The organism is Thalassotalea insulae, assembly GCF_030161395.1.
GTDB lineage: Bacteria > Pseudomonadota > Gammaproteobacteria > Enterobacterales > Alteromonadaceae > Thalassotalea_E > Thalassotalea_E insulae.
Genome location: NZ_BSST01000001.1, coordinates 748,295 through 863,637, shown reverse-complemented (window position 1 = coordinate 863,637; position 115,343 = coordinate 748,295). Strand labels below are relative to the sequence as shown.

98 protein-coding genes, 4 tRNA genes and 2 other RNA genes (2 of these 104 running past the window's edge) are annotated in these 115,343 nt (G+C 40.4%); 76 read left to right on the top strand and 28 right to left on the bottom strand.

The genetic code is table 11. The features are described from left to right. The 3 genes from QQK06_RS04040 to smpB all read right to left on the bottom strand — a co-directional run. Positions 1–242: the start of a DUF5677 domain-containing protein gene (locus tag QQK06_RS04040; RefSeq protein ID WP_284243322.1), read on the bottom strand. 742 nt of this gene lie to the left of the window's left edge; 242 of the gene's 984 nt are visible here — the first part of the coding sequence; its start codon is at positions 240–242; the stop codon falls past the left edge of the window. A gap of 166 nt (positions 243–408) precedes the next feature. Next, positions 409–760: a transfer-messenger RNA gene (ssrA, locus tag QQK06_RS04035) on the bottom strand. A 77-nt stretch (positions 761–837) separates the two neighbouring features. Next, positions 838–1,332: an SsrA-binding protein SmpB gene (gene smpB, locus QQK06_RS04030; RefSeq protein ID WP_284243321.1), complete on the bottom strand. Its 495-nt coding sequence runs from the start codon at positions 1,330–1,332 to the stop codon at positions 838–840. Between the two features lie 132 nt (positions 1,333–1,464). On the opposite strand from smpB, the gene QQK06_RS04025 reads away from it, so the two are divergent. Next, positions 1,465–1,908 carry an SRPBCC family protein gene (locus QQK06_RS04025; RefSeq protein WP_284243320.1) on the top strand — a complete coding sequence of 148 codons (444 nt, stop codon included), beginning with the start codon at positions 1,465–1,467 and terminating at the stop codon, positions 1,906–1,908. Continuing rightward, complete coding sequence (locus QQK06_RS04020; protein ID WP_284243319.1) at positions 1,889–2,269, top strand: RnfH family protein; 381 nt, start codon at positions 1,889–1,891, stop codon at positions 2,267–2,269. Before QQK06_RS04025 ends, QQK06_RS04020 begins: the two co-directional genes overlap by 20 nt. Positions 2,270–2,495: 226 nt before the next feature. On the opposite strand, the gene QQK06_RS04015 is transcribed toward QQK06_RS04020, so the two are convergent. The 3 genes from QQK06_RS04015 to nadK form a co-directional block, all read right to left on the bottom strand. Continuing rightward, positions 2,496–2,849 carry an outer membrane protein assembly factor BamE gene (locus tag QQK06_RS04015; RefSeq protein ID WP_284243317.1) on the bottom strand — a complete coding sequence of 118 codons (354 nt, stop codon included), beginning with the start codon at positions 2,847–2,849 and terminating at the stop codon, positions 2,496–2,498. A gap of 150 nt (positions 2,850–2,999) precedes the next feature. Continuing rightward, on the bottom strand, positions 3,000–4,664 hold the full coding sequence (recN, locus tag QQK06_RS04010) for a DNA repair protein RecN (RefSeq protein WP_284243316.1): 1,665 nt from the start codon (positions 4,662–4,664) through the stop codon (positions 3,000–3,002). 107 nt (positions 4,665–4,771) lie between these two features. After that, a complete protein-coding gene (nadK, locus tag QQK06_RS04005; protein WP_284243315.1) occupies positions 4,772–5,653 on the bottom strand; it encodes an NAD(+) kinase in 882 nt (293 codons plus the stop codon). Positions 5,654–5,838: 185 nt separating this feature from the next. Here nadK and grpE point away from each other — a divergent pair, with 185 nt between their 5' ends. The 10 genes from grpE to QQK06_RS03955 all read left to right on the top strand — a co-directional run bounded on the left by grpE (position 5,839) and on the right by QQK06_RS03955 (position 21,701). Then, on the top strand, positions 5,839–6,471 hold the full coding sequence (gene grpE / locus QQK06_RS04000) for a nucleotide exchange factor GrpE (protein ID WP_284243314.1): 633 nt from the start codon (positions 5,839–5,841) through the stop codon (positions 6,469–6,471). Positions 6,472–6,687: 216 nt separating this feature from the next. Then, the gene (gene dnaK, locus QQK06_RS03995; RefSeq protein WP_284243313.1) at positions 6,688–8,613 is read left to right on the top strand and encodes a molecular chaperone DnaK; all 1,926 of its coding nucleotides are present in this window, start codon (positions 6,688–6,690) and stop codon (positions 8,611–8,613) included. A gap of 250 nt (positions 8,614–8,863) precedes the next feature. Beyond that, positions 8,864–9,022 (top strand): hypothetical protein, encoded by a 159-nt coding sequence (locus QQK06_RS03990; protein ID WP_284243312.1) that lies wholly within the window; start codon positions 8,864–8,866, stop codon positions 9,020–9,022. Between the two features lie 46 nt (positions 9,023–9,068). Beyond that, complete coding sequence (dnaJ, locus tag QQK06_RS03985; RefSeq protein WP_284243311.1) at positions 9,069–10,202, top strand: molecular chaperone DnaJ; 1,134 nt, start codon at positions 9,069–9,071, stop codon at positions 10,200–10,202. 116 nt (positions 10,203–10,318) lie between these two features. Continuing rightward, on the top strand, positions 10,319–10,993 hold the full coding sequence (locus QQK06_RS03980) for a hypothetical protein (protein WP_284243310.1): 675 nt from the start codon (positions 10,319–10,321) through the stop codon (positions 10,991–10,993). Positions 10,994–11,128: 135 nt separating this feature from the next. After that, on the top strand, positions 11,129–11,317 hold the full coding sequence (locus QQK06_RS03975) for a hypothetical protein (protein ID WP_284243309.1): 189 nt from the start codon (positions 11,129–11,131) through the stop codon (positions 11,315–11,317). A 386-nt stretch (positions 11,318–11,703) separates the two neighbouring features. After that, complete coding sequence (locus tag QQK06_RS03970) at positions 11,704–14,844, top strand: glycosyl hydrolase family 18 protein (protein WP_284243308.1); 3,141 nt, start codon at positions 11,704–11,706, stop codon at positions 14,842–14,844. A gap of 50 nt (positions 14,845–14,894) precedes the next feature. Then, positions 14,895–16,499 (top strand): lytic polysaccharide monooxygenase, encoded by a 1,605-nt coding sequence (locus QQK06_RS03965; RefSeq protein WP_284243307.1) that lies wholly within the window; start codon positions 14,895–14,897, stop codon positions 16,497–16,499. A 40-nt stretch (positions 16,500–16,539) separates the two neighbouring features. After that, positions 16,540–19,137 carry a glycosyl hydrolase family 18 protein gene (locus QQK06_RS03960; RefSeq protein WP_284243306.1) on the top strand — a complete coding sequence of 866 codons (2,598 nt, stop codon included), beginning with the start codon at positions 16,540–16,542 and terminating at the stop codon, positions 19,135–19,137. Between the two features lie 194 nt (positions 19,138–19,331). Further along, positions 19,332–21,701, top strand: coding sequence for a PKD domain-containing protein (locus tag QQK06_RS03955; RefSeq protein WP_284243305.1), 2,370 nt, complete (start codon positions 19,332–19,334; stop codon positions 21,699–21,701). A gap of 85 nt (positions 21,702–21,786) precedes the next feature. Here QQK06_RS03955 and QQK06_RS03950 read toward each other — a convergent pair whose 3' ends face one another. Beyond that, positions 21,787–22,257: an Lrp/AsnC family transcriptional regulator gene (locus tag QQK06_RS03950; RefSeq protein ID WP_284243304.1), complete on the bottom strand. Its 471-nt coding sequence runs from the start codon at positions 22,255–22,257 to the stop codon at positions 21,787–21,789. Positions 22,258–22,534: 277 nt separating this feature from the next. Between QQK06_RS03950 and nhaA the strand changes: the two genes are divergently transcribed. From nhaA to QQK06_RS03930, 4 genes are all read left to right on the top strand, one after another. After that, positions 22,535–23,713 carry a Na+/H+ antiporter NhaA gene (nhaA, locus tag QQK06_RS03945; RefSeq protein ID WP_284243303.1) on the top strand — a complete coding sequence of 393 codons (1,179 nt, stop codon included), beginning with the start codon at positions 22,535–22,537 and terminating at the stop codon, positions 23,711–23,713. An 85-nt stretch (positions 23,714–23,798) separates the two neighbouring features. After that, positions 23,799–24,377: an elongation factor P hydroxylase gene (locus QQK06_RS03940; protein WP_284246566.1), complete on the top strand. Its 579-nt coding sequence runs from the start codon at positions 23,799–23,801 to the stop codon at positions 24,375–24,377. After that, positions 24,370–25,497, top strand: coding sequence for an ATP-NAD kinase family protein (locus QQK06_RS03935; RefSeq protein WP_284243302.1), 1,128 nt, complete (start codon positions 24,370–24,372; stop codon positions 25,495–25,497). The genes QQK06_RS03940 and QQK06_RS03935 overlap by 8 nt, the downstream gene beginning before the upstream one ends. 29 nt (positions 25,498–25,526) lie before the next feature. Beyond that, complete coding sequence (locus QQK06_RS03930) at positions 25,527–25,799, top strand: YfcL family protein (RefSeq protein WP_284243301.1); 273 nt, start codon at positions 25,527–25,529, stop codon at positions 25,797–25,799. Here QQK06_RS03930 and mnmC read toward each other — a convergent pair. After that, entirely contained in the window at positions 25,793–27,787 is a 1,995-nt protein-coding gene (gene mnmC, locus QQK06_RS03925) for a bifunctional tRNA (5-methylaminomethyl-2-thiouridine)(34)-methyltransferase MnmC2/FAD-dependent 5-carboxymethylaminomethyl-2-thiouridine(34) oxidoreductase MnmC1 (protein ID WP_284243300.1), read from the bottom strand. The genes QQK06_RS03930 and mnmC overlap by 7 nt on opposite strands. 175 nt (positions 27,788–27,962) lie before the next feature. Here mnmC and fabB point away from each other — a divergent pair, with 175 nt between their 5' ends. From fabB to purF, 10 genes are all read left to right on the top strand, one after another. Continuing rightward, complete coding sequence (fabB, locus tag QQK06_RS03920; RefSeq protein WP_284243299.1) at positions 27,963–29,174, top strand: beta-ketoacyl-ACP synthase I; 1,212 nt, start codon at positions 27,963–27,965, stop codon at positions 29,172–29,174. Positions 29,175–29,505: 331 nt separating this feature from the next. Further along, positions 29,506–30,645, top strand: a complete 1,140-nt coding sequence (locus QQK06_RS03915) for a 4-phosphoerythronate dehydrogenase (RefSeq protein ID WP_284243298.1) — start codon at positions 29,506–29,508, stop codon at positions 30,643–30,645. Between the two features lie 28 nt (positions 30,646–30,673). After that, the gene (locus tag QQK06_RS03910; RefSeq protein WP_284243297.1) at positions 30,674–31,693 is read left to right on the top strand and encodes an aspartate-semialdehyde dehydrogenase; all 1,020 of its coding nucleotides are present in this window, start codon (positions 30,674–30,676) and stop codon (positions 31,691–31,693) included. Between the two features lie 235 nt (positions 31,694–31,928). Beyond that, positions 31,929–35,351 (top strand): FimV/HubP family polar landmark protein, encoded by a 3,423-nt coding sequence (locus tag QQK06_RS03905; RefSeq protein WP_284243296.1) that lies wholly within the window; start codon positions 31,929–31,931, stop codon positions 35,349–35,351. Positions 35,352–35,534: 183 nt separating this feature from the next. Then, entirely contained in the window at positions 35,535–36,317 is a 783-nt protein-coding gene (gene truA / locus QQK06_RS03900; RefSeq protein ID WP_284243295.1) for a tRNA pseudouridine(38-40) synthase TruA, read from the top strand. A 187-nt stretch (positions 36,318–36,504) separates the two neighbouring features. Beyond that, positions 36,505–37,362 (top strand): acetyl-CoA carboxylase, carboxyltransferase subunit beta, encoded by an 858-nt coding sequence (gene accD / locus QQK06_RS03895; protein WP_284243294.1) that lies wholly within the window; start codon positions 36,505–36,507, stop codon positions 37,360–37,362. A gap of 16 nt (positions 37,363–37,378) precedes the next feature. Then, the gene (gene folC, locus QQK06_RS03890) at positions 37,379–38,644 is read left to right on the top strand and encodes a bifunctional tetrahydrofolate synthase/dihydrofolate synthase (protein WP_284243293.1); all 1,266 of its coding nucleotides are present in this window, start codon (positions 37,379–37,381) and stop codon (positions 38,642–38,644) included. Between the two features lie 8 nt (positions 38,645–38,652). Further along, positions 38,653–39,267, top strand: coding sequence for an SPOR domain-containing protein (locus tag QQK06_RS03885; RefSeq protein ID WP_284243292.1), 615 nt, complete (start codon positions 38,653–38,655; stop codon positions 39,265–39,267). Between the two features lie 83 nt (positions 39,268–39,350). Further along, complete coding sequence (locus QQK06_RS03880) at positions 39,351–39,839, top strand: CvpA family protein (protein ID WP_284243291.1); 489 nt, start codon at positions 39,351–39,353, stop codon at positions 39,837–39,839. A gap of 19 nt (positions 39,840–39,858) precedes the next feature. Continuing rightward, positions 39,859–41,376, top strand: coding sequence for an amidophosphoribosyltransferase (purF, locus tag QQK06_RS03875; RefSeq protein ID WP_284243290.1), 1,518 nt, complete (start codon positions 39,859–39,861; stop codon positions 41,374–41,376). 69 nt (positions 41,377–41,445) lie between these two features. On the opposite strand, the gene QQK06_RS03870 is transcribed toward purF, so the two are convergent. After that, positions 41,446–42,045, bottom strand: a complete 600-nt coding sequence (locus QQK06_RS03870) for a Yip1 family protein (RefSeq protein ID WP_284243289.1) — start codon at positions 42,043–42,045, stop codon at positions 41,446–41,448. Positions 42,046–42,275: 230 nt separating this feature from the next. Continuing rightward, complete coding sequence (locus tag QQK06_RS03865) at positions 42,276–42,554, bottom strand: hypothetical protein (protein WP_284243288.1); 279 nt, start codon at positions 42,552–42,554, stop codon at positions 42,276–42,278. An 89-nt stretch (positions 42,555–42,643) separates the two neighbouring features. On the opposite strand from QQK06_RS03865, the gene miaE reads away from it, so the two are divergent. Then, the gene (miaE, locus tag QQK06_RS03860; protein ID WP_284243287.1) at positions 42,644–43,405 is read left to right on the top strand and encodes a tRNA isopentenyl-2-thiomethyl-A-37 hydroxylase MiaE; all 762 of its coding nucleotides are present in this window, start codon (positions 42,644–42,646) and stop codon (positions 43,403–43,405) included. A 222-nt stretch (positions 43,406–43,627) separates the two neighbouring features. Beyond that, positions 43,628–44,302 carry an Lcl C-terminal domain-containing protein gene (locus QQK06_RS03855; protein ID WP_284243286.1) on the top strand — a complete coding sequence of 225 codons (675 nt, stop codon included), beginning with the start codon at positions 43,628–43,630 and terminating at the stop codon, positions 44,300–44,302. A 74-nt stretch (positions 44,303–44,376) separates the two neighbouring features. Here QQK06_RS03855 and QQK06_RS03850 read toward each other — a convergent pair whose 3' ends face one another. From QQK06_RS03850 to QQK06_RS03840, 3 genes are all read right to left on the bottom strand, one after another. After that, positions 44,377–45,378, bottom strand: coding sequence for a GGDEF domain-containing protein (locus tag QQK06_RS03850; RefSeq protein ID WP_284243285.1), 1,002 nt, complete (start codon positions 45,376–45,378; stop codon positions 44,377–44,379). Positions 45,379–45,544: 166 nt separating this feature from the next. After that, positions 45,545–46,300 carry a UDP-2,3-diacylglucosamine diphosphatase gene (locus tag QQK06_RS03845; RefSeq protein ID WP_284243284.1) on the bottom strand — a complete coding sequence of 252 codons (756 nt, stop codon included), beginning with the start codon at positions 46,298–46,300 and terminating at the stop codon, positions 45,545–45,547. A gap of 18 nt (positions 46,301–46,318) precedes the next feature. Continuing rightward, positions 46,319–46,810, bottom strand: coding sequence for a peptidylprolyl isomerase (locus tag QQK06_RS03840; protein ID WP_284243283.1), 492 nt, complete (start codon positions 46,808–46,810; stop codon positions 46,319–46,321). 135 nt (positions 46,811–46,945) lie between these two features. Here QQK06_RS03840 and cysS point away from each other — a divergent pair, with 135 nt between their 5' ends. After that, on the top strand, positions 46,946–48,331 hold the full coding sequence (cysS, locus tag QQK06_RS03835) for a cysteine--tRNA ligase (protein ID WP_284243281.1): 1,386 nt from the start codon (positions 46,946–46,948) through the stop codon (positions 48,329–48,331). A gap of 93 nt (positions 48,332–48,424) precedes the next feature. Beyond that, positions 48,425–49,432, top strand: a complete 1,008-nt coding sequence (locus QQK06_RS03830; protein ID WP_284243280.1) for an NAD(P)-dependent alcohol dehydrogenase — start codon at positions 48,425–48,427, stop codon at positions 49,430–49,432. A 63-nt stretch (positions 49,433–49,495) separates the two neighbouring features. Here QQK06_RS03830 and folD read toward each other — a convergent pair whose 3' ends face one another. After that, complete coding sequence (folD, locus tag QQK06_RS03825) at positions 49,496–50,347, bottom strand: bifunctional methylenetetrahydrofolate dehydrogenase/methenyltetrahydrofolate cyclohydrolase FolD (RefSeq protein WP_284246565.1); 852 nt, start codon at positions 50,345–50,347, stop codon at positions 49,496–49,498. 279 nt (positions 50,348–50,626) lie between these two features. On the opposite strand from folD, the gene QQK06_RS03820 reads away from it, so the two are divergent. From QQK06_RS03820 to QQK06_RS03775, 10 genes are all read left to right on the top strand, one after another. Further along, a tRNA-Pro gene (locus tag QQK06_RS03820) sits at positions 50,627–50,703 on the top strand. 49 nt (positions 50,704–50,752) lie between these two features. Then, positions 50,753–50,829, top strand: a tRNA-Arg gene (locus QQK06_RS03815). Between the two features lie 21 nt (positions 50,830–50,850). Continuing rightward, positions 50,851–50,926 (top strand) — tRNA-His (locus QQK06_RS03810). 17 nt (positions 50,927–50,943) lie between these two features. Next, a tRNA-Pro gene (locus tag QQK06_RS03805) sits at positions 50,944–51,020 on the top strand. Between the two features lie 667 nt (positions 51,021–51,687). Then, positions 51,688–52,995 carry a trigger factor gene (tig, locus tag QQK06_RS03800; RefSeq protein WP_284243279.1) on the top strand — a complete coding sequence of 436 codons (1,308 nt, stop codon included), beginning with the start codon at positions 51,688–51,690 and terminating at the stop codon, positions 52,993–52,995. Between the two features lie 87 nt (positions 52,996–53,082). Then, the gene (gene clpP, locus QQK06_RS03795) at positions 53,083–53,721 is read left to right on the top strand and encodes an ATP-dependent Clp endopeptidase proteolytic subunit ClpP (protein ID WP_284243278.1); all 639 of its coding nucleotides are present in this window, start codon (positions 53,083–53,085) and stop codon (positions 53,719–53,721) included. Between the two features lie 80 nt (positions 53,722–53,801). Further along, a complete protein-coding gene (gene clpX, locus QQK06_RS03790) occupies positions 53,802–55,082 on the top strand; it encodes an ATP-dependent protease ATP-binding subunit ClpX (protein ID WP_284243277.1) in 1,281 nt (426 codons plus the stop codon). 586 nt (positions 55,083–55,668) lie between these two features. Further along, on the top strand, positions 55,669–58,026 hold the full coding sequence (gene lon, locus QQK06_RS03785; protein ID WP_284243276.1) for an endopeptidase La: 2,358 nt from the start codon (positions 55,669–55,671) through the stop codon (positions 58,024–58,026). 290 nt (positions 58,027–58,316) lie between these two features. Next, the gene (gene hupB, locus QQK06_RS03780; protein WP_284243275.1) at positions 58,317–58,589 is read left to right on the top strand and encodes a nucleoid-associated protein HU-beta; all 273 of its coding nucleotides are present in this window, start codon (positions 58,317–58,319) and stop codon (positions 58,587–58,589) included. 456 nt (positions 58,590–59,045) lie between these two features. Next, entirely contained in the window at positions 59,046–59,438 is a 393-nt protein-coding gene (locus QQK06_RS03775) for a ribonucleotide reductase subunit alpha (protein WP_284243274.1), read from the top strand. A 31-nt stretch (positions 59,439–59,469) separates the two neighbouring features. On the opposite strand, the gene QQK06_RS03770 is transcribed toward QQK06_RS03775, so the two are convergent. Further along, complete coding sequence (locus QQK06_RS03770; protein ID WP_284243273.1) at positions 59,470–61,200, bottom strand: bifunctional protein-serine/threonine kinase/phosphatase; 1,731 nt, start codon at positions 61,198–61,200, stop codon at positions 59,470–59,472. A gap of 132 nt (positions 61,201–61,332) precedes the next feature. Continuing rightward, on the bottom strand, positions 61,333–62,811 hold the full coding sequence (locus tag QQK06_RS03765) for a NarK family nitrate/nitrite MFS transporter (protein ID WP_284243272.1): 1,479 nt from the start codon (positions 62,809–62,811) through the stop codon (positions 61,333–61,335). Between the two features lie 344 nt (positions 62,812–63,155). Between QQK06_RS03765 and QQK06_RS03760 the strand changes: the two genes are divergently transcribed. The 3 genes from QQK06_RS03760 (at position 63,156) to QQK06_RS03750 (ending at position 68,140) form a co-directional block, all read left to right on the top strand. After that, positions 63,156–64,427 carry an MFS transporter gene (locus QQK06_RS03760; protein ID WP_284243271.1) on the top strand — a complete coding sequence of 424 codons (1,272 nt, stop codon included), beginning with the start codon at positions 63,156–63,158 and terminating at the stop codon, positions 64,425–64,427. A 294-nt stretch (positions 64,428–64,721) separates the two neighbouring features. Further along, complete coding sequence (locus QQK06_RS03755; RefSeq protein ID WP_284243270.1) at positions 64,722–65,891, top strand: alginate export family protein; 1,170 nt, start codon at positions 64,722–64,724, stop codon at positions 65,889–65,891. A gap of 380 nt (positions 65,892–66,271) precedes the next feature. Then, positions 66,272–68,140 carry a GGDEF domain-containing protein gene (locus QQK06_RS03750; RefSeq protein ID WP_284243269.1) on the top strand — a complete coding sequence of 623 codons (1,869 nt, stop codon included), beginning with the start codon at positions 66,272–66,274 and terminating at the stop codon, positions 68,138–68,140. A gap of 48 nt (positions 68,141–68,188) precedes the next feature. Here QQK06_RS03750 and QQK06_RS03745 read toward each other — a convergent pair whose 3' ends face one another. Beyond that, complete coding sequence (locus tag QQK06_RS03745) at positions 68,189–68,335, bottom strand: hypothetical protein (RefSeq protein ID WP_284243268.1); 147 nt, start codon at positions 68,333–68,335, stop codon at positions 68,189–68,191. Between the two features lie 316 nt (positions 68,336–68,651). On the opposite strand from QQK06_RS03745, the gene QQK06_RS03740 reads away from it, so the two are divergent. Beyond that, positions 68,652–69,626, top strand: a complete 975-nt coding sequence (locus tag QQK06_RS03740; RefSeq protein ID WP_284243266.1) for a helix-turn-helix domain-containing protein — start codon at positions 68,652–68,654, stop codon at positions 69,624–69,626. 162 nt (positions 69,627–69,788) lie between these two features. Here QQK06_RS03740 and narL read toward each other — a convergent pair whose 3' ends face one another. Then, entirely contained in the window at positions 69,789–70,439 is a 651-nt protein-coding gene (narL, locus tag QQK06_RS03735; protein WP_284243265.1) for a two-component system response regulator NarL, read from the bottom strand. 366 nt (positions 70,440–70,805) lie between these two features. On the opposite strand from narL, the gene QQK06_RS03730 reads away from it, so the two are divergent. After that, the gene (locus QQK06_RS03730; RefSeq protein ID WP_284243264.1) at positions 70,806–72,410 is read left to right on the top strand and encodes an MFS transporter; all 1,605 of its coding nucleotides are present in this window, start codon (positions 70,806–70,808) and stop codon (positions 72,408–72,410) included. 85 nt (positions 72,411–72,495) lie between these two features. Here the strand turns inward: QQK06_RS03730 and QQK06_RS03725 are convergent, their stop codons facing one another. Beyond that, positions 72,496–74,388, bottom strand: coding sequence for a histidine kinase (locus tag QQK06_RS03725; RefSeq protein ID WP_284243263.1), 1,893 nt, complete (start codon positions 74,386–74,388; stop codon positions 72,496–72,498). 238 nt (positions 74,389–74,626) lie between these two features. Between QQK06_RS03725 and QQK06_RS03720 the strand changes: the two genes are divergently transcribed. The 7 genes from QQK06_RS03720 to QQK06_RS03690 all read left to right on the top strand — a co-directional run bounded on the left by QQK06_RS03720 (position 74,627) and on the right by QQK06_RS03690 (position 85,396). Further along, positions 74,627–78,418 (top strand): nitrate reductase subunit alpha, encoded by a 3,792-nt coding sequence (locus tag QQK06_RS03720; protein ID WP_284243262.1) that lies wholly within the window; start codon positions 74,627–74,629, stop codon positions 78,416–78,418. Between the two features lie 10 nt (positions 78,419–78,428). Then, positions 78,429–79,970 (top strand): nitrate reductase subunit beta, encoded by a 1,542-nt coding sequence (gene narH / locus QQK06_RS03715; RefSeq protein WP_284243261.1) that lies wholly within the window; start codon positions 78,429–78,431, stop codon positions 79,968–79,970. Between the two features lie 8 nt (positions 79,971–79,978). Continuing rightward, positions 79,979–80,743 carry a nitrate reductase molybdenum cofactor assembly chaperone gene (gene narJ / locus QQK06_RS03710; protein ID WP_284243259.1) on the top strand — a complete coding sequence of 255 codons (765 nt, stop codon included), beginning with the start codon at positions 79,979–79,981 and terminating at the stop codon, positions 80,741–80,743. A gap of 2 nt (positions 80,744–80,745) precedes the next feature. Further along, positions 80,746–81,426 carry a respiratory nitrate reductase subunit gamma gene (narI, locus tag QQK06_RS03705; protein WP_284243258.1) on the top strand — a complete coding sequence of 227 codons (681 nt, stop codon included), beginning with the start codon at positions 80,746–80,748 and terminating at the stop codon, positions 81,424–81,426. A gap of 78 nt (positions 81,427–81,504) precedes the next feature. Beyond that, a complete protein-coding gene (locus QQK06_RS03700; protein ID WP_284243257.1) occupies positions 81,505–82,449 on the top strand; it encodes a peptidylprolyl isomerase in 945 nt (314 codons plus the stop codon). A 17-nt stretch (positions 82,450–82,466) separates the two neighbouring features. After that, positions 82,467–83,150 (top strand): carbonate dehydratase, encoded by a 684-nt coding sequence (can, locus tag QQK06_RS03695; protein WP_284243256.1) that lies wholly within the window; start codon positions 82,467–82,469, stop codon positions 83,148–83,150. Between the two features lie 338 nt (positions 83,151–83,488). Beyond that, the gene (locus QQK06_RS03690; protein WP_284243255.1) at positions 83,489–85,396 is read left to right on the top strand and encodes a SurA N-terminal domain-containing protein; all 1,908 of its coding nucleotides are present in this window, start codon (positions 83,489–83,491) and stop codon (positions 85,394–85,396) included. Positions 85,397–85,474: 78 nt separating this feature from the next. On the opposite strand, the gene QQK06_RS03685 is transcribed toward QQK06_RS03690, so the two are convergent. The 6 genes from QQK06_RS03685 to pspF are packed head-to-tail and all read right to left on the bottom strand — an operon-like array spanning position 85,475 to position 91,885. Next, positions 85,475–86,257 carry an ATP-binding cassette domain-containing protein gene (locus QQK06_RS03685; protein WP_284243254.1) on the bottom strand — a complete coding sequence of 261 codons (783 nt, stop codon included), beginning with the start codon at positions 86,255–86,257 and terminating at the stop codon, positions 85,475–85,477. 1 nt (position 86,258) lies between these two features. Beyond that, positions 86,259–87,248 (bottom strand): peptide ABC transporter ATP-binding protein, encoded by a 990-nt coding sequence (locus tag QQK06_RS03680; protein ID WP_284243253.1) that lies wholly within the window; start codon positions 87,246–87,248, stop codon positions 86,259–86,261. Continuing rightward, positions 87,248–88,141: an ABC transporter permease subunit gene (locus QQK06_RS03675; protein WP_284243252.1), complete on the bottom strand. Its 894-nt coding sequence runs from the start codon at positions 88,139–88,141 to the stop codon at positions 87,248–87,250. Before QQK06_RS03675 ends, QQK06_RS03680 begins: the two co-directional genes overlap by 1 nt. Next, positions 88,131–89,159 carry an ABC transporter permease gene (locus tag QQK06_RS03670; protein WP_284243251.1) on the bottom strand — a complete coding sequence of 343 codons (1,029 nt, stop codon included), beginning with the start codon at positions 89,157–89,159 and terminating at the stop codon, positions 88,131–88,133. The genes QQK06_RS03675 and QQK06_RS03670 overlap by 11 nt, the downstream gene beginning before the upstream one ends. Before the next feature lies 1 nt (position 89,160). Continuing rightward, positions 89,161–90,786, bottom strand: coding sequence for an ABC transporter substrate-binding protein (locus QQK06_RS03665; RefSeq protein ID WP_284243250.1), 1,626 nt, complete (start codon positions 90,784–90,786; stop codon positions 89,161–89,163). 10 nt (positions 90,787–90,796) lie between these two features. After that, a complete protein-coding gene (gene pspF, locus QQK06_RS03660; RefSeq protein WP_284243249.1) occupies positions 90,797–91,885 on the bottom strand; it encodes a phage shock protein operon transcriptional activator in 1,089 nt (362 codons plus the stop codon). Between the two features lie 189 nt (positions 91,886–92,074). Between pspF and pspA the strand changes: the two genes are divergently transcribed. The 14 genes from pspA to QQK06_RS03590 all read left to right on the top strand — a co-directional run bounded on the left by pspA (position 92,075) and on the right by QQK06_RS03590 (position 104,967). After that, on the top strand, positions 92,075–92,746 hold the full coding sequence (gene pspA, locus QQK06_RS03655; protein ID WP_284243248.1) for a phage shock protein PspA: 672 nt from the start codon (positions 92,075–92,077) through the stop codon (positions 92,744–92,746). Between the two features lie 60 nt (positions 92,747–92,806). Then, positions 92,807–93,034, top strand: a complete 228-nt coding sequence (gene pspB / locus QQK06_RS03650; protein ID WP_284243246.1) for an envelope stress response membrane protein PspB — start codon at positions 92,807–92,809, stop codon at positions 93,032–93,034. Continuing rightward, positions 93,031–93,477, top strand: coding sequence for an envelope stress response membrane protein PspC (gene pspC, locus QQK06_RS03645; protein WP_431313631.1), 447 nt, complete (start codon positions 93,031–93,033; stop codon positions 93,475–93,477). The genes pspB and pspC overlap by 4 nt, the downstream gene beginning before the upstream one ends. 148 nt (positions 93,478–93,625) lie before the next feature. Then, the gene (locus QQK06_RS03640; RefSeq protein WP_284243245.1) at positions 93,626–95,056 is read left to right on the top strand and encodes a YcjX family GTP-binding protein; all 1,431 of its coding nucleotides are present in this window, start codon (positions 93,626–93,628) and stop codon (positions 95,054–95,056) included. Beyond that, positions 95,053–96,066, top strand: a complete 1,014-nt coding sequence (locus tag QQK06_RS03635; protein ID WP_284243244.1) for a YcjF family protein — start codon at positions 95,053–95,055, stop codon at positions 96,064–96,066. Before QQK06_RS03640 ends, QQK06_RS03635 begins: the two co-directional genes overlap by 4 nt. A 282-nt stretch (positions 96,067–96,348) precedes the next feature. Further along, entirely contained in the window at positions 96,349–97,188 is an 840-nt protein-coding gene (phhA, locus tag QQK06_RS03630) for a phenylalanine 4-monooxygenase (protein ID WP_284243243.1), read from the top strand. 9 nt (positions 97,189–97,197) lie between these two features. After that, positions 97,198–97,542 (top strand): 4a-hydroxytetrahydrobiopterin dehydratase, encoded by a 345-nt coding sequence (locus tag QQK06_RS03625; RefSeq protein WP_284243242.1) that lies wholly within the window; start codon positions 97,198–97,200, stop codon positions 97,540–97,542. A gap of 126 nt (positions 97,543–97,668) precedes the next feature. Further along, positions 97,669–99,219, top strand: a complete 1,551-nt coding sequence (tyrR, locus tag QQK06_RS03620) for a transcriptional regulator TyrR (protein ID WP_284243241.1) — start codon at positions 97,669–97,671, stop codon at positions 99,217–99,219. Positions 99,220–99,350: 131 nt separating this feature from the next. Further along, positions 99,351–99,989, top strand: a complete 639-nt coding sequence (maiA, locus tag QQK06_RS03615; protein WP_284243240.1) for a maleylacetoacetate isomerase — start codon at positions 99,351–99,353, stop codon at positions 99,987–99,989. 162 nt (positions 99,990–100,151) lie between these two features. Further along, a complete protein-coding gene (locus tag QQK06_RS03610) occupies positions 100,152–101,006 on the top strand; it encodes a DUF3014 domain-containing protein (protein WP_284243239.1) in 855 nt (284 codons plus the stop codon). After that, the gene (locus tag QQK06_RS03605) at positions 101,007–101,591 is read left to right on the top strand and encodes a 1-acyl-sn-glycerol-3-phosphate acyltransferase (protein ID WP_284243238.1); all 585 of its coding nucleotides are present in this window, start codon (positions 101,007–101,009) and stop codon (positions 101,589–101,591) included. It abuts the gene before it with no gap. Between the two features lie 82 nt (positions 101,592–101,673). Continuing rightward, an RNA gene (gene ffs, locus QQK06_RS03600) (signal recognition particle sRNA small type) lies at positions 101,674–101,770 on the top strand. A 387-nt stretch (positions 101,771–102,157) separates the two neighbouring features. Next, complete coding sequence (locus tag QQK06_RS03595; protein ID WP_284243237.1) at positions 102,158–104,053, top strand: family 16 glycosylhydrolase; 1,896 nt, start codon at positions 102,158–102,160, stop codon at positions 104,051–104,053. A 221-nt stretch (positions 104,054–104,274) separates the two neighbouring features. Continuing rightward, positions 104,275–104,967, top strand: coding sequence for a PilZ domain-containing protein (locus tag QQK06_RS03590; protein ID WP_284243236.1), 693 nt, complete (start codon positions 104,275–104,277; stop codon positions 104,965–104,967). On the opposite strand, the gene QQK06_RS03585 is transcribed toward QQK06_RS03590, so the two are convergent. The 3 genes from QQK06_RS03585 to QQK06_RS03575 all read right to left on the bottom strand — a co-directional run bounded on the left by QQK06_RS03585 (position 104,964) and on the right by QQK06_RS03575 (position 106,726). Further along, entirely contained in the window at positions 104,964–105,227 is a 264-nt protein-coding gene (locus QQK06_RS03585; RefSeq protein ID WP_284243235.1) for a late competence development ComFB family protein, read from the bottom strand. The two genes, QQK06_RS03590 and QQK06_RS03585, sit on opposite strands and share 4 nt — an antisense overlap. A gap of 103 nt (positions 105,228–105,330) precedes the next feature. Next, complete coding sequence (priC, locus tag QQK06_RS03580; RefSeq protein WP_284243234.1) at positions 105,331–105,936, bottom strand: primosomal replication protein PriC; 606 nt, start codon at positions 105,934–105,936, stop codon at positions 105,331–105,333. A gap of 13 nt (positions 105,937–105,949) precedes the next feature. Further along, the gene (locus QQK06_RS03575) at positions 105,950–106,726 is read right to left on the bottom strand and encodes a TSUP family transporter (protein WP_284243233.1); all 777 of its coding nucleotides are present in this window, start codon (positions 106,724–106,726) and stop codon (positions 105,950–105,952) included. A 654-nt stretch (positions 106,727–107,380) separates the two neighbouring features. Between QQK06_RS03575 and QQK06_RS03570 the strand changes: the two genes are divergently transcribed. The 10 genes from QQK06_RS03570 to dnaX form a co-directional block, all read left to right on the top strand. Continuing rightward, positions 107,381–108,160 (top strand): DUF3450 domain-containing protein, encoded by a 780-nt coding sequence (locus QQK06_RS03570; protein ID WP_284243232.1) that lies wholly within the window; start codon positions 107,381–107,383, stop codon positions 108,158–108,160. Then, positions 108,160–109,509 (top strand): MotA/TolQ/ExbB proton channel family protein, encoded by a 1,350-nt coding sequence (locus tag QQK06_RS03565; protein ID WP_284243231.1) that lies wholly within the window; start codon positions 108,160–108,162, stop codon positions 109,507–109,509. The genes QQK06_RS03570 and QQK06_RS03565 overlap by 1 nt, the downstream gene beginning before the upstream one ends. After that, positions 109,509–110,033, top strand: a complete 525-nt coding sequence (locus QQK06_RS03560; protein WP_284243230.1) for a MotA/TolQ/ExbB proton channel family protein — start codon at positions 109,509–109,511, stop codon at positions 110,031–110,033. The genes QQK06_RS03565 and QQK06_RS03560 overlap by 1 nt, the downstream gene beginning before the upstream one ends. A gap of 12 nt (positions 110,034–110,045) precedes the next feature. Beyond that, positions 110,046–110,447, top strand: coding sequence for an ExbD/TolR family protein (locus tag QQK06_RS03555; protein WP_284243229.1), 402 nt, complete (start codon positions 110,046–110,048; stop codon positions 110,445–110,447). A gap of 4 nt (positions 110,448–110,451) precedes the next feature. Continuing rightward, positions 110,452–111,063 carry an energy transducer TonB gene (locus tag QQK06_RS03550; protein WP_284243228.1) on the top strand — a complete coding sequence of 204 codons (612 nt, stop codon included), beginning with the start codon at positions 110,452–110,454 and terminating at the stop codon, positions 111,061–111,063. Between the two features lie 5 nt (positions 111,064–111,068). Continuing rightward, the gene (locus QQK06_RS03545) at positions 111,069–112,325 is read left to right on the top strand and encodes a tetratricopeptide repeat protein (protein WP_284243227.1); all 1,257 of its coding nucleotides are present in this window, start codon (positions 111,069–111,071) and stop codon (positions 112,323–112,325) included. Positions 112,326–112,493: 168 nt separating this feature from the next. Beyond that, positions 112,494–112,616, top strand: a complete 123-nt coding sequence (locus tag QQK06_RS03540) for a hypothetical protein (RefSeq protein WP_284243226.1) — start codon at positions 112,494–112,496, stop codon at positions 112,614–112,616. 25 nt (positions 112,617–112,641) lie between these two features. Beyond that, positions 112,642–113,025 (top strand): response regulator, encoded by a 384-nt coding sequence (locus tag QQK06_RS03535; protein ID WP_284243225.1) that lies wholly within the window; start codon positions 112,642–112,644, stop codon positions 113,023–113,025. A gap of 56 nt (positions 113,026–113,081) precedes the next feature. Beyond that, a complete protein-coding gene (gene apt / locus QQK06_RS03530) occupies positions 113,082–113,627 on the top strand; it encodes an adenine phosphoribosyltransferase (RefSeq protein ID WP_284243223.1) in 546 nt (181 codons plus the stop codon). A gap of 9 nt (positions 113,628–113,636) precedes the next feature. Continuing rightward, positions 113,637–115,343, top strand: partial view of a DNA polymerase III subunit gamma/tau gene (gene dnaX / locus QQK06_RS03525; protein WP_284243222.1) — the 5' portion only. 567 nt of this gene lie beyond the right edge of the window; 1,707 of the gene's 2,274 nt are visible here — the first part of the coding sequence; the start codon lies at positions 113,637–113,639; its stop codon lies off the right edge, out of view.

Here is a 115,343-nt window from a genome sequence, read left to right as displayed (position 1 = left end):
GACAACATGTATGCAGCTTGTACAAAATTAATGGTTCTGGCATAAAGAACTGCACTCCATGCCTTAGCTATGTCATTTTCTGGTTTTGGGATATTTAGTTCGTATTGTAAGGACCAAGTTATCTCATTAAGCCGTAGGAATATATTTAGGTAAGGAGCGTACTTTGATGTGACGTATTGAGGTACGCTTAAGGACTCTACTGCTAAGAACCCGTGCTTTTCGAACTCTGTTTTACTAGGCATAAAATTTCCTTCTGTATGTATTCTTTATAGATTGGGGCACGAGTTTTCTTTACAACTGAATAATGGAAGAGGGAATAAGCAAAAATTAAAGGTGTAGAGTCATTGAAAGCTTGTTGATAAATTTCAGGTACAAAAAAGACGCTCGAAAGCGTCTTTTTATAGAAGGTGGTGGAGCTGGCGGGAGTTGAACCCGCGTCCAAAAAACCTACATCCTCGGTCCTACATGCTTAGTCGATTTTTTATTTAGCCAATTAGACGCCAATCGACAGGCTTCGTCATGGTGAGCTTGATACTATTTCGCGGTTCAGCCTCAAGCGTGCTTCCCTCGCTAGCCTACATGGGGTGACCATCAGCATCTCTAGACTATAGGCGAATCTTCGAGAGGATGGCTAGCATTAAGCTGCTAGTGCGAACGTTTCGTCGTTTGCAATTATAGTTTTGCGGCTTTTTACCAGGCCAACCGCCCCTGGGCATGCACCTTGGGTTTCGCGAATCTTGTCGAATCCTGAATCAGCCCCAAAGTAAATGGTAAGTGACAAATAGTCACTAACCCTTATTGTACAGCGCTTTATGCGCGATAACAACGTGGTATTTTTTAATCAACCTTGTTAAGTGTTTTGTTCTTCATTAAGCGGCCTTTATCGACTTGCCACTCACGGTCTTTTATATCAGCGCGTTTATCGTGCGCTTTCTTACCTTTACCAAGATAAAACTCTAATTTTACCCAACATTGTTTCCAGTACATCGCGGTGGCAATCAATGAATAGCCATCACGTTCAACAGCCCCTACTAAACGGTCTAGTTCACGCCGGTTTAATAAAAGTTTTCTTGGTCGTACCGGATCACAAACAACATGACTAGACGCAGCATTGAGCGGCATAATTTCACTGCCGACCAAATAAGCTTCGCGATCTTTAATCAATACGTAGCAGTCAGAAATATTTACTTTTCCGCCACGAATGCTTTTTATTTCCCAACCTTGCAAGCTCATACCCGCTTCAAACTTATCGGTAAGATTATAGTTGTGTCGAGCTTTTTTATTGAGCGCAATAGTGTTGCTATTGGATTGTTTAGATTTTTTCTTAGCCATGATTTTCCTACACTTAACGGCGGCTATTATACTGAGAATTATCACTATTTAAACGACTATTTTTGATTATTAAGGATAATGCCATTTAGCCTGAGCTTTGGTATGATAGTTAAGTTGAATTAGGGGAGTTAAATGCCAAGTATTAGTCGTAACGCATTAGTGATGTTTAGCGTTGAACAAATGTATCAGTTAATTAACGATGTGCTCGCATATCCTGAGTTTATTCCTGATTGCGGTGACAGCAAAATTATATCAGAAGATGAGACAGAAGTAACGGCGTCTTTGCTGGTAGCAAAAGGTGGTTTGAAAAAGTGGTTTACCACCAAAAATACGCTACTTGCCAATCAGGAAGTACAGATGTCATTAGTTGACGGTCCTTTTAAACGGTTGGTTGGTAGCTGGCGATTAACTAAATTATCGGAAGAAGCCTGTAAGATAAGTTTACATTTGGAATATGAATTTTCGAGTAAGGTATTTGATTTAGCCTTTGGCCGGGTATTTAATGGTATTGCCAATAATATGGTACAGGCATTTACCCAAAGGGCTAAAGAAGTTTATGGAGCACAAGTTGGATAATCACGCGGTAGCAGAAAAGAATCAAATACAAATAGAAGTGGTTTACGGCACGCCAAGTAAGCAAGAGTTATTGCTCATTTCTGTTGAAGATGGCATCACTATTGAGGCGGCAATTAAAGCGTCTGGTATTTTAGATGTTTTTAAAGAAATCGATTTAACAAAAAATAAAGTGGGGATCTGGAATCGTACGGCAAAATTAACCGATGCGGTAAAAGACTTAGACCGTATTGAAATTTATCGGCCGTTAATCGCTGATCCAAAAGAAGTACGTAAGCGCCGGGCGGAAAAAGCGAAAGAGGAAGGGCGCGCCGATAAAGTTACCGGAGGTCGGGTTAATCCGTTACGGGCAAAAGCAGAATAGTGCTTGATAACCGCAGAGAGACAGACATTAAAAAAGCAGCTAATAGTAGCTGCTTTTTTATGTACACGACTGCATGGATTCAGGAGGTAGAGCGAAGCAGGATGCCAGAGCCGAGGATGTACGGTCAGTTTTTTGTTCCAGACAAAAACTAAGTACCTACATCCATGTTAGGTAATGCCGAGGGAGCATGAATGCACAGGAACGGCGGTATCTCTGAGTAAAACGATTATTGATCGTTATTCATCGGCGTATTAAAGTTTTCAGATAGTGTGAAATCGCCTTCAGCAGAGATTAATTTATTGTCGGCAAACTTTATAACAAAATGTTTTTCTGCGTTGTAATCTGTACTGCGGCCAGATTTAAAACGATAAACATAGTGCCAGGTGTCTTGGTTAAAAGCATCTAAAACTACCGGGCTGCCCAAGACATACTTAACTTGCTCTTTAGTCATACCTATTTGTAATTTGTCGACATCTCTTTGCTCTAAATAGTTGCCTTGTGGAATATCAATACGATAAATCCAGCTTGAACAGGCTGAAATGCTTAAGATAAATGCAGCGACTAAAACTCTATACAACATGGTGTTTTTCTTATCCTTTAACTTGTGAACGTGGATGATAACTAAGCGCGCCAAGAGATACAAAGTTTTTTTACCGCTTGTTAGTCAATTTGCAACCTTGTTTCTGGCGTACAGTTTTGTTCATTGTCAGCGAGAACAAAATTCCTGTTATCAGCTGGCGAGTAACTCCTGAGCATTTGCCAGACTATGCTCGGTAATACTATCACCTGCCAGTAATCGAGCAATTTCTTGGACCCGCCCTTGTTCACTAAGTTCCGTTACCTTAGTTTCGGTATGTTCGCCATCGGTTAATTTAGTAACGAAAAGTTGCTGATGTCCTTTACTGGCTACTTGCGGCAAATGAGTGACACATATCACCTGGGTATTGGCGGCAAGCTGGCGTAATTTGTCACCCACCATAGCGGCGGTTGGCCCAGAAATACCAACATCCACTTCATCAAAAATCAGGGTAGGGGTCACCACTTTATCGGCCAATATTACCTGCATTGCCAAGCTGATGCGGGATAGCTCACCACCAGAGGCAACTTTGTTCATCGCTTCCAGTGCTTGTCCTGGGTTGAGGCTGATTAAAAAGTTAACTTCGTCGATACCATGCAAGTTGAGTTTATCGCTGACAGTAGCGGTTAAACTAACTTCAAACTGACCATGGGCCATATTTAATTCTTTCATACTGTCACTGATGCGCTGGCTTAACGTTGCCGCAGCTTTTGCGCGGGAAGCTGAAAGTATTGTTGCCGCCTCCCGATAGTTAACTTCTGTTTCTGCTATCTCAGTTAAAATTCCTGTTAGCCTAGTTTCGTCTGATGAAATCAGACTGAGCTCATTTTTAAGTGTTAGGTAATGAGTAAATAATTGCTCTGGCGCGACCTGATGTTTTTTTGCCAGTTGAATGGCCGTTGAATAACGATCTTCAATCATTTGGTAAGCCTGAGGATCTAACTCAAGTTGTTGATAATAAGATTGCAGCTCGGTCGAGGTATCTTCTAGTTGAATTAATGACTCTTCCAATTGGCTGGCTAACGTGGCGAGGTGATTATCAACACTCGCCAGTTTACTTATTTGCTCATAAGCGCTTCGTAAGTTATCCAGCGCATTAAATTGCTCGTTTTCAGATAAACTTTGCAATGCAGATAAGGTGCTGTCTAATAAAAATTGGCTGTTGCTATGACGTTTATAATCTAGCTCCAGTTGTTCAAATTCACCTTCTGTTAGTGAAAATTCATCTAATTCACTAACCTGGTATTGTAATAATTGCTGTTGGGCTTCTCGTTGTGCCTGATTATCCTGTAATTGTTGATATTCGTAATTTAATTGTTTCCATTGCTGGTAGTGCAATTTTACATCAGCCAATAGGTGTTGATGATCGGCATAAGCATCGAGTATTTGTCGTTGTTCTGACGCCTTAATAATGAGCTGATGATCGTGCTGACCATGGATATTAATTAATAATCGGCCGATATCTTTTAATTGGGCAAGTGGTACCTGACTACCATTGATATAGGCCTTTGAGCGGCCTTCGCTTGAAATAATGCGCCTTAAAATACAATCATCATCTACTGCGATATCGTTATTTGTTAACCACTGCTGTGCCACAGTATTACCACTAATATCAAAGGTCGCTGCCAGTTCCGCCTTTTTGCAATTTGGCCGTACTACATTGGTGACGGCTCTGTCCCCTAAACATAAACCTAATGCATCAATGGCAATGGATTTTCCGGCGCCAGTTTCACCGGTGATTGTGGTCATGCCTTGGCGCCAGTCAATATCTAACGTGCGGACAATAGCAAAGTTTTGAATATTGAGGTGTAGTAACATAAGCGTAATTTTACTGTATGAATATATAGCTGTTAATTTATACAGTAAATGGATTTTTTGCAATACTAGCGAGTAATATTTTATCGATAATTTTATTAACTCACTGATTAATAAAGTTTATTGCCCCAGCTGAGCTTAGTGCGCAGGACATTAAAATAGCTGTGATCCAGTGGATGAATTAGCCGTAAGGTATATTCGCTTTTACGAATGATCACTTCATCTCCCGGCATTACCGCTAAAATCACATGTCCATCGCAGCTGACCTGCAAGTTTTCATAATTTTCATTGGCTAAAATCAGTTTAATTTCACTATTGCCATCGACGACAATTGGTCTACTGGTCAGGGTATGAGGAAACATAGGTACCAGCGATAGTGCGTTGAGGTTTGGCGTTAGAATAGGGCCACCGGCCGACATAGAATAAGCGGTAGAACCTGTTGGTGTTGAAATGATCAAGCCATCAGAACGTTGGCTAAACATAAAGCTGTTATCGATATAAACCTCAAACTCGATCATGCTCGCTACTTTACCCGCATGTAATACGGCTTCATTAACTGCACTGTTAGAACTTTTTAGTTTTCCGTGGCGATAGACTTCTGCTTCAATGATAAAACGCTGCTCTGAACGTGACTTACCGGCTAATATTTCGCTGAGTGGCTCGGCGAATTCTGTTGGCGACAAATCAGTAAGGAAACCTAAGTTTCCGCGATTAACACCAAGCACGCCAATGTTATAGCAAGAAAGTACGCGGGCAGCGCCAAGCATGTAACCATCACCGCCAACGACGATAGCGAGATCAGCCAGCTCGCCAATTTCTGTTAGGCTATGAATAGCCAAATCCTGTTTATCCATTGAACAAGCGACAGAGCTTTCGACGATAACCTGGTAGCCTTGCTCGACTAAAAATTCAAACAATGCATTGATGGTGTTGCTGGCACCAGCATGATTTGGCTTTCCGATCAGGCCGATGATTTTATAAAGTTGACTCATTTTTTCAGTATAACAGGCATTTTTACTCAGATATCAGCAGTTTCGCTGTATTTTTATCGCTTGTAAAGTTCACTTTTTGCTAAATGATCAACATTTGTTCTTGAATCCTTTGAGGCTGCCCCCATAATTAGCAACATTGTTATTTTTATTGGTCGTCATTTAACGATTTACCTTGGAGTTTTTTCATGACTAAAGAGTCAACAGAAAATAAAAGCGCTGAAGATATTTCAGCAGACGAATTAGCCGCTGAAATTATTGGTCAAGCAGAAGAGCAAGTGGGTGAACAGCTTGATACTGCAGCTGAAAGTATCAGTGTGGAGCAAGAAAAAATTAATGAACTCGAACTTGCATTAGCAGCTGCACAATCAACGGTAGCCGATCAAAAAGATTCTGTGATCCGCGCTAAAGCTGAAGTGGATAATATTCGTCGTCGTGCTGCTCAGGATGTAGAAAAAGCACGTAAGTTTGCCTTAGAAAAGTTTGCTGCTGAAATGTTAACCGTAGTCGATAACTTAGAGCGCGGTCTAGCGACTATTGATGCTGAAGCTGAAGAGCAAAAAGCAACATTTGAAGGGGTTAACTTAACCTTGCAAGGTTTGTTGTCCGGTTTAGAAAAATTTGGCGTTAAAGCGGTCGATCCACAAGATCAACCATTTAACCCGGAATTACACCAGGCAATGTCAATGCAAGAAGTAGAGGGCGTTGCTCCTAACACTGTCATTGCAGTAATGCAAAAGGGGTATGAATTAAACGGTCGTTTGATTCGTCCTGCCATGGTGATGGTATCAAAAGCTGCGGGTGTTGATACCCAAGCGTAACTAAATCAGTAAAAATGGGTTAACAGAAACCAGACATTATGTCTGGTTTCTTGTTTTTATTGGCTAGTAAGTGCGTTTTAGCGCTTATAACAGATGTGAAAAAATGTAAAAAAAGTGAAATTTTTTCGCCTTGGGTAGTTGAAAAGTATTTTCTCGCCCCCAATTTAAACTTCATCAACAGATTTTATTATTATTAAGTATTCGGAGATCCTCAAGATGGGCAAAATTATTGGTATTGACCTAGGGACAACTAACTCATGTGTAGCTGTTCTAGACGGCGACAAAGTTCGTGTTATTGAAAACGCAGAAGGCGATCGTACAACTCCTTCAATCATTGCATACACAGAAGAAGGTGAAACGTTAGTTGGTCAACCTGCTAAACGTCAAGCGGTAACTAACCCTAAAAATACGTTATTTGCGATTAAACGTTTAATCGGTCGTCGCTGGGAAGATAAAGAAGTTCAGCGTGATATCGACATTATGCCATTTGGTATCGTAAAAGCCGATAACGGCGATGCCTGGGTGACTGCACGTGATAAAAACGTTGCGCCACCACAAGTGTCTGCTGAAGTCTTGAAAAAGATGAAGAAAACGGCTGAAGACTATTTAGGTGAAACAGTGACTGAAGCTGTTATCACTGTACCAGCATATTTCAACGATTCACAACGTCAAGCAACTAAAGATGCCGGCCGTATTGCGGGTCTTGAAGTGAAACGTATTATCAACGAGCCAACAGCGGCGGCACTTGCTTACGGCATGGATAAGGCAAAAGGTGACAAAGTCGTTGCGGTTTATGACTTAGGCGGTGGTACCTTTGATATCTCAATCATCGAAATTGATGAAGTTGAAGGCGAGCACACTTTCGAAGTATTAGCGACTAACGGCGACACCCACTTAGGTGGTGAAGATTTCGATAACCGTTTGATCAACTATCTTGTCGATGAGTTCAAAAAAGATCAAGGTCTTGACCTTAAGAATGATCCACTTGCAATGCAACGTGTTAAAGAAGCGGCAGAAAAAGCAAAATGTGAGCTTTCTTCAGCCCAACAAACAGATGTTAACTTACCTTACGTAACAGCTGATGCTTCTGGTCCTAAGCACATGAACATCAAAGTGACTCGCGCCAAGTTAGAGTCATTAGTTGAAGACATGGTGAAAGCGACATTAGAACCATTAAAAACTGCGCTAGCGGATGCTGACTTATCTACTTCAGATATCACTGATGTTATTTTGGTTGGTGGTCAAACACGTATGCCATTAGTACAAAAAACGGTATCTGATTTCTTCGGTAAAGAGCCTCGTAAAGACGTTAACCCGGATGAAGCGGTAGCTTCAGGTGCTGCAGTACAAGCAGGTGTATTAGCAGGTGATGTAACAGACGTATTATTATTAGATGTAACACCATTGTCTTTAGGTATCGAGACCATGGGCGGTGTGATGACTAAGGTAATCGATAAAAACACAACCATCCCAACGAAGCAATCGCAAACGTTCTCAACTGCTGAGGACAACCAAGCGGCGGTAACGGTTCACGTCTTACAAGGTGAACGTAAGCAAGCACAAGCGAACAAGTCTTTAGGTCAGTTTAACCTTGAAGGTATCGACGCTGCGCCGCGTGGCATGCCGCAAATTGAAGTGACATTTGATATTGATGCTGATGGTATCTTGCATGTGTCTGCCAAAGACAAGAACACAGGTAAAGAACAAAAAATTACTATTAAAGCGTCTTCTGGTTTATCGGATGATGAAGTAGAACAAATGGTACGTGATGCAGAAGCGAATGCGGATGTTGATGCCAAGTTTGAAGAATTAGTAACTGCTCGTAACCAAGCTGATGGCATGATGCATGCGACACGCACGCAAATGACTGAAGCGGGTGATGACTTACCAAGCGAAGATAAAGAGAAAATTGAAGCGGCAATTAGTGAGCTTGAAGCAGCACTCAAAGGTGATGATAAAGCGGCAATTGAAGCTAAGCAACAAGCATTGATGGAAGCATCAGCGAAGTTAATGGAAATTGCTCAAGCAAAAGCACAAGCCCAAGGTGGTGCAGCTCCTGAAGGCGAAGCGCAAGACGCAGGTGCAGCTCCAGCAGATGATGTGGTTGACGCTGAGTTTGAAGAGGTTAAAGACGATAAGTAGTTGTTTGTCTACTGAGATGTTTAATCGCGTCGTTGGAAGTACTCACTTGGTCTACCAAGCTCCGTACTTCCGCCTAGCGCTAAAGCGACTCAACGACAACTAACTTATAAGGTTGAAAAACCTTTTAGGAAAAAGGATAAAGCGTCGATAGTCTCGGCGCTTTATTATGTTCAGGAAGAACGGTATGTCGCGGTGACAGGATGTCAAAGAGTGACGATGTTCAGGAAGAACGGTATGTCGCGGTGACAGGATGTCAAAGAGCGACGATGTTCAGGAAGAACTGCCGAGAAATGCTATTGCCATTTCGGCATTTCCACCATCCGTGGTGGCCGTATGTTGCGCTGAAAGGGCGTCAAAGAGCGATGATGTTCTAAGAGTTAATTTTTTTGATGACTGCATCGGTCAATAAACAAATTAATTTTCAATAATTGAAGTAACGGTAAAGAATTAAAGCTATGTCCAAACGTGATTACTATGAAGTGTTAGGGGTGTCAAAAGACGCCGGTGAGCGTGAGATCAAAAAAGCGTATAAACGTTTAGCAATGAAGTATCACCCGGATCGTACCCAAGGTGATAAAGGGAAAGAAGAACAATTTAAAGAAATTAAAGAAGCCTATGAAGTGCTAAACGATGATCAAAAGCGTGCCGCTTATGATCAATACGGTCATGCTGCCTTTGAACAAGGTGGTATGGGCGGTGGCGGCTTCGGTGGTGGCGCTGATTTTGGTGATGCGTTTGGCGATATTTTTGGTGATATTTTCGGTGGCGGTCGTCGTGGTGGCCAATCGCGTCAACGCCGTGGTAGCGATTTACGTTACAACCTGGAAATGACACTGGAAGATGCGGTTAAAGGTAAGTCGGTTGAAATTAAAGTACCAACTTATGTCAGCTGTGAACCTTGTAATGGTTCGGGAGCGAAAAAAGGCACTAGTGCAAAAACTTGTGCGACCTGTCATGGTCATGGTCAGGTACAAATGCGTCAGGGCTTATTTGCGGTACAACAAACTTGCCCATCATGTTCGGGTAAAGGTAAAGTGATCACTGATCCTTGTCCTTCATGTCGTGGTCAGGGGCGGGTTGAGAAAACTAAAACCCTAAATGCTAAAATTCCGGCGGGTGTCGATACTGGTGATCGTATTCGCTTATCTGGTGAAGGTGAAGCCGGTGAACATGGCGCACCAGCGGGGGATTTGTATGTACAGGTACATGTTAAAGATCATCCTATATTTGTTCGTGATGAAAATAACCTATTCTGTGAAGTACCGATCAGCTTTACCACTGCGGCATTAGGCGGTGAAATTGAAGTACCGACCTTAGAAGGTAAAGTGAAACTGAAAGTACCAAAAGAAACTCAAACAGGTAAGATGTTCCGCTTACGTGGCAAAGGGGTGAAATCGGTGCGTAGCCATGTAGTTGGCGATTTGATGTGTAAAGCGGTGATTGAAACGCCAGTCAATCTTTCTGGTGATCAGGCGGATTTATTACGTCAGCTGGAAGAGAAAATGGGCAAGAATCAAACTAAACATCGACCGAAAGAAACCGGTTTTTTTGACAGCGTTAAACAGTTCTTTGATGACCTGAAAAGTTAAAAGCTAGTTATTTAAAAAGCCATTCAACTAACCTTTGAATGGCTTTTTTTGTTGCTATGATTTTGTCCTATAATCAGCCTATCTTTACCAAATAATTTATTGAGCTATAGAGTTTCATGAAAATAATTACCCTTTTATTCACACTTATTTTTTCTAGTTTTTTTGTTATTGCAAAACAAGACGCTAAAGAATTACCACCACTTGACCCTGATTATGTCGGTGTACATGGTATGGTATTGGTCAGCCATTCTTCATCGATTTATGCTTCACATTTACCGTTATATCAGAAGCCTCATGATATTCAGCTGCTTTATAAAATCGATACTAAGAGTATCCCATTGATCCAACTGGTTCGAGATGCCGATTTAGTGACGATTAAGCCTCGCCCTTTTAATTTGCAGCGACTAGCCCGTGGTGAAAAATTAACGTTAACAGCAGATGTCTATTTAGGCCACTTTGAGCGTGGTGGCACAGTTGTTTATGAAAATATGGAGTTGATTTTTTCTCGGCAGTTATATGTTAGAGCAATGAAAGAGCTACCTAAAGCGTCTGAACTGCAGGAATATGATGTCATTAAGCTCACTGGTAATAGTCGAATTTATGTCCACCGTATTAGCCAGGCACCTAGTTATGATCATTTAATCCATATAGATCTCGAAGCTGGTTGTTTAGCTAAGTTTCGTACCTCTTCAGAAGTACCTAAAGAAACTGAATTACAATATAAGTTCTTAAATTGTGGCACTATGAAGCCACTTTATTACGAAACTGAAGACTTTAGCGGGACACATTAAATACGTGTGTTGGCTATCTGTTAATTTTTATTACACTTAAACATAATGATTTTTAACTAATGTGACAGCTCTTCAGTGAAATTATTTCGCTCGCTATGCTTTTGTTTTTGTTTTTGTTTGTTATCTTGGTCGGTTGTGGCGGATAAGCCCTTGTTGCTTATTGTCAATGATCCCGGCTCTGCTCCATATTTATTTTATGATCCAATCAATAAAACGTATGCTGGAGTGATCCCTGAACTGTTAAAAGAGCTAACTAACAACAAGCAGTTGAAAGCACTAGGAGAAATAAAACATAAATATATTCGTTATAGTAAATCCCCCTAATCTTCATAGTGAAAGCCCCTGTAGCTAACTTATTTTATAGTGATTTTATTTCTTGATATTTATAATTGTTATAAGTTATAGCCACTAGGTCTATTAAAATAAATGAACAGATATTTTTCTGATACAAATTTATCTAACCAATTAATTAATAAAAACATTTTACTAATTGATTGGTTTCAAAATGCCGTTGTAGTTAACATTTATCAATCGAGGCAGTGCTAAATTTTTTTTCTTCTTTCCCTTGATAATTAAGCCTTACAAGCAATTATGCCCTCAAAAATCATCTGTTCTGGTTAAAACTTGCACAAAATTAATATTGTTCATATGCTGGGTTTTAACAATCTTGTAACTAAATGTTAACAAGGTGATGTTATGGGGATAAAAATATGAAATATAAAATCAAATCGGGCCTATCTAAAAAGGCTAGCGTATTAACGTTAGTATTTTTGGGGCTGCCTGCACACAGTGAAACAATTAATTGCAGCGTACTTGATGAGTGGCAATCAGGTGGTACTTACTTGGCAGGGCAGCAAGTTCATACGCAAAACCAAGCGTTTGAAGCGAAATGGTGGAACCAAACAAACCCGGTAGAGAAGTCCGGGCCATGGCAAGAATGGAAAAAATTAGGTGACTGTCAGGGCGGCGACGAAAATCAACCCCCTACGGTGAATTGGATCTCACCATCTAATAATTCTTCTTTTACCGAAAATGACAGCGTTGTCATTCTGTTTAATGCGGATGATAGTGACGGTATTGTTGACCACACTAAAGTGTATTTAGACAATAATTTATTGGCTACTTTACCTTCGGCTAGCAATAGTTTTACATGGGCAGCAGTCAAAGGGACACATCAATTTCATCTGATAGTGCAAGATGATAAGCAAGCAACGACACAGAGCGACTCACTTAATTTAACGGTTAAGGCGAAAGATACTCCACCTGATAATCAGGTACCGTCAGCATTACTAACCATATCCAATCAGCCGAGTGAAGTTTATATTGGCGATGAGATTAAGTTTGAAATGTCAGCGACTGATACTGATGGTGTGGTTACAGGGCTCACCTTATTGGCTAATGCATCCTCAGTTTACTCATCGTCTCAATCTTCAGATGTCTATACTTGGCAAGCCGTAGAGCTTGGACAAGTGAAGTTTACACTTGAGGCTGTTGATGATGACAGTGGTGTAGGGACAAGTGCACCGCTTTATATTAATGTCGTCAAAGAGCAAGACCCAGGTAATGATCGTGATGCCTGTCAGCCGCGAGGTTTATACCAAACACCTGAAGTCAATACTCCTTATTGCACCGTTTATGACGCGGATGGCCGAGAAGAAATGGGCAGTGATCATCCTCGAAGGGTGATTGGCTATTTTACTAGTTGGCGAAATGGTGCAAATAACCAACCTAGCTATTTAGTCAGTGATATTCCATGGGACAAAATTACTCATATTAATTACGCGTTTGCCCATGTTGATGCCAATAATAAAATTTCTATTGGCGATCCAAATAGTGAAAATAATCCCGCAACTAATATGGAATGGCCCGGTGTTTCTGGTGCTGAGTTGGATCCGAGCCTGCCTTATAAAGGACATTTTAATTTACTGACCAAGTATAAAAAGCAATATCCCAAGGTTAAAACCTTAGTCTCTGTTGGTGGATGGGCAGAAACTGGTGGCTATTTTGATGCAACAGGACGTGTTGCCAGTGGTGGATTTTATACCATGACAACCAATGCGGATGGCAGTATCAATCACACTGGCATCAAAGCGTTTTCAGAAAGTACAGTTGCCTTTATCAGACAATATGGTTTTGATGGTGTTGACATTGATTATGAATATCCATCATCAATGACAGATTCTGGGCATCCAGATGATTTTGATTTTTCTAATCCTAGACGAGCAAACCTCTATAAGTCCTATCTAGAATTACTACGTTCACTGCGAGAAGCACTTGATAAAGCGGGACAAAATGATGGTCAGCATTACTTATTAACAATAGCGTCACCATCTTCCGGTTATTTATTAAGAGGAATGGAAACCTTTGATGCTGTTAAGTTTCTAGATTACGTCAATATCATGTCTTATGACTTACATGGTGCTTGGAATTCTCATGTTGGCCCCAATGCTGCGCTATTTGATACGGGTGAAGATTCAGAATTAGCCGCGTGGAATGTGTATGGCACGGCCGAATTTGAAGGCATTGGCTATTTAAATACTGACTGGGCAGTTCGTTACTTCAGGGGAGCACTATCTGCCGGGCGAATCAATATTGGTATTCCGTATTATACCCGGGGCTTTAGAGATGTTTCCGGTGGTACTAATGGGCTGTGGGGGCAAGCGGCATTACCTGATCAAAGTGCCTGTCCTAAAGGAACAGGGAAAGGCGACAAGAATAACTGCGGCAATGGTGCTGTGGGTATCGATAACCTATGGCATGACATTGAAAATGATAATGAAGTCGCGGCAGGCAGTAACCCACTATGGCATGCACTGAACTTAGCTGATGGAAAATCAGGCAGTTATATTACTGACTATGGACTGACACCTGATACTGATCCTGAGGATGTTTTAGTGGGTAATTATAGCCGACATTATGATGCGGTCGCTGTTGCCCCCTGGTTATGGAACGACGAGAAAAAAGTATTTCTTTCCATTGAAGATCAACAATCGATGGCGACTAAAGTGGATTATGTTATCAATCAAGGATTAGGCGGCGTCATGTTTTGGGAATTAGCCGGCGACTTTGACTATGACAGCGCCAAACAGGAGTATTTTATCGGCTCCACTATGACAAGCATTGCCTATGATAAATTCAGGCAAAGTGGTTCACCATATGATGTTAATACAGGGAACAAAGACTTTGCTATACCTGAGAAAGTGGTTGATATCGCCTTTAGTGTTAAAGACTTTCCCGTCGGTGATGATAACTATCCAATAAGCCCAACATTTAGCTTTACTAACAATTCAGAGCTTGATTTGTCGGGTGCCAAAATCTCGTTTGATGTGCCGGTTTCAACATCTGCCATTTTTAAATCAAACTGGAATGCTCAAAAGAAACTCAAACTTGCTATTGAAAGCAATGGTTCTAATGCTGCAGGTAACAATATTGGCGGCTTTGACAATGAGTTTCATCGTTTTTCAATCACCTTAGTTAACGAATATGGCGGTGTCACGGAATCGTTTAAACCCGGTGAGACAGTTAATGCGCAAGTGATGTATTACATGCCATTTACCGGGCCTGCAAACTTTACTATTGAAAAAGGTACTCACACTTATGGCTTTAAATATGAGTTTCCAGCATTGCCAGAAGCAAGCAAAGGAGATGGTGAGCCAGGCGACACATGTGATGGCATCAATGTAGAGGATTTACCTGTCTATCCAGACTTTCCACAAACTGACTGGCAGGGAAATCCGGATCACGCCAATGCAGGTGACATGATGGTGCACAACTTAGCGGTATGGCAAGCAAAGTGGTGGACAAAATCTGAACCTAGCACTGCGGACTGGGAAAAAGTATGTGATTTATAAATAGCTTCCCCTATGCGAGTAGGGGAGTCATTTTACCTTGGAGAATAATAATGAAAAAACTAACGGGTAATAAAGTACGTCAAGCGTTAACTGTATCACTAGTAACTAGTGGAATATTGTGCTCATTGGCTAGCGTTTTGGTCCCGGTCAATGTGTCTGCACATGCTTACATGGAAAAACCAAAAGCTCGACAGGCGATTTGTCAGGCGCAGGGCGGATACTGGTGGCCGGCTGACGGCTCTGCAATTCCAAATAGAGCCTGTAGAGCAGCTTTTATTGAATCTGGTTATGTGCAGTTTGTGCAGGAACATGAAATTTCGGTAAATGTTGCCGATTACTTAAATCAAGAAGCCGTAGAAGCCGCGGTACCTGATGGTACGCTTTGTTCCGCCGGATCTGATGAGAAAAGGGGGCTTAACTTAGCGTCTGAATTTTGGCAAAAAACAGTCGTCACGCCGAATGAGCATGGAAAAATTCAGGTACGCTTTAATGCTAAAACACCTCATAACCCGAGCTATTGGCAGATATATTTATCAAAGCCATCGTTTAATGCCAGTACGGATGTATTGCACTGGCAGGATCTTGAACTTGTACAAGAGTACGGCAATATTGATTTCATTAAAGATCCTGATGGTAATCGTTATTACAATATGGAAGTGAGTATTCCTGCGGATAGAAGTGGCGATGCACTGCTCTATAGTCGCTGGCAGCGTAATGATGTCGTAGGTGAAGGCTTTTATAATTGCAGTGATATCACCATAATTCGAGATGATGGCGAGCCTGATAACTGGCAAGCACTCGACTATTTTGTCAAGCAAGGGCATGTCGCTAATGTTGATGACACCGTATGGCTGCGCTTATTTAATCCTGACGGCCAAGAGCTGATTAATCAACACTTCTTGGTGACACTAGACAATGTGGATACGTGGCAAAGTGATTTTGCTGGCCAGCTTAATAGTCAATTTAGTCAATTACTCAGAATTGGTGTTAAAGATCTAAACGATACCATAGCGTTTGATAATGAAAATATTTTTTCTAATCAAGTGTGGTCTTTATCGTCGGATAACAGTTTTGCATTATCCATCATTCCAAAACCAGACAATACCGCACCAATCGTTCAAGCCATTGACGATCAAACGTTAGATGAAAATAGCCAACTTGATCTGCATGTTCATGCTTTTGACGATCAAAATGATCCCCTCACCTATCACTGGCAGGTGCCTGAGCCCTTGTCATTCTCAGGCGAAGGTTCAGATATCACACTAATTGCAGGGGATATCGATAATAATGCCGATGTCACTGTGTCAGTAGCTGTCTCTGATGGCAAGTTAACAACTAGCATGTCATTTAAGGTCACGATTATTGCTTTATCTGATGTTCCAGTATGGTCAGCCACTCAAGCGTATAACAAAGGCGATAGAGTGAGTTACCAAGGGCAAATTTATCAAGCGAAATGGTGGAATCAAGATGAAAGCCCTGCAACAAGTAGTGCCTGGTTCCCGGTAACCCCTGATAACGGTGATACGCCAATGTGGAATAGTCAGGCAGAGTATCAAGGTGGTGACAAAGTTAGTCATCAAGAGGTGCTCTACCAGGCGAAATGGTGGAATCAAAACGCAGAACCTGGAGTCGCCGATGTTTGGCAAAAACTTTAGCGCATAACCGTAAGTCAACAAAAATAGCGGAAAGAGAATTATGAGTAATAAACTAGTAGCAATATTAACAGCCAGTGTCGTTGCAGTTTCTTGGCAAGCGAATGCGACGGCTTCAAAGCCAAGTATTGATTGGACACCTCAAGAGTATTCATTTGTCGAAGTGAATTTAGATGGCCAGGGTTCATATAAAGATCTTGTTAAGGCTAAAGAACAAGTGGATGTTCGCATTAAGTGGAATGCCTGGTCAGGAACCGGCGGTAACAGCTATAAAGTCTACTTTGATAATGTGATAGTTAATCAAGGGACGTTAGTAGCGGGTACAAAAAGTGGTGTAATTGAGTTTCCATATCGCCGAGCTGGGCGTCACAGTTTAACGATTGCCTTATGTGATAGTGATGGCTGTACTCGAAGTGATAGCAAGCCTATTGTGATAGCCGATACTGATGGTGGTCATTTGGCACCATTAACTATGGATGTCGATCCTAATAATAACGATTATGCTCATCAACAGGATACTGTTGTCGGAGCATATTTTGTCGAATGGGGAATTTACGGGCGAGACTTTGATGTCAGTAATATTCCCGCTAAAAATTTAACACATTTACTTTATGGCTTTATTCCTATTTGTGGTGCCAATGAGTCATTAAAAGCGGTTGAAAATGGTAACAGTTGGCGCGCGTTGCAAAAAGCCTGTCAAGGAAGCAATGATTATGAAGTTGTTATTCATGATCCTTGGGCTGCTATTCAAAAAGCACTACCCGGTATTGATTCCAATGATCCTATTAGAGGAACCTATGCTCAGTTAATGGCGCTAAAGCAACGTTATCCTGATTTGAAAATATTGCCTTCCGTTGGCGGATGGACGTTATCAGATCCGTTTCATGGATTGGTCAATAAAGCAAACCGTGACATTTTTGTAGCGTCATTGAAACAGTTTCTAAAAACGTGGAAATTTTATGACGGTGTAGATATTGATTGGGAGTTTCCTGGCGGAGATGGGGCAAATCCTGATTTAGGTGATCCTGTTAACGATGGTCCCGCTTATATTTTATTGATGCAAGAGCTTAGAACAATGCTTGATGAGCTTGAAACAGAAACCGGGCGTGAATATACATTAACGTCTGCGATTGGTATGGGATACGACAAAATAGTCGATGTTAATTATGCGCAAGCGGTTCAGCACATGGATTATCTTTTTGCAATGACTTATGACTTCTATGGGGGGTGGAACAATATTACCGGCCATCAAACGGGCATTTTTTGTGGTGAACATCTCAGTGTTGAGGAATGTGATGGCACCGGATTTGATGATAACGGTGATCCCCGTAAAGGGCCAGCTTATACCGCAGATAATGGTATTAAAAAGTTGTTAGGGCAAGGCGTTCCTGCTAATAAAATCGTACTCGGAACAGCCATGTATGGCCGTGGTTGGGAAGGTGTAAAACCTGAAGATACCATTGGCGAAAATCCAATGACTGGCGAAGGTAGTGGTAAGCTTAGCGGTACTACGGCTAATGGCGTGTGGGAGCCGGGTATTCAAGATTACAAAGGCATTAAAAAAGTCATGTTAGGCAATGCAGGTCAGGGCATAAATGGCTTTGAAGTGTTTTATGATGAGCAAGCTCAAGCTGCCTATGTCTGGAATAAATCCACCGGGACACTGGTGAGTTATGACAGCGCCAGATCTGTGCATGCAAAAGGTCAGTATGTTCGTAGTTTGGGGCTTGCGGGGTTGTTTGCCTGGGAAGTTGACGCTGATAATGGTGATATTCTTAATGCAATGCACGAAGGATTAGCAGACGGCACTCCTATTAATCATAAGCCAGTAATTAGCTTGGCAGATACCTACACTATCAAAGCGGGTGATACGGTGGAGATCGAAGCATCTGCTACGGATCAAGATAACGATCTGTTAAGTTATAGTTGGAGTGTGGATCCAGCATTGTCACCGTCAGGTGATGACACTGCTCTGTTAACAATAACTGCCCCAGAGGTTAGCCAACAAACCGACTTTGTTGTAACACTATCGGTATCTGATGGTAAAGCTAGTGTATCTAAATCAACGACTGTCACCGTGCATGTTCAAGATCCTGTGAATCAACCGCCAGTCATTTCACCAATTGCAGATATAAGTCTTGTCGAAAACACCCAAGTAGCTATCAGTGTTATAGCGACAGATCCTGATAACGATAGTTTGACCTATAGTTGGCACTTGCCTGCGGGGCTTAGCAAGCAAGGCAGTGGTGCCAATATTACCTTGTTGGCGGAAAAAGTTGCTATGGATAGCTCTTTTATGGTGACCGTGACGGTTTCGGACAGTATTTACAATGTCGATGAGCATTTCACAGTGAACGTAACTAATGAGCATGACAATACTACATGGAATACCAATACCATCTATTACAAAGGAGATAAAGTTGTCTATCTAGAAGTTGAATATATAGCTAAATGGTGGACTCAAGGCGATGTTCCGAGTAATGGCGGCGTATGGGAGAAGGTCAGGGTAGGAAATGAATGGGATCCTACAGTGGCATATCAAGGTGGCGAAGAAGTTAGTTACAAGGGAGAAAAGTATCAAGCAAAGTGGTGGACTAAAGGTGAAGAACCTGGAGTCGCCGATGTTTGGAAAAAACAGTAGTTTTTTCATAAATGCTGTTCAAAACACAATAGGGAGATGCGTGTTTTGGCGGCATTTATTTTTTTAAGACGAAGATTTGTTTTGGCTAGGTACTTTAATTTTGTTGATGAACTCACCCCAACAAAATACAAAATTATCAATACGATTTCAGCATTACATAACAAATAAAACAATAATGTAAATGGAGAAAAGAAATGTATAGCTATAAAAAAAACGTTCTTAGTGTAGTTGCGGCAAGCTCGCTGATTATATTTCAAGCGACGGCAGCAGAACGTATTGATCTTGAACAAAGGATGCTCGTCAATGATGGCTTTAATGTTCAGCAGTTATTGAAAGGGCAGGGGGACGACACCTTTGAACCATCAGCTGCTGATGAACAAGGTGTTCGCGGACATCTATCCCATAAGCCGATCAGATATATTCAGTACCATCAAGGCGTTGAAGTTTATGGGGTCAGTATTGCTGCACAGCCACAAAATAATAGTTTTATTAATGTTTCGGGAAATTATATTGCTGACATTGCAGCTGATATTAGTTCTGTTGATACCACATTTTCGGTGGATGAAGCTGTCGATAAGGCATTAAGTTTATCACCTGATAAGGTGACTAAAGACAAGGTTTATAATATCGAAAGTAAGCTATATATTTGGCTTGATGATAACGATGAAGCGCATCTAGCCTGGCTAATTTCATACGTTGATACAACGGATAACCCAAGTAGACCACATTTTTTTATCGATGCAAATAATGGCAGTGTTTTGCAGCAATGGGAGGGCATGACTTTTGTTGACGGCACTGGACCTGGGGGGAACTTAAGAACAGGGCGCTATCAATATGGAGCTAACGGTGCTTACCCTGCGTTTGAAATCATGGGGAGTGGCAATAATTGTCGTTTAGATAGCGCGAATGTTGTGACCTATGACATGAATCATCAAAAGAGTGGTGGCAGCGTTCATAGCTTTACTTGTTATGAAAACACTGCGCGTGAAGTTAACGGCAGCTATTCTGCGTTAAATGATGCACATGCGTTTGGCCAAGCGACATTTGATATGTATTACGACTGGTATCAAAAAGCACCGCTAACACAGAAGTTAAAAATGCGTGTTCATTATGATCGTAATTATGAAAATGCATTTTGGGATGGTCAGCAAATGACCTTTGGTGATGGTTATACTACTTTTCATCCTCTTGTCGGGTTAGGTGTGGTAGCACATGAGGTCAGTCATGGCTTTACTCAGCAGAATTCTAATCTACGTTATGAAGGACAGTCTGGTGGGCTGAACGAGTCCTTTTCCGATATTGCCGCTGCCGCTGCTAGTTACTATTTGACTGGTACATTTAGCTGGCAAATCGGCGATAAAATCAAAAAAGGCAGTGGCGCGATGCGTTATATGGATTACCCAACTCGGGATGGTCGCTCAATTGATAATGCCAAAAACTATACGAGTGGTATGGATGTTCATCATAGTTCAGGAGTGTTTAATAAAGCTTTTTACTTGTTATCAACGACCGCTAACTGGGATATTCGTAAAGCGTTTGACGTTTATGTGTTGGCAAACCAAACATACTGGAACGCTAATGAAACTTTTGCCTCAGCCGGACGAGGTGTCTATAAGGCAGCTAAGGTATTAGGTTACTGTGTCGATGATGTCGTTGCTTCTTTAAACGGTGTTGGCGTTGACAATAGTGGTGCAAAAGATGGTTCAGGCTGTGGCCCTGTTGGTAATGTTAAACCTACGGCTGATTTCGGCTATCAAGCGGCTCAGTTAACCGTTACATATACCGATAGCTCTAGTGATGATAAAGCTGTGGTTAGTTATCAATGGAACTTTGGCGATGGTTTAACATCTGCTGAAATTAATCCAGTACATACCTATGCTACCGAAGGTACTTATGCCGTATCGTTAACGGTTAAAGATGCTGAAGGATTATCTGACACTAAAACCGTTAATATTACCGTTTCTGAAGATGGTTCAACCGGTTGTGATGGTGTGGCTGCATGGCAGGCATCTGCAAGTTATGCCACAGGTGATATTGTGAGTTACCAAAACTATCGATATGAAGCTACCTGGTGGTCTACTGGAGCTCAACCAGATCTTTTTAGTAATGTTTGGAAAAATTTAGGCAAATGCTCAGGTGGTGGCAATCAAGCACCTGTTGCAAGTTTTAGTTTTACTACGAACGAGTTATCAGTAAGCTTTGTCGATAGTTCGACAGATGATAAAGCGGTGGTGAGTCATAGCTGGAATTTTGGTGACGGTAGCAATTCGTCTCAAGCAAATCCTAATCACACCTATGCTGATGAAGGCAATTATACCGTGCAATTGACGGTATCCGATGCCGAAGGTAAAACTAACGCAGCATCGCAAACGATTACTGTTTCCAAAGGCGACACAGGTAGTTGTACATCTAAACCATGGTCTGCAAATACAGTTTATTTGCAAGGTGATAAAGTGTCACAAAATAATAAGGAATATCAGGCTAATTGGTGGACACAAAATGAGTCACCTGCCGATAATTCAGGTCAATGGCAAGTATGGTCATTTGTGGCAAATTGCCCTTAATGCATATTGCGTTAATATCAATTGATAAATTTAAACACCTTACTTAATAGTGAGGTGTTTTTTTATATTCAAAGAAGCTTAGTCATTATTCTTCATCAAAGTTGGGTAATACGCCACTGCGGCTGTGTTCGAAAATTAAAGAAGTTTCGACCGTAGTCACTTCATCGCGTGAAGTGATGGCATTGAAAACAAATTGACGTAAGTGCTCACTATCTCTAACTGACATATGAATAAAGTAATCATAGCTGCCCCCCATATGGTAAAGACTAACAATTTCTGGCAGTTTCAATAAATCATTTCTTAATTGATTGACGATTTCCTCTGAATAGGGTTGCAAGCGAATAGCGGCAATAGCTTCAATATTACCACCGATATTTTTAAAGTTAATATCAACAAATGCACCTTTAATGATACCGTTTGATTTCATCCGCTTGACTCGCTCAAGGCAAGTCGATGGTGCTATGCCTATTTGTGCTGCAAGTTCTTTGTTAGTGATGTCTGCGTTTTTATAAAGTATGGTTAAAATTCGTAGGTCGATATCGTCTAGTTTTTTCATTACATCAGATCTTACTGGCTATTATTAAATTATTCCTTTTCATACTACACTTATTTTTGTCTGAAAAACTAGAGTTTACCGGGGAAAAATAAAATATTTTTCGAGTTTTGTTGATTTTTCCGAATTTATTACGCCTTTTTTAACTAATCGATTGCAATGACAGTTTGGCGTTTTACGATAGTTTTGTCATTAAGGTATTTTTGACATATTATGTCGTTTGTTCATTGGAATATGATTTGATTGATACTTTGTTTGATAGAAATAACTAAGGGGTGTTATGCCGATTAAAGCGATACAAGATTTTTTGAAACTAGAAGCTGCCAGCGGCATTATTTTAATGTTTGCTGCCATAGCTGCAATGTTGATTGCCAACACAGCTTTGTCTCCTTATTACGATTTGCTTTTAAGTATCCCAGTTAAAGTTGCCATTGGAAATTTTGAGATAGCGAAACCGTTATTGTTGTGGATCAACGATGGCTTAATGGCATTATTTTTCTTTTTGGTTGGTTTGGAATTAAAGCGGGAATTTCTTGAAGGTGATTTGTCTCAGCCTGGGCAAATTTCTTTGCCAGCAATTGGCGCTATCGGCGGTATGCTAGTGCCTGCGATGTGTTACGCTTTATTTAATTATCAGGATAGTGACGCGTTAAATGGCTGGGCGATTCCAACAGCTACGGATATAGCATTTGCTTTAGGTATTTTGGCGATACTTGGCTCAAAAGTGCCGCTACAGTTAAAAGTGTTTTTAACTTCATTGGCGATATTTGATGATCTTGGTGCCATTATTGTCATTGCAATTTTCTATACTGAACAGTTGTCGTTAACTTCATTGTTATTTTCGTTAGCCATGATAATTATTTTGTTTGGCTTCAATCGAAAAGGCGTTACCAGCACAGCTCCTTATATTTTTATTGGCATCATACTATGGGTCGCGGTATTAAAATCTGGCGTTCATGCCACGTTAGCAGGCGTTGTACTGGCATTGTTTATTCCGATGAAAGGCAAAGCAGAGCATGAGTCACCATTAAAGTCATTAGAGCATAATTTGCATTCACTGGTTGCTTTTATCATTCTACCTATATTTGCCTTTGCCAATGCCGGGATTAGTTTAACCGGTGTTGGTATCGAACAAGTGTTAGCACCTGTACCACTAGGCATTATTTTAGGATTAGTACTAGGTAAACAGCTTGGCGTGTTTGGCTTTTGTTTTATCGCGATAAAACTAGGATTGGCTAAGTTACCCGCAAAGGTTAATTGGCCGCTACTCTATGGCGTTGCGACTTTATGTGGTGTTGGATTTACGATGAGCTTATTTATTGGTTCATTAGCGTTTGAGCAAAGCAGTGCGTCACCACTTTTTCAGGACCGACTAGGTATAGTTATTGGCTCATTGATTTCTGGTATCTTAGGCTATGTGATATTACGTCAAGCATTGAAGAAAATGCCGGATGAGTAGTGAGTGCTAAGTTATAAAAATGGCGATGTTATTATCGCCATTTTTCGTTAGAATACGCGAAAATTATTGTCGCTGTTTAATGATGATGCACTGTTACTCTGATCTTATTCATTTATTTGAACAAACGTTTTACCTGGAATATAACACTAAGTTAGTGAAAGGGGGTGATGAGCCGATCTATTTACCGGCTAATGAGTTGTGCCCTTATCATCAGATTGTCTTTGCTCACGGCTATTTTGCCAGTGCCTTACATGAAATCGCTCACTGGTGCCTAGCCGGGGCCGCACGTCGTTTACTGGAAGACTTTGGCTATTGGTACGTTCCTGATGGTCGCACTGCTGAACAGCAACAAGTGTTCGAACAAGTTGAAATTAAACCGCAAGCAATAGAATGGTCATTTTGTGTAGCGGCAAACAAAAGCTTTAATGTCTCGGCAGATAACTTGAGCGGTGAAGCCGGTGATACAACGAATTTTAAGCGTAATGTTCATTCTCAGGTGCAATATTATTTGCAGCATGGTTTCCCGCCAAGGGCGCAAAAATTTATTCAAGTACTAGCGAGTTTTTATCAAGTGAGTTTGCCGCTCTCTATTGGGCAATTTACTTTAGATTGCGTAACTAATGATAAAGAATTAGATGATAAGGAAATAGTTGCAGATGTTTAAATTGGGATTTGTTGTTAACCCAATCGCAGGCATAGGTGGTAGTGTCGCCTTAAAAGGCAGTGATGGTGAAGGTATTGCTCAGCAAGCAAAGGCATTAGGTGCCGAGGCGAAAGCTAATTCTAGAGCGGCTCTAGCACTGGAAGTGTTATTACCTTATCAGCAACAGATCACTGTCTATTGTGCCAATGGGTTGATGGGAGAGCAAACAGCGAATGAACTCGGTTTTAATACTGAGGTGATATATCACAGCAAGTCTGAGCAAACTACGCCACAGGATACTGAAAATGCGGTTGCTGCGTTAATCTCACAGGGAGTCGATTTATTATTGTTTGCTGGCGGTGACGGCACGGCGAGAAACATTTGTCATAAAGTTGGTGATAGTTTTCCTGTTTTAGGTATTCCAGCTGGCTGTAAAATTCATTCGGGCGTTTATGCCGTAACACCAAAGGCTGCGGGGCGCGTGGTTGAGTTAATGGTGACTAATCAGTTAGTGACGTTGACCGAAGCCGATGTTATGGATATCGATGAGTCTTTATTTCGCCAAGGCGTGGTTAAAGCCAAGCGATATGGCGAAATGCAGATCCCTGCTGAACTGCGTTATGTGCAGGCGGTGAAATCTGGTGGTAAAGAATCAGATGAATTAGTATTGCAGGATATTGCCGCAGATGTCATTAATCAGATGGATGAACAGCTATTTATTATTGGTTCAGGCTCTACTACTGCATTTTTGATGGAAGAATTAGCATTAGATAACACCTTACTTGGCGTGGATCTGGTACAAGATCAGGAATTAATTGCCAGTGATGTCATTGAATCTCAGTTATGGCAGGCGATCCAGGATAATGCTGAAAACGGAGTCAAGTTAGTGATCACCTTAATTGGTGGTCAGGGACATATTTTTGGGCGTGGCAATCAGCAGCTCAGCCCTCGTATTATTAAGGCAATAGGTAAAGATAATATTATTATTATTGCGACTAAGACTAAATTGAGTGCATTAAACGCAAGACCGTTAATCGCTGATACTGGTGACAGTGCATTAGATCAGGAGTTATCAGGTTACCTACCCGTAACGACCGGATATAATGACCAAGTGCTGTACCCGGTTGCCAGTCCTCAGTGATCTTTCACCACAAAAGTTAAGGAAGTATTTTGAATTTATCAACGTTAGCAGAACTATATCAATATTTTGATGATCTAGTGCTGCAAGATTGCAGTAACGACGACTTATTTGCCAGTAGTTATATCAAAGGTTTTATTGCGCTTGCAGCAACAGAGTTTGGCGATGAAAGTCAGCCTTTGTCAAAAGCATTAGCAGCTGTGGTAAGCGAAAAATTGACAGAAGCACGTAGTGAACTTTCACCGGAAGATAAAGTGATCGTTAATAACTACTGGTCGGGAATTAACCCCCTGTTTTGTTATTGATGTGCTGCGATTTTTCGCTTAATAATATCGCGAATGATAAAGCGATTTGGTGATAAATTGAATAGCATGTCACTATCTACCGGGTAAGGTGTACCGGTGAGATCAGCCAGCAAAATATCCGCCAGTAACGGCGCGGTACATAAGCCTCTCGCCCCTAAACCGGTTAATAAATACAGGTTTTCAATTACTGGAGCTGACTGATTAATGCGCCAGTTTTTATCTTTCGCTAAATGGGCATAGCGTTTTTTATGCTGCTCAATATCAGGCATGGCGCCAACCACCGGCAGGTGATCTGGTGTCATACAACGTAATCTTGCCTTACTAGCCGTTATATCTTGTTGCTGCCAGTGATTTAGACTAGGCAGGCAACGCTGCAACATATTTAGGTTATATTGATCATCTTTGATACTGGCTTGAGTATTGTGGCTGTGCTTTTCAAATGTAGCGCCAATGCAATGAATATTATTGTGTGATGGTGTTAAATAACCTTTATGACACAATACCGTACTAAGCTTATTTATTTTTTCATTGCTTGCTAACGAGGTCACCTGACCGCGTACTGAAGTTAATGGCAATTGATTGATATAGGGAAAGTCGATGGACTCGGCACCGCCGCAAAATACCACCACCGACGCATTAATATCTCCTTTATTGGAATGTAACAGCCATTTTTTATTTTCCAATTGGGTCATGCCGTGAATATTAACTGAGGTTTTAATTTTCAGTTGATTGTTGACCGTAGCTGCTTGTAATAATTGTGTCACCAGTTCAGCTGGGGCAATCCAGCCGGCATTAGGCATAAATAATCCGCCAAAATCTAGTGCAATATTGGCTAACTCACTAGCCTGCTGCTTTGATACACTATGAATAAGTTCATCTGGCCAGGGATTATTATCAGCGAAAATTTGCTGTCTTTGTTCCAGCGCTTTTTTATAGGAAACTTCTAATAAGCCGCACCAGCGATGGCTGAATGAATAGCCTGATTTTGCCAGTGATTTATACTGTTTCAGAGCATGCCAAAACGCTTGCTGATAGAATCGGCTAATATCATCAACTTGCTGATGTAATAGTGGATAAATGGCGCCAATGGCATTACTTGAAGCTCCTTGAGCGATTGCTTTATCACGGCAATACAAGGTGACCTTGATGCCTTTTTCTGTCAGCGCATAAGCGGTGCAGGCTGACGCAATGCCGCCGCCAATAATAGTGACATGTTGTGGTTTAGCTATCTCAGTGCGCAGTTGATAACCTTTACCACTGGTTCTATTTTGCTGGTATTTTCCTACGAGTATTTCTTTCTTTTTCCCTTGATAGCCCTGTTTTTCTAGTCTAAAACCTGCTTGCTGTAATCCGCGGCGAATAAAACCGGCCACGGTAAAGGTACTGATAGTCGCTTGCGGTTTTGATAACCGTGCCATTTGTTGGAAAAGTTCGGGTGTCCACATCTCTGGATTTTTGGCTGGGGAAAAGCCATCGAGATACCAGGCATTAACTAAGCCCGGGGATTTTCTCGGTAATAGAATCTGTGACAGGCTGTCAGTTGCATCCCCCAGATAAATAGTCAATGCCACCTTGTTTGTCACTATGTTAACGTCTAACCGTTGGTTGAGTTGTTCGGGATAGCAATCTAGTAATATGTTGACTTCATCTGTTAATTGCTCAAAGCATCTTAGGGATTGTGCCAGTTGTTGACGTGTTAACGGGTATTTCTCTGTACTGATGAAATGTAGCTTTGGCAATTTATGCTGCTTAGCTAATTTAAGGTAAAGGTGTAAAGTCAGTAAAAAGTTCAGCCCGGTACCAAAACCGGTTTCACCTATGACAAATTCTCCTTGATTAGCGAGCAATTGCTGTTTAATTTGATTGCCATTAATAAAGACTTGCTCGCTTTGTTGAAAGCCAGACTCGGTATCAAAATAGATGTCGTCGAATTGCTCGGAATAGGGCGAACCATCTTCTTGGAAAGTTATTTTATTATCAGTGGTCACTTTATGATCTTTTTTACTAATTAGTGCTATACACAGCGAATATTTTACCTATACTTGCCAGCAATTGTCATGGTTTGAATAAATCAGTGTACAAGTGTACACTGAGCAGACCAGTATGAGGGGCAAAATTCTGTATGATACGCCCGAATTTTTTAAATTTTAGATGGTTAGTTAGATGAAACGAGTAGTGATCACCGGATTAGGTATTGTATCAAGTATCGGTAATAACGCGGAAGAAGTGTTAGCTTCATTAAAAGCTGGACGTTCAGGAATTACCAAATCAGAAAGCTTTGAAGAAAAAGGCTTACGTAGTCAGGTTTGGGGTAATCCAACGTTAAACACGAAAGATCACATCGACCGTAAAGCCATTCGTTTTATGGGGGATGCTGCAGGGTATGCTTATGTTGCTATGCAAGAAGCCATTGACGATGCAAAATTAACAGAAGAACAAGTGTCTAATTTCCGTACCGGTATTGTTGCTGGCTCTGGTGGTGCTTCATCAGATAATGTCGTAAAAGCTGCCGACACGTTACGTGAAAAAGGCGTAAAACGTGTTGGTCCTTATGCAGTACCAAAAACTATGTCTAGCACTTGTTCTGCTTGTTTAGCGACGCCGTTTAAAATCAAAGGGGTAAATTATTCAATCAGCTCAGCTTGTGCCACCAGTGCTCATTGTATTGGCCATGCTGCGGAACTTATCCAATTAGGTAAACAAGATATTGTTTTTGCTGGTGGTGGCGAAGAAGTAGATTGGTCATTAGCGATGATGTTTGACGCTATGGGGGCATTATCTACTCAGTATAACGATACACCTGACAAAGCGTCTCGTACTTACGATGCTGACCGCGATGGTTTTGTTATTTCTGGCGGCGGCGGTATGGTGGTTGTCGAAGAACTTGAACACGCTTTGGCTCGTGGCGCGCATATTTATGCTGAAATTGTTGGTTATGGTGCGACTTCTGACGGCTATGACATGGTAGCCCCAAGCGGGGAAGGTGCGGTACGTTGTATGCAGCAAGCGATGCATGGTGTTGAAGGAAAAATTGATTATCTTAATACACACGGTACGTCTACCCCAGTTGGTGATGTTAAAGAATTAGGGGCCATTCAGGAATTATTCGGTAATGATTCACCAGCGATCAGTGCCACTAAAGCAATGACAGGTCATGCTTTAGGTGCTGCCGGGGTTCATGAAGCCATTTATTCATTATTAATGATGGAAAACAACTTTATTGCACCATCGATTAATATTGAAACGTTAGATGAGCAGGCCCAAGGGCTTGATATTGTTTCTGAAACTCGTGAAGCGGAGTTAGATTTAGTGATGTCTAACAGCTTTGGTTTTGGTGGTACTAACGCGACCTTAGTAATGAAAAAATACAAATAACCGTTAGCGGTCTGTATAAAAGCCGTTAACTTACGTTAACGGCTTTTTTTATGTACAGGATGTACGGTATAACGTGGGTTCATGGATGAATAGGAACGTATATGTACAGGATGTACGGTATAACGTGGGTTCATGGATGAACAGGAGCGTATATGTACAGGGTGCATGGACGCGGAGGTAGAGAGAAGCAAGATGCCAGACCTGATAATGTACGGTCGTTTTTTTTGTTCCAGAGAAAACCTAGCTATCGATGAGCGTGTAGAAATACCATCGTTTTTTGGGTGATCTGCAACCTGTGTTTGATAATTAATATATAAAAGTCATAAAGTTAATGAAAATCTTTTTCGATGAAAATATGCCGTTTGCCCGTGAATTTTTTAGTGACTTTGGCGAACTAACGGCATTTGCCGGCAGAACCTTGACCACAGAGCAAGTTGCAGAGGCTGACGTGCTGTTAGTTCGTTCTATTACTGAGGTCAATCAAAGCTTATTAGCGGCGAATAATAAACTACAATTCGTTGGCACAGCGACCATAGGTGTCGATCATATTGATCAACATTATTTACGGCAGCGCGGCATTAACTTTAGTGCTGCACCGGGTTGTAATGCGATTTCAGTTGCTGAATATGTGTTATCGTCATTAGTGGTGTTGGCAGAGCGTTATCAACTAGTATTGCAAGACCTGACGGTGGGTATTATTGGCGCGGGTAATACCGGGAGCAGATTAAGCGAAAAGCTAGATGCTATTGGAGTAAATTATCTATTATGTGATCCATTACTAGCGCAAAATGACAATGACCAAAGGGAATTCGTTGCGTTAGAGCAGGCATTAGCGTGTGATGTTATTTCGCTGCATGTTCCTAAAACTACGTCGGGTGATTATCCAACTTATCATTTACTAAATGAGCAGCGACTTTCACAACTTTCTTCTAAACAGATATTAATTAATGCCTGCCGAGGGGAAGTCACAGATAACCAAGCCTTGTTGAAAATGAAACAGCGGGGACATGGAGTAAAATTGGTGCTCGATGTTTGGGAAAACGAACCGCAAATTTTAACTGAGCTGATCTCCTACTGTGAGATAACAACTGCACATATTGCTGGTTATAGTTTGGAAGGCAAAGCGCGTGGTACGGAAATGCTCTATCAGGCATTATCTCGTTTATTAAATAAACCTGTTGAAAAGTCGCTGACGGATTTTTTACCTGATTCTGGAATAAGTCATATTGAAATAAACCAAGGATTTGACGAAATTTTACTAAACCAACTGGTTAAAATGGTTTACGATGTCAGGCGCGATGACGCGTTATTTCGTCAGCAAATAGGTCATCAACAGGAAACTGCACTAGCGTTTGATCTTTTACGTAAAACTTACCCTGCTCGCAGGGAGTTTTCATCGGTTAACGTTAGCAGCAATCAACAGCACCAGTCGGCATTTGCACATCGGCTTGGTTTCGGTAATTTACGGTAATTTAACAAGTTAAAATTGAGAGAAGGGCATGGCACAGAAATTTGATGTTTGCGTATTAGGAGCAACAGGATTGGTTGGTAAAACCATTATGGAAATTCTTGAGCAACGAGATTTTCCTGTGAATAAACTTTACCCGTTAGCGAGCGCTCGCTCAGCTGGTGAAACGATTGAGTTTAATGGTGAAACCATCGAAGTGATTGATGCTGATACCTTTGATTTTAGCTTAGCTCAAATAGGATTTTTCTCTGCTGGTGGTAGCATTTCGGCAAAGTTTGCGCCAATTGCAGGTGATGCTGGCTGTATTGTTATCGATAATACCTCAGAATTTCGTTACGAAGCAGATGTGCCTCTAGTGGTGCCAGAAGTTAATCCACAGGCATTAGCGGAATATCGTAATCGTAATATTATTGCTAATCCAAACTGTTCAACCATTCAGATGATGGTGGCATTAAAACCGATTTATGATGCAGTAGGTATTGAACGGGTAAATGTCAGTACCTATCAGTCGGTTTCAGGTGCCGGTAAAGAAGCGATGGATGAATTAGCGAAACAATGTGCGGATCTGTTAAGCGGTAAGCCGATTGAATCAAAAGCATTTTCTCGTCAGATCGCGTTTAATGTGATTCCGCAAATTGATGTCTTTATGGAAAATGGTTACACCAAAGAAGAAATGAAGATGGTGTGGGAAACTAAGAAAATACTCGGTGACGAGAATGTTTTAGTCAATCCTACTGCAGTTCGTGTGCCGGTATTTTTTGGCCATGGTGAAGCCTTGCATATCGAAACCAGAGAGCAAATTTCTGCAGAGCAAGTTAAAGAGCTTCTTAAGCAGGCTCCAGGGGTTGAAGTTTGTGAAAAGGATGAAGATTTTCCAACGCAAATTGGTGAAGCCAGCGGTGTTGATGCGACATTCGTCGGCCGTATTCGTGAAGATCTTAGCCATAATAATGGTATTAATATGTGGATTGTTGCCGATAACGTTCGTAAAGGCGCAGCAACTAACAGTATTCAGATCGCAGAATTATTAGTAAAAGAATATTTATCTTGATCTGTTAGAGATAAATTATCGGGTAATAGCTAAGTACTCGATTTATTAAAGAAAAATAAAAACTCGTCGTTATAGTTAACGACGAGTTTTTTTGTTATAACTGAGGTTAACTTGACAGGGAATATTATAGTCGTTTGGCTGTGATATACTTGTTTGGAATATTTTTTGCTTTGTTTTATCTGGACTTAGTTGTGCCAAACTATTGGCGTCAGATAAAAATAATTAGGAAACCTTAATGCAACGACTGTTACGCCTGTGCCTGTGGCAGGTTTTAATTATCAGTATTAGTTCTTTTAGCGCTGTCTCATGGTCTGCCGAAGAAGGTGGGATCCGTATTCGAGGTCCAAAATCCAGTGATCAATTTCCTTTTGAGCAATATGGCCCGATAACGTCAAAAGATACTTTATGGAATATTGCTTTGCAGGTGCGACCAGACCCAGCGTTTTCTGTCTATCAGGTCATGCAGGCATTATATGAAAAAAATCCACAAGCTTTTCATGATAATAACCTCAATCATTTAATTGACGGACAATACCTTAAACTACCAACGCCGCAGGAAATTGCGGCGATTAATCCACAAGTAGCGCAAAAAAAATCGGATCAAGATGATCAGGAGTGGCAAAGCAAGGTGGCGAAAACTGCAGCCTCTAAGCCTAAGGAAATAAAACCTGCCGTCGATGTAGTCAATAAGAAAGATTTAGAGCAAGCAAAAAGTGAAATTAATAATCAGCTGCAAAGTTATGATGATTCACAAAAACAACGATTAGCCACTATTCAAAATGATGTATTGGACTCGATTGATGGCCTGCAGGCGATTTTAAAAGAGAATGAAGAGTTACGTAACAAGCTAAATAGTTTTAACGATAAATTAGGCGAAATGCAGCAGGAAGTGGCAAAAGGGAAAGAAGTTGAGCTGCAGTTAATGAATACTAATGCGATGTTGCAGGCGTTATTAGATAAAGCCGAAGCTCGTGAACAAGAACGCCTATTAGAAAAACAGCGTCTAGAATTGGAAAATAACGGCTTTATTAATAGTCCTTGGTTTATTGTATTAACGTTATTGTTTACCTCTTCACTGGTTGCTGGCGGGATATTCCTGTTCTTTAGGAAGAAAAAACAAGCGAATGCTGATGCCGATACATCAGAGTTTGAGTTAGGAAAAATTGCAGCAGCTAAACCGGAAAAACAGCAAGAAAATAAGAAAGGTGAAGAGTTAACACTTGATGATGAATTGTCGTTAGACGACGAGTTATCTTTGGATGATGAATTATCGTTGGACGATGAGCTGGCGATTGATCTCGCTGAGGGTGATGACAATGATGACTTATTAGGTGGCGATATCGATTCGTTAGCTGATGAATTACTCGACGATGATGTCATACATCTCGATGACGATTTAGATGATCTGGATGATTTAGGCGATCTCGATGATCTGGAAGAAATTTCACTCGACGATGTTGATGATGCGCAGCTCGAACCAGATGAAGAACTGCTAGACGGAGAGTTAGATCAGGGAGATCTGGATTCTTTACTGTCAAATATCGATGAAGAAGTTGGTGAGCCAGAAGAAAATGATGATGAAATCGTCGAAGAGTTAGAAGGCGGTGAGCTTGATCAAAATGCGCTCGATGAATTGCTGATGGAAACCGGAAGCGATGACGCTGAGGATATTGTTGAAGTCTCAGGTGAAGAAGAGCTGACAGAGCCTGATGATATCGATGCCTTAATGGACTCTATGGCAAGCAAAGCGCCAGCCGCGGATGAAGTACCAGATAATGCAGAGCTAACCGATCCCGATGATATTGATGCCTTGATGGAATCTATGACAGGGGATTCGATGGCAGATGATAGCGCAGAACCTACAAGTGAAGCGCCAGCCGCGGATGATACCCCGGATAATGCAGAGCTAACCGATCCCGATGATATTGATGCCTTGATGGAATCTATGACAGGGGATTCGATGGCAGGAGATAGCGCAGAACCTACAAGTGAAGCGCCTGTCGCAGATGATATCCCGGATAATGCAGAGCTAACCGATCCCGATGATATTGATGCCTTGATGGAATCTATGACAGGGGATTCGATGGCAGAAGATAGCGCAGAACCTACAAGTGAAGCGCCAGCCGCGGATGAAGTTCCAGATAATGCAGAGCTAACCGATCCCGATGATATTGATGCCTTGATGGAATCTATGACAGGGGATTCGATGGCAGGAGATAGCGCAGAACCTACAAGTGAAGCGCCTGCCGCAGATGATATCCCGGATAATGCAGAGCTAACCGATCCCGATGATATTGATGCCTTGATGGAATCTATGACAGGGGATTCGATAGCAGGAGATAGCGCAGAACCTACAAGTGAAGCGCCAGCCGCGGATGATATCCCGGATAATGCAGAGCTAACCGATCCCGATGATATTGACGCCTTGATGGAATCTATGACAGGGGATTCGATGGCAGGAGATAGCGCAGAACCTACAAGTGAAGCGCCAGCCGCGGATGATATCCCGGATGATGCAGAACTGAGCGATCCCGATGATATTGACGCCTTACTCAATTCAATTAACGATGATCAGCCGGTATCTTCGGCAGCAGAACAGCGCAAAGAAGATAAAAATCTAGAGGTTAGCGACCAAAGCGAAATTGATGCGTTATTAGGAGAGGTTGAACCTAGTTCGTCTGCAACAACTGAAGATCAGGTTGAGCCGCAGGATAACCATCAGGAGTTAATTGCTAATTTTAGCGATGATTATGTTGCTCCATTTCTATCGGCAGATTTAAGCGCTATAGCTCAGCAACAAGCGACAGATACCGATGATAGTGATGATGAACCCGTTCAACAAGTGATCGATGATGATCTCGATATTGATGCACTTATTGCTGATGTTGAGCAGGGCAGTCAATCTGATGATGAGCCGTTAGATATTGGCGATGATATTTTGTCAAGTGAACAGGCACCTAGTGATGACTCGTCGACAATAGATGACAGTATTTTAGATGAAGTATCTGGTGAGTTTGATGAGTCGACATTAAGCCAGTTATTGCAGGACGAGCAGCAAGAAACCTCTGAAGATGAATTACCACCAGATTTTACCAACAGTGAAGTGTTAGCTGATTTGTTAGCGGAAGAGCAACAAACTGGTGAAGGTAAAGCTGATGATAGCGATATTTTGGAAATTAATGATATTGAACAGCTGGATAATGTAGATTTTGATGAGTTGCTGGCTAATATCGAAGAAGAAGCTCCACCTGGTAGTGATACCAGTGTTGACATAGAGAGTGATGATCAAGCACAAGAGTTTACTATTGGTGATGAGTTAGACAATGAATCAGACGTGAGCCAAGATGAACGTGATTTTATCTCGGTTGATGAATTAATTTCTGATACACAGGATGATTCAGATGAACAAACAGAACCTTATGAGCAAACTAATATTGATGTCGGATTAGGAGAGTTTCCTGAATTTACCACAGATGTTAATCAAGTTGATGTTGATGAGGAAGATGACAGTGGCGTCGCGGCTAAACTGGATTTAGCGAAAGTGTATATGGAAATAGGGGATAACGAAAATGCCGAAGTTATCTTGCAGGATGTATTAAAGCTCGGTGATTCAGAGCAGCAGCAGCAAGCACAAAAACTGCTGGATGATCTAGATTAACTGTTAATTTGTCAGTATTAAAAAAGGCCAAAGTATGACTACTTTGGCCTTTTTTAATACTGATGGTGTTACTCGCAAAATTGTAACAAATAGTGGATAATGCGCGCGGATTTTTATGCGAGTGATACCAATTAAAATAACTATTTAATTGGGATGTGTTGATGAGAGATAACGGGAGAACGAATGCGTTACGCCTTAGGTATTGAATATGATGGTAGCCAGTATTATGGTTGGCAGCGTCAGAAAAGCGTGATCAGTGTTCAGCAGACATTAGAACAAGCATTATCGAAAATTGCTGCTGAGCCGATAGAGGTCGTTTGTGCTGGGCGTACCGATACCGGAGTTAACGCGACTAATCAAGTTGTTCATTTTGATACCACTAAAGTACGTAAAGACGTAGCCTGGACGCTTGGTGTTAACACTAATTTACCCAAGGATGTTGCGGTGTCATGGTGTCAGCAAGTGACTGAGGATTTTCATGCGCGCTTTAGCGCTACCGCTCGTCGTTATCGTTATATTATTTATAACAATAATCTGCGTTCGGCTATTTTGAGTCATGGCTTGAGTTTTTGTCATTACCCGTTAAATGAACAGCTAATGCATCAAGCGGCACAATTTTTAGTGGGGCAGCATGACTTTACTTCATTTCGTACTGTACATTGTCAGTCGCATTCTCCAATCAGAACCTTATTGCATTGTAATGTTACCAGAAAAGGGGATTACATTATTATTGATGTAAAAGGCAATGCGTTTTTACACCATATGGTGCGCAATATCGCTGGCAGTTTAATGAAGGTGGGGCAAGAACTTAAGCCGATTAGCTGGATCAAGGAAGTACTGGAAGCAAAAAATCGTTGTCTGGCGGGTATCACAGCACCTGCGGCTGGGCTGTATTTTGTTGATGTTGAATATCCAGCAGAATTTGCCTTACCAAAGCGGACATTAGGACCATTATTTTTAGATTAGTTGTTTATTGTACAAAGCCCTAAATTTTTACCCGATAAAATTTTACAAAACAGACCAGTTTTTTCTATCCATAATACGTTAAAATATGGTCTAATTAGTGGTTATACTTAGATATTATAAAAATTTACAATTTAATGGCTATTTATTAGCGGTTAAATGATTCTCATGCATAGGCAAAAGTGAAATTATGAGCTGGATTGAAAAGATTCTCCCGAAAGCAAAATCGACTCAAAAACGTAATATTCCAGAAGGTGTCTGGAGCAAATGTACTTCCTGTAATGCGGTGCTTTATAAAGTTGAATTAGACCGTCAAATGTCGGTTTGTCCTAAGTGTGATCACCATATGCGCATTAGTGCCCGTAAGCGTATCGAAAGCTTTTTAGATCTTGGTGAACGTGTAGAGTTAGGAACTGAATTTGAGCCTCAGGATATTCTAAAATTCAAGGACTCTAAGCGTTATAAAGACCGGATTTCAGCGGCGCAAAAAGCAACCAATGAGAAAGATGCCTTAGTGGTAATGAAAGGTGAATTACACGGTATGCCAATTGTTGCTGCGGCATTTGAATTTGCTTTTCTAGGTGGTTCTATGGCCTCGGTAGTAGGGGCACGCTTTGTAAAAGGGGTTGAATATTGTCTCGAACATAACTTACCTTTTGTTTGTTTCTCTGCCAGTGGTGGTGCCCGAATGCAGGAAGCCTTATTTTCACTGATGCAGATGGCTAAAACCAGTGCTGCGTTGGCGAAAATGAGCGAAAAAGGCTTACCCTATATTTCAGTATTAACCGATCCTACTATGGGGGGCGTTTCTGCCAGCTTGGCAATGCTAGGCGATGTTAATGTTGCTGAGCCGAAAGCGCTTATTGGTTTCGCTGGGCCACGTGTTATTGAACAAACGGTTCGTGAAAAATTACCAGAAGGTTTCCAGCGTAGTGAGTTCTTAATCGAAAAAGGCGCAATTGACATGATAGTCGATCGCCGGGAAATGCGTGATACTTTAGCGCGCTTATTATCGAAGTTTACTGGTCAGGAATTAAAAGCAAGCTAGCGTTAACAATTACTTTATGAGCGAAATTATTAAAAGCCACTCTGAGCGTACGCTCGATGAGTGGCTTTATTATTTAGAAAGTATTCACCCAAGTGAAATTGATATGGGGCTTGAACGTATTGCTGTCGTGGCAAAGCGTTTAGCTATTGATTTGTCATTTGCTCAAGTGGTGACTGTTGCTGGTACTAATGGTAAAGGTACGACCTGTGCGTTTATCGAAAACGCCTTGTTAATGGAGCAGCGTTCAGTTGCTGTCTATTCTTCTCCGCATATTACAGAATTTAATGAACGTTTAAGAATTAATCAGAAGGATGTTGCGGACCAACCATTAGTTAGGGCGTTTGAGCAAATAGAGCAGGCGAGAGCTGAAATCTCTTTAACTTACTATGAGTACACCACGCTGGCCGCATTGTTAGTGCTCATGTCGGTTAAACCGGAATTTATTATTTTAGAGGTTGGTTTAGGTGGGCGGCTGGATGCCACTAATATTATCGATGCGAATATTGCAGTCATCACCACCATAGATTTAGATCATCAGGCATTTTTAGGTAATACCCGGGAAGCCATTGGCGCAGAAAAAGCGGGTATTCTTCGGCCACAGCAACCCGCGGTAATAGGTGATAAGCAGCCGCCAGCTTCGGTGTTATCTTATGGTGAGCAATTGAGTGCTAATTTGTACTGTCGTGGACGCCAATTTACTATTGAGCCGCAACAAGATGGTAATCGTTGGCGTTGGCAAAGTGAGCAAGTGATCTATGAGCTGTTACCACGCCCTCATATTCCCCAAGACAATGTTGCTACGGCGTTAATGGTGTTAAAGCTTTTAGCGATAGAGCTTAGTAATCAGCAGGTTATTACGCTCATTGAGCAAACTAAAGTCGCCGGCAGAACTGAAATCTTAGTAGATGGTTGTCAGGTGATGTTAGATGTTGGTCATAATCCATTGGCAGCACGCTATCTTGCGGACCAAGTAAAAGAGGTAAGTGCTAAGCAAGTACATGCAGTCGTCGGTATGCTGTCAGATAAGGACATAGTTAATACCATTAAGCCATTAATACCTTATATTGATCATTGGTACCTTTGCTCATTAGATGTTGCAAGAGGGGCTAACGCTGCTCAGCTACGTGAGGTATTTACTGAGCAAGATGCGAAAAATTTATTATCTTTTGACAATGTGAGTGAGGGTTATAAAATGGCAAAAGCTCACGCGGGTAAGCAGGATCTTATTTTAGTTTTTGGATCTTTTGTTACCGTTGCACAAGTCAAGTCATTGTATAATTAGGAGTTCTCTTGTCTACACCGTTTCAAAATAGATTAGTCGGTACCGTTATTGTTGCGGCAATCGCAATTATCTTTTTACCTGATCTACTTGATGGAGATAAGAAAACCTATCAGGAAGAGTTTGAACCTATTCCTGCTGCACCTACTATAGATTTTAAGCCCAAAAATCATGACTTCCCCGAGGATAAACTATCATCGCTAGCTAAGGAGCAATTGGTGGATGAAACCGCCGTTGACGATGACTCTGAAGCGTCGATTGATAATGAAGTGCAGAAGATAGCAACAGAGAAGGTTGCAGTGAAACCATTAGCTAAATCTGATCAGCTTAAACAAGTTCAAAGTGTTAAAAGTGATTCACTACCAGCAAAAGCGGTTGCTAATCAGGCTTGGGTGATCCAGTTAGGTAGTTTTCGTCATAAAAATAATGTTGATGAGCTAGTGAATAAATTAACTAAAGCCGGTTATAAGGCGTTTACTCGCCCTATTAAGACCAAAACCGGGACATTAACTAAGGTATTTGTCGGGCCGGAATTAATTAAAACCAGCCTTGAGAAAAAGATACCTGAATTGAAACAGTTAACTCAGGTGGAAGGAAAAGTCGCCAGATTTTCACCGACAAAATAATAATAATGTTAGTACTTTGAGCGGTCGTTCTGATAGAATGCGCGCCTCAAATACGAGTAATATTAATTGAGAACTCTCGATTTATGGTTTGGATAGACTATGCCATTTTGGCTGTCATAGGTATTTCAACGTTAATTAGTCTTGTTCGTGGCTTTGTCAAAGAAGCTGTGTCGCTGGTTATCTGGATAAGTGCCTTTTTTATTGCCAGTACTTTCTACGCCAAACTTGCCACTCTTCTTACCAATATCTCCGATGCTTTCTTACGTAATGGCGCTGCTATTGCCATTTTATTTATTACCACGCTTATTTTAGGCGCATTAGTTAATTATGTTATTAGTCAATTGGTGGCTAAAACAGGACTTTCAGGTACAGATAGGGTGTTGGGCATTGTTTTTGGCGCGCTGCGTGGTGTATTAATAGTTAGCGCGGTATTGTTTTTTATCGATGCGTTTACCCCTTCATCATCTAGTCAGTGGTGGCAAAGTTCTCAATTAATTCCAGAATTTACATTAATAATTGAATGGTTTTTTGAATATCTCAAACAATCATCCAGTTTTCTAAATCAAGCTTAGTTCGGCGGAGAGAAACACCATGTGTGGTATAGTTGGCATTGTAGGTAATACACCGGTTAATCAATCATTATATGACGGTTTAACGGTACTACAACATAGAGGGCAAGATGCAGCTGGCATCGTTACCATTCACGATAATACCTTTAGGTTGCGAAAAGCTAATGGCTTGGTCAAAGATGTGTTTCATACACGTCATATGATGAGACTGCAGGGCAATATCGGCATCGGTCATATTCGTTATCCTACCGCAGGCACTTCAAGTTCATCGGAAGCTCAGCCTTTTTATGCTAACTCTCCTTTCGGTATTTCGTTGGCTCATAATGGTAATCTGACCAATGCAGATGAATTGAAAGATTGGTTATATAAAGAAGCCTGTCGTCATGTCAATACCACTTCTGATTCTGAAATTTTATTGAATATTTTAGGTCATGAATTACAGCAAGGCGGACGGTTTGAATTAACACCTGATGATATTTTTAAAGCGATTGCCAATGTACATAAACGTGTTCGTGGAGCATACGCAACTGTTGCCCTGATCATCGGTAACGGTATGGTTGCATTTCGTGACCCTAATGGTATTCGACCATTAGTGTTTGGCAAAAGAGAAACAGAAAAGGGCGCAGAATACATGGTAGCGTCTGAGTCTGTGGCATTAGATGCCTGTGATTTTACTTTTGTGCGTGATGTATCACCTGGTGAAGCAATTTTTATCTCTGAAGATGGTCAACTGCACAGCAAGCAATGTGCGGAAAATCCGAGCTTTAACCCTTGTATTTTTGAATACGTTTATTTTGCCCGCCCTGATTCAGCAATAGATAAGATTTCGGTGTACGGTTCTCGTGTTGAGATGGGTAAAAAGCTAGGTGAAAAAATTGCAAAAGAATGGGCAGATGAAGATATTGATGTGGTTATTCCGATCCCCGAAACTTCTTGTGATAGTGCCTTACAAATCGCCCAAACCTTAGATTTACCTTACCGTCAGGGCTTTGTTAAAAACCGTTATATTGGCCGTACTTTTATTATGCCGGGCCAGGAAATGCGTAAAAAATCTGTCCGTCGTAAGTTAAATGCTATTTCAACTGAGTTTGCGGGTAAAAATGTTTTACTTGTTGATGATTCAATTGTTCGTGGCACCACATCAGAGCAAATCATAGATATGGCTCGTGCGGCTGGTGCGAAAAAAGTGTACTTTGCCTCTGCAGCGCCTGAGATTCGTTTCCCTAATGTTTACGGTATCGATATGCCGAGTGCTACTGAGTTGATTGCTCATGGCCGTGATCTGGATGATATTTGCCAATTGATTGGTGCTGATAAGTTGATCTTTCAATCGATTGCTGACTTAGAAGCGGCTGTTGCTGTGGCAAACCCGGATATTAAGCAGTTTGAAACTTCAGTGTTTGATGGTCAATATATCACTAAAGATATAGATCAGGGCTACCTGGAGAAACTGGATGCATTACGAAATAATGAGAGTAAAGAGTTATCGGATAAAAATGCTGACTCTATTATTGATATGCATAATGAAGGGGCGGAATAAAGCGCTCACTTTCGTTGCAATAAAAAACGCTCCTTAAGGAGCGTTTTTTGCTTTTATTAACAGTGGTTATTAAGAAATGTATTCTGCGCCAAATCCCATGCTGAACATGATAGCGCTAATTGCCATTAACGACACTAACAAGACTAATCCGCAAGTTACTACTGAACTTGCGTAGATAAAGCCTTTTTCTTCTGGAATGTTCATCATAATAGGTACACCAGAATATAAAAGGTAAACTGAATAAGTTAATGCCGCTAAACCTGCTAATGCGACAAACCATAAAACAGGATAAAGCGTCGTCAAACCAACCATAAGTAGTGGGGTGGCGGTATAAGCGGCAAGTTCAAGTGACTGGGTAAAATCCGGTGATGCGTCAAAAGTTTTTGCCATCCATTGGATCAAATATGCTAAGGCAAAAACGCCAGCAATCAAGCCTGCATACATGGCAACGGCCATCGCAATTGCGTGGGGCTCTGAGATTTTGATGACATCACCTGCACCAATAGACCAGCCGATGTGAGCGGCAGCATAATAACTGCAAATTGCTGGTATTAATGCGATTGTTAAAATATGAACGACACTGTACATTAAGCTTTCATGACGTTTTTCGATGGTTTGCCATTCTTCCTTTGGATGAGCGTATAGCCCCCAGATATGATTTAAGATCATAAAATTACCTCTTGCTCTGTCCCCAAAAAATACGCATATACAGTTTGAATTTTTATTATCTGCTGCGCGTTAAGATCAACATTCGTTTTTTATTGTTGATATCTTATTTATGAAAGATGTCGAAGCTTTCGTCAAGAGTTGATTGAAAAATAATCGTGTGAATAGGCAAATAGTTATTTTTTATAATTAAAATCACTGAATTTTATACTTAATTAGAACTAATGGCGCTATTAAGCAACTTTAACTCTGACAACTTTCATTATCTCGATATCAAAGCCAGCGATATTTTCTGTTGTAGCATAATAAGTCAGGTTTACTCGTTGTCCTTGTAAAGAACGATAATGCTTTTTTCTTTTATATTTAAATGGTACATCTATATTTTCTATCATTATGGTGTTTAACAACCAGTCATCTTGTTCACGCTGTACATGTGAGACAACCTTTAAATTTTCACTGTGAATGAGCTTATGATGCTTATCAATTAAATCTTGAGCTTTATGCTGTTTCATGATTTCTGATAATAAATTAATGATAGCTACTAGTATCTCAACTATTTGGCTTTTAAAATAGCACTATTCATTTTCAGCAGTAAAATTTTATGTCGACAAATCATTTGTTAGCACCCATTAAGCAATTTTTACAATGTTCAACGCCAGACGCTTGGGTAGCAGAGGCTAAAAAGCCAGAAAATTTACCTATGTTGCTTATTGATCATTTGATTTGTGAATTAAAGGCGGCACAATCTGCAATGTTTCTAATACGTAAGTATGCAGTAGATAAAGAAAGTGGTGATGCACTGTTGGCGTGGTTGAGGCCGTTTGAAACGCTTATCTATAAAAGGGAAGGCGATTGGCGCACATTACCGTCAAAGAACAATTTAACTAAGTCTGTGATCCCTAAGTCAGATACACCATATGGGCAAGATCTTATTGATAAGATGGTTCTGTTGATAAAAGAAGAGTTACATCACTTTTACCAAGTGCTTGAAATCATGGATGAGTATGGTATTGAGTATCAAAGCATTACCCCATGCCGCTATGCAAAAGGCATGTTACGACACGTCAAAACATTTGAACCAGATGCAATGATCGACAAGCTCATTATTGGCGCTTATATCGAGGCTCGTTCATGTGAACGGTTCGCTACGCTCGCTCCTCATGTTGATAAAAGGTTAGGGGATTTTTATATCTCATTGCTTCGCTCTGAAGCACGCCACTATCAAGATTACCTAGCATTGGCAGAAGAAATAGCTGGTGGTGATATATCGGAGCGAGTGAAGTTCTTCGGTGAACGGGAAGCTGAACTCATCTCATCAGAGGATGAAGACTTTAAATTCCATAGTGGCGTGCCTGTAATATAATTTGAAAATAGCAGTTAAAAATAATTTTTAACTGTCAGATTTTTTTACATATTTTTATTTTTTAACTGATTTGTATAGTCTTATTCCTTGGTGAACCCTTTAAATATCTAGCATCTTACTTTTAGGTGTCAATTTTGCTTTCATTGGGCGCTTATTAAGAAGCAGAGTAGATTACTTCAATAAAGAGCAGTGATATTTAAACGGAAAACACAAGGATAGATAATGACAAAACTAATCTCACAAAAATTTCTGCAATCTAGCGCCTTAGCAGTATCACTTTTAGTCAGCTTATCTTCAACAGCTGGACTGATCGATAATGGCAATGGCACTATTTATGATGATGTATTAAACATCACTTGGCTGCAGAATGCGAATATTGCTTTAACTGCTGGTGAACATGAATTTGGCGTTTCAACTTACGGTGACGCTGCTGATTTTGCTAGTGATTTTTCATATTTAGGGTATACAGAATGGCGACTGCCAACAACCTTAGCTATAGATCCATCATGCTCTGCTAATTATTCAGATAATGACGCTTATTCACATGGTATTAATTGTACAGGCAGTGAACTAGGTTATATGTATTATAACAATTTTGGTTTAGCGGCAGGTACTGATGCTGCAACATTGATAAACAATGCCAATATTGATTTATTTTTCAACCTGTCACGTTCAGCAAGTTATTTTTCTGATCCTTATATTGGCATGTTTGATGACGATTACGACAGCTGGCGTTTTTCTATGGGGAATGGAGAACAACATCGGGCAGCAAGCGGTAGTGGTGGATTAACCTGGCTAGTGCACGATGGCCGTGTTAGCGTTTCTGAACCTGTTAGCGGTGCGATGTTAGCACTCGGTCTGATGGGGCTGCTAATGACGCGTCGCAGAAATTCTTAATTTCATGCAGTAACTAAAAAAGCGAGGCTATTAACCTTGCTTTTTTAGTTTCAATCGGGGTATTCGCTAACCCACTACATAACAATGCAACAATTTCTGCCGGCATTTTTTGCCTGATAAAGTGCAGAGTCTGCTTTTTCAAATACCGATTTCCAGGTGCTACTTTCTTGATATTCTGCCACACCAACTGATACTGAAATCGGCGGCAGATAGGCATTGGTTTTTTTCTGCTTTAAGCGTAACTTAGTGATAGCGATACGGATGGTTTCGGCAAAACTCTTTGCGTCTTTTTTTGTTTGATTGGCTAACACCACGATAAATTCTTCACCGCCTTGGCGAACGGCAAAGTCAGTGCTACTTAAGTGCTCTTTGATAGTTGCCGCTACTTTTTGGATCACTTGATCGCCAACTGCGTGGCCAAAAGAATCATTAATGTTCTTAAAATGATCAATATCAATTAAGCAGGAAGCATGTGTACTTTCTTTTGATAATTCTTTTAGTTTCTCATCACAACCGCGGCGGTTATATAAGCCAGTTAATGCATCGAGCATAGCTTCGTCGCGAGAGGCTTTTAACTGAGATTTTAGTTGTTTAACTTGCTGATAAGTTTCAGCAAGTTCTTTATTTAATTCCTGATGCTGGTGCTGAGAGTGAGCCAGCGTTGCATTAATGAACTTAAGTACCGGCTTAAATGACGCTTGACGTGTTGATTTGGCTAGGACATTGTCGGCTCTTTGTAAATTGCTGGCTATTTCATTGCCATTATCAACTTGAGTTTGTAGCTTCTCCATGGTTGAAGATAACGTTTGTTCAAATGGCGTTAACAACGAGCGTTCCAGTTGATCGGTAGTAGAGAAAAACTCCAAAAATGCCGACTCGATAAATACTGCATCTAATGAACCGTGCCAGCTGATATATTCATCGATGTACTGATTAAGTAATTCATTACTTTTTGATAAATAGTGATATATCACTGAGAAATTGATTGGTGTTGGAGCAACCTCATATTGACTGAGAAATTTAATGGTTTGCTCGCTAACTTTTACCGCGCAGGGGTAATTATCTTGGGTGTTCATGGTTATTCCTGAAATCAGGATATTCCTAATTTAGTGTCTAATTGTTATTTTAATTGAATGTGATGTTACTCAAGCGCCAATTTTAATCGTAAAGCAACACGTTGTTAATGCTGCTGTGATAAATATTTCGCCATTGATTTAATGCAGATCAGTGAATTGCTAAAATTTAGTTATTGGCAGGTAACTGTTGGTTCACTAGCTTAAACCCTTTGCGGTGAAATTTTAGCCAAGAACCTTGTTCATACCAGTCACCAAGTACGACGCGTTGTGCTTGTTGAGCATTAAGCTGAAGATGATGAACATCCGGTCTATGAGTATGACCATGGATCAGCAAAGTCGAGTTGTAATGCTCTAGCGTAGCGATAACTTCTTCCTCTGTGACATCCATAATGTCTTGTGCTTTCTTTGAGGTCGCCATAGCGCTTTTTTTACGATAATTCTCAGCAATTTTTCGACGTATAAAAAGAGGCAGGCTTTTGATCATCAATTGCCACCACCATGAGCGTGATTTTTGACGAAATTCCTGATACGCAACGTCTTTGGTACATAAAGTATCGCCGTGCATTATGATCGCTTTATTGCCATAAAGCTCAATGGTGTCTACTTCTGGTAATAAGGTGATGCCTGCTTTTTTTGCGTATCGTTGACCGAGCAAAAAATCACGGTTACCGTGAATAAAATAAATGGGCACGCCACTGTCTTTTAATGCTTTTAGCCCTTGAGCGATTTCTAGTACAAAAGGAGAGTCATCATCATCGCCGATCCAGTACTCAAACAGATCGCCGAGAATATAAAGTGCGTCTGCATTAACGGCATTATTTTTTAAAAAAGTTAAAAAACAGGCCGTAATATCTGGCCTGTTTTGGCTCAAGTGCAGATCGGCAATAAAATAAGTAAATGCCGAATCAGTTGTAGCTGTCATCAAAGTGTACGCTAAGTCTTATTCGACAATGGTGTCTTCAATGATAATTTCTTCTTTTGGCACATCGTCATGAAAGCCCATACGGCCGGTGTCGACTAATGTCATTTTATCAATCACATCCATACCTTCAACCACTTCACCAAATACACAATAACCCCAGCCTTGAACAGACTCTTCTTTAAAGTCTAAAAAGTCATTGTCTACTAGGTTAATAAAAAACTGGGCAGAGGCTGAATGAGGGTCTTGAGTACGTGCCATGGCTAACGTACCGCGCTTGTTACTTAAGCCATTGTTGGCTTCATTTTCAATGCTGGCGCGGGTGTCTTTCTCTGACATGCCAGAAGCAAAACCACCGCCCTGTGCCATAAAGCCTTTAATCACGCGATGGAAGATAGTGCCGTTATAAAAACCATCTTTTGCGTACTGTTCAAAGTTTTTTGCGGTTATGGGGGCTTTATCAAAGTTAAGTGAAATTTTGATATCGCCAAGGGTTGTTTTTAAAGTGATCATTTTTCATTACTCATATTCAATGGTGGGAGAATTGTAACCTAAAGGTAGAATCTGTAAAGGGAAGTGATGACCCTATTGTAATGTTAAGGTACAATTAGCCGGAATTTTAACAAATATTAGGAATGAAATACCCTCATGTTGCAAATATACAATACCTTAACCCGTAAAAAGGAAGCCTTTACACCAATTGAACCTGGTAAAGTAGGATTGTATGTTTGTGGTTGTACCGTTTATGACTTATGTCATATCGGTCATGCCCGCACTTACATCAGTTTTGATAATATCGCGCGTTATTTGCGGTTTTCCGGTTATGACGTTAACTATGTCCGTAATATTACTGATGTTGAAGATAAAATTATTCAGCGAGCAATTGAGAACGATGAAACGCCGGATGAATTAACAGCGCGCACAATTGCAGCAATGCATCAAGACTTTGATGCGTTACATATGCAGCGCCCTGATCTTGAGCCACGAGTAACGACTCACATGCCGGAAATTATCACTATGATTGAAACTTTAGTGGCGAAACAGCATGCTTATGTTGCGGACAGTGGTGATGTTTTATTTGATGTTTCAAGTTTTGCGGATTACGGAAAACTCAGCGGACAAAATCTAGAGCAGTTACAAGCGGGCTCACGGGTTGATGTCGATGAAAGCAAGCGTAATCCGTTAGATTTCGTTTTATGGAAAAGTGCTAAACCGGAAGAACCAAGCTGGGACTCTCCTTGGGGAGCAGGTCGTCCAGGCTGGCATATTGAATGTTCGGCAATGAATGCTAAGGTCTTAGGCAAGCATTTTGATATTCACGGTGGTGGTTCAGATCTACAGTTTCCTCATCATGAAAATGAAGTGGCGCAAAGTTGTTGCGCCCTTGATACGCCGTATGTTAATTATTGGATCCACACTGGCATGGTGCAGGTTGATCAGGAGAAAATGTCAAAATCGTTAGGTAACTTTTTCACCATTCGTGAGGTGTTAGCTAATTATGATGCGGAAACCACACGCTTTTTCTTAACTACGGGTCAGTATCGCAGCCAGTTAAATTACTCAACAGATAACTTGGAACAGGCAAAATCGTCATTAGAGCGTATTTACACCGCGTTACGCGATGTTGAACTTATCGATGGTTATCAGCTTGATCGTAACCATGAATACGTTAAAGCATTTTGCCAAGCGATGGATGACGATTTTAATACGCCACAGGCCTTATCTGTGCTGTTTGAAATAGCCAAGCAATTAAATTTAGCTAAACAGCAACAAAAAGATAATACGAGTGAATTAGCGAGCATGCTTAAAGCACTTGGTGGTATTCTAGGTTTATTACAGCTAGCGCCTAATGAGTACTTACAAGGCGGTGAAAGTGATGACGAAGTAGCGCAAATTGAAGCCTTGATTAAACAACGTAATGATGCGCGTGCTGCTAAAGATTGGGCGGCAGCTGATGATGCTAGAGACAAACTAAAAGCGATGAATGTCGTCTTGGAAGATAGCGCAGGAAAAACTACTTGGCGAAAAGGTTAAGCCGTTAGTCAATATTAACTTGTTAAAAAGCTCACTAATTAGTGAGTTTTTTTATATCTAGCGCATTTTACTGGTATTCAGGTTCGGATCAAAATGAAAATTAACAAGAACGGAGGCTTTATGAAGGCAATAGTTTATCGTAAATATGGTGCCACAGATGTATTAGAACAGCAGGTTTTACCAAAGCCTGAACCCAGTGAAAATGAGTTGCTGATAAAGGTTAAATCCGTTGAAGTGACAAAAACTGATTGTGAAATGCGAAGTTTCAATTTTGCGGTTAAGTGGTTTTGGTTGCCGTTACGTTTAGCCCTTGGGCTATTTAAACCTAGAAGAAAAGTATTGGGTTCATACTTTTCAGGGGAAGTGGTTGCGGTTGGTTGTAATGTTAAGGAGTTTAGTATCGGAGATGCAGTGTTTGGTAGTTCTGGTTTTAGCCTGGGAGCCTATGCCGAATATATATCTTTACCCTCAGACGCTTGTTTAGTGAAAAAGCCTAAAGAGCTGACTTTTGAACAAGCAGCAGCAATACCTCTTGGCGGTATAAATGCTCTTCACTATTTACAACGAGTCAATATAAAAAAAGCAGATAAAGTACTCGTTAACGGCGCGGGAGCAAGTATTGGTTCGTTTGCTGTACAAATTGCTAAAGCTATGGGAGCGGAAGTAACAGCAGTAGATAGTTCTGTTAAAAAGGCCATGCTGCAGGAAATTGGTGCTGATCATTTTATTGACTATACCAAATCATCTTTCCTGGATACCCTGGAAAAATATGATGTGATTTTTGATATGGTGCCACAAAGTAGCTATTCCGGCTGTATTCGATTGTTAAAGCCAAATGGAAGATACCTTTGTGCAAATCCGACATTTATTAAAATGCTTCGTTCGGTGGTAACGCCGATAGTCACCAATAAACAGGTTTACTTTGCTTTTGCACCAGAAACCAAAGAATACTTGATTCAGCTTATAGAGCTGGTAGAGAAACAAAAAATTCTGCCTGCGATAGATAAAGTATTTTCGATGGAAAGAATTATTGAAGCACATCAACGAGTTGAAACAGAACAACGTTGCGGTATTGTGTTACTTACAATTAATAATGAGTAGTTTTGTAAAATTTAAGTAGGCGCTTTTATTGGCGCCTACTCATAGCTAGCATGTTATAAAAAATTACGAAAATTGCTCACAGGCGATTAAAGTGTTTTCAATTAAACTGGCAACTGTCATAGGACCAACACCGCCAGGAACAGGAGTAATAAATGAAGCCTTCTCTTTCGCGACATTAAATTCAACATCCCCAACTAACTTACCATCAGCTAAACGGTTGATACCCACATCAATAACAATTGCGCCATCTTTGATCCATTCACCTGGGATAAATGCCGGTTTACCAACCGCGACCACAATTAAGTCAGCGTTGCGTACTTTCTCTTCTAAGTTCTTGGTAAAGCGGTGAGTGGTAGTAATAGTACAGCCGGCTAATAATAACTCTAAGGTCATAGGACGACCGACAATATTGGATGCACCAACGACTAAAGCGTCTAGGCCATGAGTTTTTACACCGGTTGACTCAATTAACGTCATAATGCCTTTAGGGGTACAAGGGCGAAGTCCTGGTTGACGTAATGCCAGTTTACCGACGTTGGATGGGTGGAAGCCGTCGACGTCTTTATTTGGTGCGATAGTTTCAATGACTTTATTAGCATCTAGTCCTTCCGGTAAAGGGAGTTGAACCAAAATACCATCAATGTCATTATCCTGATTAAGCGCTTCAACCAGACTGAGTAGTTGTTGTTCTGTCGTGCTTTCTGGTAAATCGTACGAACGAGAAACAAAGCCGACTTCTTCACAGGCACGACGTTTACTACCGACATAAACTTCAGACGCTGGATCATTGCCAACTAAAATTACTGCTAACCCAGGAGCTCTTTTACCTTGGGCGATGCGTTGAGCGACTTTCTCTTTGACAGAGGTTCTAAGGTGCTGGGCAATTGCTTTGCCGTCGATAAGTGATGCAGTCATAATTCCTAAGGCATTAATATAAAAAACGCGGTATTTTCTCACAAATTATCCTTAAGTAGTAGATAGAAAAATTAATATATTGTATGCAGAGTTGCTTGTGGGGTAATTTATCTTAGTTATGCAGTTATTGCTGTAAAACTAAACAAAAAGGCTATTCTTTAACTAGGCTTGCTTTAAAAGTGACCGAACGCGATTTTTTTTATAAAAAACGTTTGACGACCAGCGGGCAACTAGGTAATATCCGCACCCGTTGAAAGCAAGCAGCTTTTAACATTATGTCGGTGATTAGCGCAGCTTGGTAGCGCACTTGGTTTGGGTCCAAGGGGTCGCAAGTTCGAATCTTGCATCACCGACCACTTTCTATCTTGTTTTTTAGATAAAAAGTGATGTTTCTGTAGGTAATGTGCGCCCTTAGCTCAGCTGGATAGAGCAACGCCCTTCTAAGGCGTGGGTCGTAGGTTCGAATCCTACAGGGCGTGCCATGCATTTTTAATGCAACTATGGTGGCTATAGCTCAGTTGGTAGAGCCCCGGATTGTGATTCCGGTTGTCGTGGGTTCAAGTCCCATTAGCCACCCCATCTTTATAAAAGTTTATCGGTGATTAGCGCAGCTTGGTAGCGCACTTGGTTTGGGTCCAAGGGGTCGCAAGTTCGAATCTTGCATCACCGACCACTTTCTTACATTTAAATCCACAACTTCCTCATTAGTAGTTAGCTAAAACATTTAGATGAGAACTTGCGAAGCAAGTCAACAAAATTGTTGGGAACAATTTTGCTCGCACTAGTGCGACCCGCAGGGTGGAGTATAGGGATGTACGGAATCATCTTGCATCACCGACCACTTTCTTCCGTTAAATCCACAACTTCCTCATTAGTAGTTAGCCAAAATATTTAGATGAGAACTTGCGAAGCAAGTCAACAAAACTGTTGGGAACAATTTTGCTCGCACTAGTGCGACCCGCAGGGTGGAGTATAGGGATGTACGGAATCATCTTGCATCACCGACCACTTTCTTGTTTATTTTTGGCTTGTTTTTCATTCAATTCAGTATCTGTCGCTAAATTTTTATCTTGCGCTAGTACTTATTTTTGCTGCATTTTTATTAACATAATGGTTTTTTTGTTAATAACATGGAAATTAATTTCTTTCTGCTCTCGACTCTTGGCTAAAGCACCGCTATAATTTCGCGTCATTATTTTTAATCTGAACATCGTTTATTCGGATAATCCGAGCTTTTAGGCAAGTGCTAAAAGGCTGCGAGCAGAAAGTCATTGTTTTTGTTCCTATAGATAGATGCGTTATAAAAAGCGCAAGTAAGCGCTAAGTATTGAGGTAAGTAAATGCAAGTTTCAGTAGAGACTACACAAGGTTTGGAACGTAAGTTAACTATTTCAGTTCCTGCAGAAAAAATTGATGTTGAAGTTAAAAATCGTCTTCGTCAGATCGCTAAAACACAGCGCATCAATGGTTTCCGTCCTGGTAAAGTACCACCTTCAGTGATTCAAAAACGTTATGGAAAATCTGTGCGTCAAGAAATTGCTGGTGAAGTCATGCAACGTAATTTCGTTGAAGCGATTGTTGCTGAAAAGATCAATCCTGCTGGACGTCCTCAGTTTGTTGCGAAAAGTAACGAAGATGGTAAAGATTTAGAATTTGAAGCGACTTTTGAAGTGTATCCAGAAGTTGAATTAAAAGACATTGAAAAAATCAACGTTGAACGCCCAGCTGTTGAAGTAACAGATAAAGATTTAGACGAAATGTTCGTCACGTTACAAAACCAACATAAAACTTGGAAAGAAAACAAGCGTAAAACTAAGAAAGGCGATAAGTTAACTATCGACTTCTTGGGTCGTGTTGACGGCGAAGAGTTTGAAGGCGGAAAAGCAGAAGGTTTCGAATTAGAACTTGGTTCAGGTCGTATGATCCCAGGTTTTGAAAAAGAAATCACTGGCATGAAGGTAGATGAAGAAAAAACTATCACAGTGACTTTCCCAGAAGATTACCATGCTGAAAACCTTAAAGGTAAAGACGCAGAATTTGACATTAAAGTTATAAAAACAGAAGGGCCAGTACTTCCTCCTGTAGACGAAGAGTTCGCTAAGTTGTTCGGTGTTGAAGAAGGCGGTGTTGATGCACTTCGTGAAGAAGTTCGCAAAAACATGACGCGAGAATTAAACCAAGCAGTTAAAGCGAAAGTTAAAGAACAAGTCATTGAAGGCTTATTAGAAGCAAATGAAGTTGAATTACCATCTGCATTAGTTGCGCAAGAGGTTGACGTATTACGTCAGCAAGCGATGCAACGTTTTGGTGGTCAAATGGATCCTAAGCAAATGCCTGAATTACCGGCTGATATGTTTGAAGAGCAAGCAAAACGTCGCGTAAAAGTTGGTTTATTACTTGGTGAAGTGATCAAACAAAACGAGCTTAAAGTAGACGAAGCCAAAGTGGATGAATTAATTGAAACTGCAGCGTCAGCTTACGAAGATCCACAAGAAGTGATCGAATACTACAAGTCAAACAAAGAAATGCATCAACAGATGCAAAATGTTGCACTTGAAGAGCAAGCTGTTGACGTATTAGTAGCTGCGGCAAAAGTTAAAGACAAGAAGTCTAGCTTTCAAGAGATCATGAATCCGGAAGCTAAATAGGCTTTTTGATTGACAATAGCGTAAGCAATCGCTTAAATGGCTTGTATGGAAACATATGAGCCATTTTTTTATACTAAGGAAAAATAGTTGTTTACTTCTCAAAATAATTCTCACGACTTAACGAGTATCACAGAAAACGCATTAGTCCCTATGGTAGTTGAGCAAACTGCTAAAGGTGAGCGCTCTTATGATATTTACTCAAGACTGTTAAAAGAGCGGGTGATCTTCCTGTGTGGTCAGGTTGAAGATCATATGGCGAACTTAATTGTTGCCCAGTTACTGTTTTTAGAATCTGAAAGCCCAGAAAAAGATATTTATTTGTATATCAATTCTCCTGGTGGCTCAGTGACTGCTGGTATGGCAATTTACGACACTATGAAGTTCATTAAGCCAAATGTCAGTACTGTCTGTATTGGTCAGGCAGCCAGCATGGGAGCATTTTTATTATCAGGCGGTGAAAAAGGTAAACGTTACTGCTTGCCTAATGCCCGGGTGATGATCCATCAGCCATTAGGTGGTTTCCAGGGGCAGGCATCGGATTTTGAAATTCATGCCAAAGAAATTCTTTATATTAAAGAAAAGCTTAACCGTTTAATGGCAGAGCATACCGGTCAGCCATTAGAAAAAGTGTCGGAAGATACCGATCGCGATAATTTTTTGAGTGCGGAAAGTGCGGTTGAATATGGCCTAGTTGATTCGATATTAGAACAACGGTTAGATAAATAATTTCGTAGATTTGTTATCTACGTAATTTATGAAATACTTATTAGTATTGATGTTTCAGTTTTTAAGTTTAGAGGTACCGTATGACCGATATTAAAAAAGGTGACGGTGATAACGGAAAGTTACTGTATTGCTCTTTTTGTGGCAAAAGCCAGCATGAAGTGCGTAAATTAATTGCAGGGCCTTCTGTATTTATTTGTGATGAATGTGTCGAGCTCTGCAACGATATCATTCGAGAAGAAATTAAAGAAATTGCGCCTAAGCAAGAAAAAGAAAGCCTACCATCGCCGATTGAGATCAGAACCAGTCTAGATGATTACGTTATTGGTCAGGACCACGCGAAAAAAGTATTAGCGGTAGCGGTTTATAATCACTACAAACGTTTACGCAATGGTGATTCTCATAATGGTGTCGAATTAAGTAAAAGTAATATTTTGCTTATTGGCCCAACAGGTAGTGGTAAAACCTTGTTAGCTGAAACGTTAGCACGTTTACTGGATGTCCCTTTCACTATGGCTGACGCTACGACATTAACCGAAGCGGGTTATGTTGGTGAAGACGTTGAGAACATCATTCAAAAATTGCTGCAAAAATGTGATTATGATGTCGAAAAAGCGCAACGTGGTATTGTTTATATTGATGAAATCGATAAAATTTCACGTAAGTCAGACAATCCATCAATTACTCGTGATGTTTCGGGTGAAGGTGTTCAACAAGCGTTGTTGAAACTGATTGAAGGTACTATTGCTTCTGTGCCACCACAAGGGGGTCGTAAGCATCCACAACAAGAGTTTTTACAGGTTGATACCTCTAAGATCCTCTTTATCTGTGGCGGGGCATTCGCAGGGCTAGATAAAGTGGTCGAGCAGCGTTGTAATGTCGGTACTGGTATCGGCTTCGGTGCTGAAGTGAAAAGCAGCGATAAAGGCAAGTCACTTACCGAGAGATTTCAGGAAGTAGAGCCGGAAGATTTAGTTAAATATGGTTTGATCCCTGAGTTCATCGGTCGACTTCCTGTAGTTGCTACGTTAAGCGAACTGGATGAAGATGCACTGATCCAAATCTTGCAAGAGCCCAAAAATGCGTTAACCAAGCAATTTGTTGCCTTGTTTGATATGGAAAATGTCGAGCTAGAGTTTAGGCAAGATGCATTACATGCGATAGCAAAAAAAGCGATGGAGCGTAAAACTGGCGCCCGTGGTTTACGCTCGATTGTGGAAGGTGTGTTACTTGAAACCATGTATGAATTGCCATCGATGGAAAATGCTAGCAAAGTTGTGGTAGATGAAACCGTGATTAAAGGGGAATCTAAACCAATCATTATCTATGAAACGCAGCAAGAAAAAGCAGCGTCTGATAGCTAATTGAGTTTAGTATTTTTATTGATTGAAAAGAGCGCTTGGCGCTCTTTTTTATTTTTAGCCTTAAGTGAGCTTTGATTTAGGCTTATGCGCTATTTGCCTATGGAAGTGTTGGATATATTCCAGGGAGGTAGCAGGTCAAAAGTCGAATATTCGTCTATAATTTCGCCACTCAAGCGCTTTTTTCCTATTAATTGTTGAAAGCAAGTTGAATAGCCCCATATAGTTTAAATACCAATTGAAATAGCTATTTAACCCATTCAGAGCTGTGTCAGGATCGTGTGAACAAAGCAAATTGATGCCGGTGTAGTCATTCTCCATCAAAGCAATTTGTGAAGTTATCACTTTCCTGACAAGCTCCCAAAGGGCGAGTTTAAAAGGCTTATATGCTTACGTTTTGATTTTGACAAGGGAATAACCATTACTTGCAATCAAAGCATTGCCTCCATGGATGTAGGTACTTAGGTTTTGCCTGGAGCATTAAACCTGTGCCTATAAACCTTTTAATTCTCGCTGAACGGTTAAATAGTTAATTCACTTGGTATAATCGTCTCGAACATTTTATCAAATTGATTGAAGAGAGTTTCTAATGTCAGAAGAATTAGCTGATGTAACTATAATTGCTGCTATCCCAGTATTAGCCTTACGTGATGTTGTGGTCTATCCGCAAATGGTCATCCCATTATTTGTTGGTAGAGAAAAGTCGATCCGTTGTTTAGACATTGCGATGGAAAGTGATAAGCAAGTGTTTTTAGTGGCGCAAAAAGATGCTGCTATCGATGATCCTACTGCTGATGATGTCTATTTAACCGGAACGGTAGCCACTATTTTACAAATGCTTAAATTGCCCGATGGTACGGTTAAAGTTTTAGTCGAAGGGGTTAAACGCGCGAGCATCAGTCAATTTGTAGAGACAGAAAATTATTTTACCGCTGATATCAATTTTCTTAATATAGAAGGTGATAACGCTGAAAATCTTGATGTACTAGTGCGTTCAGCAATTTCTCAGTTTGAAGGTTACGTTAAGCTTAATAAAAAAATCCCACCAGAAGTGTTAACCTCGGTTTCTGGTATCGATGATGCAGAGCAACTCGCTGATACCATGGCGGCTCATATGCCGTTAAAACTAGCGGAAAAGCAGAAAGTATTGGAAATCACTAACATTGCCGAGCGCCTTGAACATTTAATGGCATTAATGGAAGGTGAAATCGATTTGCTACAAGTCGAGAAAAAAATTCGTACTCGTGTGAAAAAGCAAATGGAAAAAAGTCAGCGCGAGTATTATTTGAATGAGCAAATGAAAGCGATTCAAAAAGAGTTAGGCGATGATGAAGACGGTGTTAATGAACATGAGCAAATTGAAAAACAAATAGAAGAAGCTCAAATGCCGAAAGAGGCGAAAGAGAAAACGCTAGCTGAACTTAAAAAATTGAAAATGATGTCATCTATGTCAGCAGAAGCTACGGTGGTCCGTAGTTATATCGATTGGATGACTAATGTACCATGGAAAAAACGCAGTAAGTTAAAACGTAATCTGGCGTTAGCAGAAGAAATTTTAGAAAAAGACCATTATGGCTTAGAGAAAGTCAAAGAGCGTATTTTAGAGTATTTAGCGGTACAGCAACGGGTAAGCCAGCTGAAAGGGCCTATTCTGTGTTTAGTTGGCCCTCCAGGTGTCGGTAAAACCTCGTTAGGGCAATCTATTGCTAAATCTACTGGACGAAAATATGTCCGTATGGCGTTGGGTGGTGTTAGAGATGAAGCGGAAATTCGTGGTCATCGCCGGACTTATATTGGTTCTTTACCAGGGAAGCTTATTCAGAAAATTGCTAAGGTAGGGGTGAAGAACCCACTGTTCTTATTAGATGAAATCGATAAGATGGCTTCTGATATGCGTGGTGATCCTGCTTCAGCCTTGCTGGAAGTATTAGACCCGGAACAAAACTCAAGCTTTAACGATCATTATCTCGAAGTGGATTATGACTTATCTGATGTGATGTTTGTTGCCACCTCTAACAGTATGGATATTCCCGGTCCGTTATTAGACCGCATGGAAGTTATTCGCCTATCCGGCTATACCGAAGATGAAAAACTTAATATTGCTAAGCGTCATTTAATGACTAAGCAAATTGAGCGTAATGGCTTGAAAGAAAAAGAAATTGAAATTGATGATAGTGCGATAATTGGCATTATTCGTTATTACACTCGTGAAGCTGGGGTCCGTAGCCTAGAACGAGAAATCTCTAAATTGTGTCGCAAAGCGGTTAAGGCAATATTGTTAGATAAATCATTGAAGAAAGTTGTGATCAACCAAGATAACCTGGCTGAGTTCTTAGGAGTACAACGTTTTGATTATGGCAAGGCCGATGATGAAAATCGTGTTGGCTTAGTGACTGGTCTTGCTTGGACTTCAGTGGGGGGAGAGCTGTTAACCATTGAAACCGCATCTGTGCCGGGTAAAGGTAAACTTTCTTACACCGGCTCGTTAGGTGATGTGATGCAGGAGTCGATTCAAGCTGCGATGACGGTCGTACGTAGCCGTGCGGATGCTTTACGTATTAATGATGATTTCTATGAAAAACGTGATATTCACGTCCATGTTCCTGAAGGAGCTACGCCGAAAGATGGTCCAAGTGCTGGTATTGGTATGTGTACAGCGTTGGTATCAAGTTTGACGGGTAATCCGGTCAAAGCGGATGTTGCGATGACAGGTGAGATCACCTTGCGTGGTGAAGTATTACCTATTGGCGGATTAAAAGAGAAATTACTCGCGGCTCATCGTGGTGGTATAAAAACGGTTATTATTCCAAAGGATAACGAACGTGATTTAAAAGAAATTCCAGATAATGTCAAAGCTGATTTGGCAATTCATCCGGTAAAATGGATTGAAGAAGTGCTGGAAATTGCATTGGAATACCCGGTAGAAAAGTGGAAATTAGACAGCTAGCCCATGAAAAATGGTGTTTTTTTGAGTGAAATCGCAAAAAAAGTGAAAAAAAAGCAAAAAAATACTAATTAGGGCTTTCCAAAGTTTGAAACTATGGTAAGTTAGTGATGCTTTAAATGCTGGACCCCAATATAAACAAGGGGTCTAGGTGAGATAAAAATAATTATCTTAATTTAGAATTTCTTTAACTCAGTGCTTGATGTTCAAAAAGAAGCTTGTTATAAAAGTTTCTGCAGGACGCTAAAAACAAAAGATAGCGCTGAATAATAACAATTGAAGGGGAATATACTGTGAATAAATCTCAATTAATCGAGAAAATTGCTGCTGGTGCTGACATTTCTAAAGCTGCAGCTGGTCGTGCATTAGATTCATTTATCGAAGCTGTTACTGACGAATTAAAAGGCGGTGAGCAAGTAGCATTAGTTGGTTTTGGTACTTTCTCTGTACGTGACCGTGCTGCACGTACTGGCCGTAACCCACAAACTGGTGCGACTATTGAAATCGCAGCTGCTAAAATCCCATCATTCAAAGCTGGTAAAGCTTTAAAAGATGCATGTAACTAATCACAGTTACGTTTAAGAATTATGAAAAGACCACCTCAGGGTGGTCTTTTTTTTTACAAGAAAAAATTTTCATCGTGCTAATAGTTTAATTACTTGCCGCAATTCACTCTTGATAGATAAGCTGCTTAGTGGCTAATTTGATAGTGGCTAATTTGATAGTGGCTAATTTGATAGTGGCTAATTTGATAGTGGCTAATTTGATAGTGGCTAATTTGATAGTGGCTGCTTATCGTTAGCTTAAGTTATCTCAGCCGTTTTTTATTGCCTTGATATCATTCTCGCATTGATACGACGTATACAAGCTATCTGTTAGTGTACAAATAATGATAAGCGTTTTTTTACCCGTTTCAATTTCTAAATCCTAACCTTTACCTCTTAGTGAGTACCTCGTGATGAGCATTTATATCATCTTATTAACTGATAAAATGAAATGATATCGAATCATTAGGAAAGCACATGAGTAAAATGTTTTCAGAATTACTTAAAATGGCAAGTGAGCAGGAACAACCACAACGTTTGTTATTTTTATTCATCCGACCGGAAGAAAAAAACGCCCGTAAGCAAAAGAAATTGCAAAAGGGGCATTTGGCTCCGGTGATGTGCGTCGACAAGTTACCTGAAGAATTATCTGGCTTTGAGGCATTGGTCGCCGAAGCTGATAGCATTGATAAAAGCTGGCAATTAATGTTTGTTTCAGGACTAAGTGGTAGCAATAACCAGGCGCCAAGTACTGAAGATGCTGAACCATATTTAAATAAAATGACCAATGATTTAGTTACCGGTAAAAATATCGCTAACTATCTGGTGCTTGATCGTGCAGGCAATCCGATTGAAATGATGGTCAACTAAATTTTGTAAATATTTAGTCGCTTTATTAACGTCAGCTTTTAAATAAGCTGACGACTATGATCAGCATTGCTACCCATAAACTTGATAACATCAGCCAAAACCATACTTTACTTTGCTTGTCTTTGAGTTCGGGCACGTCGAGTAAAAATGCCGGGTTGGGCTGGGTTAAATCTGTGATGAACTCTTCCAGCGTTAAGTAACGTTTTTCTGGATGGATCTGCACGCCTTTTTCCAACGCTCGATCAAACCAGATAGGGATCACTGGATTATAATGGCTAGCGGGAATATAGCGTAACCTGTCATAATCAAAAGCATTACGGCACTCTTCAATTTTTTCGCCATAAGGGAGTTTACCGGTAAATATTTCATAGGCCAAGGTGGCAAGAGCATATAAGTCTCCTTGAACTCCGGTATTATGGCCTAATAGATATTGGGGATCTGAGTAAGTTGCGGTGCCGAGTGCCCCTTCGTGTTCTATCGGGTTAAACAATTCTGCTGTACCAGCGACGAAGGTTGAACCAAAGTCGACGATTTTTATTTCTCTTTGTTTATTGATCAGTATGTTAGCGGGTTTTAAATCCTGATGAATGGTTTCTTTTTCGTGAAAGTCGTTTAATCCCTGCGCTATCTGCTTAACGATATTAATCGCTATTTTAGGAGCGGGTAAGGGATTTTTCAGTATCCACTTATCCAGACCGATTCCTTCGACATATTCCATTAAATAATATAAACAAGTGCGAGGGCGGTTTTGATGTAGCACTTTGACAATGTACTTGCTACTTAGCCTTTTGCCTATCCATTCCTCCTGAATAAAACGATCAATGTAATGAATATCGTCACTAAAATTAATTGACGGCGTTTTCATTACCACTTGCTCACCTGAGCTGGTGTCAGAAACTAGATAAAGTTGTGAGCGACTACTGGCAAATAATTCTTTTTCAACGACAAAACCATCAAGTTTCATTCCTGGTTCTAACGGTGGTGGAAACGGTAAACGGGTAAGCTTAGTGTTAAAATCATCCAAACTTTCTTTGGCTATGCTGGTGATTTCGCTAACGATACATGAAATATTGTCATCACTTTGTTTGCTAAGAGCTAATTGCACCAGTTGTTCGGCTTTTTCTTGTGCACCAATTGACGTTGATAAAATATCTATGATGTCTTGTTCACTAATAAAGTCATGGACACCATCTGTGGTTAATAAAAATTGATCACCAGTATTAAGTGCAAGTTTGCCGTAATCGATATGGACATTGTTATCCATCCCTAGGGCACGAGTGAGGTAACTCTTGCCTTCGGTGATATAGGCACAGTGATCGCGAGTCAATTGTTTGAGTTCACCATTTCTGAGTAAAAAGATCCGGCTGTCACCGATATGAAAAAAATGGGCGGTTTGAGATTTAAATACCAGTCCGACAAAAGTACATAAATAGCCTTTTTGTTCAGAGGCATATTGATGACTTTTTTTAAACAAAGATAAATTTGTAGCTGACAGAATCTTCTTACCACAGTGGGATACCGACCAGGTATCTGGTGATAAATAATAATCTTCAACAAAACGGGCGACGGCCGTGCTACTGGCCTGTTGACCTGCTTCTGCGGTGCTAACACCGTCAGCTAAAGCACAACAGATGCCTTTGCTACTAACAGCAGTATCGTTGTCAGGAATATTAAATGCTACCGCATCTTCATTAACTGGCTTTAGCCCAGCGATGGATTGACTACCAATGGATACCTGCAGTTGGCTCGAGGTTTCATTCATGTCATTTACCCTGTTCACCTATTGGGATATATACTTGTTACTTAAGCATATATCCCAATAAATAAAAACAGTTAAAGCGAGCCTATAGTGCTCGCTTTAACCATTGCTCTTATTCGCTCTTTAGGTGCATGACTAAGAGACATCTATCATATGAACGGTACCATCTTCCATTACTTCAGCAATTTGTCCTCGCGGCTCATCTAAAAACCAAGCGGCGAAGAAAATGACTAATGCTGAACAGCCGATGACCATAAAGAAGGTGCTGTAATCAACAAATGATAATACGGTTAAATAGGTAACTGCACCAACGTTGCCATAAGCACCTGCCATACCGGCAATCTGTCCGGTCATACGACGTTTAACCAGAGGAACGATAGCAAACACCGCACCTTCGCCTGCTTGGACAAAGAATGAACAGCACATGGTAGCAATTACCGCTAATGGAATAGCCCAAGCACCGGTTATTTGGCTAAGGACAAAATAGCCTACTGCTAAACCGCCAATTAATACCATTAAGCTTTTACGGCGACCAATTTTATCGGATAAGTGACCACCCGTTGGACGAGCGACTAAGTTCATAAAGGCAAAACCTGATGCCAGTAAGCCTGCCTTAACTGGATCTAGGCCATCAAATGTTTCCAAAAAGAATAATGGCAACATAGAAACAACCGCTAATTCTGAGCCAAATGTCACAAAATAGGCAACATCTAAGATCGCGACATTCTTAAAATGATATTTTTCTAAATCTGCAACCCCGTTAGTTAAGTTGTCTTTATTAACTATCCAGATTTGTCTAATTTGGAAAACCATTAAGACCGCTAACACAATCCATGCGATATACATGGTTTGTTCGCTAAATAAGCTAACGCCTGCTGGTGATAATTTCCAGGCAAGCACCGCAAGGGCAAGGTACATAGGGACGTTCATTGCCAAATAGAAATAAAAATCTTTCCAGCTAGTGACTTCTAAACCGCCATTCTTTTTCGGTTTGAAATAAGTGGAACCTTTTGGGGTATTACGTGCCTGATTGTAATAAATAAAGCTATATAAGCCAATAATAATACCGGTAACACCAATAGCATAACGCCAGCCGTCTTCTCCGCCGAAAACAGCGGCCAAGGTAGGCAAGGTCATGGCTGCTGCGGCTGAACCAAAGTTGCCCCAGCCACCGTATATACCTTCAGCGATCCCTACTTGTTTTGCCGGGAACCACTCTCCCACCATACGAATACCGATAACAAATCCTGCACCGGTAAAGCCTAGTAAGAAGCGAAATAGCGCAAGACGCTCATAACTGTCGGCAAAAGCAAAACCTAAACAAGTAAAAGCGGAAATAAATAGCAATCCGCTGTAAACAATTCTCGGGCCGTATTTATCTACTAAAATGCCAATGACAATACGGGCAGGTATCGTTAGTGCTACGTTTAATATCAGCAGAGCTTTTATTTGGGCGCTTGATAAATCAAAGGCTTCTTTAATAAATGCCAGCATAGGGGCGTGGCTAAACCACACGACAAAGGTTAAAAAGAATGCAAACCAAGTGATATGCAAAGTTTTGATTTTGGGGTCTCCAAAATTGAGTAGTCGCATTTTTCCATCGGCTTCAGACATAGTACGTCTCCCAAGAGTATTTAGCGGCAAATTCAAATTACGTGAATCGCCTTGTTTTCGTTAGCGCTATCATTACTTGTTGGTGAAATAAAATATTGACCTAAATCAAGTTTGTGAGGTTAGTAAAATGCTAGTTTTAACTTGGCTACCACTATTAGGTTGTTCCTTGTTTATAGAGATAGTGCGGTAAATAAAGGGAAGGTACCCCATTGGAGGTAGGTGGAAAGGCTTGAGTGGTTAGCGGGGAAACTATGAGGTATTGTGTTATTGATATTTAGAGTAGAAGATAATACTGATTTTTAGGGAGACACCTAAGGTTGATATCAACCCAAACAGGTTAATATATGCAAACTCACCACAGTAAGGCCAATATTGCATTAACACTGGCAACATTAACTTTTGCCGCCAATTTTTCTGTTTGGTGTCTTTATGCTGTGCTCGGTATCCAGTTAAAAGAAAATTTGGCGTTGTCATCAACAGAGTTTGGCTTGCTACTTGCCGCACCTATGTTCACCGGTGCTATTTTGCGTTTACCTGTTGGTTTTTTAGTTGAAAAATACTCACCTAAAAAGGTGTTTCTTATCCAGATGGCAGTGCTTATTCCACCGCTTATTTGGCTTAAAACTGCAGAAAGCTATTTTGATTACCTGTTGCTAGGTTTAATGATTGGTATCTCTGGTACATCATTTACCATAGGTATTCGCTATGTCGTTGACTGGTTTGAATCTAAACATCAGGGCACTGCTATGGGGATTTTTGGTGCTGGTAATGCGGGTGCTGCGATCACGTTGGTTTTTGCTCCCGTTATTATCGAGCAGTTTGGTGTTAGCATGGTTGGCCCTATGTACGCTGGCGGTATGCTGTTTGTCATTCTACTGTTTGCCTTTATTGCACCACAAACCCCTAAATATCTACAGCCATCGGAAGAAATCAACTGGTCAACACATTTTGCTACCATGAAAGAGCTGAAAGTATGGCGTTTTGGTTTGTATTATTTTTTCGTGTTTGGCAGTTTTTTAGCCTTAACTATGTGGCTACCGCAATATTATGTTGCCGCTTATGGTTTATCGATTCAACAAGCGATGGCGTTAACCTTATTGTTTGTCGCCAGTTCAAGTTTAGTGCGGGCAATCGGCGGTTGGTTTGCTGATAAATATGGCGCACAGAAAGTGAATTGGGGAGTATTTTGGGTCTGTCTAGTCTGTTTATTCTTTTTAAGTTACCCGCCAACGACTATGGTGATCCAAGGGGTAGAAAAGGATGTTAACCTGTCAATTGAAGTCAATGTTTGGGTCTTTACTTTTTTTATGTTTACTATCGGTATTGCTCAGGGGTTTGGCCGAGCCAGTGTTTATAAAATTATTTATCAGCATTATCCCAAAAAAATGGGCAGCGTTGGTGGCGTCGTCGCTATGGTCGGAGCATTTGGTGGCTGTACCTTGCCAATACTCTTTGGTGTTGCTGTTGACTTTATCGGTGTTTACAGCGCGTGTTTTATGTTGCTCTATGGAGTATTGGCGGCCTGCATGTTGTTGATGTATCTGGCTAATCAACGGGAGAATTATCGTCAACGTATTAAACATGCGATAGCGATGAATTTTCTTGAGCGAGATTAGGGACTATTGGTCTTTCATTTTTGTTAACAGCAATCAGGTTGCGCTAACCTGCTGATTATATTTTTTACTTGTATTTGTTGCCGCTGTATTTCAGCGGTTTTTTTTAAGTTAGCAAAAAGTAGTAGCTAACTACCCATAAGGAGTAGTGTGTCCGGATAGTAGGGATAACGCGGACAGTAATTTGATATATATCAAGTTTTTCTATGCTAACAAGTGTATGGTTGAACTATCAAAATGACTAACGGCTGATGTTGTTTGCAGCTAGCCGATAAAACGCTCTAGTGGAGAGAATACATGAAAACACAATTTAAATTAGGCCTACTCGCTTCTACCATTGCCTTAATGTTGCCGGCGCAAGCAGCAGACTCTTTTGCTGATGCATTAACATCAGGTAAGGCAACGGCAAATTTTAACTTACGTTATGAGTCGGTAGAGCAGGATAACGCAAAAAAAGACGCGGATGCATTGACATTACGTACAAGACTTAACTACACCACAGCGGATGTAAATGGCTGGTCTGCGGCATTAGAACTGGAAGATGCCAGAGCGTTAATGGACGATTATAACGATACCTTAGGCGAAGGAACTGAGTATTCAGTGATTGCCGATCCTGAGCATACCGAATTAGATCAAGGCTATGTTCAGTATAAAAACAAAAAGTTAACCGCAAAATTTGGTCGCCAAGTGTTAACTTTAGATAATCATAGATTTGTTGGTCATGTTGGTTGGCGTCAAGATAGACAAACCTTTGATGCTTTATCACTCGCCTATCAATTTGATAAAAATACACAAGTTAAGTATGCATATATCAATAAACGTAATCGTATTTTTTCTGATGAAAGAGATATTGATGCTAAAGATCATTTATTAAATCTTAGTCACAAAAGTGATATTGGTAACTTTACCGGTTATGCGTATATGCTAGAACAAGATAACAGTAATATTGATCACGATACCTATGGTATTCGCTATAACCACAAAATAGGTCAAGTTGCAGTAACGGCTGAGTTTGCACAGCAAGATGTCGCTGATTTTTCCGCAAATTATTTATTATTGGAAGCGGGGACTCAGTTAGGTGCGGTTAACGTTAAAGCTGGTTATGAGCTATTAGGCTCTGATGATGGCGACTATGGCTTTTCAACACCACTGGCCACTGCGCACAAGTTTAATGGTTGGAGCGATCAGTTTTTAGCAACGCCAGCACAAGGTTTAGTCGATTTATATGTGTCAGTTGGCGGCAAGCTTGCTGGTGGCAAGTGGGCGTTGATAGCCCATGATTATTCTGCTGACGAATCAACCTCAGCGGTAGATGACCTTGGTAATGAATTCAATGCTTTATACGTTAAACCTTTTAACAAGCAGTATAAAGTCGGTATTAAATATGCCGCCTACTCTGCTGGCGATAGTGGGGCAGGTAAAGTAGATACCGATAAACTTTGGCTTTGGGGTGAATTTAAGTTTTAATTCGCAAGCTATTTGGGAATAATAAGGGGGATAATCACTATCCCCTTTTTTGTGGCTATGCTCAAATAGCCATTTTTTGATAAGGCATTTGAAACAAGCCAATAATACGTTTCTTGTTGTCAGTAGCCATCGATGGTCAATGTTAAAGTTACAATATGCCATAAGAGTAGCGTTGGTGGAAATGGCGTATAGCGCAGCTGGTATTTTGGCCGAGAAATATAGGGTAACCGTCTAGCCGCATTAGTTTATTGATAACTGAGCGAACATTATTGCTAGAGGTATAGATCATTTAGCCGTATTGATAAAATAAATAGTCAAACTTTGGTTCTGTAGAATAAGACGTTACACTATAGATCAAGGTTATTTTATTGGTACTCTTGGTGCTACGCTTTCTTTTTTTGATTGCTTTTATCGCTTTCAACCGTTTATCGCTAGCTGCTGAAAGCGATGTTAATCGTTTTAATCAAACGCTTGAGTCTATCAAATCGGTTCAGGAGCAATTGCAGTATGCCCAATCGATAGAGAGTAGTGTTGAACACTGGCCAGCAGAGCCGCAGGGAATGTTTTATCACACTAAAGGTTTGCTGCTTGAAAATAACAAGCAGATCGATGCCAGTATTCAGGCACATACTAAGGCGATTACCATTTTGTCTGCTATTGCACCAAGTGTAACCTTGGTGGAGGCCTATCAGGACAGGTCATACATGATTTATCTGCAGACGTTTGACCCTAAAGCTTACTGTCCAGATCGGGAAAAAGGATTGTCGGTAGCGCGGCAGGTAAACGATGCGAAAGTGCTGGCAACGGCTCTGGTGCACCGTTCTTTTTGTTTTAGCACACCCAATACCTTTATTACGGCGAAAAAATTATTGACAGAAGCGTTAGCTATCTCCGAACGGGAACATTTTGGTGGAGGCTTGCAGGGCATTATTTATAACGCAACGGGTAATGCCTACCGTAATATAGGTTTGCATAAACAAGCATTGGACTATTATCAAACTGCCTATCAAAGCTGGTCTAAGGTGAACAGTTGGAATAGCATGTTTAACATGCTGCATAATATGATCAGTGAAGCTATTGCGCTTAAGTTATGGTCAAAAACACAGCAATTTGTCGAGCAATCGTTTGCTATGGCAGATAATCACCCTAATTTTAAAGATTTTCGCTTTTTTGCCCATTTAAATGATGGTCGCAATCAATATAGCCAGCACCAGTATTTAGCTGCTAAAAAGGCGCTGTTACAGGCGCTGGCACTGAAAACAACCACCAAAGAACAACACTTTATTCGCTACAGCTATTATTTTTTGGCATTAACTGAGTTTCGCCTAGGTAATTTGGAAGCGATGACGACTTATGCTCAATGGTATTTACAGGGGAAGCCAGATCAAGAAAAAGAACGTCGACAACTGCTTGAAATTAATGCCCTGACTGCGCTCGGACAAAAAGACTATCAGCTGGCATTTGAAACTATGTTTGATCGGGTTGCTCTGGAAACTGAAAAAATGTCAGAGATCATACAAAATGATTATATTCAGCAGGCGTTTGAGCATGATTTGAACTTGATTGACTATGAAAAAAAGTTACTCGAGCAAGAACTGGCGATTAATAAATTACATCTACAGCAACAAGCTGATCAAGACAAAATTAAACAACTATCAATTATTTTAGCTGTCTCGTTGCTGGTGTTGTTATCAGGTTTACTGGTTTTTATGTATCGCTCGCGAGCTTATTTTAAAAAACGTGCTCATAGCGATGGCTTAACAGGCATCGCTAATCGTAGGTATATCTTAGAACAGGGTGACAGGCAGTTTGAAAAACATAGCCAACAAGAGCGCTGCTTATCGGTGCTGGTATTGGATATCGATCACTTTAAAAGCATTAATGACAACTACGGTCATGCCATTGGCGATCAAGCCATTAAAGCCACCACTAAGCTTGCTCAGCACAGATTACGCGCTCAGGATATGATTGGGCGTATTGGTGGTGAAGAGTTCATTGTCATCTTGCCTGATGCTGATGTGGCTGTTGCCAGTGACGTTGCCGAACGCATTCGTTACACCATCGCTAATCACTGCTTTAAGTTTGATGACTGCCAGTTGCAATTCACTATTAGCATTGGCATTGCCACTTTAGCAGCAGGAAGTGCTAGCTTTACCTCGCTGATGAATCTGGCAGACATCGCTCTTTATCAGGCTAAGAAAGATGGCCGTAATTGCGTAAGAATTCATAAAGAGGCTGGCAGTCAGTAAAGCCAAAACTGCTAAATGTCGCACTTTTATCGGGCGTGATGCGCTCAATTATTTTTGCTGGTTGTTAGTTACCTGCATTCCCCATACTTGAGGTTTCCCCATTTTTAGCAGATACCTATCTTTAGCGGCACATGCTAACCAACGGGCATTTTTATTCGTTGGGTCCAGTGCGGCTGCTTTTAGTGAAAGCTCCATTGCTCTTTTATTATGCCTTGGTGCTGAGCGCGAATAGGCCTTTTCATTAAATAAATACTACCATTAGCTGTCATTTTTTAATTTTACTAAAAGGAAACTAACCGGGAATTGAGGTAACGTCATCAGGGGTAGCCGCTATTCGATTGAAATTGTTAACGGACAAGTTGGCTTGCGAGCTCGAAAAGAAATAGCTAAATTTAGCTAATTAATCCAATATTGCAACTGCTGGTTGACAAAATAACAAGCTGACTTGCTGGTTTGCAACTACCTGATTTTCTACGCTTAGTGCACAACAATAAATGAAAAAGAGAACCTTATGATATTGGCTGATAAGATTATTAAATTAAGAAAGCAGTGTGGTTGGTCGCAGGAAGAACTGGCTGAAAAGATAAATGTTTCGAGGCAGTCTGTTTCTAAATGGGAGAGCACTAGCAGCATTCCCGATTTAAATCGGATTATTTTGTTAGCAGAGATCTTTGATGTTTCCACTGACTTTTTATTAAAAGATGAGAATGAAGCATTTGACCTCCCTAATGAAAGTAAAGAAGCCACTGTCATGCAAGTTAACTTGGAACAGGCATTACACTATGTTGAAACTAAGATGAAAGTGGCTGATTTGATCACTAAAGGTGTCGTGCTATGCGTATGTTCTGTCGTGCCATTATTTTTCTTTTTAGCAATGGCGCAAACTAACCGTTTGAACTTAACCAGTAATGTAGCGGTGGCGTTAGGCATTGTCGGCATATTGGTTATGGTGTCGATAGGCATAAGCTTTTTTATCAGAATCAATCAATACGAAAGTGATACTGCTGTGATTGACAATGATGTATTTGAGTTAGCTTATGGTGTACATAGCGTTTTTAAAGAGAAATTACAAAAATTTAAAGTCAGCTATAACCGAAGGTTATCTGTAGCTATATTTTTGTTTATCTTCAGTTTTGTCCCCTTGCTTTTTGTTAGCATGTTCTTCGGTGCTGGTGGTGTAATTTTATTAATGCTTAATGTCTTGATGTTAATGGTTGCCGCAGGAATATATATACTTTCGCCAGCCTCAGCTAAATACGATGCCTACAGCAATATACTCAAAGATAGTAGTTTAGAGACAGAAAAAAGTCGGCGTACAAAACGTGCTGAGAAGCTTGCTGCCTTTTACTGGCCAATGCTAACTGCGGTATATCTTGGTTGGAGTTTGTGGACTATGGCTTGGGGAGTAACTTGGGTTGTTTGGCCTGTGGGAGCCGTTCTATTTGTCGCTTTGGTTGGCTTAATGGAATTGTTAAATAAAGAATAATATTTACAGTCGTTGGGATATTAGGACTAGATGCTAAAATGATGGGATCTAGTCCAAAAGCTTAATTAAAAAATCAGCGTGTTAAATATGACGCAGGTAAACAGATAAAGTTGATGCGTTATTTCCACTTTATTAGTTGTTCTTTGTTTTTATTGGTCATTATTACTTCGTCTGATAGTTTACCATCCATACGGCGGCTTCGACGCGGGATTTTAAATTCAGCTTTTTCAACAGGTGCTTAACGTGCACTTTTACTGTACCGTCAGAAATGTCTAATTCGCGGGCGATCAGCTTATTACTTAAGCCTTTAGCGATCAGCTTCAAAATTTCATATTCTCTGCTGGTCAATGAAGATAAGACATTTGAACCTTTTTTCTCTGGCTTTCTCAGCGCGGTTGCTAATACTTCGGTGAGTTTTTCACTCATCACCATTTTGCCCAAGGTTGCTTCTTTGATTTTTTCGATCAGATCGTCCGGATCCATATCTTTTAACAGGTATCCGTCGGCACCACTGCGGATCGCTTCTAAGACGTCTTCATCGTTATCAGAAACGGTTAACATTAAAATACGGGCACTAATACCTTGTAACCTTAACGCTCTCAGGGTTTCCAAACCGTCCATGCCTTGCATATTTAAATCTAAGGTGATCAAATCTGGATCACAGCTTTCAACCAGCTTCAGTGCTTCAGCTCCTGAGCTTGCTTCGGCGACGATTTCCAGTTCGTCTTCTAACTCGATTAATTGTCTCAGGCCTTTTCTTAATAAGGGGTGATCATCAACCATCATGATTGAAATAGGGCTATCGTTACTCATATATATCCTTAGTAAGGTGCTGCTGATGCGAGCATTGCTTTGTCATAGCTTCATTATCGTTATACTAGGCATCAGGGATATTATTATCTTGATGTATATCAATTTTAACTATTTTTAGTTTGGATGCCAGCCATATATTAATTGGTAGTGGTAACTATTACTTATGGGGTAGATAACGGTTGCTATTAATTGCTTGGCAGCCCTTGTTATTAGGCTTTTACCTTGTTTGGACTGAAAAATTTATCAAATTCAGTTCCGGTTAATTACCAATTTAAGCTGCCATTTTATACCCATTTATATTAATTGTTGTTAGTTGTTAGTTCTTACATAGTAGCGGCGTTGATAATAACTAAATTGGAGTGAACCATGGCAGACTTACAAAAATGGGATCCTGAAGATGAGGGATTTTGGGAGTCACAAGGTAAAAAAATTGCAAATCGAAATCTTTGGATTTCAATTCCTAGTTTGTTATGCGGCTTTGCTGTATGGCTTTATTGGGGAATTATAACGGTACAAATGCTGAACTTGGGTTTTCCATTCGCTAAATCTGAATTATTTAGCTTAATGGCAATTGCTGGTTTAACCGGAGCGACGTTACGTATTCCGAGTAGTTTCTTTATCCGTCTTTGCGGTGGTCGAAACACCATCTTTTTTACCACGGCGTTATTGATGCTGCCAGCGGTTGGTGCGGGCATTGCGCTACAAGACCAAAACACACCGCTATGGGTATTTCAGCTGTTAGCTTTCTTATCTGGTTTTGGTGGTGGTAACTTCGCATCATCAATGTCAAATATCAGTTTCTTCTTCCCGAAAAAACAACAAGGCTATGCGCTTGGAATGAATGCAGGTTTAGGCAACTTTGGTGTTACTACCATGCAAATTTTAGTACCGTTATTTATGACTTTTGGTTTATTTGGTGGTGAGCCAATGACCTTAGTCAATACCAGTGGTACCTTAATTGGAAAAATTCCGGCAGGTGCCGATACTTGGATCCATAATGCCGGTTACTTATGGTTGATCTTTTTGATCCCATTGGCCTTTGCAGGCTGGTTAGGTATGAATAACATTAAAACTGCTGATGTCTCGCCAGATATTGGGAATCCGGTAACCTCTTGGTTTTTAATCACAGTAATGCTGTTAATTGGTTTTCTAACTGCTGGTGTTGGTTTGTGGTTATTACTACCGGAAGCGGCAAATGGTTCAGGCTTTGGTGTACCAAAAGAGATCGTCTTGGTGTTAGTGGTGGTTTCTACGGTATTTTTATTAAAACAATTGCCAGGACAAATCAAATCAAGTTTAGAGCGCCAATATAAAATTTTCGATAATAAGCATACCTGGGTAATGAGTGTTATCTATACTATGACCTTTGGTTCATTTATCGGTTTTGCGGCGTCTTTCCCATTATCAATTAAAGTTATTTTTGGTTATCAGCATATGTTAGTTGATGGTGTCATGACTCATGATACCGTAAACCCTAATGGCCCAAGTGCATTAATGTATGCTTGGATGGGGCCTTTTATCGGTGCTTTGATTCGCCCTGTGGGTGGCTGGATTTCTGATAAACTAGGTGGCGCCTTAGTGACACAAGTTTGTGCTGTTGTCATGGTGGTCAGTGCATTAGGTGTAGCTTACTTTATGCAGGCTGCGTATCAGTCAGCGACGCCAGAAGAATTTTTCGTACCGTTTTTCATCTTATTCCTAATTTTGTTTGCCGCTACCGGTATTGGTAACGGCTCAACTTTCCGCACTATTGCCATGGTGTTTCCAAAAGAGCAAGCAGGTCCGGTATTAGGTTGGACATCAGCGGTCGCTGCCTATGGCGCATTCTATATTCCAAAAGTATTAGGTGAGCAAATTAAAGCAACAACGCCTGAGGTGGCTCTGATTGGCTTTGCCGCTTTCTATGCAATATGTATCTTTATTAATTATTGGTTCTATCTGCGTAAAAATGGTGAGTATTATAATCCATAGTCGTAGGGCGTACATGAATTGAAAAGGGCTGTTTAGCCCTTTTTTTCGGGCTAAACAAAAGTAATAGCAATAATAAACAAATGGCTCAGGCCACCGTTGCCGCTGATTTAATAAAAGCTGGTTGAAATATTAGCTCAACCAAAGTGCCACCGGTTGCTAAATTGCGAATCGCAATATCTCCTGCTAAATGTTGGCTGCGCTCTTGAATAATGGCTAAACCATAGTGATTCAATTTTTCCGGATCGTCACCGATACCGATACCGTTATCGGTAATTTCCATATGAATATTTTTCTCTTCATCAGCAAAAACACTTAAGGTGACTATTGTCGCTTTTGAATGTTTTAGGGCATTTTGGGTTGCTTCTCGGGCAATTTGCATTAAGTGAATTTCTTCATTCGGCGTTAATGGCAAGTTCTGGATTTGATAATCTAACGTAAATTCCATTAAACCATTAGCGCGTTCGTTGAGTTGTTGAATGGTTTCTAAAAACGTTTGTTGTAAACCAGAAACATCAATTTTTAACCGGAAGGTGGTTAGTAGTTCTCTCAGTTGCATATAGGCTGAATCTAACCCGGTTTTTAATTCCACCACTACATCTTCAATTTGTTCTTCAGAAGCTGATTTTTTGCGTAATTTTTGTAAGCGCGATACTTGAAATTTCAGATAAGACAAAGCCTGAGCCAGTGAATCGTGTAGTTCTCTGGCAATAACGTTACGCTCATTTAACAAGGTGATACGGCGGCTCTGTTCATTTTGCTGGCGAATATGTAAGCCGTTGGCAATTAAGGTAGTAATTGAAGTAAATAGCTGATGTTGCCATGCTTCTAACGGCGTTTCAGCATCAAGGTTACATACCAATACGCCATAATTAATATTGTCTTTAATAATCGGGTAGCGCATGACCATTTGGTTATTGGATGTTGATACCCCGTTATTATTGGATAAACAGCCTTCACAATCACCCACCTGACATTTTCCGGGGAGATCTTTGTTCAGGGTAATAATATGCTCATACGGCTGATTACTATTATTGGCGGTTAAACATAAGTCTAGGTCTTTTTTCTCGGTAATTTGGGCTAATTTTTCTGTGATCGGTTGTAAGTTTAATGAGTCGCCTGGTTCATTGATCAGTTGCGAGGTTTGGTAAAGTAATTCTAAGGTATCGTTGGTTTGTCTGAGCTTTTTCGTTTTTTGTGCAACGCGATTTTCCAGTTGGCCATAGGATTGCGATAGCGCAATTGACATTTTATTCATGGTTTCAGCCAGTAAACCCAGCTCATCATTTTGCTGAATGTTGGTTTTGGCAGTGTAATCTCCAGACATAATTTTTCTGGCAGAGCTGGTTAATTCAGACAAGGGTTTTTCAATACGGCGACTGATTTGGTGCATGGTAAAGACGACTAAAAAGATGGTCACCATTAATGAAATCCCTAAAATCATCCGTATCAGCAATATTCTGTTTTCAGCCCGTTGTTGATACAAACCGACTAAGCTGTCGAGCCTAAGGACAAAGTTTTCAATAATATTATTAATGCTAATTAATTTGTCTTCTGTCAGCTGTTGAGGTTGCTCGACTAGTAAATCTAATTCAGGCTTTAATTTTGTTACCCAGGTTTGACGGATCCCGTCGAGTGTTTCCTTTAGTGGCATTTGGTCTAATGCACCTGAATTTCCCTCCATCATAGGAGCATTCACTTTTTCACCAAATTCAATAATTGCCTGTTTGGTTTTTTGCTGTTGTTTTACTAATGAAGATGAACTGATTTGCGGCAGTAATTCGATATTGGCAAGAATTTTATAGCTTTGTTTACGCAATGAACCGGCATGGTTAATGATCAGAGCATCCTGATCTGCCATTTCACTGATAAAGACCGAGCTGAACATACTCAAAATGGAAATAGCGCTGATCAAAAACATCATTGAGCCGATACGAAAAATTATCGAGTTAAATAAACGGTCAAAAATACTATTTTTCATGCCTTACCTTTGGGAATACCTATAAAAACTAAAAATCAGCAATATCATCAGCCTCAAATATCCCTCTTTGGCTGTAACGCCTATTCTATCGAAATTTGCGCAAAAACGCTGCTACCTACAAAGGGGTAGTATCAGGGTAGTATGAATTTTTACAAATTTTTAAACTTGATCGAGATCAAGTAACGCTTTTATCGACGCTCTATTATGCATGAAAGACAATAAATGCTTGGAGAGTAATATGAGTCGTTTTTTGGATAGATTACGCTTTTTTAAGCCGAAATCTGAAAGCTTCTCAGGTGACCATGGGGTTACAACTGAAGAAGATCGTAGCTGGGAAGATGGTTATCGCCGTCGCTGGCAACATGACAAAATTGTACGTTCAACCCACGGCGTCAACTGTACCGGTTCTTGTAGCTGGAAAATTTATGTTAAAGACGGATTAGTCACCTGGGAAACACAACAAACCGACTACCCGCGTACTCGTCCTGATTTGCCGAATCATGAACCTCGTGGTTGTCCGCGTGGTGCATCTTATTCCTGGTATATCTACAGCGCTAACCGTTTGAAATATCCTAAAGTTCGCAAAAAATTAATTAAACTGTGGCGTGAAGCAAAAGCGCAATATAAAGATCCGGTTGTCGCATGGAAGTCAATTGTTGAAGATAAAGCGAAAGCGCAATCTTATAAACAGCAACGTGGTTTAGGTGGTTTTGTGCGTGCTGACTGGAGTGAAGTCAACGAAATTATCGCTGCCGCCAATGTTTATACCACTAAAGCTTATGGTCCAGATCGTGTCTCTGGCTTCTCGCCAATTCCTGCGATGTCTATGGTGTCATATGCTGCTGGTGCTCGTTATTTGTCGCTTATTGGTGGTAACTGTTTAAGTTTCTACGACTGGTATTGTGATTTACCACCAGCATCACCACAAATTTGGGGTGAGCAGACGGATGTGCCTGAATCGGCCGATTGGTATAACTCAAACTATATTATTGCCTGGGGCTCAAATGTGCCACAAACGCGTACCCCAGATGCGCATTTCTTAACGGAAGTTCGCTATAAAGGCACTAAAGTGGTGTCGATTACCTCAGATTACTCGGAATTATCTAAACTCACCGATCAGTGGTTAGCGCCGAAACAAGGGACAGATGCCGCCTTAGCGATGGCCTTTGGTCATGTGATTTTAAAGGAATACCACACCACAGGTAAGAGCGAATACTTTAATGAGTATGTCCGTTCAACCACAGATTTCCCTATGCTGGTGATGCTTGATGAAAAAGACGGTCAGCTTATTCAGGGCCGTTTCTTACGCGCATCTGATTTAGCGGATAATTTAGGTCAGGACAACAACCCCGAATGGAAAACCATTGCCTTAAATGAAGCCAATGATCAATTAATTTCACCAAATGGCTCTGTTGGTTATCGCTGGGGAGAAGATGGTCGTAAACGCGGCAAGTGGAATATCGAGCAGCGTGACGGTAAAACTGGTGATGAAGTGACGTTAAAAGTGAGCTTGAAACAAGGCCATGACGAGATTGTTAATGTTGCTTTCCCATATTTTGCCACAGAAGAAAATGCCCATGAGCATAATTACTTCGATCATACCGAACACAGTGCGGTGATTAATCGCAAAGTGCCGGTGAAAAAAATTACCTTAGCTGATGGTAAAGCCGTGTTTGTCACCACAGTATTTGATTTAACATTGGCAAATTATGGTGTTGATAACGGCTATGAGTGTGAAAATTGCGCCACTGATTATGATCAGGACTTACCTTATACGCCCAAATGGCAAGAGAAGATCACCGGTTGTCGTCCTGAAGATGTGATCAAGGTAGCAAAAGAATTTGCTGATAATGCGGATAAAACTCGTGGTCGCTCTATGGTGATTGTTGGTGCTGCATTAAACCACTGGTATCACATGGATATGAATTACCGTGGCTTAATTAACATGTTAATGATGTGTGGCTGTGTTGGTCAGTCAGGTGGTGGTTGGGCACACTATGTTGGTCAGGAAAAACTCCGTCCACAAACTGGTTGGCAGCCATTAGCCTTTGGCCTTGATTGGCAACGTCCGCCTCGTCATATGAATGGTACTTCGTTTTTCTATAACCACTCAAGTCAGTGGCGTTATGAAAAATTGGCGATGGATGAAGTGATTTCACCATTGGCTGATAAAGAAAAATGGTCTGGTTCAATCATTGACTTTAACTCACGTGCCGAACGTATGGGCTGGTTACCTTCAGCACCGCAATTAGGTGTTAACCCGCTAGACTTATGTAAAGAAGCGGATGCTGCTGGGATGTCTGCAAAAGATTATGCGGTGGATAAATTAAAATCTGGTGATTTGAAATTTGCTTGTGAAGAGCCGGATAACCCGCAAAACTTCCCGCGCAATATGTTTGTTTGGCGTTCAAACCTATTAGGTTCTTCAGGTAAAGGCCATGAATATATGCTTAAGCATTTATTAGGCACTAAACACGGCTTAATGGGTAAAGATTTAGGCGAAGCCGGGGATAAAAAACCAGAAGACGTTAAGTTTGAAGAGCAAGGCGCAGAGGGGAAAGTTGACCTGTTTGTGACTTTAGATTTTAGAATGTCAACGACCTGTTTGTACTCAGATATCGTTTTACCAACGGCAACCTGGTATGAAAAAGATGATATGAATACCTCGGATATGCATCCGTTTATTCACCCATTATCAAAAGCGGTGGACCCTGTTTGGGAAGCGCGCAGTGACTGGGACATATTTAAAGGTATTGCGAAAAAATTCTCAGAGTTAACCGATGGTCATTTGGGTAAAGAAAAAGATTTGGTCACTGTACCTATCTTACATGACACTCCGGCGGAAATTGCTCAGCCATTTGGCGTTAAAGCCTGGTGGAAAGGAGAATGTGATTTAATTCCTGGCAAAACGGCACCTAATTTGGTTGAAATTGAGCGTGATTACCCTAATACCTATGCTCGTTTTACTTCACTTGGTCCATTATTGGATAAGTTAGGCAATGGTGGTAAAGGGATTTCCTGGGATACTCAGGATGAAGTGGATTTCTTAGGTAAGCTAAATAAAGTACATCATCAAGGGGCAAATGAAGGGCGCCCTAAGATTGATTCTGCCATTGATGCTTGTGAAGTTATTCTTTCGCTTGCGCCAGAAACCAATGGTCAGGTTGCGGTAAAAGCTTGGGATGCCCTCGGTAAAATTACTGGTCGTGAGCATACCCATCTGGCTAAGCCAAAAGAGGAAGAAAAAATTCGCTTCCGTGATATTCAGGCGCAGCCACGTAAGATCATTTCATCTCCTACCTGGTCAGGATTGGAAGATGAGCATGTCTCTTATAATGCTGGTTACACCAATGTGCACGAGTTAATCCCATGGCGCACAGTTACTGGTCGTCAGCAGTTCTATCAAGATCATGAATGGATGCGCGACTTTGGTGAAACTATGTGTCTGTATAAGCCACCAATTAACTTAAAAACCGTGCAGCCATTAATGAATGCTAAACCTAATGGTAATACTGAAATTGCACTTAACTGGATCACACCACATCAAAAATGGGGTATCCATTCAACTTACTCAGATAACTTACTTATGCTGACGTTGTCGCGTGGCGGTCCAATTGTCTGGTTATCCGAAGTTGATGCGGAAAAAGCGGGCATTATCGATAATGACTGGATTGAAGTCTTTAACGTTAATGGTGCTATTGCAGCGCGTGCCGTAGTCTCGCAGCGGGTGCCAGAGGGCATGAGTATGATGTATCACGCTCAGGAGCGTATTGTGAATGTTCCCGGCGCGGAAACTACAGAAACACGTGGTGGTATTCATAACTCTGTGACTCGTGCGGTGATGAAGCCAACTCATATGATTGGTGGTTATGCTCAACAGTCATACGGTTTTAACTATTATGGTACTGTCGGTTGTAACCGGGATGAGTTTGTTATCGTTCGTAAGATGAATAAAGTGGATTGGTTAGATGATGAAGCCCAAGGTGGGCAAGACCAGTCAGAAGCACAACTAAACGAGTTTAGAAAGTAGGAGAACCGCTATGAAAGTTAGAGCGCAAATAGGTATGGTGCTGAACTTAGATAAATGTATCGGTTGTCATACATGTTCAGTCACTTGTAAAAATGTTTGGACCTCGCGTGAAGGGGTCGAATATGCCTGGTTTAACAACGTTGAATCTAAACCTGGTGTTGGTTACCCGAAAGAGTGGGAAAATCAGGATAAATGGAATGGTGGTTGGGTCCGTAACTCAGCTGGCAAACTAGAACCCAAGCAAGGGGGCAAACGCCGGATTTTAGCGAATATTTTTGCTAACCCGGATTTACCCGAAATTGATGATTATTACGAACCGTTTGATTTTGATTATCAGCATTTGCATAAAGCTGGTGAGTCAAAGCATCAGCCGGTAGCACGTCCTCGTTCGTTAATTTCCGGTCAGCGGATGGAAAAAATAAACTGGGGACCTAACTGGGAAGAAATTCTTGGTACCGAGTTTAAACATCGTAAGGCGGATAAAAACTTTGACCATGTCCAAGCGGATATTTATGGTCAGTTTGAAAAAACTTTTATGATGTATCTGCCACGCTTATGTGAGCACTGCTTAAACCCAGCCTGTGTTGCCAGCTGCCCAAGTGGTGCTATCTATAAGCGCGAAGAAGATGGCATTGTCTTGATTGATCAAGATAAATGCCGCGGCTGGCGGATGTGTGTCTCTGGTTGCCCGTATAAAAAGATCTATTACAACTGGAAAACAGGTAAATCTGAAAAATGTATTTTCTGTTATCCACGAATTGAAGCAGGCCAGCCAACGGTATGTTCTGAAACTTGTGTGGGCCGCATTCGTTATCTGGGAGTGATGCTTTACGATGCAGATCGCATTGAAGAAGCTGCGTCAGTGGCAAACGAAAAAGACTTATACAAGGCGCAATGTGATATTTTCCTCGATCCACACGATGAAAAAGTGCAGCAAGCGGCACGTAAAGAAGGTATTCCTCAAGCCTGGCTTGATGCGGCAATTGAATCGCCGGTTTACAAGATGGCAATGGATTGGAAAGTAGCATTACCACTTCATCCTGAATATCGTACCTTGCCAATGGTTTGGTATGTACCGCCATTAAGCCCGGTACAAACAGCGATAGAAGCAGGACACGTTGGACAAAATGGTGTGATCCCCGATTTGAAATCGTTACGTATCCCAATGAAATATTTGGCTAACTTGTTAACTGCTGGCGATGAGAAACCTGTGGTTGATGCGTTAGAGCGGATGCTGGCAATGCGTGCTTATAAGCGTTCTCAACAAGTTGAACAGGTTGAAGATCTCGCGGTGCTCGAGCAAGTGGGGCTAAGTAAGTATCAGGTTGAAGATATGTACCAAACTATGGCGATTGCTAATTATGAAGATCGCTTTGTTATCCCAACCACTCATAAAGTGCAGACTGACAACGCCTTTAATGAAAAATCAGGTTGTGGTTTTAGTTTCGGTAACGGTTGCGCAACCGGCTCTAGCGGTACTAACTTATTTGGTGGTAAGAGCCAGACTCAGCGTGAAGTTATCCCTGTTAGCATGATTGAACCAAACGAATAGGAGGTTGTATGGATATTTTAGCTTTGATCTCTCGTTTGATTGATTATCCAACAGAAGAACTGGTAAATGCGAAGGCAGACGTAGTTGGTTTTATTGAAAGCGATGAACACCTGACTGCAGACGACAAAGCGGGATTGCTCAACTTTGTTGAGCAGCGTTTTTCGATGGATTTACTAGATTGGCAGTCGGACTATGATGCGATGTTTGAACGTGGCCGTACGCTGTCATTATTGCTTTTTGAACACATTCACGGTGAAAGCCGTGATCGTGGTCAGGCGATGATAGATCTGATTGCACAATATAAGGCCGCGGGTCTGGATATCGGCCTTCGTGAATTACCGGATTATATTCCGCTGTTTTTAGAGTTTGTTTCTACTCAAGGTGCAGCTAATGCTCGCGGTTGGTTACAAGATGTTGCGCATATTCTTGCACTGCTGAAAGTGCGTCTGGAAAAACGTGACAGCGAATATGCCGCTTTGTTTAGCGCACTGGTTAACCTTGCTCAGGCTGATATCGATTATGCCGATCTTGCTGAGCAGGTTAAAGGTGAAAAACGTGATGACACTAAAGAAGCCATCGATAAGGTTTGGGAAGAAGAAATGGTGAAATTTGGTCCTGATGCCAATAGTGATGCCTGTGGCACTGCTGTTAATAAACCATCTCCAGCCCAACGCCGCGATCAAGATGTTCCTATTCAATTTATTGATGCAATTGTTGCCGACACAGTGGCGAAAGAAAACGTGTCAGCGGTAACTGTATCAGGAGGTAATTAATCATGGATTACTTAAATACGCTGTTATTTGGACTTTATCCTTATATTGCATTAACTATTTTTATTGTCGGTTCTATGCTTCGTTATGACCGTGAGCAATACACTTGGAAAACCGGTTCAAGCCAGATGCTGGAAGGTAAAGGCATTAAAAAAGGCTCGATGGCATTTCATATTGGTATTATGGCAGTGCTAGCCGGTCACTTTGTTGGTTTGCTGACGCCGTCACAAGTATGGCACGCGCTTGGTGTAACAGCAGCAACTAAACAGTTGATCGCGATGGGCGCCGGTGGCTTCTTTGGCTTAATTTGTTTATATGGCATTTTGATCTTATTGAATCGCCGGTTAAATAATCCGCGTGTCCGGGCAACCAGTACCACTATGGATATTTTGATCTTGGTTCTTATCTTTATTCAATTAGCGCTTGGTTTGATCAGTATTTTATTCTCTTTCAGTCATTTAGACGGCAGTGAAATGCTGAAAATGATGAGCTGGGCACAGAATATCGTGACCTTTGATCTGACTGAAGCGGCGATGTCACTCAGCAGTGTTGGTTTGATTTATAAGCTGCACATTTTGTTGGGTATGACATTGTTTGTCTTGTTCCCATTCAGTCGTTTAGTTCATATCTGGAGCGTACCGGTGAAATACTTTGGTCGTAATTATCAGATAGTACGCGCAAAATAGCGGTATCAGCCAGCCGATTAAGCCAGAGTCATTTTATCTGGCTTAATCTATTTTTCAGCTAACGTTTAAGGAAGTGTGATGGAAATTATCAATGCCGCACCTATAGCCCAAGAACAAAACCATTCATCTTGTCAACATTCACAAGCTGATGAGATCAGTAACCCGGCCGTTAACTATGGTGAATTTACCGAAGCACAACAAGACTTACAAGCCGCCGAGCGTGCGAAGAATATTCCTGCTGAAGTGCCGGAAATTTTAGTTAATGGCATTGAAATTACTGAAAGCCAGGTGCTAGGTGAAATGCAATATCACCCTGCAGATACTAAGCGTCAGAGTATGGTAAAAGCGGCGGAGTATTTAATTATTGGTGAGTTAATTAAACAAAAGGCAGATGAGCTGGCAATTGATTACGACCCTATGTCGTTAGATACGGCATCTGAATATCAGTTGATTAATCAACTGATAGCGCATGAGCGCATCACTCCGTCGGCATCGACAGCAGAATGTCAGCGTTTTTATCAACAAAATAAAGGGAAGTTTACCACCTCTCCGCTGGTTGAATTACGTCATATTTTATTAGCCGCGGCACCGGATGATGTCACTGAACGTATTCGTTTAAAAGATGTTGCTGAGGAGATGATTAACCGTATTCAGGAGGAACCAGCGTGTTTTAATGATATGGTCACAGCCCATTCGGCATGCCCATCAAAAGCGATGTCTGGAAACCTTGGACAAGTTTCACAAGGTCAAACGGTTGCAGAGTTTGAACGTCATATTTTTAAAGCCCAAGCTGGATTAATTGATTATCCTATTGAAACGCGATATGGCTTTCATATTGTTTTGATAGAACGAAAAATAGATGGCGCTGAGCTGCCTTTTGATTATGTAAAAGACAAGGTATCTGAGTATTTAAACGAAAAGGTTAAACGTAAAACCATTGCTCAATATATGCAGCAGTTAATCAAAGCCGCAGATATTAAAGGCTTTAACTTTGACTATGAAAATTCACCGTTGATCCAATAGTACAGCATATTAGAAATATGACAGAAATTACTCAGTTACTGGCAAACAATATCAACTGGTCTAAGACCTGTGTTGAACAAGACGGTGATTTTTTTCATCGACTTGCAGCTCAGCAATATCCAGAATATTTGTGGATTGGCTGTTCCGATTCTCGTGTACCGGCGAATGAAATTGTTGGTTTGGCACCTGGAGAATTATTTGTTCATCGCAATATTGCTAATTCGGTACAGGCGACAGATTTTAACTGTTTATCTGTGTTGCAGTACGCCGTAGAAATACTCAAGGTTAAACACGTTATCGTATGTGGTCATTATGGTTGTGGCGGTGTGCAAGCGGCGATGGGGAATGAAGAACATGGGCTGGTTGATAACTGGCTTGGACAAATTAAAGACATTTACGTTAAACATCAGCAAGAAATAGACGCCTTAAGGTTTCGGCAGCAAAAAGTGAATCGTTTATGTGAACTTAATGTTATTGAACAAGTTAGCCATCTCGCAAGAACTAAAGTCGTACAACATGCATGGCAGCGCGGACAGTCTCTGGAAATTCACGGCTGGATTTATTCGATTTGTGATGGACAAATTAAGGATTTACAGGTCACAGTGAACAGTTTATCGGATGTTGCCTCTTGTTATCATTTAACTCCGACTAACAGCGATTCCCGCCCTAAAGTTGATAGCAGTATTAGTTGTCAAGTCTGAAAAAATTGAGTGGCAAGGCCTTGATTGGCTGCTTAAATTTATTGCAGCTCGGCTGTGCTAATGTTGCTTTCTTTTAGTGTTTCATTTATGCTCCAACGCCAAGTCGTATCAGTTATCCTATGATTTGGCTTTGTCACGATTTTTACCTTAGCGTGATAATTTGCCTAAAAATCTTGTCAAGATCATCTTAGGATGGTCTTTTGTTTTATTGAGGCAAAAAGTTTTACGATTATTATCATCTGTGGCTTCAAGGGAGAGGGTGCATCTGATAGAATCGCGCGTAGCGTTACCAGTCGGTATCAATATTTAAAAAATACACTGAGTGTAAAGAGAAAAAGATGTTAGAAAATATTAGAGAAAATTCTCAAGGATTAGTCGCTAAAATTATTCTTGGTTTTATTATTTTAACTTTTGCTGTTGCAGGTATCGGTAGTTATACCAACAGTGTTGACACATCAGTGGCTGAAGTTAACGGTGAGAAAATTTCGCAGGCTGAATTTGAGAAAGCTTATCAGACGCAGCGTGCTCGTATGGCGCAGCAATTTGGTGAGATGTTTGAAACTTTATCAAATGATGCAAACTATATGGCGCAGATGCGTGATAGTGTAGTTGAAAATCTCGTTAATCAGTTATTAGTCGATCAAGCATCTCGTGATATGGCAATACGAATTTCTGATGAACGTATTAAACAAACTATTCGTGAAATGCCAGCGTTTCAGGTTGAAGGCCAGTTTGATAATAACCGTTATTTGGCACGTATCAATCAGGAGGGCTTTTATCAGTCGTCTGACTTTCGTGATTACTTACGTGTTGAAATGACACGTCGTCAATTGACACAAGCTTTGGTCAGTAGTGAGTTTGCTTTACCTTATCAAACGTCATTATTAACGACATTACAAAATCAGAAACGTGATATTCGCTTTGCTACTATTTCAGCTAAGCAGTTTGAGCAAGGTGTTGAAGTTACTGAAGCTGAAATTAACGATTATTATTTAGCAAATCCTGGGCGTTTTGAAAATCAGGAAAAGGTTAAAGTTAATTATATCGCACTTGATGTTAATGACTTAGCCAAAGATATTGAAGTCAACGATAGTGATCTTGAAAGTTACTACCAACAAAATATAGTCAATTATCGTCAACCTGAACAACGCCGTATTGCCCATATATTGATTGAGTTTGGTGATGATAAAGCAACAGCAAAAACTAAAATTGCCGATATTCAAACCCGTCTTAACAATGGTGAAGATTTTGGCGAATTAGCTAACGCTTTATCTGATGATACCTTCAGTGGTGAAAATGGTGGTGATCTGGAATGGTTTGAAGCTGGTATCAATGGTGAAGCATTTGATCAAGCTGTTACAGCGTTAACTGATGTTAATGCCGTTACTGATATTGTTGAGTCTGAATCAGGTTTCCACTTAATTAAACTGACTGAGTTTAAAGCTGAGCAAGTGAAAACTCTTGCTGATGTCAAAGAAGAGATCGCAATTGCAGTGAGCACACAGAAAGCACAAGATAAGTTTTTTGAGCTACAGCAACAAGCGGCGCAATTAAGTTTTGAATTTCCTGATAGCCTAGAAGATGCAGCAAATGCGGTTGGTGTTGAAGTTAAAACTTCAGCCTGGTTGTCTCGTTTTGGCAATGCGGCACCTTTTGATAACGCTAAAGTAATTGACGCTGCATTTTCAGATTTAGTGCTAAATGAGCGCTTAAACTCAGATATTATTGAAGTCAGTGATTCATTAGTGCTTGTTGTTCGTTTAAATGAATATCAGGCCGCTAATACTAAACCACTTGAGCAAGTATCTGAGCAAATCAAAACGATTTTAGTACAGCAAAAATCTGCAGAAAAAGCACAGTTATTGGCGGATGAACTTTTAGCTACACATAAAGCAGGTGATGATATTAGTGCGCAATTAACAGCAAATAATGCCAGCTTTGAAGAGAAAGCAGCCGTTGCTCGTTATGGCAGTGACCTTGATGCCAGTATTGTTCGTGAAGCATTTAAATTACCTCATCCGGTCGCTGATGCAGTTGTTGCAACAACCGTGAAATTAAATAATGGTGATATTGCATTAATTGAAGTAACTGCGGTTTCGCAAGGTGATGAGCAAGCACCGGCAAGCTTTGAACAGCAGTATAGTCAGCAATTGGCACAAGCGGCTTATCAAAGTTATGTTGAAGCACTACGTGAGCAGGCTGAGATCAGTAAACGTGAGAATATCACTAGTACAAGTCAGTTATAATATAATTAATTGAACTGGTATTGAAAAGGCTGCATGAGCAGCCTTTTTTATTGTCTGATGCCTCGCATTTAAATAAGGCTATCTATTTAATAATTGGAAATGCTGACTCATAATAAGCTTTTTTGTATATTTATGTTTCGGCTTTTTCAGTACATCTAGGGTATTGCCCATTTCAACGACTTGTCCTTTACACAACACCATCATGTAGTCACTAAAATGTCTGACTATGCCTAAATTATGGGAGATCAGCACAAAGGCCAGGCCCATTTGTTGCTGCAGATCGAGTAGCAAGTTGATCATTTGTGAACGTAGCGACGGATCTAGTGCCGCCAGAGCTTCATCCAGGATAATCACTTGGGGTTTTAAAATAATTGCCCGGGCAAGGGATATCCGTTGTTTTTGCCCTCCTGAAAACATATGAGGGTAGAAGTTCATATGTTCTGCCAATAAGCCAACTTTTTGCAAAGTTTCACGGATCAGTGCTGCCCGCTGTTCTTCATCAAGATCGGTATTTAATAGTAAAGGTTCATCCAGTAACTGGTGAATAGTAAGACTGGGATTTAGAGTGGTGCCCGAGTCTTGAAATATCATCCGGATATGCTGGCAACGTTGTTTAAAGTTACCGTGATAGAGCATCTGACCATTGAGTTTAATTTTTCCGGTAGTCGGTTTTTCTGCACCAACTAACAGTTTTGCTAATGTTGATTTACCTGAACCGGTTTCACCAATAATTGCCAGCGTTTTGTGGGCTGGAATTTCAAATGACATTGGCTCCAATGCCGCCACGGTTTGACGCTTAAAAGGAAACTTAGCGATCTGGTAGTTTTTACTTAAATTACTAACTTCTAATAGGCAGGTCATACTAATAATCATCCTTTAACGAATAATGACAACTGACTTGATGACCGTGATAATTCTTCACTTTAGGTGCCTTAACACAAGCTCGTTGTGCTTTCGGGCACCGAGGGCCAAGTCTGCAACCTATCGGCAGGTGCTGTAAGATCGGGATGCTGCCCGGTAAGGTCATTAACCGTGATTTCACCGGAATATGCATGTTAGCCTTTGGACTGCTATCGACTAAAGCGCGAGTATAAGGATGATAGGGCTGGTTAAAGATCTGCTCTGTAGTTCCTGCTTCGACAGACTGACCGCTGTACATTACGGTAATAGTATTGGTCCAATGGGTAACCGTTTCTAAATCGTGGCTGATCAAAAGTATCGACATGTTTTTAAGTTGATTCAAACTAGCAAGCAAGCGAAAAATTTGCCCCTGATTGGTACTTTCCATCGCTGCTGTTGGTTCGTCAGCAATGAGTAGTAAGGGTCTTCTTGCTAAAGCCATTGCTATCATGACCCGTTGACACAGGGCGTCAGTTAATTGGTGAGGGTAACTCCTGGTGCATTTTTCATGTTGTTTAATGCCGACTTTATGAAGTAACTTAGTGGCTGCTAATTGTCGCTGCTTATTTTTTTGCCAGAAAAAACCGCTGAGTTGTTCTTCATCAACCGCTTCAGCTAACTGTTCACCGATTGTTTTTGTTGGATCTAAACAGGCCATTGGCTCCTGAAATATCATGGCAACATCCTTGGCTATCACCATTTTTCGTTCTTCCGGCGATAAGCGCATTAGGTCATTGCCGCGCCAGTGAAAGCGGTCAGCCTTTACCTGCCATTTATCATCAAGTACGCCCATAATCGCCTGTGCTAATAATGATTTTCCTGAGCCTGATTCCCCTACCAGGCCACGTACTTCTCCTTCTTTCATGGTTAAACTGACTCTGTCAACGGCTAAAATAGGAGTGCTGCCTGTAACTAATTTGATCGACAGATTGCGAACATCAAGCAGATTCATTAGCTCTCCTTACGTTGTTTAATCGCATGGCGCATACCTTCGCCGACTAAATTTGTCGCTACCACTGAAAATAAAATAGCAAGTCCTGGCAGATAAACGGTCCAGGGGGCGATATAGAACAGATCGATACCGTTTGCGAGCATAGCGCCCCATTCTGGTAAGGGGATTGGGGCGCCCAGACCTAAAAAGCCTAGGGTAGCAATGTCTAGAATAGCGGCAGATTGAGCCAGAGTTGCCTGACTGATCAGTTTTTCAATAATGTTAGGAAATATCGAGTAATAAAGGATACGAAATGAATTTGCACCATCTAGACGTGAGGCTAAAACATAATCTTTTCTAAACTCTTCTTTAACGGCATTACGAGTGATATGAATAAATTGTGGGATCAGTACCATGACGATAGCCCATAAAGTGTTATTTAAGCCAGGGCCAAGTAGCGCGACGATTATAATGGCCAGCAACAATGACGGGATAGATAAAATAACATCGAGGAAATGATTGAGAAAGCTCGATTTTATCCCTTTAGTTAATGCGGAAAATGAACCGATAATCACCCCGATAACAAGCGAAATAATAACAACGATAAAGCTTAATCCAAAAGTTAACGAAGCGCCGTGCATTAATCGCGAGAGCATATCCCGCCCTAAATTGTCGGTGCCAAGTAAAAAGCTAATATCTCCATCATCGTGCCACGACGGAGGTAGCAATAAGGTATCTAAGTGATTGGTAACAGGAGAGTAGGGAGAAACTATCGGTGAAAAAACCGCCATGGCGGATAAGAAAATAAAACAGCCAAAGGCTATCATCACCGCTGGAGACTGGCGAAAGTTCTGCCATAGCTGCACCAGTGGTGTAGGAAATTCTTCTTCCTGATAAATCTTACTACGAGCCATATTTGGCCTCTCGTGCTAATGGATTAAGTGAAGCATAAATAAAGTCAGTCAGAATATGGACGATAAAAATAAAACTCGATAGCGCCAGTAAGCCTCCTTGAATCGCGGTATAATCTCGTTGATAAATGCTTTCTATTAACCATCTGCCGATACCAGGCCAGCTAAATATCACTTCTGTCACCATTGCCAAAGTCACTAGATTGGCAAATTGCAAACCAACATCTCTGATAACATCAACTAATGAGTTGCGAATGGCATGGCGCATAATGATTTGTTGGCGTGTTAAACCTTTTGCCATCGCAGCCTTGATATAATGAGTATCTAACACGTTAAGCATCGCTGTACGGGCAAGTCGGATAAATATGGTCGCGGGAGCTATCGCGATAACAGTAGCCGGTAAAATGATATGAGCACTGGCATTTTGAAATGCTTGCCACTTATAAGGATTGTCGCTCAGTAAAATATCGATAAATTGAAAGCCGGTCACTTGTTCTATTTCATAGACTAGGCTGATTTGTCCGGCGGAAGGTAGCCAGGCCAGCTGAATAGAGAATATCAATATCGCCAGTAGTCCTAGCCAAAAGATAGGAATGGAGTAACCTATCATGGCAAAGGATAATATGATGTTATCAGCTACTTTTCTGTGATGTGCAGCCGCGATAAAACCAATTGGAATACCAATTAACATCGCAATCAATAATGCTACTAAGCTAAGTTCCATCGTGGCGGGCAGGTGGTTAAGAATTTCTTCTGCGATTGGCATTTGGCTGTGCATAGAAACGCCCCAGTCACCATTTACCAAGTGTTTAATATAAACCCAGTACTGAATAAGTATTGATTCATGTTTGCTGTACTGTAATGCAACCAGTTCAATATGCTCGGGAGTGGCGTTGATTTGACCTGAAATATTGGTGATCTGATCGCCTGGGGATAGAAAACTCAAACTGAAAGACAAAACGGTTAATAACACTAAGGTGAATAAAAACAGGTTGAGTCGTCTTAAGGTAAAAATAAGCATATTAATTTTTGCTTACCCCGCTAAAATCAATACCACCAAATGAATTAAGTAGTTTGCCGTGAATATTATTGGAGCGCGCCTGAAAACGTTTAGAGTGGGCAATCGGAAATAGCGGTAGTTCTTTATGAATAATTTGCAGTGCTTGATGATAAAAGGCTTTACGCTCTGTAACATCAGTCGTTGCCAAGGCTTGTTGGAGCAAGTGATCAAATGCCTGATTACACCAAAAAGTTCTGTTGTTACCGGTTTCTGCAGAACGGCAACTCAACAGTGGGGTAAAAAAGTTATCGGGATCCGGATGATCGGCACTCCAACCGAGTAATACGGATTGATGCTGACCCAATGCCAGTCGGCGTAAAAACTCCTGCCAGTTAAAGCTGATAATATTGACGGTTATACCGATTTTTTTTAAGTCAGCCTGGATCAGTTTGGCCATAGTCACAGCATCTGGGTTGTAGGCGCGTTGTACCGGCATCGCCCATAAATCGATAGTAAAGCCATCGCTTAATCCCGCTTGCTCTAACAATATTTTCGCTTTTGATACTGAGTACTCTATTACCGGGATTTTGTCGTCATAAGCCCATGAGGATGGCGGAATTATAGTGCTGGCAGCAACACCTTCGGCATCACCAAAATAAACGGTATCTAAAATTGCTTGTTTATTAATCGCATGGGCAACGGCTTTTCTGACCAGTTTATTGTCAAATGGAAACTTAGTAGTATTAAAGCCTAAATAACCAATATTAAATGCGGTAACCTGATCAAGCGACAACTGAGGATTGTTTCTGATTTTTTCCTGCGCAATAGGGTAGGCAATTACATCACATTCTCCGGCAAGTAATTTTGTTAGCCGACCGGTATTACTAGGTGTTATATCAAACAATAACTGGTTTATCTGGGGGGCACCATTCCAGTACTGGCTATGCGGACTAAAGCGGATAAATGAGCCGGTACGATATTCTTTTAACTTAAATGGGCCGGTTCCTATCGGCAGATTATCTATTAAGTCAGGCAGGTTTAATTTCATTAATTGTTCGGCATATTCTTTGGATAAAATAATGGCGAAGTCGGTAGCTAAGTTTGCTAAAAATGAGCTGTCAGCCCGCTTAAGGTTAAAGCGTACGGTATAATCATTAATTTTTTCGATTGAATCGATTAACTCACTAAAGTCAACACTTTGAAAAAAAGGATATTTACCACCTGAGATTTGATGAAACGGGTTATTACTATCTAAAATACGATTAAAACTAAACAGCACATCGTCGGCATTGAGGGGCCGGGTCGGGGTAAAATAATTGGTCTGGTGAAAATGTACATCTTTTCGTAAGTAAAAAGTGATGCGCTTATTGTCACGAGTGACATGCCAAGACTTAGCAAGTGACGGAGCAATAGTGTTGTCTGATGCACTAAAGGTTATTAGTTGATTATATAATTGCTTTGATGTCGCATCGATAGTAACTCCGGATGTTACCAGCTGAGGATTGAACACTTCCGGAGAGCCTTCGCTACAATAAATTACGCTGTTTTCACTTAACGATACTTCATTGCTTAAATCACAGCCAAACAATGTGAATAGCAGTAAAGTGCACAGTAGATATAAAGGCTGATAAGGTGTGAACTTGGTCACGTTAGCTTCCTTATTCTTCACCAACATTGGTTTCAAGTAAGTTATATTTTTTTAAATATCCCCTTAACTGATGATAGGTCAATTCTAAGGCATCGGCGGTTTTCTTTTGATTATACTGACAATTTTCTAGTGCTGATTTGATCAAATCTATTTCGTAGTTTTGTGACAACGACTTTAAAGATAATGGAAACTCTAGTGACTGTTTAACATTAAGTGCTGGTACGTCAACCTCTTCTGAAGTTGCTTCCGACTGCTTCGCTGGCACGACAGGTTGCTGAATAACTCTGTCTTGGGTCTTAACTCGTTGTGATGGACGATAAGGGGATTCGAATGGATCAATCACTAGATCATGCACTGGTAAATGAGGATTGTTACAGCGATAAACACTGCGCTCTACTACGTTTTTAAGTTCACGGATATTACCTGGCCAGTGATAGTCCAGCATGGATTTTTTTGCTTTTTCGGTAAAACCACTAAAGAGTTCGAATTCTAATTCGCGCGCCATATTGATGGCGAAGTGTTCTGCCAGTAGCAAAATATCTTCGATTCTTTCCCTTAATGGCGGCAGTGTGATCACGTCAAATGCCAATCTATCGAGTAAATCTGCTCTAAATTCGCCGGCATCAGCCATAGAAGGTAGATCTTCATTGGTTGCAGCGATTAATCGGGCATTTGTTTTTATGGTGCGTGAGCCACCGACCCGTTCAAACTCACCGTACTCTACAACTCTGAGTAATTTTTCCTGGATCAAGCCTGTGGTATTGGCTACTTCATCTAAAAATAAGGTACCTTTATCTGCACGCTCGAATCGACCTTCATGACGTTTATTTGCACCGGTAAAAGCACCACTTTCATAACCAAATAATTCACTTTCCAACAGATTTTCATTTAAGGCGGCACAATTTAGTTTTAAGTAATTTTGATCCCAGCGCTTGGATAAGTAATGCAAACGTGCTGCAACTAGCTCTTTACCAGTTCCTCGCTCACCAATAATCAACACCGGTTTGCTTAATGGCGCGATTTGTGAAATTTGTTCTAGTACTTCTAAAAAACTATTGGACTGTCCAATAAGATTATCTTGTTGGCTAAAGCGTGACATTGCTTGACCTAATTATTGGTTTTTTTGGCTAACAAATAGTGTATTTTATTAACAGACAGGATGAAAGTGTTTTTTGATATTTCAATAAAATTAGTTAAAACAAGCGATTAACGTTTTTTTTCAAATTGGCGTGAAACATGAATACTTGTTTGTTAGATTGAAAAAATTAATGTTAATGAGGAAGTAGTTATGGGTATTTTTTCACGGTTTACCGATATTATTAATTCTAATATCAACAACTTACTAGATAAAGCCGAAGACCCGGCTAAAATGGTACGTTTGATTATTCAGGAAATGGAAGACACGCTAGTTGAAGTGCGTTCTTCATCGGCGAAAACATTAGCGGATAAAAAGGAACTTTCTCGTCAGGCGCAACGTTTTGAAAAAGATGCTGAACAATGGCAGGAAAAAGCAGAACTTGCATTAAGTAAAGGTAGAGATGACTTAGCTCGTGCCGCATTAATTGAAAAGAAAAAATGTGTTGAAAGTGCCGAATCATTAGAAGATGAATTGAGTCATGTTGAGCAGCATATTGCGAAATTACAGGATGAGATTTCACAGTTACAAGAAAAGTTAGCTGATGCTAAAGCGCGACAAAAAGCGATTATTATGCGGGAAAAAACGGCTACTTCTCGATTAAAAGTCAAACGCAATATTGATAGCGAGCGTGTGAATGATGCTTTAAGCCGCTTTGACAGTTACGAACGTAAAATTGATGATATTGAATCGCAAGTTGAAGCTTATGATATGGGAAGTAAGTCATTAGCAGATGAAATTGCGGAATTAGAAGCTGATGAAAATATTGACGATGAATTAGCGCAATTGAAAGCTAAAATGAAATCAGATAAAAAGTCTAAGTAAGCATTGATGGTAATATATCTGTATTTGAGTTGCGTTTGTTATTAGGTAAGGAGAAGTAGCGTGGAAGAGATTATTGTAGCCCCCGTCATCATATTTATGTTAGTTGTAGCACCGATTTGGTTGATTCTCCATTATCGTAGCAAGCGACAAATTAGCCAGGGTTTAACAGAAGAAGAATACATTCAATTATCTGAATTATCTGAGTTGGCAGATAAAATGGCTGATAGAATTAAAACGCTAGAAGCTATTTTGGATGCCGAAACCCCTGATTGGAGGGACAAGGTATGATAGATAAAGGCCGAGGCGAATTATATCGTAATCCAAGCCAGGGTAAAATCGCAGGAGTCTGTGCTGGCTTAGCCGATTATTTTGGTTGGGAGACTTGGTTAGTCAGAATACTTGTAGTCTCTGGTGTGTTACTTGGTATGGGATGGTTTATTGTTATTTATATTGCAGCTTGGTTTATCTTAGATAAAAAACCGGGCTCGGTAGAAAGCAACAGTGCTAACTGTAAACGTAAGGTATCGAAATCGCGACATGCTGAAAAATTCGATATTACTAATGAATCGATTAAAGTAAAATCTCGGATCTGGCAAGCAGGTGAACCACCTAAGCAGGCGTTTCACGATATCAGACGTAAGTTTAAAACGTTAGAGTGTGAATTACGTCAAATTGAGCGTTATGTCACTTCACCAGAGTTTACCGTATCTAGAGAAATTAACAGGTTGTAATTAGTAAAATATTCGAAAGAAAAGAAAGCGACTTAGGTCGCTTTTTTGGTGAATGTAATTTGCTAAAACTCTGTAAAATTTAATAAATAATCGTTAAGATGACGGTTGTTGTTTTAATGTTTAATTGGCTAATGAGCACTATTATTTTATGGCGTTGATCAATAAAGAAACTATGGAACGGTTTAAACAAAAGGCCAATGATTTGGTTAATCGTACCTTAGATCAGCATATCAACCTGGCGGTAACTGGTTTGAGTCGAAGTGGTAAAACGGCGTTTATTACCTCATTGGTTAATCAACTGGTTAATGAAAACAGTCAATCGCAGTTAGACTTTTTTAATCCTATTCACCAAGGACGATTCATCGCAGCGAAACGTGTACCGCAAAAGCATCTGCATATCGCGCGTTTTGATTATGAAAAAGCGATGCAGGCTTTTACTCAAGAATTACCTGAATGGCCAGAGCCAACGCAAGGGATCAGTGAACTTAGGCTAGCAATACGTTATCAACCTCAGGATTCATTGCTGAAATATGCCACGGATACGGCAACCTTATATGTGGACATTACCGATTACCCGGGTGAATGGCTGCTTGATCTTCCTTTACTCAATCAGACCTATGAACAGTGGAGTGAAGCAACGGCTCAATTGTTAATGACGCCTGCTCGAAAAGACAAGGCGCAGGAATTTATTGCCAAGGTAGCGCAATTGGACCCGTTTGAAAAAGTTGATGAAGAAAAGTTAGCTAAGTTATCAGCACAATACACAGAGTTATTGATGTATTTTCGCCATCAGCTTGGTTTATCTGTTATTCAGCCGGGGCGTTTTATATTGCCAGGTGAGCTTGCAGGCGCGCCTATTTTACAATTCTTTCCATTTACTCATTTTGCATCCATTGATATAGATGCCTATCAAAATGCTGGAGATGATACCCTGATTGGCATGTTGAGAGCGCGCTATATTGAATATAAAGAACATGTGGTTAAGCGCTTTTATAAACAGCACTTTGTTAATTTTGACCGACAAATTATATTAGCTGATTGCTTAACGCCATTAAACGCTGGTCCCGATAGTTTCAATGATTTACAGCAAGCGTTAAATTTAATTATGGCAAGCTTTGATTATGGTAAATCCGATTTATTAACTCGTCTATTTTCGCCTAAAATTGATAAATTACTCTTTGCGGCAACTAAAGCTGATCATGTAACACCTGAACAACATCAGCATTTAACGGCTTTACTCAATCAATTAGTGCATCAAACTAAGCATCAATTAACCTTTGATGAAATCAATATGGCAACCTTGGCAATTGCGTCTGTTAAAGCGACAAAAGCTGGGAAAGGGAAACACCAGGGGCGGGATATTCCTGTAATACAAGGGCGCACTTTAGCGGATAATAAAGTGGTGACATTATTTCCTGGCGCGGTGCCGCAGTTGATTCCTAATCACAGTTACTGGCAAGATAAGTCATTTAATTACATTGCATTTGCACCATTAGAAACTGTATCAATACACCAGGCGTTACCACACTTACGTATGGATCAGGTCTTAGAATTTTTGTTGGGAGATAAAATTAAATGAGTGAGCTACAAGACAAACCTCAACAACAAATCTTGTTTGAAGAAACGCCAAAAGTAAACAGTAATGACACCCCTGTGGTGTTAGATGAGCAAGTATTTATTGAAAATGATGAGTTAACTGAAGTCGATATTGCGGAGATTGAGCCAATCAAAAAAGCAGCCAAGCCTCGCTGGTTGCGGCGAATATTATTTTCATTAGTTGGTTTGTTGGTCATAATTGAAACAGTTGAATTTTTTCTATTAGGTTTTGCTCAAGAGCCTATTGTTGCCAGTTTATACGGGGCGTTACTACTTGTTGTATTTTTGGTTGCCGGTGGCAGCCTGTTACGTGAACTTCAGGGGCTGAGACAGTTAAAACGCCGGGAGAAGCTTAAACAGCAAGTGGATGAAAACCTAGCTGCAACGGAACAGGGCAGCGCGCAAAAACTTTGTCAGCAGATCACTGAGCAATTGCCAGTTGATTTGCTATCGGAACAAGAACACCAATGGGCAGATTCAGTACAGCAAGAGCTTACCAATAAAGAAGTGATACAACTTTATTCTCGTCAAGTGTTAGCCAAAGTCGATCAAAAAGCGTTAGAGAAAGTCAGTAAATTTTCAACTGAATCCGTAGTTTTAGTTGCGTTAAGTCCGATAGCTATTTTGGATATGTTATTGATGTTTTGGCGTAATTTAAAAATGGTCGATGAAATCGCTCACTTATATGGTCTAAGGTTAAGTTACTGGTCACGGATCAAGCTTATCAAACAAGTATTCGTTAATATGATGTATGCAGGGGCAACGGAACTCATCGCTGATGTGGGAACCGATTTAATTGGCGCAGATCTGTTAGGTAAATTATCTGCTCGTTTAGCACAAGGTCTAGGTGCCGGCATGTTAACGGCGCGTTTAGGGTTAAAGACGATGAGATTATGCCGTCCTATTCCGTTTGAAGATAACTCTCCTAAATTAAAAGATGTTAGAAAGCGAATTATTGGTCAGATCAAGCAGCTGGCGAATAAAAATCAATAAAATCATCAAGATTTTTAAGTGCTATGAATGTTCTTTAGAATTATAACTAACTAAAACTTAAAGTTTTTTGTTTTTGTTGTAAATCATCATGTAAATTTTATGATACAAAAAAAAGCATTGTTTGTTTTTTGTCCAAATATAATTTGGTGTCACAAGCCAATGCTTCGCTTATGATGAGAACAACTGGGGTAGCTTAGCTACAATTTATCTGAGCAAATTACGATAACCGCACTCATATCAACTATACTCAAAATAGAGTGCAGTGTAGCTTTGTTCAACTATTTGAAAAGGTTTACAACAATGGCGAAGGCAACAAACTACGTTTCAAGAGTGCCTGATGAAAATGGCATTATTGACTGGTCAACAGAAGAAAACCAAATTTGGCATGAGCTGATCACCCGTCAGCTTTCTTGTATCGAAGGCACTGCGTGTGATGAATATATTGCAGGGCTTGAAAAACTTAATTTACCGACAGATCGTATCCCACAATTGGAAGAAGTTAGTGAAGTATTACGCAGCACTACAGGCTGGCAATGTGAGCCAGTGCCAGCGCTAATAGGATTTGGAGAGTTTTTTAGGTTGCTGTCGGAGAAAAAATTCCCAGTTGCTACCTTTATTCGCTCAAGGGAAGAGTTTGATTATCTTCAGGAACCTGATATTTTTCATGAAATCTTCGGTCATTGTCCATTACTGACTAATTCTTCATTTGCTAATTATACTGAGGCATATGGTAAAATGGGGTTAAATGCCACTAAAGAGCAGCGTGTTTTTTTAGCCCGTTTATACTGGTTTACTGTTGAATTTGGCTTGTTAGATACTGCTGAAGGTTTGCGAGTTTATGGTGGTGGTATTATTTCTTCACCGAGTGAAACCCAATATGCGTTACATGATCAATCGGTAGAGCGTAAGCCGTTAACAAAAGAGAATGTGATAGACGTTTTACGGACTCCGTATCGTATCGATATTATGCAGCCAATTTATTATATGTTAACGAAAGTTAGTGATCTTGATACTATTCGGGAATATGAAATAGAAGAAATCATGGAAATGGTTGAGCAGGCAAAATCACTAGGTTTGTTTGAAGCGAAATTTCCACCAAAAGAATCAAAAATAGCAAGTTAAGGAATCATTATGAGTTCGCAATTATCTACGCAGCAATGCGAAGCATGTCACGTTGATGCACCGAAAGTGAGTGAAGAAGAATTACATGAATTAATGTCACAAATCCCAGATTGGGTACCAGAAGTGCGTGATGGCATTATGATGCTGGAACGGGTATATAAATTCAAAAACTATAAATTAGCGTGGGCATTTGCCAATAAAGTCTCAGAGCTGGCAGAGCAAGAATTCCATCATCCGGCTATTTTATTAGAGTGGGGCAAAGTAACAGTCACTTGGTGGAGCCATGCGATTAAAGGTTTGCATAAAAATGATTTTATTTGTGCGGCCAAGACAGATCAGCTATTAAGCGACTAGTTAAACGATTGTTGTAATATTTACTTACATTTATCTGATAAAACCTCCTACCATTAGGGGGTTTTTTTTATTGTAAAATTTAGTTTACAATAGCTTGTTGGTTTTTAATTGAGAAGGTTTACCTAAATGCGTTTGGAAATTGGTTGTCATGACCGTGTCGGTATTGCCCAAGATGTCTTAAGTATTTTTGTTGAACGACAAATTGATTTGCGGGGCATAGAATTAAAACAACCTGGGAAAATTTTTATTAATATTCCAGATCTGGATTTTTCTGAGTTGCAAAGCTTTATGCCGCAACTGAGGTTAATTGATGGTGTGCTAGATGTTAAAACTACGCCTTATATGCCATCAGAGCGGGAAAAGAACGAACTTTCTACGTTGATCCGAACTTTTCCTGATCCCTTTGTCTCAATCGACGCGAAAGGGCATATTCGTATTGTAAATAATGTCACTGCCAGCATCATAGGTTGTGATGAAAATGAGATCATTGGTGAACATGTTAGTAACTGGCTAAAAGGTTTTAATTTTAATCGTTGGTTAGATAGTGGCGAAGTACTGGCGCAAACACGACGTTTAAAATTTGTTGAGGACGACTATGTGGCCGATATTATGCCGATTCATGTTAGCGATGCGGCAGGGGAGTCCATTTTAGCGGGCGCGGTGTTGATCTTAAAATCTGAAGCGCGTTTAGGTCAACAGATAAGCGCATTTAAACAAGCGAATGAAAATAATTTTGCTGGTATTCAGGCAAGCAGTGGCGCGATGCGTAAAGTGATCCGCGAAGCGAAACGTATGGCGCTGTTAGATTCATCTATGCTGATTGTCGGAGAAACCGGAACCGGTAAAGAGCTGATTGCTCATGCATGCCATGCTGCCAGTGATCGCGCAGACAATCCTTTTATGACCTTAAACTGTGCTTCATTACCAGATGAGGCGGCAGAAACAGAATTGTTTGGTACAGGGTCACCCAGCAGTGAGCATAGTAAAAAAGGCCTGTTTGAGTTGGCTGATGGCGGTACTATATTTTTGGACGAAGTTGGTGAAATGTCGCCAAAATTGCAGACCAAATTGTTACGTGTGATCCAAAACGGTAGCTTTCGCCGGGTGGATGATGAGAAAGAAATGACAGTGAATGTCAGAATCATTGGTTCTACGAACCATGATTTACTGACGATGGTTTCACAAGGGGAGTTTAGGGAAGATCTTTATTACCGATTAAATGTCTTAGGTCTTAATATACCTTCGTTACGAGAGCGACGCTCAGATATTATTCCGCTTGCAGAGTTTTTTATTGCTAAGTTTGGCCAGCGTATTGGTAAAACGAATGTTAGTATGTCAGATGATTGTCGAGACTTTATCGAGCATTACCCTTGGCCGGGTAATGTCAGACAACTGGAAAATGTCTTGATCAGAGCGGTTTCGTTAATGGAAGGTCATGTTATTGAAACTAATCACCTGCAATTGCCAGCTTATACTAGAGAACATGGCTATCTGGAGCAGGAATTTGAAGGCACGTTAGATGCTGCTGTTAAGGGCTTTGAAGCTGATTTGCTGCGTAAGTTATACCCGGCTTACCCAAGTACTCGCCAATTAGCGAAAAAATTAGGCTTAAGCCATACTGCCATTGCTAACAAATTGCGTGAATATAATATTAATAAGAAAACGGTAAAAATTTAGTGTTGTGATAGTGGTGAGGCTGATTGTAAACAATCAATAACATTTTTATGCGTGCTTAAGCGTTTTCTGTGCTTGGTGTTAAATGGTTGATGGCTTACCATTTGACTGCATTTAATAAAGTGGAAAATTTTATGAAATTATATGGTTACTGGCGTTCTTCTGCGGCTTATCGCGTGCGCATCGCATTGCATTTAAAAGGTATTGAATTTGAATCCATTCCGGTACATTTAGTCAAAAATGGCGGAGAGCAGCATAGTGAGGATTATGTCGCGTTAAATCCAACCCATTTAGTGCCAACACTCGTAGATGGAGAGCTTACGCTTAATCAGTCTATTTCAATTATTGATTATCTAGATGCTAAATATCCCGATGTCGCCCTTTATCCACAAAATATTGAAGATAAAGCGGTTGTTCAAGCATTAGCGCTGGATGTGGCGTGTGAAATTCATCCGGTTAATAATTTACGAGTGCAGCAATACCTAACGCAGCAGCTCAATATTTCTGACGCCGATAAATTGAGTTGGAGTCATCACTGGATGGCTAACGGCTTCGCTGCTATCGAGCAAAAATTAGCACAAACCAGTGGGCAATATTGTTTTGGTGATCAAGTGACAATGGCTGATATTTGCCTAGTACCGCAGGTGTATAACGCTAATCGATTTAATCTAGATATGTCTCCTTATCCTCTTATCCGGGCGATAGTTGAGCGCTGTAATCAATTACCGGCATTTATTAAAGCCTTACCTGAAAATCAAGCGGATGCTCAATAGCTAGCCATTAGATCTGACATAGTTGCTTGCTAGAGCTAATTAATAACAATTAAATGTATCAAATAATTAAAACGTGCTTGCAACTGAGAGGAAAAAAAGTTGCAATAGTTGTTCGATATTTCTCAATAGTTAATGATAGCGAAAGCTAGTATTAAGGTCGGTATGGAAAATACACAAACGAATTCGACACCTGGATGGCTGATAGGTGGCATTATTGTTATCGTTTTGGCGGTGATTGTTGGTTATTTTGTTATGCAAGATCAGCCAAAACCGGAAAAACCTGAGCAACTACCTGTGGTTGAAATTCAGCCTGAAGTAGCTCCAGAACCTGAGCCGGAACCAGAACCGATAGCGCTTGAACCTGAGCCAGAAGTTGTCGAACAGCCTGTTATTGAAACTGAGCCTGAACCTTTGTTGCCAACCTTAGATGAAAGTGATGCTTGGCTGACGGAGAAATTACCCTCGATTACCTGGCGCAAAGAATTACTTAAGTTAGTGATTGACGACGATATGATCCGCCGCTTTGTCGTGTTTACTGATAACTTTGCTCAAGGAATTATTGCTTATGAGCATAGCCCCTTAATTAAACCAAATGCTGGATTCAATGCGCGCGAGATTAATGAGAACGGTGAGGTTGTGATCAAATGGGATGATACTTCATCAAGGCGCTTTAGTTTATACGTCGATTTGTTACGTTCTGTCGACAGTGACACACTTGTTAGCTGGTATTATGAGTTAAAGCCTTTAGTGGATGAAGCCTACCGTGAACTTGGTTATCCTGAAGAAGACTTTACTGATATTTTGCAAGACGCTATTAGTAAAGTGTTAGATATGGAAATTCCGAAAGAACGTTTAGAGCTTGTGCGCCCGAGTGTGATGTATCAATTTAAAGATGCTGAGATAGAAAATCTGGACGATGCTGATAAGTTGATGTTGAGGTTAGGAAAAGAAAACCTGCTGGTGATCAAGTCTGTGTTACTTGAAATTAACGAGAAAATATCAAGAGAACGTGATTAGTTGATACTACCAAAAGTGCCAGAGCAAGTAGCTAAAAATCATTTTGTTGTTAGCTGCTGGTTTGCGAAAAAAATATTGGCATGGCTAAACTGGCGCGTTACTGGTCAGTTTCCTAAGCAAAAGAAATTTATCTTAATCGTTGCACCACATACTTCTAACTGGGATTTTATTATTGCCATACTGGTGATGCTGGCACTTAATATCCGCGTAACATTTCTAGGTAAGGACAGTATTTTCGTTGGTCCATTTAAGTGGCTTTTGGAAAAACTTGGTGGCGTGGGCATTGATCGATCGCATCCTCACGGTATTGTCGGACAAATGGTTAATTTGTTTGCTGCACGAGAAAAAATGATCCTTGGTTTAGCACCTGAAGGTACGCGCAGTAAAACTTCTGAGTGGAAAAAAGGCTTTTTACATATTGCTAAACAAGCTGATGTCGCTGTAGTTCCAGTTAGCTTAGACTTTAATAAAAAAGAAGTAACGATCATGTCAGCTCAGTATGTTAGTGATGATATAGACGGTTCATTAGTGCAAATTAAGGCTATGTATCAAGGTGTTTGCGCAAAAAATCCGCACTTAGTTTAATTTAATCAGTAACTACTTGCATCGCTTATCTCGATTAGCGATAATCACGCCGCTAGTTCGATTAGCAATTCTATGGTGACCCTTTTGGTCCCTTCGCAATGATACTCTGTGAACTCGGCCAGGTCCGGAAGGAAGCAACCGCAGCAGACGACTCATGTGCCGGAGTGTGGCTGATTGGGTTGCCACCCAATCACGATTCTTTTCATATAATACTTCAACTTTTTTGTTAATAATTTTTGTCGCTTAAGCTAAATGATCATTTTTCTTTTAATCATCTATTTGGCTATTTTAGCTCTCTCATTCTGTCTAACACTAGCTATTTTTTATAGTGACACTAGCGGCAGAAATAATATTTATCAATATATCTCATAGCACAAAGTTATAAGTTATTGATTGATTTCTCATCAATAAAATACTCAAACTGGTAGCGCTTCCAATTTCTAGAGTTATCAAATCAAATTAGATTTAGTTAATTTTTGTCAAATAAAATATAAATATTTGGAAGCGCTTTCTGTTTTGGGGAGAGGAAAGGGACAAACCTCTGAAATAAGTAAATGAGGTATAAAATGCAATTAAAAATAAATAATAAATTTTCGCTAGCACTTTCAGCCGGAATAACAATGTTTTCCAGTGCCGTTTTCGCATCAACATGTCAAAATCCGGTACCTGTATGGTCAGATGAATTTGATGGTACATCTTTGGATAGTACTAAATGGGAAGTGATGACTGGGGATGGTTGTGACATCGGTTTGTGTGGTTGGGGAAACAATGAACTACAATCTTACAAAGTTGAAAATAATACGGTAAGTAATGGCGTTTTAACTATTACAGCAAAAAAGCAACGGGATAAATCAAAGAGTTATACTTCTGGACGCATCCGTACTGCCAATATGCCTAATGGTGGGCAGTGGACTCATGGTCGTTTTGAAGCTCGTATTAAATTACCTAATGGTACAGGAATGTGGCCGGCATTTTGGATGCTACCCACAGATCCAATTGATATTTGGCCGATTAGTGGTGAAATAGATATTATGGAAGCTACGGGGCAAGCAGATATGTTTGCTTTTGGTACACTTCACTATGGACAGCCTTGGCCAGATAATGAATGGACCAGTGGTCGCATTTTAAAGCAACCAGATAGTTGGTCTGCTGATTTTCACGAATATGCGGTGGAGTGGGAACCTAACGAAATGCGTTGGTATGTGGACGATATTTTATATTCTGTGAAAACGCCATCAGACTTAAGTGACCCTTCTTATTGGACATTTGAAAATAACCAGTATCATTTTTTACTTAATCTTGCTGTTGGCGGCAGTATTGGTGGTGTAGTTGACGATAGTATGTTGCCACAAACAATGGAAGTTGATTATGTGCGAGTATATGACTTTGGGCAACCTTCATTAACAGGCAGTCATATTGTCGAACCTAATACCAGCCATACCTATACCGTCATCGATGAGGCGGGCACCGGCGGTTCATATGTTTGGAGCTCGCCAACAGGTGAAACATCAAATAGCAATTCGTTAACGGTCAATTGGGGGAATACCGAAGGTCAAGTATCTGTTACTGTTACTAATAGTTGTGGTACTGAGAATTTGGTTATGGATGTTCATGTATCACCAGAACTAGCAGAAGAAACAGTTTTGGATGATTTCGAAATGAGCCAAAATGTAAGTTATTCGACTTGGACAGGAAATTTTAATCAATCTGCCGTTAATCCTGCACCGGATACAATTAATAGCTCACCAACTGTCGCAAGTTATGTAAGAGATTTAGCGTCTCAGTGGGATGTCATTGCCGCAGATACGAATGTATTAACAGACGTGGCTCCATTTATTTCGGGTGATAAGGCATTCTATATTGATCTTTATACTGCGGCACCGATCGGTACTGAAATATTAATCCAGCTCGAAAATACTAATACAGCTACTGCTAGCAATTATCCTACAGGACGTCATTCGAAGTATATCGCCCATACTACCGTGCAAAATTCCTGGCAACGACTTAAGTTTACTTTAGAAGATCGTATCGACGGTGGAACTGGTGATAATGATGTTAATAGTGTTGTTTTACTTATCGATCCTAATGCTTTAAGCGGTGATACTTATTATCTTGATAATTTTGCTGTGTATGGAACAGAAACAAATGGCGAAACTTCTAACGCTATGTCTGTTGCCAATATTATTACGACAACACAGAGTGCAGGTAAAGGACAAAAGTTTGGCAAGGCAACTGTTACTGTTGTGGATAATTTAGGTACGCCTGTTAGTGGAGCAACAGTTTCCGGGATTTTTTCTGGTACCTGGAATGAAGTCACTTCAGGAGTAACAGACAGTAATGGAGAAGTGAGTATTTTAACTTCTACATCTGTTGGAGGAGCAGTAGATGTTAATTTTTGTGTAGATACCTTAACAGGGACATTGGTACATAATAGTTCGTCAAGCCAAGGGCTATGTCAGTGATTGCTTAAAATAACTTAATCATATTATAAACCCTGTTTCGGCAGGGTTTTTTTTATCGTTATAAGGTTACGGTTTGTGAGACGTTTTACGTTATTTATTAAAAAGTGTTATTGCTAGAATGACATATTAAAAAATGAAGTGTGTTCTTAGTTATTGAAAAGTATTGTGATTATTTTCTACCTTGTTTATATTAAAAACGATTATAAAAATAAGGACGTTCAATGGCCAATTTAGCAATAACAACGTTGCAAAAAGAAGATAGCTTAGGCGATGTTTTTGAATTATTACCTGGTAAAATTGTTGATTTGCAAATTAATCATCCGGTGCAAGTGAGGTTAAAAATATCGCTCGTTGGCTATGAGATAGGTAAATACATTATCTTAAAGTACCCAAATGTACTAAAAGCAACGGATTATAGTGATGTGTTGGTTGAAGGGAATGTTGCTATTGTTCGTTATTTACTAGAAGGGGATAAAGGCTGCTGTTTTGCTTTTCGCGCGACCATTCGTAATATCACCCAAAGTCCGGAAAAGTTTATTATTCTGACCTACCCTGAACGTATTGAGAATAGACAGCTTAGGGCGCATCAACGAATTACTACACATTTGCCGGCAGCAATTTCTCTTAATCAGCCAAATCAAAGTAATGTCGAGATCAATGGCATTATTGCGGATTTATCATTAAAAGGTTGTGGCTTTACTTTTAAAGCAGAAAGCCAGTTAGTTAATGTAAAACAACGAGAAGTGTTTGTTTGTGTTACTCATTATGCCATTGGTGAAATGCGGATCCCTGCTAAGGTGTGTAATAGTCGTAATGAGAAAGGCAGGGTAAATGTAGGTATTCAATTTAGAGAAAATGATAAACAAGTGGCTAATCTATTAGAACACTTGTTTATCGATACCAGTGTCCTTTAGTCATGGTGCTGCTTCATAAATTCTAGTGCTTTGCTGACGGCAACTTTTACTTTACTTTCCATCTCAAATCGCTCTGAAGCCGGTAAGTAAAATGCCATATCTACCTCATGGCGAATATAACGTGTCGGCAGTTGATTTAATACTACACAAGTCAAATCTGCCATAAAATCAGCATCATAGGTTTCTTCTAACTTTAGCGCAGCAAAATGTTGAACAACTAGCTTCTCGTAATAATTATGAATATCATCGGAAATTTTCATATTCAACCTCACATAATTGTTTTGTTTAAGCGTACCGCTAGATGATAAAAAAAGCGAATATTTTTCAGCTGGAAAATCGAAATTTTTTCAGAAAAATAGTGAGTTAGCGTTTTTCACTCATTTCTATTTGGCGTTCTAGTTTTGATATTGCCTGGCGACAACGCCCGAGTCGTTGATGCAACACTAAAATTTGTTGGGTAATTGCTTGTCTATGTTGCTCGGTAGAACTACCAAGTTCTCTTTCTTTGTCATTTAGCATCACTTGTAACCTGCGTTCAAATTCAAAGGTTTCTGCAAGTTTTTGGTGTAATGCCTGACTAGATGCCATCATTCGCTGCGCAGCTTGTTTGTATCTTCGTTCTTTGCTGGCTTGTAATTGTTGCTCTGATGATTTATTTAGCGTGGAATTTGCTTTTATCGCATTAATTAATGCCGACACTTGTTGTTCTAAGTGTTGTAGTCGTTGTAAGCCAAATTGTCGTTTATTTTGCTGTAGCAGTATTTCAAGCTCGTTTATTTTGCTTAGGGTTTCATTGACATAAGGGGTTAAAAATTCACTATGAGTGCTAAATAGAGCCTCTGAAAATACATTACTATCTTTACGAAAGCTAAATGCTTTATTTTGTTTATTGTGTTGATCAATTTCAAGCGCTTGTACTGAGAGAGCATTGACTATCTCTTTTAGCCTGAGTAATGTTTGCTTGTTCATATACTAATCATAGCTATTGATACCAGGCTTGAAAGGCCAGGTTACATGACATAAGAATGACGATAGTAATAAATACCGGACGAATAAATTGATTACCTAACTTTATTGCCCAGTGTGAGCCGACCCAGGCACCTGCCATAATAAATACGCCCATTGTTAATCCTAATAATAAGTTAACATATCCTAAATAAATAAAGGTCAGCAAACTGCAAAAGTTACTGATGAAATTGTTACACCGGGCAACCCCACAACTATAGAGTAAATTGATTTTATACAAGGCACTTGATGATGCAGTCCAAAATGCCCCGGTTCCAGGGCCTGCGACTCCATCATAAAAACCAAGAGTGGCTCCTTGTATTGCTTGTTTTCGAGTGGTTGTTTTACTTGCTAACGGCAGTGCTTTGCTATGATGCATCGTGTTTTTCGCCGCTAATGTATAGATAGCGGTAGATATGATCAGTACGGGTAAATATTTCTCTAAAAAATCTACCGATAAAAATTGTACTGTTAAGGTGCCTAATGTTGCGCCTATCGCCGTAAATATTAGGCTGGTGCGCCAAAAAACGACATTAAAAAGCTTTTTCTTATAAAAGGTGACAGAAGCGGTTAGTGAGCCAAAAGTTGCCGCTAATTTATTGGTGCCCAGAGCTATATGAGGTGGTAGCCCAGCTGTAAGTAGTGTCGGGACAGTTAGCATGCCGCCGCCACCTGCTATAGCATCGATCAGTCCGGCGAGAAAACCTACGCCGCAGAGCGTTATCCATAAATTAATATCAAGTACTATATCCATGCAATAAAGGAAACCGATGCTACAAAAAACGAGAGCGGAGTTTAGCATAAAGCGCTGGCAACAAAACTAACAAATTCTTTTTTGGCGGGGGTGTTGTTTTTTTAATCTGAATTTACGTGCATATATTGTTACAGTTTAAGTTGGCGCGAATAAAAAATTTGCCTTATTTTTATTTAATATTCGTTATTTGTTACAGATAAAAGTTTTTACTCTTGGGTAAGTATACAAACTAACACTTTGTAATAATTGGTAATTAATTAGTAGTGAATATTTATTCAGGTTTGGTTGGTTGTCTGATAACGAGAGGTTTTTGACGACTTCACTGCTTGAGTTAGTGTAATTAAATTTGACTTACTACGAATGAATTAGTAAAACATAGGCAGCAAATATTCAGTAGGTATAAAAGGGGTGTTACTAACAATGGGTTTAATCACAAGATATATTCTTGTTGTTTAAATGTTACATTATTAGATAATTTATTAATTTTTATTTAAATTAACTGTCTTTTTACTGTGTACAGTTGACATAAACAATGTCGTCTGTGAATATTGCATGGTTTTATTCTAGAGAAATTAAAACTTAAAAATGGCAGATTATTAAATTTGCGTTAACAATATTTTTGTTATCAAAATTCAATAGCAATGGTTGGGAACTATGTCCAAATTAAGCAAAAAAAGCCTTATCGCATCGACGATTATTGGCTCATTAGCACTAACAGCAAGCAACTTCGCTGCTGCAGATGCTCTAACTGATCTACAAAAAGCAGAAGCTAAAACATTTAAAGCTTCACAAAAATCTCAAAGCAAAATCGATAATATTTATGAGCAAACACTCAACTTATTAGCTGAGTATCGTAATACTGTCGATGAAGCTGAGATCTTAGGTGAGTATAATGATCACGTTCAGCGTATGGTTGATGATCAAAATGCCAACATCAAGTCACTTGAAAAACAAATTGCTGGTATCGATAAAACCAAGCAAGGTGTTGTACCGTTAATGTACAAGATGATTGATACCTTAGAAAAATTTGTTGAGTTAGATGTGCCTGTAAACGTTGAAGCGCGTCGTGAGCGTATTCAAGGTTTACGCGATGTAATGGGTAACTCAAACGTATCTGTTTCAGAGCAATTTCGCTTAGTATTAGAAGCTTATGAAATTGAAGCAAACTACGGTACTATTTTCGCTGCTTACCAAGGTGAAATTGAAGTTGATGGCCAAAAATTAACGGCTGATTTCTTACACATGGGCCGTGTTTCATTTGTTGCTCAATCGCTTGATTATAAACATTCTTGGGTTTGGAATAACCAAACACGTGCGTGGGAAGAGTTAGGTGATGAATATACGAAACCTATCACTGACGGTATTCGTATGGCGCGTAAACAATTGCCTTTAGATTTAACTAAACTACCAGTTTTTGCTGCGGGAGCCCAATAATGAAAAAAGTAATTAATTATGTATTGCTTGCTGCTTCAATGACAGCAGGAATTGCTGCTTCAGCAAATGCTAATGATTTAAATGACTTATTAAAGCAAGTAAAGGCAGATCGTCTTTCTGAAGCTAAAATTGATAAAAAGCGTGAAGCAGAATTCACTTCTGCGCGTGCTGACAAGCAAGCGTTATTAAATAAAGCGAAAGCTCAATTAAAAGCTGAGCAAGAGCGTAATAAGCGCTTAACTAAAGAGTATGCACAAAATGAAATTACCTTAGCGCAAAAAGAAGTTGAGTTAGATAATGCTAAAGGTACGTTAGGTGAGATGTTTGGTGTGAGTCGCGCGGCTGCCGCAGATGCATACGGTCAAATTGCCACTTCAATCGTAAGTGCTCAATATCCAGGTCGTGGTGAAGCATTAGATGCTATTGCTAACGCAAAAGCGATTCCTGAATTAGAACAACTTGAAGAGTTATGGTTTGCTTTGCAAACAGAAATGACCCAATCAGGTGAAATTTCTCAGTTTACTGCAGAAGTGACTAACTTAGACGGTACTAAATCAACTGAATCAGTGACGCGTATCGGTACTTTTAACTTAGTATCTGAAAACGGTTATTTGAACTACAACGACGAAATGGGTCAAATTCAGCCATTAGCAAAACAACCTGCAGGTTATATTGCCGGAACTGCATCTGACTTCTTTGGTGAAACTTCAGGTTTTGCGCCGGTATACCTTGACCCTTCTCGTGGCGCTATTTTAACGTTAGAAACACGTAAGAAAACCTTGATGGAATTCTATCATGAAGGTAAAGAAGTTGGGTATGGTATTACAATTCTGTTAGTGTTAGGTATGTTAATCGCACTTGAGCGTATTATCGTACTGGGTGCTGTTAGTGCAAAAATGAAAGCACAAGAGAAAAACTTATCTCAACCAAATGAAAACAACCCATTAGGTCGTTTGTTGAAAGTTTACCAAGACAATAAAGAAGCCGATGCTGAAACTTTAGAATTGAAACTTGATGAAGCAATTTTACGTGAAACACCAACTGTTGACCGTGGTATTAACTTAATCAAGATGTTTGCCGCTATCGCCCCATTAATGGGTCTATTAGGTACGGTTATCGGTATGATTATGACCTTCCAAACTATTACATTATTCGGTACTGGTGACCCTAAAATCATGGCAGGTAACATTTCATTAGCACTTGTTACCACGGCATTAGGTCTAATCGCTGCCTTACCATTAATTTTAGTACACAGCATTGTGGCTGGTCGTAGTAAATCTGTACTTCATAAATTAGACGAGCAAAGTGCTGGTTTAATTGCTGCTATTGCAGAGAAGGAGTCTAAATAATGTTATTCCTGATAGAGCTTATCGATTCTGTCAGGAGTTTTATTGCAACTGGCGGTAACGTACTATACTTTGTCGCCTTTGCTCTCTTATTGATGTGGATTATGATGGTAGAACGCTATTGGTTCCTTGCAGCCACTTACCCTACAATTCGCGATGAAATTATCGCAAAATGGGATGCACGTAGCGATACAACTTCATGGTATGCACATCGAATCAGAGATACATGGATCTCCGAAACGACAGAATTACTAGAACGTAACATGATTACGATTAAAACCTTAGTGGCTATGTGTCCACTAATTGGCTTGCTTGGTACGGTAACGGGTATGATTTCAGTGTTTGAAACTATGGCCCAGCAAGGTACAGGTAATCCACGTCTAATGGCATCAGGTATATCAATGGCAACAATTCCGACAATGGCGGGTATGGTTGCGGCATTATCAGGTGTATTTTTTAGTACAAGATTAGACGCGAAAGTTAAACTAGCAAAGGCTAAACTGGTTGACAGTTTACCTCATCACTAGAGAGAGATTAGAATGGCACGTAAACGTATTCGTGAAGACGAAGAAGCGGCAATTGATATGACGCCGATGCTAGACATCGTATTTATCATGCTAATATTCTTTATTGTAACTACTTCTTTTGTTAAAGAAGCAGGTATTGAAGTTAACAAACCTAAAGCGGCGAACCAGTCTAAGCAAAAATCAGCTAACATCTTCATTGCGGTGAAAGATACCGGTGAAATTTGGTTAGATAAGCGTCGTGTTGATATTGAGCGTGTTGCGGCAAACATTGAGAAGTTACTTGCTGAACAACCAAGTGAAGTAGTTATTGTTCAAGCGGACAAAGACGCTAAGCACGGTGTGGTTGTCAAAGTAATGGATGCAATTAAAGAAGCGGGCATCGACCGAATTTCTATCGCTGCAGCTAAGGGGTAGTTATATGGTTCGCTTATTAGTATCAATACTATTAGGCGCAGCTGTTACTTTTGCCTTATTTTCTTTTATGGCTTTTCTTATCTCCAGTGGAGATCGAAGAGAAGAAGAAAAATTAGAAAATATTGTGGTTGAAGTAAACACTACGCCGCCTAAATCAGCCGCCGAGCAGAGACGACGTGTGCCGCCACCGCCGCCACCGCCGCCCAAAACGCCACCTAAGCCTCAGGCTCCAGAGCCAGAGACTAACACTGATACTGGTGGATTAACGTTTAATATGCCAGGTGTACAGTTATCAGGTGCTAATGCCGGTATTTCTGCACCAGGTGCGGGCTTCGGTCGAGACGGTGATGCAACACCAATCGTGCGTATTGAACCTAAATATCCAATACAAGCGGCTCGTGATGGTAAAGAAGGTTGGGTAAAACTGTCTTTTACTATCAATGAAGTTGGTGGAGTTGAAGACGTAGAGGTGATTGAATCAGATCCGAAACGGGTCTTTGATAAAGAAGCCAAACGTGCATTACGTAAATGGAAATATAAACCGAAAGTTGTTGATGGTAAGCCTATGCGTCGACCTGGTTTAACGGTTCAATTAGACTTTAAGATGGGAGGGTAGACAAAATGAATAAGATGTTAACATCTGTTGCTTTATTAGCTTCATTGACTTTGGTCCAGCTTCCTGTCGCTAACGTTGCAGATGCGGCGGAACAAGCTAATTCGGAAAAGCCAAAGCGTAAAACTCAGTTAGTTGGCCCTTCAGTCGGTAAAAAAGTAGGTAAGGCATTTGAGTTGTATTCAGCGGATGATATTCCTGGTGCATTAGCTTTATTACTTGATATTGACGCGTCTAAAACTTATGACCGTGCTTATGTTGATCGCTTTATTGCGGTAATGTATGCCACTGACGGTAATGAAGTTAAAGCTATTGAGTTTTTAAAGAAAGCAATTGCACCGGATGTCTTAAATGAAGTCGACCACGGTGAGGCAATTAAGCTATTAGCCGATCTTCAAATGCAAGAAAAGCAATATGAAGAAGCTTTAGTTAATTATCAAGCATGGATGGACTTTACCGGGAAATCTGATGGTGATACTTGGGTGAAAATCGCCAATGCGAATTATGAACTTAAGCGTCTGAATAAGATGATTGAACCTGCTGATAAAGCCATTGCAGCTTATGGTGATAAGCACAATAAAAACCCATACATTCTTAAATTGACTTCGTATTATGAAAGAAAACAATATAAGAATGCGGTTGGCGTACTTGAAACAGCTGTGCAACTTTTTCCTGATGAAAAAGCATTTTGGAAACAGTTAGGTAATTTTTATTTATTGATTGAAGATTACAAAAAAGGCATGGCAACGTTAGATTTGGCTTATAAGCAAGGTTACCTTGAGAAAGAGTCAGAGATTAAAACGTTAGCAAGTTTATATGCGCAAAATAATATCCCTTATAAAGCGGCTACGTTACTTGAGAAGCACATCGCCTCAGGCTTAGTGAAACGTGATGATCAAAACATCGGAAGGTTAGCTAACGCCTGGCATGCGGCTCAACATATTGACAAAGCGGCGAAATACTATGGTGAATTGGCTAAAATGACCAATGAAGCTAAGCACTATAGTAAACAAGGAAGCTTATTAGCGCAGGATGAGCAGTTTAAAAAAGCCGTTGTTGCTTTGGAAAAAGCATTAGAGCTTGGTGTAAAAAACAAAGGTAGAACCTACATGAGTATTGCAGAAGCTCATTTTTACTTAGGTAACTACAAACAAGCTTATGCGGCAATTCAAAATGCAATGAAAGATCCAAAAACTCGCAAAAGCGCGAAGGGATGGGTTAGCTATATTAAAGACACTGCCAAACGTAAAGGTAAGTCGATTTAATTGCGTAGTTATTGTATTAAAAACCAGTCTTTTGACTGGTTTTTTTATGCCTGCATTTTAACGCTATCTATGGCCTTATATTGATCTGGATCAAAAAATACTATCTATAACTAAGCAAATGGGCTAGAATTCGCGCCGTTCATTTTGTAGTTTATTGGAAAGTTAAAGATGTCACATCATGAAGATTTTAAAGATAGCTCATCAAAGCGTCATTTATTTGCTGCGTTAACTGCGCTAATTGCCGCGCCATTATTGCCAATGTTAATGGGCTGGTTAACTGTTTTAAGTTAATTATTAATAATAAGAAGAATATTAGATGCATGTATTGGTTGTAGATGATAAAGAATCTGTCGTTAAGTTACTTACTCAGCTGTTAACGTCTATTGGCGCGACAGTACAAACGGCGACAAATGGCTTGGATGCGTTTACAAAAGCACAAACAGCTTCATTTGATTTATTTATTGTTGATCATTTAATGCCTGTGATGAATGGTGTACAGCTTGTTAAGAATCTTAAATCGAAATCATTAACTAGCGGTACACCGGTTTTATTTATTTCAACGCAAGACTTATCCGAAGTTGAAGCGCTTGAAGAATATCCGCTATTTGATGCGGTATTATCGAAACCGATAGACCAAGATTTGTTCTATCAAGCAATAAATTCCCTACTTCCTGCAAATACTCTCTGTCAGTCACTATAATCTTTGCCCGTTTTCTATTATTCTTTAGCAATCGTTTTAGAATTACATTGTTAAACATGGAAACAAGTCAAATTACCTTATTAAAAAACGCTGTTCATACTATCGTAGATTACCCAAAAGCTGGGATCTTGTTTCGAGACGTCACCGGAATTTTGGATGATGCAGAAGCCTTTCATTTAACTATTCAGCTATTGGCAGATAAATTTAGCGATAAAGGCTTTACTAAAATTGTGGGTACTGAAGCCAGAGGCTTTTTATTTGGTGCGCCATTAGCTTTAAAAATGGGGTTAGGCTTTGTTCCGGTAAGAAAACCTGGCAAATTGCCACGTGCTACCCATGCACAGGATTACCAATTAGAATACGGCACCGATACACTTGAAATCCACACAGATGCCTTAACTTCCGATGACAAGGTGTTAATTATCGATGATTTATTGGCAACTGGCGGTACAATTGAGGCAACCACTAAATTGATCCGTAAATTAGGTGCAGAAACTACTGATGCAGCATTTATTATTTCTTTGCCTGATTTAGGTGGAGAAAATAAGTTAGCTGATTTAGGGTTAGAGGTAACGGCATTACTACAATATGATGGTGAGTAACATTTCGCAATGAGTTATCAAGTTTTAGCAAGAAAATGGCGGCCGAAAAATTTTCAGCAGTTGATGGGGCAAGAACATGTTGTTACCGTTTTAACTAACGCCATTGTGCAACAAAGGTTGCACCATGCCTATTTATTTACCGGTACCCGCGGTGTCGGTAAAACTACGATAGCGCGAATTTTTGCTAAAAGTTTAAATTGTGAACAAGGGATCACGGCGGAGCCCTGTGGCGAGTGTCAGGCATGCCTTGATATTGACCAGGGGCGCTTTGTCGATTTATTGGAAATTGATGCTGCTTCTCGCACTAAGGTTGATGACACTCGAGAAATTCTTGATAACGTACAATATGCACCGAGCAGAGGTCGATACAAAGTTTATCTTATCGATGAAGTGCATATGCTCTCGCGCAGTAGTTTTAACGCCTTGCTGAAAACGCTGGAAGAACCGCCTGAGCATGTTAAATTTATTCTTGCCACTACAGACCCTCAAAAGTTGCCGGTAACTGTTTTATCTCGTTGTTTGCAATTTCATCTTAAAGCGCTTTCGGTGGTGCAAATATCACAGCAACTTAAAACCATTTTGGCCGCAGAGCAAGTTGAGTTTGACGAGTTGGCAATTAGCTTATTGGCAAAAGCTGCGCGGGGCAGTATGCGTGACTCGCTTAGTTTAACAGATCAAGCGATTGCTCAGGGACAAGGTCATATTATCGCTGCTAATGTTCAGCAGATGCTAGGTGGTGTTGATCATCATTGGATCTATAAGATTTTAATCTTGCTACTTAAGCAAGATGCAAAAGGGTTGATGGCGTTATCCTTGGAAATAGCTTCATACGCTCCTAATTATGGGCGTTTACTCGCTGAGTTAATTCAATTACTTCATCAAGTTGCGATGGCACAAGTAGTAGGTAGCCATTTCGATTTATCACCTGAGCATAATCAATTACTGGAGAAGTTTTGCCAGTCGATGTCACCAGAAGATGTGCAGCTATATTATCAAATAGCCGTCAATGGTCGAAAGGATTTACCTTATGCGGCAGATGAACAAGCAGCATTTGATATGGTGTTATTGCGTTTACTTGCCTTTAAGCCTCAGACTCGACCTTTAATCGATGAGACAGTACAACTTGAAAGTCAAACTCCAGTCTCTTTTGATGATATTGAACTGCCTGATACTGATATCTCTCATCAGGACACATCGGGTGAAAAAGCGCTTGATGAAAGTACCGCTAATAGTGCGAGTGTAGAAAGTCAGGCACCTGTGGCGATTCAAGATGAAAGTGAGCTGTCTTCGGTAGATGTAATTCAATCAGAAGAACAAACCACTAGTGTTACTCAGGTACCGTCAAATACTCCAGTGATTGATACGGAACAACAGCAAGCTGAACTATCGAATGAGCTGACACAAGAAATGCTCGCAATAGAAGAGCAAGCTCAGCAGCAGAGCGCCCAAGCGCCAACACAGCAACCGCCGGTGTTAAATCAGCCTGAACAGCAAATGGCTGATATGGCAAGTGATGAGCCTGAAGTTGAAGTAGTACAGCAGTCAACGGTTGAGCATGAACATCAGCAAGCAGAGTTCTGTTCACAACATGCAAATGAGCAACATGCAATTGCTGAGCCTGGTGCCACTTCGTCAGCTGATAACTCAATGCAGAACTCGGATATCGCAGCAACGAAAAATCCTACAGGGATTGAGGCGATTTTAGCGAATCGCAAT

Excerpts from the sequence above, each read along its gene's own strand:
- QQK06_RS03540 (WP_284243226.1), top strand. The coding sequence starts at position 112,494 with ATGTCACATCATGAAGATTTTAAAGATAGCTCATCAAAGCGTCATTTA.
- pspC (WP_431313631.1), top strand. The coding sequence starts at position 93,031 with ATGATAGATAAAGGCCGAGGCGAATTATATCGTAATCCAAGCCAGGGT.
- lon (WP_284243276.1), top strand. The coding sequence starts at position 55,669 with ATGTCAGAAGAATTAGCTGATGTAACTATAATTGCTGCTATCCCAGTA.
- recN (WP_284243316.1), bottom strand. The coding sequence starts at position 4,664 with ATGTTACTACACCTCAATATTCAAAACTTTGCTATTGTCCGCACGTTA.
- QQK06_RS03740 (WP_284243266.1), top strand. The coding sequence starts at position 68,652 with ATGATATTGGCTGATAAGATTATTAAATTAAGAAAGCAGTGTGGTTGG.
- QQK06_RS03640 (WP_284243245.1), top strand. The coding sequence starts at position 93,626 with ATGGCGTTGATCAATAAAGAAACTATGGAACGGTTTAAACAAAAGGCC.
- QQK06_RS03845 (WP_284243284.1), bottom strand. The coding sequence starts at position 46,300 with ATGACAGCTACAACTGATTCGGCATTTACTTATTTTATTGCCGATCTG.
- QQK06_RS03575 (WP_284243233.1), bottom strand. The coding sequence starts at position 106,726 with ATGGATATAGTACTTGATATTAATTTATGGATAACGCTCTGCGGCGTA.
- fabB (WP_284243299.1), top strand. The coding sequence starts at position 27,963 with ATGAAACGAGTAGTGATCACCGGATTAGGTATTGTATCAAGTATCGGT.
- tyrR (WP_284243241.1), top strand. The coding sequence starts at position 97,669 with ATGCGTTTGGAAATTGGTTGTCATGACCGTGTCGGTATTGCCCAAGAT.
- QQK06_RS03555 (WP_284243229.1), top strand. The coding sequence starts at position 110,046 with ATGGCACGTAAACGTATTCGTGAAGACGAAGAAGCGGCAATTGATATG.
- QQK06_RS03960 (WP_284243306.1), top strand. The coding sequence starts at position 16,540 with ATGAGTAATAAACTAGTAGCAATATTAACAGCCAGTGTCGTTGCAGTT.
- QQK06_RS03850 (WP_284243285.1), bottom strand. The coding sequence starts at position 45,378 with ATGAACACCCAAGATAATTACCCCTGCGCGGTAAAAGTTAGCGAGCAA.
- QQK06_RS03905 (WP_284243296.1), top strand. The coding sequence starts at position 31,929 with ATGCAACGACTGTTACGCCTGTGCCTGTGGCAGGTTTTAATTATCAGT.
- QQK06_RS03675 (WP_284243252.1), bottom strand. The coding sequence starts at position 88,141 with ATGGCTCGTAGTAAGATTTATCAGGAAGAAGAATTTCCTACACCACTG.
- QQK06_RS03680 (WP_284243253.1), bottom strand. The coding sequence starts at position 87,248 with ATGAATCTGCTTGATGTTCGCAATCTGTCGATCAAATTAGTTACAGGC.
- QQK06_RS03910 (WP_284243297.1), top strand. The coding sequence starts at position 30,674 with ATGGCACAGAAATTTGATGTTTGCGTATTAGGAGCAACAGGATTGGTT.
- QQK06_RS03545 (WP_284243227.1), top strand. The coding sequence starts at position 111,069 with ATGAATAAGATGTTAACATCTGTTGCTTTATTAGCTTCATTGACTTTG.
- QQK06_RS03625 (WP_284243242.1), top strand. The coding sequence starts at position 97,198 with ATGAGTTCGCAATTATCTACGCAGCAATGCGAAGCATGTCACGTTGAT.
- pspF (WP_284243249.1), bottom strand. The coding sequence starts at position 91,885 with ATGTCACGCTTTAGCCAACAAGATAATCTTATTGGACAGTCCAATAGT.
- can (WP_284243256.1), top strand. The coding sequence starts at position 82,467 with ATGACAGAAATTACTCAGTTACTGGCAAACAATATCAACTGGTCTAAG.
- QQK06_RS03770 (WP_284243273.1), bottom strand. The coding sequence starts at position 61,200 with ATGAATGAAACCTCGAGCCAACTGCAGGTATCCATTGGTAGTCAATCC.
- pspA (WP_284243248.1), top strand. The coding sequence starts at position 92,075 with ATGGGTATTTTTTCACGGTTTACCGATATTATTAATTCTAATATCAAC.
- QQK06_RS03830 (WP_284243280.1), top strand. The coding sequence starts at position 48,425 with ATGAAAATTAACAAGAACGGAGGCTTTATGAAGGCAATAGTTTATCGT.
- truA (WP_284243295.1), top strand. The coding sequence starts at position 35,535 with ATGCGTTACGCCTTAGGTATTGAATATGATGGTAGCCAGTATTATGGT.
- clpX (WP_284243277.1), top strand. The coding sequence starts at position 53,802 with ATGACCGATATTAAAAAAGGTGACGGTGATAACGGAAAGTTACTGTAT.
- QQK06_RS04015 (WP_284243317.1), bottom strand. The coding sequence starts at position 2,849 with ATGTTGTATAGAGTTTTAGTCGCTGCATTTATCTTAAGCATTTCAGCC.
- QQK06_RS03970 (WP_284243308.1), top strand. The coding sequence starts at position 11,704 with ATGAAATATAAAATCAAATCGGGCCTATCTAAAAAGGCTAGCGTATTA.
- QQK06_RS03725 (WP_284243263.1), bottom strand. The coding sequence starts at position 74,388 with ATGAAAAATAGTATTTTTGACCGTTTATTTAACTCGATAATTTTTCGT.
- QQK06_RS03720 (WP_284243262.1), top strand. The coding sequence starts at position 74,627 with ATGAGTCGTTTTTTGGATAGATTACGCTTTTTTAAGCCGAAATCTGAA.
- dnaK (WP_284243313.1), top strand. The coding sequence starts at position 6,688 with ATGGGCAAAATTATTGGTATTGACCTAGGGACAACTAACTCATGTGTA.
- QQK06_RS03935 (WP_284243302.1), top strand. The coding sequence starts at position 24,370 with ATGTTTAAATTGGGATTTGTTGTTAACCCAATCGCAGGCATAGGTGGT.
- narJ (WP_284243259.1), top strand. The coding sequence starts at position 79,979 with ATGGATATTTTAGCTTTGATCTCTCGTTTGATTGATTATCCAACAGAA.
- QQK06_RS03870 (WP_284243289.1), bottom strand. The coding sequence starts at position 42,045 with ATGATCTTAAATCATATCTGGGGGCTATACGCTCATCCAAAGGAAGAA.
- QQK06_RS03590 (WP_284243236.1), top strand. The coding sequence starts at position 104,275 with ATGGCCAATTTAGCAATAACAACGTTGCAAAAAGAAGATAGCTTAGGC.
- QQK06_RS03955 (WP_284243305.1), top strand. The coding sequence starts at position 19,332 with ATGTATAGCTATAAAAAAAACGTTCTTAGTGTAGTTGCGGCAAGCTCG.
- nadK (WP_284243315.1), bottom strand. The coding sequence starts at position 5,653 with ATGAGTCAACTTTATAAAATCATCGGCCTGATCGGAAAGCCAAATCAT.
- QQK06_RS03755 (WP_284243270.1), top strand. The coding sequence starts at position 64,722 with ATGAAAACACAATTTAAATTAGGCCTACTCGCTTCTACCATTGCCTTA.
- narH (WP_284243261.1), top strand. The coding sequence starts at position 78,429 with ATGAAAGTTAGAGCGCAAATAGGTATGGTGCTGAACTTAGATAAATGT.
- miaE (WP_284243287.1), top strand. The coding sequence starts at position 42,644 with ATGTCGACAAATCATTTGTTAGCACCCATTAAGCAATTTTTACAATGT.
- QQK06_RS03915 (WP_284243298.1), top strand. The coding sequence starts at position 29,506 with ATGAAAATCTTTTTCGATGAAAATATGCCGTTTGCCCGTGAATTTTTT.
- QQK06_RS03610 (WP_284243239.1), top strand. The coding sequence starts at position 100,152 with ATGGAAAATACACAAACGAATTCGACACCTGGATGGCTGATAGGTGGC.
- QQK06_RS03560 (WP_284243230.1), top strand. The coding sequence starts at position 109,509 with ATGTTATTCCTGATAGAGCTTATCGATTCTGTCAGGAGTTTTATTGCA.
- narI (WP_284243258.1), top strand. The coding sequence starts at position 80,746 with ATGGATTACTTAAATACGCTGTTATTTGGACTTTATCCTTATATTGCA.
- QQK06_RS03570 (WP_284243232.1), top strand. The coding sequence starts at position 107,381 with ATGTCCAAATTAAGCAAAAAAAGCCTTATCGCATCGACGATTATTGGC.
- tig (WP_284243279.1), top strand. The coding sequence starts at position 51,688 with ATGCAAGTTTCAGTAGAGACTACACAAGGTTTGGAACGTAAGTTAACT.
- QQK06_RS03980 (WP_284243310.1), top strand. The coding sequence starts at position 10,319 with ATGAAAATAATTACCCTTTTATTCACACTTATTTTTTCTAGTTTTTTT.
- apt (WP_284243223.1), top strand. The coding sequence starts at position 113,082 with ATGGAAACAAGTCAAATTACCTTATTAAAAAACGCTGTTCATACTATC.
- nhaA (WP_284243303.1), top strand. The coding sequence starts at position 22,535 with ATGCCGATTAAAGCGATACAAGATTTTTTGAAACTAGAAGCTGCCAGC.
- purF (WP_284243290.1), top strand. The coding sequence starts at position 39,859 with ATGTGTGGTATAGTTGGCATTGTAGGTAATACACCGGTTAATCAATCA.
- QQK06_RS03700 (WP_284243257.1), top strand. The coding sequence starts at position 81,505 with ATGGAAATTATCAATGCCGCACCTATAGCCCAAGAACAAAACCATTCA.
- QQK06_RS03965 (WP_284243307.1), top strand. The coding sequence starts at position 14,895 with ATGAAAAAACTAACGGGTAATAAAGTACGTCAAGCGTTAACTGTATCA.
- accD (WP_284243294.1), top strand. The coding sequence starts at position 36,505 with ATGAGCTGGATTGAAAAGATTCTCCCGAAAGCAAAATCGACTCAAAAA.
- QQK06_RS03595 (WP_284243237.1), top strand. The coding sequence starts at position 102,158 with ATGCAATTAAAAATAAATAATAAATTTTCGCTAGCACTTTCAGCCGGA.
- QQK06_RS03840 (WP_284243283.1), bottom strand. The coding sequence starts at position 46,810 with ATGATCACTTTAAAAACAACCCTTGGCGATATCAAAATTTCACTTAAC.
- QQK06_RS03565 (WP_284243231.1), top strand. The coding sequence starts at position 108,160 with ATGAAAAAAGTAATTAATTATGTATTGCTTGCTGCTTCAATGACAGCA.
- QQK06_RS03690 (WP_284243255.1), top strand. The coding sequence starts at position 83,489 with ATGTTAGAAAATATTAGAGAAAATTCTCAAGGATTAGTCGCTAAAATT.
- dnaJ (WP_284243311.1), top strand. The coding sequence starts at position 9,069 with ATGTCCAAACGTGATTACTATGAAGTGTTAGGGGTGTCAAAAGACGCC.
- QQK06_RS03880 (WP_284243291.1), top strand. The coding sequence starts at position 39,351 with ATGGTTTGGATAGACTATGCCATTTTGGCTGTCATAGGTATTTCAACG.
- narL (WP_284243265.1), bottom strand. The coding sequence starts at position 70,439 with ATGAGTAACGATAGCCCTATTTCAATCATGATGGTTGATGATCACCCC.
- QQK06_RS03635 (WP_284243244.1), top strand. The coding sequence starts at position 95,053 with ATGAGTGAGCTACAAGACAAACCTCAACAACAAATCTTGTTTGAAGAA.
- QQK06_RS03775 (WP_284243274.1), top strand. The coding sequence starts at position 59,046 with ATGAGTAAAATGTTTTCAGAATTACTTAAAATGGCAAGTGAGCAGGAA.
- QQK06_RS03745 (WP_284243268.1), bottom strand. The coding sequence starts at position 68,335 with ATGGAGCTTTCACTAAAAGCAGCCGCACTGGACCCAACGAATAAAAAT.
- QQK06_RS03685 (WP_284243254.1), bottom strand. The coding sequence starts at position 86,257 with ATGACCTGCCTATTAGAAGTTAGTAATTTAAGTAAAAACTACCAGATC.
- priC (WP_284243234.1), bottom strand. The coding sequence starts at position 105,936 with ATGAACAAGCAAACATTACTCAGGCTAAAAGAGATAGTCAATGCTCTC.
- QQK06_RS04020 (WP_284243319.1), top strand. The coding sequence starts at position 1,889 with ATGGAGCACAAGTTGGATAATCACGCGGTAGCAGAAAAGAATCAAATA.
- QQK06_RS03670 (WP_284243251.1), bottom strand. The coding sequence starts at position 89,159 with ATGCTTATTTTTACCTTAAGACGACTCAACCTGTTTTTATTCACCTTA.
- maiA (WP_284243240.1), top strand. The coding sequence starts at position 99,351 with ATGAAATTATATGGTTACTGGCGTTCTTCTGCGGCTTATCGCGTGCGC.
- cysS (WP_284243281.1), top strand. The coding sequence starts at position 46,946 with ATGTTGCAAATATACAATACCTTAACCCGTAAAAAGGAAGCCTTTACA.
- QQK06_RS04025 (WP_284243320.1), top strand. The coding sequence starts at position 1,465 with ATGCCAAGTATTAGTCGTAACGCATTAGTGATGTTTAGCGTTGAACAA.
- QQK06_RS03535 (WP_284243225.1), top strand. The coding sequence starts at position 112,642 with ATGCATGTATTGGTTGTAGATGATAAAGAATCTGTCGTTAAGTTACTT.
- QQK06_RS03585 (WP_284243235.1), bottom strand. The coding sequence starts at position 105,227 with ATGAAAATTTCCGATGATATTCATAATTATTACGAGAAGCTAGTTGTT.
- folC (WP_284243293.1), top strand. The coding sequence starts at position 37,379 with ATGAGCGAAATTATTAAAAGCCACTCTGAGCGTACGCTCGATGAGTGG.
- QQK06_RS03765 (WP_284243272.1), bottom strand. The coding sequence starts at position 62,811 with ATGTCTGAAGCCGATGGAAAAATGCGACTACTCAATTTTGGAGACCCC.
- QQK06_RS03730 (WP_284243264.1), top strand. The coding sequence starts at position 70,806 with ATGGCAGACTTACAAAAATGGGATCCTGAAGATGAGGGATTTTGGGAG.
- QQK06_RS03990 (WP_284243312.1), top strand. The coding sequence starts at position 8,864 with ATGTCAAAGAGCGACGATGTTCAGGAAGAACTGCCGAGAAATGCTATT.
- folD (WP_284246565.1), bottom strand. The coding sequence starts at position 50,347 with ATGACTGCATCACTTATCGACGGCAAAGCAATTGCCCAGCACCTTAGA.
- smpB (WP_284243321.1), bottom strand. The coding sequence starts at position 1,332 with ATGGCTAAGAAAAAATCTAAACAATCCAATAGCAACACTATTGCGCTC.
- QQK06_RS03940 (WP_284246566.1), top strand. The coding sequence starts at position 23,799 with ATGCACTGTTACTCTGATCTTATTCATTTATTTGAACAAACGTTTTAC.
- QQK06_RS03855 (WP_284243286.1), top strand. The coding sequence starts at position 43,628 with ATGACAAAACTAATCTCACAAAAATTTCTGCAATCTAGCGCCTTAGCA.
- QQK06_RS03550 (WP_284243228.1), top strand. The coding sequence starts at position 110,452 with ATGGTTCGCTTATTAGTATCAATACTATTAGGCGCAGCTGTTACTTTT.
- grpE (WP_284243314.1), top strand. The coding sequence starts at position 5,839 with ATGACTAAAGAGTCAACAGAAAATAAAAGCGCTGAAGATATTTCAGCA.
- QQK06_RS03865 (WP_284243288.1), bottom strand. The coding sequence starts at position 42,554 with ATGAAACAGCATAAAGCTCAAGATTTAATTGATAAGCATCATAAGCTC.
- QQK06_RS03760 (WP_284243271.1), top strand. The coding sequence starts at position 63,156 with ATGCAAACTCACCACAGTAAGGCCAATATTGCATTAACACTGGCAACA.
- QQK06_RS03950 (WP_284243304.1), bottom strand. The coding sequence starts at position 22,257 with ATGAAAAAACTAGACGATATCGACCTACGAATTTTAACCATACTTTAT.